Genomic DNA, 109,563 nt, shown 5'->3' with positions numbered 1-109,563 from the left:
CACGTGGCCCACGTCGGGGATCTCCTTCACGGACTTCGACAGCATGGGAGCAACGGGCGGCATCACCGGGAGGTCCATCCGTCCATCATGGTGGCGGCGGCGCCGTTCCGCACCCGCCGAGCGACCGTGGACGCGAGGAGGCCTCGGGTAGCACCGCCCTCCGACAGGGTCAATCCCCTGCCGCTGGTGAGCGCCGCCGACGTACCGTCGGAATCGGCCGGTCCCGTGGGGGAGGTCGGCCGAGCGAGCGAGCGAGGAGCCATGATGAGCGACCCGAACCCTACCGACCCGAGCGCGGCCGACGAACTCGACGAGGCGGTCGACGCCGCCGAGCAGCACCAGCGGGCCGAGGAGGACGCCGACGCCGACGAGCACGTCGTCGTGCGCGACCCCGACACCGGCCACGTGGCCGAGGAGCCGGCGCAATGAGCGCCATCGTCGACCAGCCGGCCCACGACGACCGGCCGAAACCCCGGCACGGCCTCCCGCCGATCGGCATCTGGTGGCCCATGCTCGAGCGTCCGCTGCAGCGCGAGGTGCTCGAGAACCTCCACGCGCCCCTGCGCGCCTACGTCGTGCGCCGCATCTTCGAACTCTGCGAGCTCGAGGACGAGCCGCTCCCCCGGGGCGACCTCCGGCTGGGCTCGAACGAGCGGGCCTACATCGCCGGCTGGGTGCACGCCGTCGACTGGACCTGACCAGCGCACGTCGGCGCGTCGGATGCCCCGCGGCCCTCGCTGCACGGCACACTCCTGTCGTGGGCACGGACCGGGGGGCCTCCGCCGAGGAGTACGGGCGCGACAGCGTCGAGTTCTCCCGCGCGATCGCGTTCTTCGACGCGGTGTACGCGTTCGCCGTGACGCTGCTCGTGGTGAACATCGACCCGCCCGCGGCATCCGATTGGACGAGCCTCTCGAAGCTGATGAGCAGCGGGCTCGAATGGCAGCTCCTCGGCTTCGGGATCAGCTTCGTGGTGATCGCCGTCTTCTGGCGGGTCAACCACCGCCTCGTCGCCGGGTTCCGCGGATTCAGTCCGGCGACGATCGTCGCGAACCTCGTGGCCATCGCGTTCGTCGTGCTCATCCCGTTCACGACCCAGGGCATCGCCGACCTCGAGACCTCGGCCGAGCCGCTGGCCATCGCGCTCTACGCCGTGAACATCTCCTGCGCCGTGCTCGCGCAGTCGGTCGTGTTCTACGTGGCCCGCCATGACGGCATGATCGCGGACCCCCTGCCGCGCCGGGCCGACCACATCCGGTTCCTCAACACGCTCACGACGCCCGCGGTCTTCCTCCTGTCGATCCCGATCGCCTACGCCTGGGGTGCGGATGCCGCGCGCTGGAGCTGGGCGCTGCTGTTCATCATCGGACCCATCAGCGGCTCGCTCTCCGAGCGCGCGGTCGCGAGGGTCGTCGCCGAGGCGGCGAACACGCCGGAACGTTCCTGATCGCGAGGGCTCAAGTCAAGACCCTCCCGCGATTCCGTGGCGGCGGAGAGGATGATCCGGCCCGGCTCGCAGCGCACCACCCGCGCACCACCCTTCGCCGGCGCGCGGAACGGAGTGCCCATGGGCTCGCTGGTGTACGACGATGACCATGCGGCGGAGTTCGACGACCGGACCCTCGCCCACCTGCAGGTCATCATCGTGAACAAGCTGCGACGCCTCGAGAGCTTCCCGTTCACCTGGAGCGACGACCGTCGGGCGATGACGGTCTGGATCAGCCCGGCGACGCCGATCGCCTTCGTCTTCCACGGCAACCGGCGACCGAAGCTCAATCGTGCCTGGCTCGAGGAGCTGGCCCTCGTGGCGAGCTCGTCGGGCGGGCTCGTCGTCGTGCCCGAGCCGCCGATCCCGATCGACGAGGCGTCGAACGGCGACTGAGGGCCCCCGGACAGCTCCACGCCACCCGTTCGAGGGCCGGTGGCATGGGAATTCGCTCCGAACGCTCGCACCCCGGCCGCCTTCGGCGTAGGTTTGCGTTATATCGCGTCATGGCGTCGCGTTATATCGCGTCCTATGCTCGCGATCACCGAATCGAAGGTGCTCACGAAGGCGGACCCATGGAGCTCAATCACGACGCACGGCGCACCACGAGGAACCGGCGGGGGTGGTCGGCATGACCGGCCTCGAATGGGTGCTCGCCGCACTCGGGATCGTCATCCTGATGGGCGTCCTCACCATCGTCGCCGTCGTCCTCGTCATCCGGGCGGTGTTCCGGCGCATCCGCGACAACCGGCGGGTCAGCGGCGCCACGTTGCGGACCCGCGCGCAGTTCAGCCGAGGACCGCAGCGCACGATCCTCGCCCTGCGCGTGCGGCTCGGCGACCTCCTCGCCAGCGGGCAGGCGGCGGTCGACCTGGCGGCGCAGGGCGCCGGGCCGCGCGGCGAGCTCCCCCGGCTCTTCACGCGCATCCGGCAGGAGGGCGTCGCGCTCGACGCGCAGCTGGGCCTCCTCGAGAGCGAGACCGACCAGGGCGTGCTCGCCGCGGAGGTGCCCGCCGCCCGGTACCGCGTCGACCAGGTCGCCGTGCTCGTGCGCCACCTGCGTGCCGCCGTGGCATCCGGGCTGACCGGACCGAGCGACGACGCCCTGACCACGCTGCGCGCCGACATGGACCGCGAGGTCGCCGCACTGCACGCCGGCATCGAGGAGCTGCACGCGCTCAACCGGCCCGACGCCCACCGACCCATCGCTTCCACCGTCAGAGAGAAGGAGACCCCATCATGAGCAACACCGCACGGATGCGCACCATCTTCCGGAGCAAGACCTCCAAGGCGATCGACCGCATGGAGGATCCTCGCGAGACGCTCGACGACAACTACGAGCAGCAGGTGAAGCTCCTGCAGCAGGTGCGCCAGGCGGTCGCCGAGGTCGCGACCGCGAAGAAGCGCATCGAGCTGCAGGGGCAGGAGATGGGCGAGCGCTACGCACGCCTCGGCGCCCAGGCGAACGAGGCCGTCGCGCAGGGGCGCGAGGACCTGGCACGGGCCGCCCTCGAACGCCGCTCACTGCTCCAAGGGCAGGTCGCGAAGCTGCAGGACCAGTACTCGTCGCTCCAGCAGCAGACGGCGCAGCTGCAGGACCGCGAACGCCGGCTCTCCGAGCAGATCGCCGCCTTCCGCATCGAGAAGGAGACCATCAAGGCCACCTACACCGCGTCCGAGGCGCAGGTGCGCGCGAACGAGGCGGTCGCCGGACTCGGCGCCAGCATCCACGACGTCGGCACGAGCCTCGACCGGGCGCGCGACCGCGTCGCCCAGATGCAGGCGCGCGCGCAGGCCACGGACGAGCTGCTCGCGAGCGGTGCGCTCAAGGACCTGACGGCGGCACCCGACGCCGACATCGAGCGCCAGCTCTCGGTCATCGCCGCGCAGGCCGAGGTCGAGCGTCAGCTCGAGGTGATGCGCGGCGGCGGCTCGCCCGACGTCACGGGTTCCGAGCGGCGCGGCGGACCCGACGCGTGGCTGAGCATCGGGCAGGGGTGAGGCGATCGCGCGGTGCCCCTGGAGGGACTCGAACCCCCAACCCTCTCCTTAGGACGGAGCTGCTCTTCCATTGAGCTACAGAGGCTGACCGCACGAGTCTACCGGCTCGGGTAGCGTGTCCAGCGGTGCGCGAGGCGCCCGCGGACGCGGCACGGCCGCAGGAGGAGCGACCATGTCGGCAGCGGAGACCACGAGGTTCTGGGTGGGCGCGTCCACGGCGGGAGCACTCGGATCCGCGGCGCGCGGCATCCGCCCGCTCGACGTCGCGGCCGACGGCTCGACGATCCTCGGCGAGCCGGTCGACGTCGGTGCCAACCCGATGTTCCTCGCCGTGTCCGCCGCGACGGGGGTGCTCGCGATCGTGCACGAGGTCGCCGAGGGCGCCGTGTCCACGTGGACCCTCGAGGGCGTCGGCGTGCTCCCCTTCGGCCTGCCTGGGGCGACGGAAGCGGCAGACCCCTGCCATGTCGCATTCGACGAATCGGGCGCGTGGGCGTTCGCGGCGAACTACTCGGGCGGGCGGCTCACGGCCCACCCCGTGGGACCGGACGTCGCGGCGTCGGCCGTGTTCTCGATCGCCTTCGCGGGGTCGGGACCGAACGCCGAGCGCCAGTCGTCACCCCATCCGCACCAGGCCGTGGTCGACGCTGAGCGCGGCCGGCTGCTCGTGCCCGACCTCGGCTCCGACCGGATCCGCGTGCTCGTGCTGGGCGGGCTGCCCGCAGAACTGCCGCACGACGAGGCCGACGACGTGGTGCTCCACGCGGGCGCCGGTCCGCGTCACCTCGTGATCGCCGGCGACGTCGCGATCGTCGCGAACGAGCTCGATCGCACCGCGAGCGTGGTCGACCTCGTCGAGGGCCGGGAGCTCGCGGCGTTCCCGGTCGACGAGCGCGTCGGAGGGCGCGGACTCGGCCTCTCGGCGATCCGCCTCACGCGCGCGGGCACGGTGCTCGTCGGCGACCGTGATGCGGACGCTCTCGTCGCCCTGCGCTTCGACCCCGTCGCGCGGACGCTCGAGCACGCGGCATCCGTGCCCACGGGCGGACGCCATCCGCGGGACCTGCACGTCACGCACGACGAGCGGCACGCGCTCGTGGCCGACCAGCAGTCGGACTCGATCGCGGTGGTGCGCCTGGAGGACGGCGTGCCCACCGAGGTCGTCGGCACCGTCGGCACGCCGGCGCCCGCGTGCCTCGCACGCGTTCCCTGAGGCCTGCGCCGGAAGCGGCGCGTCAGCCGAGGAGCGTGGGCGTCAGTTGTAACCCAGGACGACGATCGCGGAGGTCGTGGGCGCGAGCTCGTCGACGAACCCGATCTCCTCGAGTCGTGCCTCGTCCAAGGGCTGCGTCATCGCCGTCACCTGCTCCTCCGTGGAATGAGGTCCCACGTTACGGGAGTGGTGCGGCACGGGTCACTGTCCGAGTCGTCCAAGGTTGCATGGCGTTTTCGCCATTGCGTCCACAATCGGCGGACCCTACCGCGGGTCAGACGGGCGGGTAGAGGTAGATCGCCGACCCGTTGGGGATGGTGCGCACGTGGTAGGAGTGGTCGCTGTTCTGGTTGTACTCCTCGATCGTGACCGTGCCGTCGCCGTTCACCGCCTGCACGTAGGCCACGTGGTTGTACGGGAACCACGCGACCGAACCCACGATCGGATCGCTGCTCGTGGCCCAGCCGTGGCGGACCCACTCGTCGGCCCAGGCATAGGCGCTGCCCGAGGCGAGGTTGCCCCAGTCCCACTTCCACGGTGCGCTCGTCACGCCCGCGTCGCGGTTGAGGCGCCACGCCACGAAGTCGACGCACTCCCGGTAGTAGTACCTGAGCGGCGAAAGACCCCCGCCGTAGTCGTCGGGGGTCTCGTTCCACCAGGGGTAGTCGTCGCCTTCGGCCTGCTGGGCGGGCGTGTAGTACGCCCCCGAGCGGTTGAGCTGAGCGCCGTACGCCGCACGCTCAGCCTCGGCCGCGGCAGCGTCGATCTCGGCCTTCGTCGTGACCGAGTAGGCGTCGCTCGACAGAGGCTTGCCGCTCGCGAGCGCCGACACGTCGACGTTCTGCGCCTCGGCCCTCGCCAGGCTGAACGCACCGGATGCCTCGAACCCGCCGCCCGGGATCATCGCGTAGGCGGGCAGCGCCACCGTGCCCACGATCGCCGGCACGACGAGGACCGTCGCGAACACGCGCGCGGGCCCGTTGCGGCGGGGCGCGCGGGGTGCGGCCACGACGTCGCGAGCCGGGCCGGCGGATGCCGCGACGTCACGGGACGCGGGTGCGGCGGCCGCGACATCCGCTCGGGCCGCTCGGGCGCGACGGCCCGGCTTCGGCGCGGTGCGACGTGCGCGGCCGCGGTCGGCCGCTCGGCGCTCGGAGCGTGTGAGCTCGGGGGCGTCGTTCTCGTCACCGTGCAACAGTCGGACCTCCGGGTCCCGTCGGAGGCCGCAGTGCAGCCCGGAACGGGGTGGCTTCATCGGGAGCGCCGGAGGTCAGGGGTCTCCGGACTCGTTCCACCATAGGGCACGGGCGCAGGGAAGTCACGGACCGTTCAGGCGGCCGTGGCGAGGTACTCGTCCCACTGCGGAAGCGGCCGCTCGAACCCGCGCACGACCCAGCTGCGGCCCTGCGGCATCCCCGGCGTGAAGCGCAGCTGCCAGCCCATCTCGGCCGGCGTGTGGTCGCCCTTGGTGTTGTTGCAGCGCAGGCAGCAGGCGACGAGGTTCTCCCACGTGTCCCGGCCGCCGCGCGATCTCGGGAGCACGTGGTCGATCGTGGCCGCCGAGCGCGCGCAGTACGCGCACCGGTGCTCGTCGCGTCGCAGCACCCCGCGCCGGCTCACCGGCACCGCGTGCACCCGGGGTGTTCGCACGTAGCGGGTGAGCAGGATGACGCTGGGGCGCTCCCACGAACCGCTCGTCGCGTACACCGGATTGCCCTCTTCGTGGAGGAGCACGGTGGCCTTCTGGTTCATGACCAGGAGCAGGGCGCGCTTGAACGAGACGACGGCGAGGGGCTCATAGCCCGCGTTGAGCACGAGTGTGCGCATGGGGTGCCTTTCGATCGGGGCTGGATGGCTTCCAGCCGCGTGAACGGATCGACGACGAGCGCGCGTCGTGGCGCACCGGAGGGAGTGGTGCCGTCGCCGCGACCAGGGGCCGAAAACGCAGAACGGGCACCGTCGTGAAGACAGTGCCCGTCGGCGTGGTCGCCCGGATCGTGGTCGGCTGACTGCTGTGCCGTTGGTGGAACTGCGCGCGCGCATCCGTGGAATGGATGCTGCGCGTCGCGACCATCGGCTCTCCCCTGCCCGGTTCTCGGATCGTCAGGGTTCAAGGGTAAGGCACGAATGGCGTGCCGGGTCCTCCCGGCACGCCATTCACAGCTCGCGTCACGCGATGTTCACATCTCAGATGCGCACGATGTAGTAGTCGCTGGTCCAGATCGGCTGGATCCGCACCGAGGTGCCCTCGTACGGTGCGTGCAGGATCTGGCCGTTGCCCGCGTAGAAGCCGATGTGCCCGTCCATCACCACGAGGTCCCCCGGGACGGCCTGGGACTCGGGGATCTGGGTGCCGGCTGCGCCCTGGGCGGAGGACGAATGGGGCAGGCTGATGCCGAACTGTGCGTAGACGTACTGGACGAGGCCCGAGCAGTCGAAGCCGGCCGGCGTCGCACCGCCGTACACGTAGGGCACGCCGAGGTACTGCTGCGCGACCGAGTACAGGCTGGCGGGGTCGGCCGAGCCGTACACCGGAGCCGCGGCCAGCTCCTCGGCGGAGAGTCCGGAGTACGCCGCTGCGTAGGCGGCCATCTGGGCCTCGGCCGCCACGCGGGCGGCCTCCGCCTCCTCGGCGGCGCGGATCTCCTCGCCGGTGGTGACGGAGAACGTGTCCTTCGACGCCTGGGCGACGGCGACGTCGTCGGTCACCTCGATCGTCTGGGCCTGCGCCTTGGTGAGCGAGGTCTCGGCGGTCGTGCCGAACTGCGGGCCCTGCGAGCCGGGGGCCATGGCATAGGCCGGGATCGCGAGCGTGCCGACGATGCCGGCGGCCACGGTCATGACCACGACGTTCGCGACACCGCCGCGCCGCAGGCGGCGGGTGGTCGAGGGGAGCGGCGCCGCGGAGACCTGCTCAGCGAGGTCGGTTGATCGGGGGGCCGGGGCCTTGGGTGCGGCCTTCGCCGTCACGAGGGCCCTGCGAGCGCCGGTACGGGTGGCGCTTCGCCGGGAGATTCGAGCCAAAACGTGTCCTCCGCCGCCCCACGACCCGGGTTCCGGTCGTCCCACCTCGTGCGCACGCGGCGCGTCACGGGTTCTGCATCGAGCGGTGGGTGCCTGGGGGCGATCTCGATGCTGTTCCGCCGACCGGCTTCGTGCCGGCGAACCCGTTCGACGATACGCGACGATCGCCCGAATGTCACATTCTGATCACGGAGTGGCCGTGATCAGGGCTTATTCGGCGACGAAGATGTGGCCCGCGACCTCACTGGGCAGCTCGAGCCCGCCGTCGACACCGTCGACCTCGACGAGCACGTAGGGGCCGGCGGTGCTGAAGACCGCCTTGGCGCCGGGCACCACGCCGGCCTGCTTGAGCTGGGCGAGCAACTCGGGGTCGAACTGCACGGGCTCCCCGAGGCGCCGCACCACGCCACGCACGGGCTGGTCGCTCGCGGACACCGCGTCGAGCACGCGGACGACGCCCGACATGAACGGGTCGGCGGCCGGGACCCCGAGCTCCTCGAGCCCCGGGATCGGATTGCCGTACGGCGACTCGCGCGGCTGGCCGAGCAGCTCGATGAGGCGGCGCTCGACCTGCTCGCTCATCACGTGCTCCCAGCGGCATGCCTCGTCGTGGACGTATTCCCAGTCGAGGCCGATGACGTCGGCGAGCAGCCGCTCGGCGAGGCGGTGCTTGCGCATGACGTGCACGGCCTTGCTGCGCCCTTCGGGCGTGAGCTCGAGGTGGCGGTCGCCCGAGACGACCACGAGGCCGTCGCGCTCCATGCGCGCGACCGTCTGCGACACGGTGGGGCCGGAGTGGCCGAGGCGCTCGGAGATGCGGGCGCGCAGCGGCACGATGTTCTCCTCCTCGAGGTCGAGGATCGTGCGGAGGTACATCTCCGTCGTGTCGATGAGATCGGTCACCAGAAGCCCTCCCTGTCGCAGCCCGTCATCAAGCCTAGCGGCCACCGCCCCCTCGCTAGACTCGTCGCATGCCGAGCCTCGTCATCCCCAGCGACCTCCTGCCCGCCGACGGACGATTCGGCTGCGGGCCCTCGAAGGTCCGCCAGGAGCAGCTCGCGCACCTCGCCGCCGAAGGCCCCCGCCTGCTCGGAACGTCCCACCGCCAGGCTCCCGTGAAGGACCTCGTCGGCCGTGTCCGCACGGGCATCGCCGACCTCTTCTCGCTGCCCGAGGGCTACGAGGTCGTGCTCGGCAACGGCGGCTCCACCGCCTTCTGGGACGCCGCGGCATCCGGCCTCATCGACCGCCGGGCGCAGCTCTGCTCGTTCGGCGAGTTCGGCGCGAAGTTCGCCGCGGCCGCGGGTGCGCCGTGGCTCGAGGCGCCCGACGTGCGCAAGGCCGACGCGGGCACGCGTTCGAACCCCGAGCCCGTCGAGGGCGTCGACGTCTACGCGTGGCCGCACAACGAGACCTCCACGGGCGTCATGGCCCCGGTGCGCCGGGTCGCCGGCGACGCGGGGGCACTCACGGTGATCGACGCCACGAGCGCGGCCGGCGGCGTCGCGGTCGACCCCGCCGAGTTCGACGTCTACTACTTCGCGCCCCAGAAGAACTTCGCCTCCGACGGCGGACTCTGGTTCGCGCTCCTCTCCCCCGCCGCGATCGAGCGCGTCGAGCGCCTCGCCGCGAGCGACCGCTACATCCCCGAGTTCCTCTCGTTGAAGAACGCGGTCGACAACTCCCGCCTCAACCAGACGCTGAACACGCCGGCCCTCGCGACGCTGCTCCTGCTCGAGAGCCAGCTCGACTGGATGAACGGGTCGGGCGGCCTCGCCTGGGCCGACGCCCGCACCCGCGAGTCCTCTTCGGTGCTCTACGACTGGGCCGAGCGCACGCCGGTCGCGACGCCCTTCGTGACGGATGCCGCGGACCGCTCGCAGGTCGTCGTCACCATCGACTTCGACGAGTCGACGGATGCCGCGCGCATCGCGTCGATCCTCCGCGAGAACGGCATCGTCGACACGGAGCCCTACCGCAAGCTCGGCCGCAACCAGCTGCGCGTCGCGACGTTCACGGCCATCGAGCCCGACGACGTGCGCGCCCTCACGACGTCGATCGACTACGTGCTCGAGCGGATGGACTGAGTCCCGTGCGCCTCTGGCTGAACGAGTCGGAGCGGCGCCCCGATCCGGCGCCGGCACGGGCCGACGCGCGCAAGGCGGTGCTCGTCGGCACCATCGCGTGGCTCGTGGCGCTCGTCGTGTCGCTCGCCTTCCGCGCGCCGCTCGAGGCCGCCGGGCTCGGCTGGCTGCTGTGGGCGGCCCTCACCGGGCTCGTGCTCGGCGTGATCGGGCTCGTCGCGGTGCTGGTGGTCCGGCGGCGCGCCGCGCGTCAGGAGGCCGGCTCGGCCGGCTGATCCTCGGGGTCGTCTTCGTCGGCGTCGTCGGAGTCGTCGGAGTCCGCGTCCTCGTCGTCCGAGTCGTCGGTGTCCGCGTCGGCGTCCGAATCGTCGGAATCGTCGGTGTCCGCGTCCTCGTCGTCCGACTCGTCGGAGTCGTCGGAGTCGTCGAGCGCGTCGATGTCGATGCCGTCGAACTCGTCGTGCCCGTCGTCGTGGCCGAACGCGGCGTCGAGCTCGACGTCGTCGTCGAGGTCGGACTCGTCATCGTCGTCGTCCTCGTCGTCCTCGTCGAGATCCTCGTCGTCGGACTCGTCCTCGTTCTCGTCGCCCTCGTCGGGCTCGCCCTCGGCCTCGGACTCCTCGTCGTCTCCCGCCGCCTCGGCTGCGGCCGCGGCGGCCGCCTCCTGGGCGGCGCGGTACTCGGCGAGGCGCTCCGACCATGGGATCCACTCGGGCGCCAGCAGTGCGGCGTCACCGGGCATGAGCTCGGTCTCGAGCACGGTCGGCTCGGCGTCGTCGACGCGGGCGATCGTGACGCTCCAGCGCCAGCCGGGATACCCGGCGAGGTCGGCGGCGAAGAACAGCGTGAGCACGTGCTCGTCCTCGGCGACGTGGCTCACGACCGATCCGACGGTCTCGGGAGCGGTCACCTCGAGGAGCGCGCGTCGAGCGAGGTCGACCGCGTCGAGGAGGACGGCGTCGGGCTCGAACACCGGGGCGGGCGCCTCGGCCGGCGCCGCGGCATCCGTCGACTCGGCGGCCTCAGCGGCATCCGTCGACTCGGCCGCCTCAGCGGCATCCGTCGACTCGGCGGGCGCCGCGGCATCCGTCGAAACCGGCGTCTCGACCGCCTCGGTCTGCTCGGTCGGCTCAGGCATCAAGGTCGTCTGCCACCTTGCGCAGCACCGCTGCGACCGTGCGCGCCTTGGACTTGTCGGGGTAGCGGCCGCGGCGCAGGTCGGCGCCGATGCCGTCGAGCACCTTCACGACGTCCTCGACGATGATCGCCATGTCGTCGGCGGGCTTGCGGTTGATCTTGGTGAGGCTCACGGGCGCGTCGAGTACGCGCACCGAGAGCGCCTGCGCACCGCGCTTGCCCTCGGCGACGCCGAACTCGAGGCGGGTGCCGCTGCGCACGGTCGCGCCGGCGGGGAGGGCGGACGCGTGGAGGAAGACCTCCTGGCCGTCATCGGAGCTGATGAAGCCGAACCCCTTCTCCTCGTCGTAGAACTTGACCTTGCCGGTGGGCATCGTGTGAACCTCGCTCGCGTCGGAGGGCGCGCTGGACCGCGTCGCCGTGCTCCATCCAGTCTACGAGTCCTCGACCCCGAGGACCGTCCGCTGCCCTATTCTGGGAAAGTGAGCGATTCCGGTCCCGTGACCCAGCACCGTGCCGAGCGCGTCCTCGCGTACATGTTCGTCGCGATCGTGGGGCTCTCGATCCTCGCGTTCATCGCGGTCATGATCGGCACGGCCGTCGGGGCCGGCGAGAACGACGGCTTCAGCCAGGGCATCTGGCCCCTCGTGCTGACGCTCCCGCTGTTCGGGCTGCCCATCGCGTTCCTCCTCCTCATCGCGCTCCTCATCGTCAACGGCGTCCGTCGAGCCCGCGCCGGCCGAGCCGGATCGAGCTGACCGGCGGCCGATGCTCGAGCTCGCCGCACGACTCAGGGGGCTGCCGCGACCCGAACTCGCGTCGGCACTGCAGGCGCGCGAATTCGACGCCTCCGGCGTGCGCGACCTCTTCGACCTCGCCGAGGTGCTGCTCGCGCCCGACTCGGTCGACCATGCGCTGAGCCGCCTCGACCGGCGACACCTCGCCGTGCTCGCCGCGGCCTCCGAGGTGGCCGACGAGCACGGCGACTCCACGCTCGAGGCCGTCGGCGGCCGGCTGCAGGAGCTCGGGGCCACCGACGAGCTGGCGGATGCCGCGCCCGCCCTCGTCGACGAGCTGGCCGCGCTGCTGATCGTGGTGCACTCCGACGACCACGTGCACGTGCCCAACGCGGTCACGGGCCGCATCGCCATGCACACCCCGCGCGACATCCCGCCCGCCGACGAGCTCGCGGCGCCCGCGCCGCCCGTGCTCGTCGGGGTCGACGACATCGACCGGAGCCTGCTCGAGCGGCGCGCCGCCGAGACCGCGTACGCCACCGTCGCCGCGACGGCCGAGCTGCTCGCCGAGCTCGGCAACCAGCCCGCCCGCGAGCTCGCGAAGGGCGGCCTCGCGCTGCCCGACTCGAAGCGCCTCGCCGAGGTGAGCGGCGTCGCGCTCGAGTCGCTCCCCCGGCTCTTCCACCGCGCCGACGAGGCCGGCCTCGTGGTGCGCGACGGCGCGTTCTGGCTGGAGTCCGACCAGGGCGCGGAGTGGACCCAGCACAGCGCCGCTCGTCGCTGGCGGCGCCTCGCGGAGTGCTGGCGCGACCGCGTGCCCGCCCCGCTGCGCGAGCTCGTCGCCCGGCGCAGCGAGAACCTCACCGCCACCGACCTGCGCGATGACGTGCACTGGTTCTACCCGGCGGGCGGCCGCTGGATCGAGGACGGGCTCGACCGGCTCGTCGCCGAAGCCGAGGCGCTCGGGCTCGCGGTGGCGGGCGAGCCGATCGAACCGGGACGCCTCGTGCTCGCGGGCGACATCGACCGGGCCGCGCGAGCGCTCGCGGCGCACTTCCCCGCGCAGGTCGACAAGGTCTACCTGCAGCACGACCTCACGGTCGTGTCCCCCGGTCCGCTCGAGCCCGCGCTCGACGCCCGGCTGCGCGGGTTCGCCGACGTCGAGGGACGCGACCTGGCGTCGACCTACCGCATCAACGCGGCATCCGTGAACCGCGGCCTGGCCGCCGGGGAGTCGGCCGAGTCGATTCTCGAGTTCCTCGGCGGGCTCTCGCTCACGGGCATCCCGCAGCCGCTCGAGTACCTCGTGGCCGAGGCGTCGACGCGGTTCGGCTCGGTACGGGTTGCCGCAGCCGACGAGACGGATGTCCCGGCGCGGGCGTCCATCCGGTCCGACGACGAGCAGCTCGTGCGCACGCTCGCGGTCGACCAGTCGCTCACGTCGCTCGGGCTCCGGCAGACCGGGCCGCACCGCCTGCTCTCGCGGTTCACGCCCGACGTCGTGTTCTGGGCGCTCTCCGACGCGAAGTACCCGGTGGCCGCCGAGGACGCGAACGGCGACATCATCCGGTTGAAGCGCCACCGGCTCGCGCCGGCGCCGCCCCCGCCGCCGAAGACCGATCCGGTCGCCGCGATGCTCGACCGCGTGCTCGCGACGGGCGACGAGGGCGCGACCGAGCAGGCGTGGCTCGCGCGGCAGCTCGAGGCGGCGGCTCGCGCGAAGGAGACGCTCACCGTCACCGTGCGGATGCCCGGCGGCCAGACCGCCGACTACCTCCTCGCGCCCGCGAGCGTCGCCAACGGGCGGCTGCGCGCTCGCGACCGCAAGGCCGACATCGAGCGCACGCTGCCGCTGTCGGCGATCGCCGCGGTGTCGCCGGCGCCGACGAACGTCTAGGCGCGGCATCCGTGCACAGCGGCGTGACGGCCGTGCCTTCATGAAGCAGGCGTAGACTCGACGGTTATGTCAGACGGCCCCCTCATCGTGCAGAGCGACCGGACCGTGCTCCTCGAGGTCGCGCATCCCCTCGCCGAGGACGCCCGGCACGACCTCGCGGTCTTCGCCGAGCTCGAGCGCGCACCCGAGCACGTCCACACCTACCGCATCACGCGGCTCGGCCTGTGGAACGCACGGGCGGCCGGACACGACGCCGACGACATGCTCGGCACGCTCGAGCGCTACGCGAAGTTCCCGGTGCCGCAGACGGTGTCCGTCGACATGCGCGAGACCGTCGCGCGCTACGGTCGGCTCGTCGTCGACCGCACCGAGGACGGCGCCCTGCGCCTGCACAGCGACGACCTGGCGGTGCTCACCGAGATCGCGAACGCGAAGCGGATCGCGCCCCTCCTCACCGAGCGCCTCGACGACCAGAGCTTCCTCGTGGAGGCGTGGGCGCGCGGCCAGCTCAAGCAGGAGCTCGTCAAGCTCGGCTGGCCCGCCGAGGACCTCGCCGGCTACACGCCGGGCACCCCGCACGAGATCGACCTCGACCAGGACGGCTGGCACCTGCGCGACTACCAGCAGAAGGCCGTCGACAACTTCTTCGACGGCGGCTCGGGCGTCGTCGTCCTCCCCTGCGGCGCGGGCAAGACCCTCGTCGGCGCGGGCGCGATGGCGACCGCCAAGACCACGACCCTCATCCTCGTGACGAACACCGTCTCGGCGAGGCAGTGGCGCGACGAGCTCCTCAAGCGCACGAGCCTCACCGCCGACGAGATCGGCGAGTACTCGGGGCAGGTGAAGGAGGTCAAGCCCGTCACGATCGCGACGTACCAGATCCTCACCGCGAAGCGGAAGGGCGAGTACGCCCACCTCGCGCTGCTCGACGCGCTCGACTGGGGCCTCGTGATCTACGACGAGGTGCACCTGCTGCCGGCACCGGTGTTCAAGCTGACCGCCGAGCTCCAGGCCCGCCGCCGGCTCGGCCTCACCGCGACGCTCGTGCGCGAGGACGGCCGCGAGGGCGACGTCTTCTCGCTCATCGGTCCAAAGCGGTTCGACGCCCCGTGGAAGGAGATCGAGGCCCAGGGCTTCATCTCTCCCGCGGCCTGCTACGAGGTGCGCATCGACCTGCCGCAGTCCGAGCGGCTCGCGTACGCGGCATCCGCCGACGACGAGCGCTACCGGCTCGCCGCCACCGCGCCCGCGAAGCTCGACGTGGTCCGGCAGCTCGTGGCACGCCACGAGGGCGAGCGCATCCTCGTGATCGGCCAGTACCTCGACCAGATCGACGAGCTCGCCGAGGCGCTCGACGCCCCGCAGCTCACCGGCGCGACGCCGGTCGACGAGCGCGAGCGCCTGTTCCAGGAGTTCCGCGACGGGCGCACGCCCGTGCTGGTGGTGTCGAAGGTCGCGAACTTCTCGGTCGACCTCCCCGAGGCGACGGTCGCCATCCAGGTGTCGGGATCGTTCGGCTCGCGACAGGAGGAGGCCCAGCGCCTCGGCCGCCTGCTGCGCCCGAAGGAGTCGGGCCTCTCCGCGAACTTCTACACGCTCGTCGCCCGCGACACCGTCGACCAGGACTTCGCGCAGAACCGCCAGCGGTTCCTCGCCGAGCAGGGCTACAGCTACACGATCCTCGACGCGCACGCCATCGCGGCCTGATCGCCGTCGTCGGGGGTTCCTCGTAGGCTCGCACCAGTTGTGGATCGCGGACCGTTCGAGGAGGAACCCCATGTCCATCGTCACGTGCGACATCTCCGTCTCCATGGACGGCTATTCCGCCGGCACCGACCAGAGCCTCGAGCAGCCGCTCGGCGACATCGACGAGACGTGGCTCCACGCCTGGATGTTCGACGGGGCCGACGAGAACCAGGCCGAGGTCGACGCCATCGTCGACGCCGGCGCGTTCATCATGGGCCGCAACATGTTCGGGCCCGACCGCGGCGAGTGGGACCTCGACTGGAAGGGCTGGTGGGGCGACGACCCGCCCTACCACGGGCCCGTGTTCGTGCTCGCCCACCGCGATCGCGAGCCCGTCGCGATGGACGGCGGCACCACGTTCCACTTCGTGACCGACGGCGTCCCCGCGGCGCTCGAGCGGGCACGCGCCGCGGCGGGCCACCGCAACGTCGCCGTCGCCGGGGGCGCATCGACCGTGAACCAGTTCCTCGCCGCCGGCATCATCGACGAGCTCCGCGTGCACGTGACCCCGGTCATCCTCGGCGCCGGCGAGCGCCTCTTCGAGGGCGTGCCGCGGCAGCGGTTCGAGCAGGTGTCGGCGCGCGGCACGTCGCTCGTGACGCACCTCGTCTACCGTCCGGTGCGTTGACCTCAGCGCGAGCGCGAATACCGCAGCAGCAGCAGGTCGCCGGCCGGGATCGCGTGCACGAGCCGCATCGACCGGTCGACCTCGGGCGCGCCGCGGACGATCCGTCCGGCCTCGCCCGCCACGAGCTTCGGGCTGAGGCTCAGGCACAGCTCGTCGACCCGGTCGGCCTCGATGAGCGAGCCGAACAGGTGCGGGCCGCCCTCGCACAGCACCTGCGGCATCCCGGCGTCGGCGAGCGCGTCGACCATCCCGCGCACGTCGACGGATGCCTCGCCGGCCACGATCACGTCGGCCACCTCGGCGAGGGCCTCACGCCGGTCCGCGGGCGCGGCGGCGTTGGTCACGACGATCGGGCGTTCCACGGCATCCGCGAAGAACGGATGCTCGGGCGACAGGCCGAGCCGCGCCGAGACCACGCCGACCCTGGGCTGCGCGGGGAGGCCGTGCGCACGCCGCCACGCGGCATCCGCCTCGCCGACCTGCAGCCCGCCGTAGCCCTCGACGCGCACCGTGCCGGCGCCGATCAACACCACGTCGGCGAGGGTGCGCAGCACCTGCATCGCGAGCCGGTCGTGCTCGTCGCCGAGCCCGCCACTGCGGCCCTCGAGCGTCACGGCGCCGTCGAGGCTCATCACGAAGTTCATCCGCACCCGTGGCGTCGCGCGGTCGTCGATCGCGTAGGCCTCGAGCAACTGCTCCCGCGTCGGTGCGCTCATGACTCCTCGTTCGGTCCGTCGACCACGTTGTGCTGCAGGCGCGCGGGCTCGCGCCATCCCATGATCGCCTCGACCATGCGCGCCGCGTCGACCGACTCGGGCACGTTGTGCATGCGCAGGATGCGCGCGCCCTGGGCGACGCTGAACACCGCCGCCGCGAGCGAGCCCGCGAGCCGCTCCTCGCGCGGCCGGTCGAGCGACTCGCCGATGAAGTCCTTGTTCGAGACGGCGGCCACGAGCGGGAAGCCGAGTCGGGTGAGCTCGCCGAAGCGACGCGTCAGCTCGAGGCTGTGCCGCGTGTTCTTGTTGAGGTCGTGGCCCGGGTCGAGCACGATGCGCTCCTCGGGCACGCCGTGCGCCACGGCGAGCGCGGTGCGCTCCTCGAGGAAGGCCGCGACCTCGGCGACCACGTCGTCGTACTGCGGTCGCGGGAACCACTGCCGCGGCTCGGCCCGGCTGTGCGTGATGACGAGCGTCGCATCGGATGCCGCGACGACGTCGGCGAGCGCCGGGTCGTGCACGCCCGTCGTGTCGTTGATCACGTGCGCGCCCGCCGCGATCGCGGCGGCCGCGACCTCGGCGTGGAACGTGTCGACCGAGAGCGCCGCCCCCGCGCCGGCGAGCGCCTCGACGACCGGCACCACCCGGTCGATCTCCTCCGCGACGGGGATCGCCGGGCCTGGTCCGAACTTCGCGCCGCCGATGTCGATCCACGCGGCGCCCTGCTCGACGGCACGCCGGCCCGCGGCGACCGCGGCGTCGAGGCCGAAGGTCGCGCCGCGGTCGTAGAACGAGTCGGGGGTGCGGTTCACGACCGCCATCACCGCGATCGTGCGCCGGAAGTCGACGTCGAATCCGGCGATCCGGCGCACGGGGTGCGCGTACTCGGGCTCGACCCAGCCGAGCGGGAGACTCATGCCGCGGCTCCGGAGGCACGCCTCATACGCGGGCCTCCTGGAGCAGCACGTCGAGCGGCACGTCGGGGTCGACGAGTCGCTTGACGTCGATGCGGGCACGCGAGCGGATGAACTCCTGCACCTGCTCGTTCACGTCCCACACGTTGACGTTCATGCCGGCCACGACCCGGTCGTCGGCGAGCCAGAACGCGATGAACTCGCGCCCGGGCACGTCGCCCCGGAACACGGGCTCGACGCCCGTCATGAGGGGCGCGTAGCCCGAGTACTCCATGCCGAGATCGTACTGGTCGGTGTAGAAGTAGGGCGGCGCGTCGTACTCGATCGACTCGCCCGCCATCGCGCGTCCGGCCGCCGGCCCCTGGTTCTCGGCGGTGGCCCAGTGCTCGGTGCGCAGGTGCGAGCCGAGGAACGGCTGGTAGACGCTCGCGACGTCGCCCACGGCGTAGACGTCGTCGGCGCTCGTGCGGAACGCGGCATCCGTCACCACGCCGTTGTCGACCTCGATGCCGGCCGCCTCGGCGAGCGCGGTGAGCGGCACCGCGCCGATGCCGACGATGACCGCGTCGGCGGGCACGACCTCCCCGCCCTCGAGCGCGACGCCGGTCGCGCGTCGGCCGTCGCCGACGATGCCGTCGACCGTGGTGGACATGCGCAGGTCGACGCCGTGCTCGCGGTGCAGCCGTGCGAACACCTCGCCCGCGGTGGGTCCGATCGCCGCCTGGAGCGGCACCGCCTCGGGCGCGACGACCGTGACCTCGTTGCCGTACCCGCGCGCGGCGGCGGCCACCTCCAGGCCGATCCAGCCGGAGCCGATCAGCACGATGCGGCGTCCGCCCGGCGAGAGCAGGTCGCGCAGCGCGATGGAGTCGCCGATCGTGCGCAGCACGTGCACGCCCTCGAGGTCGGCGCCGGCGCCCGGCCAGTGCCGGGGCGCCGAGCCGGTCGCGAGCAGCAGGCGGTCGTAGCCGAGGTCGCGGCCGTCGTCGAGCCGCACGCGGTGCGAGGGCAGGTCGAGCGAGGTCGCACGGATGCCGCGGAGCACCTCGACCCGGTGCTCGTCGTACCACTCGGCGGGGTGCACGTCGACGGACTCGCGCGTGCCGGTGCCGTTGAGGAACTCCTTCGACAGCGGCGGACGGATGTAGGGCATGGCGTCCTCTGCCGCGACGATGCGCACGGGCCCGTCGTACCCTGCTGCTCGCGCGCCCTCGGCGGCGCGGGCCCCGGCGAGGCCGCCCCCGACGATGACGATGCCGTGCTCGGTGCTCATGGCGTGCGCTCCGTTCCCGCCGCCTCGCACCGCGACTCGAACTCGCGGCGGAGGCGTGCGTCGTCTCGGAGGAGCCCGGTGAAGCTCCTGGTCGTGGTCACGCTGCCCACGATACGTGGCCCCCGCAGCGACATGCAGAGGTGCTCGGCCTCGAGCACGACACCGGTGCCGCGCGGCGCGAGCTCGCCCTCGAGCCACTCGGCGAGCTGCCGCGTCATCCGCTCCTGCACCTGGAGCGCCCGAGAGGACTGCTCCACGATGCGCGCGAGCTTCGACAGGCCGACGAGCCGGTCGCCCGGCAGGTATCCGATGTGGGCGACGCCGCGGAACGGGAGCAGGTGGTGCTCGCAGAGCGAGTGGAACGGGATCCCCGCGACGACGACGAGGTCGTCGTAGCCCTCGTCGTTCGGGAACGTCGTCGCGCGGAACGGCTCGGGCGTGAGGAGCTCGATGAGCGCGTCGGCGGCGCGGCGCGGCGTCTCCGCGAGGTGCGGCGAGTGGAGGTCCTGCCCGAGCGCGACGAGCAGGTCCGCCACGGCGGCCCGCGCACGGTCGCGGTCGATGACCGGCCGCGCCTCCTCGTCGTCGGTGACGGCGTGCAGCGACACGACCGCCGGCGTTCCCTCGGGGCTCATCCCGCACCTCCTCCTGGCGCGTCCACCTCGGCCACGCGCCCTCGACACCCTGTGCGATCGACGCTAGGTCGGGCTCGGAATTCTGTCAACGGATCCTGTTTTTAGAGTAGAGTGACGGGCATGGCATCCGACGGCGGACCTGAAGCCGGCGGCCGCTGGTCGGCCGCCGCCCTGCTGGCCGACCCCCTGCGGCGGCGCGTCTACGCCGCCGTCGTCGAGCACGACGACGGCGTGACCCGCGAGGCGGTCGCGCAGGAGCTCGACCTCGCCCGTTCGACGGCGGCGTTCCACCTCGAGCGCCTCGCCGCGGCCGGCCTCCTGGCCGTGGAGTTCCGGCGCGTCAACGGACGGTCGGGCCCCGGCGCCGGGCGCCCCGCGAAGCTGTATCGCCGCGGCGACTCCGAGTTCGCGCTGAGCGTGCCCCGCCGCCTCTACGCGGTCGCGGGCGGCGTGATGGCCGAGGCGATCGAGCACGCCGCTGCGGGCGCCTCTCCGAAGGCCGCGCTGCACGACGCCGCGAGCCGCGCGGGGCATCGGCTCGCGGCCGGAGCGGCGGACCTCGAGGGAGCGCTCCTGCGCGAGGGCTTCGAGCCGCGCGCCGAGGGCGACGACACCGTGCTCGGCACGTGCCCGTTCCACAAGCTGGCGCAGCAGCATCCGGGCGTCGTCTGCGATCTCAACCACGCGCTCGTGTGCGCCATGGCCGACGAGGTCGGCGCGGCATCCGATCGAGTGCAGCTCGACCCGGGCGCCGGCGGCTGCTGCCTGCGCATCGCCGGGTCATTCGATTCGCCCAACTGACTCTCAGACGAATCACAGCGAACTTCAAGAGAATGAGGGTCATGAGTGATGGACCCCGCATTCTCATCGTCGATGACGAGCCCAACATCCGCGACCTCCTCACGACGAGCCTCAGGTTCGCCGGGTTCGCGGTGCGCGCCGTGGGCAATGGCGCGCAGACCATCAGCGCAGTCCTCGAGGAGGAGCCCGACCTCATCATCCTCGACGTGATGCTGCCCGACATGAACGGCTTCGGCGTGACCAAGCGCCTGCGGTCGGCCGGGTACACGGCGCCGATCCTCTTCCTCACCGCGAAGGACGACACCGAGGACAAGATCACCGGCCTCACGGTCGGCGGCGACGACTACGTCACCAAGCCGTTCAGCCTCGACGAGATCGTCGCGCGCATCAAGGCGATCCTGCGCCGCACGATGCACGCCGAGGAGGACGCGGTCATCCGCACCGGCGAGCTCACGATGGACCAGGACACGCACGAGGTCCTCGTCGGCGACGTGCCCGTCGAGCTCTCCCCCACCGAGTTCAAGCTCCTGCGCTACCTCATGCTCAACCCCAACCGCGTGCTGTCGAAGGCCCAGATCCTCGACCACGTCTGGGAGTACGACTTCAACGGCGACGCCGGCATCGTGGAGAGCTACATCTCCTACCTGCGCCGCAAGCTCGACCAGCACTCCAGCGAGCCGCTCATCCAGACGAAGCGAGGATTCGGGTACATGCTGAAGTCCTCCAAGCCCTGACTCAGGCTTCGCCGCCTAGACTCGGCCCGCCATGCATCAGACGATTTCCGAGCGGTGGAACCGCATCTCGCTGCGCACCAAGATCACCGGGGTGACGGTGCTGATGCTGACCCTCGGACTGCTCGTCTCGGGCATCGGGACCGCGGCCATGCTGCGCTCCTACGTCGAGGACCAGATGGCGTCCAAGCTCGACACCATCGCCGCGGGCAGCCTCGACAAGTACTTCGAGGGCCAGAACATGCCCGGCGCGAAGGCGAACCTCGACGACCTCTCGTTCGCGTCGTCCGACGACGTGTTCGTCGCGATCTACGACCCGATCACCGCGAAGCTCTACGACCACAACTGGGAGCAGCGCGGCAGCGGGTCCTACCCCGAGATCCCGTCGAGCCTCACGGTCGCCGAGGTCAACGTCACGAACGAGCGCAGCCAGAGCGGCAAGTACACCGTCTACCAACTCGAGGACGAGAGCGGCCAGCCCACCTTCCGCGCGGTGAGCGCGCTCATGACGGCCGACCAGCACGGCAACTACGCGCCGATCATCATCGCGATCTCGTCGAAGGACACCGAGCGGCTGCTCGCCGTGTACCTCACGATCTTCCTCGGCTTCGGCCTCGGCGTGGTGCTCGTCGGCGCCCTGCTCACGCGCATGCTCGTGACCTCGACGTTCACGCCGCTGCGCGAGGTCGAGCGCACGGCCGCGGCCATCGCCGACGGCGACTTCGGCCAGCGCCTCGGCGGCGCCACCCCGAACACCGAGGTCGGGCGCCTGAACCGCTCGCTCAACACCATGCTCAACCGCATCGACCGGGCGTTCCGCGACCGCGCGCGCACCATCGAGCAGATGCGCCGGTTCGTCGGCGACGCCTCGCACGAACTGCGAACGCCGCTCGTCTCGGTGCGCGGCTACGCCGAGCTCTATCGCATGGGCGCGCTCCAGACGCCCGACGAGGTCGCGCAGGCCATGGACCGCATCGAGAAGGAGGCCATCCGCATGGGCGGCCTCGTCGAGGACCTCCTGGCCCTCGCCCGGCTCGACGAGGCGAAGCCGCTCGAGCTCGCCGAGGTCGACCTCGTGCCGCTCGCCCGCGACGCAGCGCTCGACGCCATGGCCGCGAACCCCGGCCGAACGGTCACCGTGATCGCACCCGAAGAGCTCGGCGGCGCGGATGCCGCGGGCCAGGCGACCCCAGAGCTCGAGGTCGAGCTGGAGCCCGACCGTCCGGCGGCGGGCGCGATCTCCTTCGCGGGCGCCACCCTGGCGCGGCTGCGCGGACGGCGGCCCCGCGGCGGCGGCGAGTCGCCGACGTCGGGCACAGCACGACGCGGGGCGGGCCAGCGCGCGGGCGCCGGGGCATCCGGATCGCGTCGCAGCCAGTCGGCCCGGGCTCGCACCTCGTCGAGCGCCGACGCCCGCATCACGACCTACCCGAGCGTCGAGCCGCAGGGCGACGAGTCGCTGCCCGCGACGACCGTGACCGACGGCACGGTCATCGCGCCCGTGCGACGCGCAGTGGTGCTCGCCGAGGAGAACAAGATCCGCCAGGTCATCACGAACCTGATGGCGAACGCGATCCGGTTCACGACCGACGACAGCCCGATCGAGATCCGGGTGTCGGTCGACGACGCGGCGGAGCGCGCCATGATCGAGGTCGTCGACCACGGCGAGGGCATCCCGTCGCAGATCCGCGAGAAGATCTTCCAGCGCTTCTGGCGCGCCGACACGTCGCGCACGCGCGAGACCGGCGGGTCGGGCCTCGGGCTCGCGATCGTGTCGTCGATCATCGCGGCGCACAACGGCTCGGTCGACGTCGTGGAGACGCCGGGCGGCGGCGCGACGTTCCGTGTGTCGCTGCCGCTCGCGGGCTCGTCGGCGGCGCCGCAGTCGGTCACGTCGGCCTGAGCGCCCGGCGTCGCGTCGACCGCCGCGTTCGCGTGCGGCGTCGGGTCACTCGTCCTCGACATCGTCGGTCGAGCGGATGCCGCGCACCGCACGTCCTCGGCGTGAGATCGGGCCACGAGGCGTCGACCTACCGTGGGGTCCCACCCACCGATGAAGGGACCACGATGACCACCTACCACGTCGACGCCGCGCAGGTGTCCGCCGCCACCCACTCGGTGCAGGGCACCATCGGCCGCATCCAGTCGGAGGTGGGCTCGCTCGTCGCGCAGCTCACCGGCCTGCAGTCGTCGTGGACCGGCCAGGCCGCCACGGCCTTCCAGGGCGCGGTCGCCGACTGGCGCACGACGCAGCTGCACGTCGAGCAGAGCCTCGCCCAGCTCAGCCATGCCCTCGGCGTGGCGGCGACGCAGTACGCGGAGGCCGAGCAGGCGAACGCGCGACTGTTCCTGCGGTAGCGCGCGACGGCGTCGCGGGGACTCATCCCCGAACACGACGATGGGCGCCTCCCGGAGGAGACGCCCATCGCGTTCGGGCACGAGGCCCTGAGGTGTGCGGACTAGAAGTCCATGCCGCCCGTCGGGTCGCCGACCGGAGCCGGGTTCTTCTCGGGCTTGTCGGCGACGACGGCCTCGGTCGTCAGGAAGAGGCCGGCGATCGACGCCGCGTTCTGCAGCGCCGAGCGCGTCACCTTGGCGGGGTCGATGATGCCCTGCGCGACGAGGTCGCCGTACTCGCCGGTCGCGGCGTTGAGGCCGTGACCCGCCGGGAGCTCCGCGACGCGCGCCGCGACGACGCCCGGCTCGAGGCCCGCGTTGAGGGCGATCTGCTTGAGCGGCGCCTCGATGGCCACCTTGACGATGTTGGCACCGGTCGCCTCGTCGCCCACGAGCTCGAGGTTCGCGAACGCCTTCTGGCCGGCCTGGATGAGGGCGACGCCACCACCGGCGACGATGCCCTCCTCGACGGCCGCCTTCGCGTTGCGAACGGCGTCCTCGATGCGGTGCTTGCGCTCCTTGAGCTCGACCTCGGTCGCGGCACCCGCCTTGATGACGGCCACGCCGCCGGCGAGCTTCGCGAGGCGCTCCTGGAGCTTCTCACGGTCGTAGTCGGAGTCGGTGTTCTCGATCTCCGAGCGGATCTGCGCCACGCGGCCGGCGATGGCCTCGGGGTCGCCCGCGCCCTCGACGATGGTGGTCTCGTCCTTGGTGATGACGACCTTGCGAGCCTGGCCGAGCAGGTCGAGGGTGACGTTCTCGAGCTTGAGGCCGACCTCCTCGGAGATGACCTGGCCGCCGGTGAGGATCGCGATGTCCTGGAGCTGCGCCTTGCGACGGTCGCCGAAGCCGGGGGCCTTGACGGCGACCGACTTGAAGATGCCGCGGATCTTGTTGACGATGAGCGTCGCGAGCGCCTCGCCGTCGACGTCCTCGGCGATGATGAGCAGCTGCTTGCCGGTCTGGATCACCTTGTCGACGATGGGCAGCAGGTCCTTGATGTTCGAGACCTTGCCGTTGACGATGAGGATGTACGGGTCCTCGAAGACCGCCTCCTGGCGCTCGGGGTCGGTGACGAAGTACGCCGACAGGTAGCCCTTGTCGAAGCGCATGCCCTCGGTGAGCTCGAGCTCGGTGCCGAAGGTGTTCGACTCCTCGACGGTGACGACGCCCTCCTTGCCGACCTTGTCGATCGCCTCGGCGATGATCTCGCCGATCTGCGGGTCTGCGGCCGAGATCGACGCGGTCGCGGCGATCTCCTCCTTGGTCTCGACCTCCTTGGCGGCGTTGAGCAGTTCCTCGGAGACGGCCGCGACGGCCTTCTCGATGCCGCGCTTGAGCGAGATGGGGTCGGCGCCGGCGGCGACGTTGCGGAGGCCCTCGCGCACGAGCGCCTGGGCGAGCACGACCGACGTGGTGGTGCCGTCACCGGCGACGTCGTCGGTCTTCTTGGCGACCTCCTTGACGAGCTCGGCGCCGATCTTCTCGTACGGGTCGTCGAGCTCGATCTCCTTGGCGATCGACACGCCGTCGTTCGTGATGGTGGGGGCACCCCACTTCTTCTCGAGCACGACGTTGCGACCGCGCGGGCCGAGGGTCACCTTGACCGCGTCGGCGAGCTGGTTGAGTCCACGCTCGAGCCCGCGGCGGGCCTCCTCGTTGAAAGCAATGATCTTTGCCATGTGTGTCTCTCGTCCCTTCTCGGACGTCTCAAAGATTCGTTGGTTAGCACTCAAATCGAGTGAGTGCTAAGACGATTCTGGCACTCGACCGTCGCGAGTGCAAGCGAGCGCGGATGCCGCGGGCGCCGTCGCGCCCGTGTTCGCCGAGGGCGCGACGGCTCGAGCGGCCCCGGGACGCGGCCTCGCGGCATCCGTGATCGATCAGGGCGCGAACGCCGCGGAGCCCTCGTTCGGAACGAGCTCGATCCAGGTGTTGCCCGGCGCGAGCCGGAGCGTCGAGCCGTCGTCGGCCGTGAGCGTGATCGGCGCGCCGGCGTCGGGCTTCGTCCACGTGCCGTGCGCCGTGCGCCCGCCTGCCGACACCCAGGCCTCCCCGGCGCCCGTGAGCGCCGTGAGCGGCACCTCTTCATACGGCCACTCGATCGCGACGCGCAGCGTGACGACATTCGTCGCCCGGATGCGGTCACCCGACGCCTCGAGGTCGGGGGTACCGTCCTGCATGCGGAGCCACGCGTACGTCGTCGGATCCCACTCCCACGACGGACTGCTGGACTCCGAGAACACCAGCTCGATGCGCGACGTCGGCGTCGCAGTGAGCGCGGGCGCGGCGAGCGGATCGGCGGTGCCGTACGCGAACTGCACGGGCGGCGGGGCGAGCCCGGCGTTCGCGGCGACGGCGGCGGCCGCCGCGAGGATCATGTCGTGCGGAATCTCCCGATCGTCGGCGCGATCGAAGTACGTCCCGTCGTCCTCGTCGCCGACGAGGTTGAGCAGCGGCGTCGCGTGCATGAGGTCGACGAAGTACTGCTGCCCTCCCGAATACGCGATGATCCCGCCGAGCGGGCTCGCGATGAGGGGGTCCATCGGGCGCACCGAGCGCACCGGGCCCACCACGTCGGGCACGTCGGAGTGCCAGACCGCGAGGTACCTGGTCAGCCCGCCCTCGACGAGCTCCTCGTACACGAGGTCGGTGCGGTTCAGCGCGATCTGCGGGCGGGCGTCCCAGTGGTTGTCGATCTTCACCGCGAGCGACGGATGCCGCATCGCCGCGGCATCCGCGGGCGTTCCGCGCAGCGGGGCGAAGGCGATCCCGATCGGCACGGCGTCGGCCGCGGGACGTGCCTCATGCGTGGGCGTCGGAGTCGGCAGGATCAGGTCGACGGACCCCGCGTCGCAGGCGCAGAGGAGCAGTGCCGATGCCGCGATCGCGACCAGCGGCACACCCCTGCGCCCCAGGACCGGGCGGGCACGCCGTGCCATGGCGCCATGCTAATCACGCGGGAGTACCCCCGGGAGGTCCGGCGCACCGATCGATGGGCCCCGCGCACCCCCAGAACCGGGCACACGGATGCGCGCGGCATCCGCCCACGAATGCACGAACGCGCCGCCGGCGAACCGGCGGCGCGTTCAAGCTCGTGGGGATCAGGCCGGGCGGACGGCCTCGGCCTGCGGGCCCTTGGCGCCCGTGCCGACCTCGAAGACGACCTGCTGGCCCTCTTCGAGGACCTTGTAGCCCGCCATGTCGATCGCGGAGTAGTGGACGAACACGTCCTGGCCCCCGTCGACCGTGATGAACCCGTATCCCTTTTCAGCGTTGAACCACTTGACGGTTCCGTTCGCCATGCGTTGCTCCCATGTTGCCGTGTGTCGATCAGCACGTGCCTGTCGCCTGTACCGGGCCCCCTCGTTCGTGCTGACGAGGCACCTCGTTCGGCACCGGGCGTTTCACACGGGATAGAGCGACCAATTCCAGATACTAACGACGTGACGTCGCGGCACAAGAGGCCGGACGCAAGGAAATGTCGCAGAATGGCAACGATTCGGTCGCGATCAACCGCCGGTGGCGGCTGCGTAGTCGGAGCCCACCACGAGCACGAGCGGAGTGCCCACCTCGGCGAACTTCGCGTCGAGGCGCACGTCGGCCTCGGGGATCGCGCCGGCGACGCCTCGCGCCGCACCTTCGAGGTCGGCCGTCGCGTAGTAGACGACGGTCTCCTCGAGGTCCTGCTCGCTCGCGTTCGCGGTCGTGCCGACCGGGATCCCGGCGGCCGTCAGCGTCTCCGCGGCCCGTGCGGCCAGACCGCTCGTCGTGGTGCCGTTGAGGACGGTGACGGGGATGTCGGGCGCCACGGTCGGCGCCGCCGTCGCGACGGGCGTCGGCGTGGGCGTGGCGACCCCGGTGTCGCCGAAGTCCAGTCGGTCGTTGAACACGATCACGGAGCCGATCCCCACGGCGACGAGCACGACGGTCGCGAGCGCGGCCCAGCCGAACGCCACCCAGCGCGCACCGCGCCGCGCCGGAGCACGGTGGGCCCCCACCCGCTCGATGCCGTGCGGGATGGAGTCGAATCGATCGCGGGGGAACTTCTGCGCCATGGGGTCCAGTCGTCGGGGGGTCGGGGGTCGTGCTCAGTCGAGCGGTCGGCCGATCGAGAGCGAGCGACGCGCGCGCGTCGCCGCGCGTGCCTCGCGCATCCGCTGCAGGCGCTTGACCAGCATGGGGTCGTGCCGGAGCGCTGCAGGCGAATCGATGAGCTCGCCGAGGATCCGATAGTAACGGGCGGCCGAGATCCCGAACTCCTCGCGGATCGCCTCCGCCTTGAGGCCGGCCTGCTGCCACGCCCGGCCCTCGAACGCGAGCACGCGCCTCGCGCGGTCGTCGAGGCCGGACTCGCCGTCGTCGCGGGCGGGCACGCGCTCGGCGGTCATGCGTCCTCCCGTCCCCGGCGGGCGGTCGCCGCCTGCAGCACATCCTAGGGACCGGACGCCGAGTGTCGGCCGAGCGTCGCGGCGTGTGCGTCGCCCGTGCGCGGAACACGGCGCATCCGCCGGGCGTTGCACCCGCTTGCAGGAAGACCTGCGAGCATGGATGCCGGCCATCACGGCAGCAGATCGGAAGGAGCGCCCCGTGGCGTATCGCGTGGAGAAGACCGACGAGGAGTGGCGCGCCGAGCTCGCCGGCGAGCAGTACGCGGTGCTGCGCCAGGCGGCGACCGAGCGTCCGTGGACGGGCGAGCTCCTCGACGAGGAGCGCGCCGGCGTCTACGCCTGTGCGGCGTGCGGCGCCGAGCTGTTCAAGAGCGGCACGAAGTTCGACTCGGGCTGCGGCTGGCCGAGCTTCTACGAGTCAGTGCGACCCGAGGCCGTCGAGCTCATCGAGGACACCTCCCTCGGCATGACGCGCACCGAGGTGCGCTGCGCGAACTGCGGCTCGCACCTCGGCCACGTATTCCCCGACGGCTTCGGCACGCCCACGGGCGACCGGTACTGCATGAACTCGATCGCCCTCGACTTCACGCCGGAGTCCTAGGCGTGGGCTCCGCGCTCGAGGCGGCCCTCGCCAGGCGTTCCGCCTCGAAGGTGACGGATGCCGCACCCGACGACGCGGCCCTGCTCGAGCTGCTCGAGGCGGCGTCGCGCGTGGCCGACCACGCGTCGCTGCGGCCGTGGCGCATCGTCGCGCTGCGCGGCGCCGCGCGGGAGCGGCTCGGTACCGCGCTCGCGGCGGCGTCGGGTGCGGAGGGCGACGCGGCGGCGAAGCTCGCGGGCAAGCCGCTCCGGGCGCCGCTCCTGCTCGGGGTGGTCGCGGTGACGGTCCCCGATCACGAGAAGGTCCCCGTGTGGGAGCAGGAGGCGTCCGCGGCCGGCGTCGCGCACCTGCTGAGCCTGCTGCTCGACGAGGCCGGCTGGGGCGTCATGTGGCGAACGGGCCCGTACACGCGGCATCCGCTCGTCGCCGAGGTGCACGGCCTCGCCGCGAACGAGCACCTGCTCGGCTGGCTCTACGTCGGAGGTCTGCCCGACGGGCGCCGCGGCGAGCGCCGCACCGACCGCATCTCGGCGAGCCGGCTCACGGTGCTCGACTAGGCGCGATCGGCCTCGGCGGGCTCCGACTCGGGCTCCGACCCGGCGTGCTTCGGCGGGGTGCCGTCGGGCGCGACGACGGGGATCGCGCCCGTTCGCGGCGGCGGCGGGATCGCATGCCGGCGACGCGTCCAGCCGAGGCTCGCGATGACGACCGCGACGAGCGCGAGCACCGTGCCGCCGATGGTCGCGACGTCGACGGGCCGGCCGGCCGTCGGCACGAGCAGGTCGAGCGACAGGGCCGCCGCGAGCTGGCCGGCGACGCCGCACAGGGCGAGCACCAGCACGCCGACGATGCGCACGAGCACGGCCTGGCCGGCGATGAAGACGCAGCCGATCGCCCCGCCCGCGTACAGCCACCAGTCGGTCGGCATCGCCTCGGGCCAGCCGGCGGATGCCGCGTGCACGAGCATGACCACGACGAGCGCCGAGGTGCCCACGCCGAAGTTGAACACGGTGGCGGTCAGCGCGCTCTCGGCGGCGCTGCGCACCCGGCCGTTGACGGCCTGCTGCCAGGCCGCGCCGATGCCGGCGACGAACGGCAGGAGCATGAGCAGGATGGGTACGTCGTGTGCGAGCTGCGCCGACACCGTCCAGCCGATCGCGGCGAGCGCGAGCACCGCGCCGATCACGCGGTTCGGCGTGAGTGGGCGACGCCCGCCCGGACCGAGTCCGACGAGGTCGAACACGATGCCGCCGAGCGTCTGGCCCGCCACGATCGCCACCGTGAAGAGCGCGACGCCGACGACGCCCGCCGAGAGCCCCTGCGTGATCACGAACCACGCGCCGGCGAGGCCGCCGAGCACCATCCACCACGCGAGCCGCCGCTCGCGCAGGGCCTGCGCCACCCGGCCGAAGCCCTGGCGACCCGGCCGCCACGCGACGAGCACGACGAGCAGGATCACGAGCCCGCTGCCGAACGAGATCGCCGCGGCGGTGTAGGGGTCGTCGATCGCGTGCGCGAGCTGCCCGTTGATGCGCGACTGCAGCGCGGTCAGGGCGCCGCAGGCGAGCGCGAACACGATCGCGAGCCACATCGGGAGGCGGGTGCGCTCCACGTGGGCATGGCGGTGCTGGTGCTCGGACGGGGCGGCCGTGGCCGCGGCATCCGTGCTGGGATTCTCGGTCAAGAGCCGGCTGCGGGACTCGAACCCGCAACCACCGCTTTACAAGAGCGGTGCGCTACCAATTGCGCCAAGCCGGCGAGGGCGCGATGCCTCCCCGACATCCTATCGACAGCACGAAGGCCCGGCACGGGCCGGGCCTTCGGTGGTGCAGCGGCCGGAGCCGACGGCGCCTACTGCTGCGACGGCGTCGGGGTCGGCGTCGGCGTGGGCGTCGCGCCCGAGTCGTTGAAGGTCGCGCTCGTCGCCTGGAGGACGAAGGCCTGGAACTCCTGCGGGTCCTCGAGCGAGCCGCCGTACTGCTGGCCGTTCACGAGCACCGTCGGGGTGCCCGTGACCGAGGGCAGCTCGGGGTCGGTGTTCGGGATCGGCTCGGTCAGCGAACGATTCGTGGCATCCCGCACCCAGGCCTTGAACTGCTCGTCGTCGATGCACTTCTCGATCGTCGAGAGGCTGGACACGCCGACCTCGTCGGCGAGCGACTTCAGCTCGTCGTTCGTGAGGCCCTCGGAGCCCTCTTCGGGCTGGTTCTCGAAGAGGATCGCGTTGAAGTCGAAGAACGAGTCGGGCGACGAGTCAGCCACGCACGCCGCGGCATTCGCGGCGCGGTCCGAGTACCGCGTGCCCGCCGACTTGTTCGAGAGGATCGCGATGGGGTGCAGCTCGAGGGTCGCGGCGCCCGATTCGACCATCGTGCGGATCGAATCCGAGTTCGTCGCCTCGAACTGGCCGCAGAACGGGCACAGGTAGTCGACGTACATGACGATGTTGGCGACCTCGCCGCTTTCGTCGGGCGTCGTGGGGGTCGGGGCCTCACCAGCAGCCAGCGCCGGCGTCTCGACGGCCACGATGGTGCCGTCCTCGCCGGCGGTCATGAGGATGCCATCGCTCGCCATGTTCGCCGGGCCGGGCCCGTCGGGCTTCACATTCTGGAAGATCAGGGTGCCGACGAGTGCGGCGATGGCGATGACCGCGACGATGATGCCGCCCTGGATGAGGACCTTGTTGCGACGCTCCCGCTTCTTCTGCTCCTCCCGGAGGATCCGGGCCTTCTCCCGGGCCGCGTCCCTGCGTTCGTTACGGGTCTGGCGTGGCTGATTGGATCCGCCGTAGGTCATCAGATGGTCAACTCCGGTCGCTGTGTGGGCGCGCGCGAATGCATGCGAACGCACCCACGATAGTAGGAAGCGTGTCTGGGAATCACCCAAGCGGATGCCGCGTGCAGGCCGCGTCCGACATGGGAGAACGCCCCACGTCGCGCAGGGGCCGTTCACGACCCCGCGGCTCGGGCACACGGACCGCGATTCGGACCGTGCTCACGCGTATGGGATACTGAGCGGGCGTCGATGGCGACGCACTCATCCATTCACTACGGATCGTCCGGCACGTACCTGCCGGTGAAGGAGAAGCAGAACCATGGCAACCGTCACGTTCGACAAGGCCACCCGGCTCTATCCCGGTGGCACCCGCCCCGCGGTCGACAAGCTCGACCTCGACATCGCAGACGGCGAGTTCCTCGTCCTCGTCGGCCCCTCGGGCTGCGGCAAGTCCACCTCGCTCCGCATGCTCGCCGGCCTCGAAGAGGTGAACGAGGGCAACATCTTCATCGGCGACCGCAACGTCACCGACGTGCCGCCGAAGGACCGCGACATCGCCATGGTCTTCCAGAACTACGCGCTGTACCCGCACATGACCGTCGCCGAGAACATGGGCTTCGCACTCAAGATCGCGGGCGTCGGCAAGGAGGAGCGCGCCGCTCGGGTCCTCGAGGCCGCGAAGCTGCTCGACCTCGAGCCGTACCTCAGCCGCAAGCCGAAGGCCCTCTCGGGCGGCCAGCGCCAGCGCGTCGCCATGGGCCGCGCGATCGTGCGCCAGCCCCAGGTGTTCCTCATGGACGAGCCGCTGTCGAACCTCGACGCCAAGCTCCGCGTCCAGACCCGCACCCAGATCGCGTCGCTCCAGCGCCGCCTCGGCGTCACCACGGTCTACGTCACGCACGACCAGACCGAGGCCCTCACCATGGGCGACCGCATCGCGGTGCTCAAGGACGGCATCCTCCAGCAGGTCGGCACCCCGCGCGACCTCTACGAGTCGCCGAACAACGTGTTCGTCGCCGGCTTCATCGGCTCGCCCGCGATGAACCTGTTCCACGCCGACCTCGTCGAGGGCGGCATCATGTTCGGCACCGCCAACGTGCCGGTCGAGCGTGAGGCGCTCGCCGACACGAGCAGCACGGTCGCCACGATCGGCGTGCGTCCCGAAGACATCATGGTGTCGCCGCACGAGGGCGAGGGCCTCGCGGTCGACGTCGACCTCGTCGAGGAGCTCGGCGCCGACGGCTACCTCTACGGCCACTCGACGGTCGAGGGCAAGCGCACCGACATCGTCGCGCGCGTCGACGGTCGCGTGCACCCGAACGCCGGCGAGCGCGTGTACCTCACGGCCACGCCGGGCCACGTGCACATCTTCGACGCCGAGACGGGCCTCCGCCTCAGCAAGAAGCCGGTCGTGGCCTGAGGTCCACGCGACAGCCGATGATGCCGGCCGGGGTTCGCCCCGGCCGGCATCGCCGTCTCCGAGCGGACGCGGGCCTGCGGCATCCGTGCGCCTGCGGCATGCGTGCAGCGCGGCTACGCTGAACGACGATGAGCGGTTCACTTTCGATCACGTCGGCCATGGCCGACCCGGCCCTGCTCGACCTCCCGTGGGACCTGCCCCTGGAATCGTGGCCGAACGACGCGATCGCCGCACTGCCCAAGGGCATCTCGCGGCACCTCGTGCGCTTCGCCCATCTGGCCGGACACGTCGTGGCGATCAAGGAGACCACGGCCGAGATGGCCAAGGGCGAGTACGAGATGCTGCGGATGCTGCAGCGCATCGAGATCCCCTGCGTCGAACCGGTCGCCGTCATCACCAACCGTTCCGACGCCGACGGCGAGGAGCTGAAGCCCGTGCTCGTGACCCGGCACCTGCGCTTCTCCCTTCCCTATCGTGCGCTCTTCTCGCAGACGCTGCGCCCCGACACCGCGACGCGCCTCGTGGACGCCCTCGCGGTGCTCCTCGTGCGCCTGCACATCGTCGGGTTCTTCTGGGGCGACGTATCGCTCTCGAACACGCTGTTCCGTCGCGACGCGGGCGCCTTCGCGGCGTACCTCGTCGACGCCGAGACCGGCAAGCTCTACGAGGGCGGCCTCTCGAACGGCCAGCGCGAGAACGACCTCGAGATCGCGCGCGTGAACATCGCCGGCGAGCTGCTCGACCTCGAGGCGGGCGGGCGTGTGGCCGATGAGCTCGACCCGGTGCGCATCTCGAACGGCATCGTCGAGGCGTACCGCAGCCTCTGGAAGGAGCTCACCGGCTCGGAGTCGTTCTCGACGGCGGAGCGGTGGCGGATCAACGAACGCGTCAACCGGCTCAACGACCTCGGGTTCGACATCGAGGAGCTCGCGATCCGCACCGACGACACCGGTACGACCGTGCGGATCCAGCCGAAGGTCGTCGACGCCGGGCACCACCAGCGGCGCCTCCTGCGGCTCACCGGTCTCGACGCCGGCGAGAACCAGGCCCGCCGCCTGCTCAACGACCTCGACTCCTACCGCGCGGCGTACGGCAAGGGCGACCTCGACGAGGAGATGGTCGCGCACGAGTGGCTCATGCGCGTCTTCGAGCCGGTGGTGCGCGCGATCCCGGTCGAGCTGCGCGGCAAGCTCGAGCCGGCCGAGGTGTTCCACCAGCTGCTCGAGCACCGCTGGTTCATGGCGCAGCAGGCGGGGCACGACATCCCGCTCGCCGAGGCGGTCTCCTCCTACGTCAACACCGTGCTTCGGCACCGGCGTGACGAGGCGACGGTCATCGGGCCGCCGACGGGGTCGACGGCGACGCTCGACGTGGTCGCGCCCGAGACCTCGGCCATCGCCGTCGTCGATCCCGACGACGAAGAGGACTGGCGCCTCAAGGTCTGAGCCGGTCGCGGCGGCGGCGGTCTGCGGCCCGGCCCGGCTTGGCTTGGCGCAGCACCGTCAGACGAGCAGCCGCAGCGGATGCTCCAACAACGCGGCGAAGGCTGCGAGCCAGCGCGCGCCGACCGCGCCGTCGAGCACGCGGTGGTCGGCCGAGAGCGTCACGGTCATGACGGTCGCGGCGACGAGCTCGCCGTCGACGACCACGGGCCGCGGCGTCGCGGCCCCCACTGCCAGGATGCCGGAGCGCGGCGGGTCGATGATCGCCGTGAACGCCGTCGTGCCGTACATGCCGAGGTTCGAGACGGAGAACGCTCCGCCCGAGAGCTCGGCCGGACGCAGGTGCCCCGAGCGGGCGCGGTCGGCGAGGTCGCGCGTCGCGCGGGCGAGGTCGGCGAGCGGCATCTGGTCGACGCCCCGGATCACGGGGGCGATGAGGCCGTCGTCGAGGGCGACGGCGATCGCCACGTCGACGCCGTCGAAGCGGCGGATGGCGTCGCCGAGGAAGATGGCGTTCGCTTCGGGCACCTCGCGCAGCGCCAGCGCGACGGCCTTCACGACGAAGTCGTTGAGCGAGATGCGCTCACCCGTCTGCTCGAGGAGGTCGGTCCGCAGGCGCACCAGCGCGTCGACGCGGCAGTCGGCCCGCACCTCGAAATGCGGCACGGTCGTGACGCTCTCGGTGAGCCGTCGGGCGATCGCCCGGCGCATGGGCGTGAGCGACTCGTCGGTGAAGCCGGCCTCGGCCCGCGCTTCCATCGGGCGTGCGGATGCCGCGGGGGCGGACGGCACGGCAGCCGGCTCGGCCTCGGGCCCGGCGCTCGCACCGGCGTCGGCCGTCACGGCCGCGGCCGCCAGGAGCTCGGCGACGTCGCGGCGGACGACGCGTCCGCCGGGTCCGCTGCCCGAGACGTCGGCGAGGTCGAGGTGGTGCTCGCGCGCGAGGCGACGCACGAGCGGGCTCACGAACCGTCGCCCGGTGGGCGTCTCGGGCGTGGTCGCCGACTCGGCGGCGGCGACGGGCGCGTCCGGCTCCGCCGCCGAGGCCGCGGCATCCGTCGTCTCGGCCGGGGGCGGCGCGGGCGCATCCTCGAGCACGGGGGCCCCGGACTCGGGGTCCGTCGGCGCCGGCGCGGGCGCCGCGGCATCCGTCGCCCCTGACCCCGCCATCGTGGCGACGGACTCGGCGTCGGCCGCGCGCCGCGCGTCGTCGGCCGACTCCCCCGGCTCGGCGAGCACGAGGATCGGCGACCCCACCGCGACCGCCTCCCCCGCGCCCACGAGCAGCGCTGCGACGGTCCCGGCGTCCTCGGCGCCGTACTCGACCACGGCCTTCTCGGTCTCGATCTCGGCGACCGGCTGGCCGAGCGCAACGTCATCGCCGGTGGCGACGAGCCAGGACTGCAGCGACGCCTCGGTCGCCCCGGCCATGACCGCCGGCATCCGCACGACGATGGCCATCAGGCACCGCCTCGCCCGACGCGGATGCGCTCGAGACCGGCCACGACCTCCTCAGTGCGGGCGATCGCGGCGCGCTCGAGCACCTTCGAGATGCTCGGGCTCGCCTCGCCGCCCGTCACGCGCTCGATGGGCTGGTCGAGCCAGTCGAAGAAGCGGCGCTGCAGCTCGTCGGCGAGCCGGCCGCCGTACGACGTGCCGCGGGCGCCCTGCTCGACGATGAGCACGTTGTTCGTCTTGCGGATGCTCGCGCCGATCGTCTCCCAGTCGAGGGAGGCGAAGTCGAGCCAGCGCAGGTCGACGAGCTCCGCGTCGATGCCCGACTGCTCGATCGCCTCGAGGCAGTGGCCGACCATCGAGAGGTAGCTGATGACCGTGACCTCGGTGCCCTCGCGCCGGATCGCCGCGCGACCCGGCGGCAGCACGTAGTCGAGATCGCCGGCCGGCACGGGGTCGCGTCGCGCGTAGAGGTCGACGTGCTCGATGACGAGCACGGGGTCGTCGAGGGCGAGCGCCGCGTTCATGAGGCCGATGTAGTCGGCCGCGGTCGACGGCGCGACGATGCGCCAGCCCGGGCTCGTCGAGAAGACGCCGGCCGGGTCCATGAGGTGCTGGGAGCCGTAGCCCGATCCCATCGCGACCTTCGTGCGGAGCACGAGCGGGATCGGGTTGTCGCCGCCGAACATGTGCCGCGCCTTGCCGATCTGGTTGAACACCTGGTCGGCCGCGACCCACGTGAAGTCCGCGTACATGAACTCGACGATGGGGCGGAACCGCCCGTCGAGCGCGAGGCCGCCTGCGAGCCCGGCGAACGCGTTCTCGCTGATGGGGGTGCCGAGCACGCGACCCGGGTACGTCGCGGCGAGGCCCTTCGTCGCGCCGTTCGTGCCGCCCGCGAGCCGGTGGATGTCCTCGCCGAGCACGACGATGCGCTCGTCCTGCGACATGCGGCGGTCGAGCACGGCCGCGATGGCGTCGACGAACCGGGTCTCCTCCTCCGCGCCGGCGTCGTTGCCGGGGCTGACGGATGCCGCCGGGTCGGCCACGCGCGCGTCGGCGAGCTCGCTCGCGTCACCGCGGATGCCCACGTCGACGAACGACGGATCGGGCCACAGCGCCGGGACGATGCGGCGTTGCCCCTCCGTCTCGGGGTCGTCCTCGACGAGCTGGGCGACGGTCTCGCGCATCGCCTGCACGGCCTGCTCGCGCACGGAGGCCGCCTCGGCCTCGTCGACGTGCCCGAGCGCGCGCAGCTCTCGTTCCATCCGCGCGATCGGGTCGCGGTCGCGCCACGACTGCTCCTCGTCCTTCGTGCGGTAGCCGAACGCGCTGCCGGGGAAGGGCCCGTTCTGGTGGAAGTAGCGGTACACCTCCGCCTCGATCACGACCGGGCCGCCGCCCGTGCGGAGGAGTTCGAGTGCCTCGGCGGTGGCGAGGTGCACGGCGAGGGGATCCATGCCGTCGACGCGCCAGGCCGGCGTCGCGAACCCGAGTCCGCGCGCCGAGAGGCGCCCTTCACGGGTGACCTCGTCGATGCGCGTCGCGACGGCGTAGAGGTTGTTCTCGATGAAGAACGCGAGCGGCAGGTCCCATGCCGAAGCGAGGTTCATCGTCTCGAGCACCGAGCCGATGTTCACCGCGCCGTCGCCGAAGTAGGTGAAGGTCGCGTCGCTCGTGCCGGCGTGACGCTGCGCCCAGGCGCTGCCCGCCGCTCCGGGAACGCCGCCGCCGACGATCGCGTTCGTCCCGAGCGCCCCGGCCTCGAGCCACTGCAGGTGCATCGAGCCGCCGCGTCCGCGGCAGTACCCCTGCGCGAGTCCGAGGATCTCGGCGAGCGTGCGCCGGAGCACCTCGGCCACGTCGGGCGTCACGACCGCGTCGAGCGCGAAGCGACCGCCCGTGACGTGCGTGAGCGCCTTCGCGAGGAACTGGTGGTGCCCGCGATGCGAGCCGTTCACGGCGTCCGTCGACCGCAGCCCGATGATGGAGCCGACCGCGCCGCCCTCCTGTCCGATGCTCGAGTGCGCCGGACCGTGCACGAGGCCGGCTCCGGCGAGGTCGAGCACCGCCTCCTCGAACGCGCGGATGAGGTGCAGCTCGGCGAGCATGCCCGTGAGCAGCGCGGGATCGGCGGCGCGCCAGTCCTCCTCGGTCGAGCGCAGCTCGATCCACGGGGCGCCGGGTGCGAGGGGCTCGCGGGTGGGCATCACGCCCTCCTCTCCGTCGACGGGGCGCGCGGCGCCGCATCGACGCGGGCGTCACGTGCCGCCAGCATATGGCGCGTTGCATCCAATCTCAATGGATTCAGCGACATCTGCTCGCAATCCGGCGCGCATCGCGTGATACTGGATCCAATACGACCCGCGGGCTCGGCTCGACCGGACGCGCGGGAGAGCGGAACGCGAGGACGCGACCATGCCACTGCCCGGACTGCGCGGCGCCGACCACCTCGGCATCACGGTGCCCGATCTCGAGGAGGCGCACGAGTTCCTCGTCGACGTGCTCGGCGCGCAGTACGTCTACACGCTCGGACCGTTCCAGCGCGACGACGACTGGATGCAGGAGCAGCTCGGCGTGCATCCCCGCACGGTCATGCGCGAGCTGCGCTTCTACCGCCTCGGCCACGGCACCAACCTCGAGGTGTTCCAGTACGAGGCCGCCGACGGGCAGAAGCCGGTGCCGCGCAACAGCGACCTCGGCGGGCATCACCTCGCGATCTACGTCGACGACCTCGACGCGGCGGTCGAGTACCTCCGGTCACGCGGGGTCGAGGTCATGGGCGAGCCCGTCGCGAGCCGCAACGCCAGCGAGGGGCAGCGCTGGGTGTACTTCCGCGCGCCGTGGAGCATGCAGTTCGAGCTCGTCAGCTTCCCGAAGGGCAAGGCCTACGAGGCGGATGCCCCGGTGCTCCTGTGGCATCCGGCCCACCCCGAGGCGTGAGCACGATGCCCCACGCGACGGCGACCCCCATCGCAGCGGACCCCGAGACCGCGGCGCACGGCGCCGCCGGCCGCCGGATCGCGGACGCGCTGCGCCGCGACATCCTCGACGGCGTGCTCGCCCCCGGCACCCGCATCCGCCAGGAGCAGCTCGCCGAGGAGTACGGCGCGAGCCGTGTGCCCGTGCGCGAGGCCATCCGGGCGCTCGAGGGCGAGGGGCTCGTCACGGTCGTCGCGAACACCGGCGCGTGGGTGTCGCGACTGAGTCTCGCCGAGTGCGACGAGCTCTACCGCGTGCGCGAACGCATCGAGCCGCTGCTCATCCGCATGAGCATCCCCGGCCTCGACGAGGCGGATGCCGCGGAGCTCGCGCGACTCGCGGACGCCATGGAGGCCGCGGCCGACGCCGACGAGTTCGTGCGCCTCGACCGCGAGTTCCACGACCTCACGTACCGGGGCGCGGAGACGCTCATGCTCGGGGACACCGTCGCGCAGCTGTGGAATCGCACGCAGGCGTATCGCCGGGTCTACTCCCGGCTGTTCCTCCGGCACGCGGCCCGGGCGGTGCACCACGAGCACCACCTGCTCGTGCACGCCATCGAGACCGGCGACGCCGACGATGCCGAACGCGTGCTGCTCGGGCACATCCGGCGCACACGGCTCGCGTTAGCGAAGCATCCGGAGGTCTTCGACGGCGCCGGGACGGCGTCGCTACAGTGAAGCTGGGCTGAACGGCCGAGCCGACCGCGTGAGGAGCATGCGATGGCGGAAGTGGGGTTCCTGGGCCTCGGGAACATGGGCAGCGCGATGGTGTCCCGGCTCGTGGCGGCGGGTCACGACGTCCTCGTCTGGAACCGATCGCCCGAGGCGACGGAGCCGCATGTCGCCGCGGGTGCGACCGCCACGGACAGCGCCGCCGAGGCGTTGCAGCGACCGGTGTCGTTCTCGATGCTCGCGAACGACCAGGCGGCCGAGTCGGTGCTCACCGCCGAGGCGTTCGCCGGCGAGCCCGGCCGGCTGCACGTCGTGACCGCATCGATCAGTCCCGACGCCGCCGACCGCATCTCCGCCGTGGCTGCCGGCGCGGGCGTCCACTACCTCGCCTCCCCCGTGCTCGGGCGGCCGACCGTCGCCGCCGAGGGCGCACTGAACCTGCTCGTCGCGGGCGACCCCGACGACATCGAGCGGGCGCGACCCTTCCTCGACGTGATAGGCAAGCGCGTCTGGGTGCTCGGCCCGAACCCGCGCACGGCGAACGTCGTGAAGGCGGCGGTGAACTACGACATCATCCACGCGATGCAGGCCATCGGCGAGTCGCTCACGCTCGTCGAGTCCGAGGGCGTCGATGCGAACGAGTTCGTCGAGCTGCTGCGGAGCACGCTGTTCGCGGGGATCGTCTACACCTCCTACGGCGACCTCATCGCCAACCGCAGGTACCACCCCGCGGGCTTCGACATCTCGCTCGGCCTCAAGGACCTCGGGCTCGCCGAGGACATCGCCGCGGCGGCCGGCGTCGAGCTGCCGACGGCGGAGGCGCTCCGCGGCGTGTTCGAGGAGGCGCTCGCCGATCCCGAGCTGCACGACGCCGACTGGTCGGCCATCGCCGAGATCACGCGGCGGCGCCTCCGGCGCGACTAGGTGAGGCGCCACCCCCGGTCGACGTATACGCTCGTGCCCGACACCCCGCGGTTGTCGAGCAGGAACTGCACGGCGCCCACCACGTCGGCCATCGTCGCGAGTTCGCCGCCCGGCGTGCGGCTCCGATACTGGTCGAGCACGCCCTCGGGCTTCGCCGACCAGAACGGGCTGTCGCCGATGATGCCCGGGTGCAGCGCGTTCACGCGGATCGGCGCGAGCTCGTGCGCGAGCGTGTTCACGAGGCCCTCGACGCCGCCGTTGATCGTCGAGACCGTCGTCGAGCCGGGGTATGGCATGTCCTTCGCACGGCCGCCGAAGAGTACGATGCCCGTGCCGCCCGACGGCTCCAGCCGGTCGAGCAGCGTGTGCACCGTCTCGGTGTAGCCGACCAGCTTCAGCGTGATGAGGCGCTGGGCTCGCGCCAGGTCGTAGTCGCGGATCGTGTTCGCGTCGCGCTCGATCGCCGCGAGCACGAGCCCGTGCACCGGTCCCTCGATCGCGGCGAGCGCGCCGGCGATCGTCGCGGGCTCGGAGATGTCGACCGCGACGGCCGACGCGCCTGGCCCGACGTCGGCGGCGATGGCGTCGGCCTTCGCCTGGTGACGCCCCGTCAGCACGACCCGGTCGCCGCGCGCGACGAGGCTGCGCGCCAGCTCCAGGCCGATCCCCGACGTGCCGCCGATCACGACGATCGTTCGTTCCGTCATCTCGTCCGTCCTCCGTGCCTCGAAGTCATCGGATGCCGCGTGCGGGCGTGCTCACGCCTCGCCGCGTCCCCACGTGGTGTTCAGGTGCGACTGGCTGTCGCGCCGCAGGTCGAGCGGCCCGTCGACCGTGTAGTACCGGCGGCCAGCCACGAGCAGCTCCTCGGCCGGGAACTTCGTGATGACCTCGCATCCGTCGGCGGTCACGACGACCTCCTCCTCGATGCGGGCCGCGCCCCAGCCGTCGGATGCCGGCCAGTAGGTCTCGAGCGCGAAGACCATGCCCTCCTCGAGCACCTCGGGATGCTCGAGCGAGACGAGCCGCGAGAAGATCGGCTTCTCCCAGATCGAGAGCCCGACGCCGTGGCCGTACTGGAGCGCGAACGCGGCCTCCTCGTCGGCGAAGCCGAACTCCTGCGCCTCGGGCCACACCTCGACGATGTCGGCGGTTGTCGCTCCCGGCCGCACGAGCGCGATCGCGCGGTCCATGTACTCGCGTGCCCGCGTGTAGGCGTCGCGCTGCGCCGAGCTCGCAGAGCCGACCGCGAACGTGCGGTAGTAGCAGGTGCGGTAGCCGTTGTAGCTGTGCAGGATGTCGAAGAAGGCCGGGTCGCCGGGGCGGATCAGCCGGTCGGAGAACACGTGCGGATGCGGCGAGCACCGCTCGCCCGAGATGGCGTTCACGCCCTCGACGTACTCCGAGCCGAGGTCGTACAGCGTCTTGGCGACGAGCCCGACGGCCTCGTTCTCGCGCACGCCCGGCCGGAGGAAGCGATAGAGGTCCTCGTACGCGGCATCCACCATCGAGCACGCCTGCGTGAGCAGCCGGATCTCATCGGAGGTCTTGATGCGCCGGGCCTCCATGAAGACCTGCTGTCCGTCGACGACCTCGATGCCCTGCTGCTGCAGCGCGAACAGCACCGGCAGTTCGATGACGTCGACGCCGAGCGGCTGGTCGGCGACGCCGAACTTCTCGAGCTCGCGCTTGATCTTGCGCGCCAGCTCCTCGGCGATGCCGGCGTCGGGCGTGAACGCGCCGCGCAGCGTCGAGATGCCCGCACGCGCACCGCGCTCGAGCCGCGGCCGCCGTGCACCCTCGTGCGGGGCGTTCGGGTCGGCGTCGAGCTCGGCGGTCGTCACGTCGAGCCACGGGTTGTACAGCGCGTGGTGGCGGGCCGCCGACCCGAAGTCCCACGAGATCGGGTCGGACTGGCGCGTGAGCAGGCTGAACCGGATCAGCTTGTCCATCGCCCACGTGCCGATGTGGGTCGAGGTCATGTAGCGGATGTTCGAGAAGTCGAACGCGAGCAGTGCACCCACGTCGGAGCGCTCGAGCTCGGCCTTCAGCCGGCCGAGCCGATCCCAGCGCAACCGATCCATGTCGACGCGAGCCTCCCAGTCGACGGCGTTCATCCCCGTCGTGCCGGTGTCCTTCACGGTCGCCCTCCTCTCGTGGTGGCGGCATCCGTGTGTCGATGCCGAACGTTGTGCAGCTTCGCTGAACGATTTGCGGTGTATCCTCGCCACCACGAGGGGTGCGAGGGAACGGAGTCGGCATGGCCGCGGAGGACATCGGCGAGCGCCTGCGCGCCGCTCGCCTCCGCCAGGGCCTGAGCCTGCGCGGGCTCGCGAAGTCGCTCGGCGTCTCGCCGAGCCTCATCTCCCAGGTCGAGACGGGCAAGACGCAGCCCTCGGTCTCGACGCTCTACGCGATCGTGAGCCAGCTCGGCGTCTCGCTCGACGAGCTGCTCGGCGTCGGACCGGCCGCCCCGCGCGACGCCGCGCAGCCGAGCCCCGTGCAGCGCGCGGTCGAGAACCCGGTGCTCGAGATGGAGAACGGCGTGCGCTGGGAGCGCCTCGCGGTGGGCGACGGCAGCGCCGACGCCCTGCTGGTGACCTACGAGCCGGGCGCGTCGAGCTCCGTCGAGGGTCGACTCATGCGCCACTCCGGCGTCGAGTACGCGTACATCCTCGAGGGCGAGCTCACCATGCAGCTCGACTTCGACACGTTCGTGCTCGGGCCCGGCGACTCGCTGCACTTCGACTCGGTGCGACCGCACCTCTACTCGAACCGCGGTGCGGCGCCCGCCCGGGGCATCTGGTTCATCGTGGGCCGCAGGGAGCAGAACCGCACCCTCCCCGACGCGCCCGACGCGCCCGAGTTCGACGCCGCTGCGCCGCTGAACTCCGCGGTCGACGTGCTGCGGGCGATGGACGGCCTGTCCCGCTGACCCGCCTCGCCCCGGCGTGCCCTGGCGCATCACGACTCCCCCGACGATGACGTCGACGACGATGACGTCGACGACGATGACGTCGACGACCGGGCGTGCACGGCGCGCCGGGGCACATCGATCCACGGGTCGATGAGCGTCTTGATCTGCCGGGCGCCGCCGCGCAGCAGGGGGGCGAGCGCGTCGTCGACGAGGCCCTCGAGCGGGAGCACCTCCGCCGCGAGGTCCGACCAGTCGAGCCGGGTGCCGAGCAGGCGGACGGCCTCGGGCACGTCGGTCGCGAAGACGTGGGCGACGCTGCCGACGACGGCGAGCTCGCGCAGGGTCCATGATCCGAGCGGCACGGCGACCTCGGCCTTCTGCACGCCGACCGGGACGATGACCGAGCCCGGAACCGCCGCCGCGAAGACCGCCTCGAGGCCGGCCGACGAACCGCTGACCTCGAAGAGCACGTCGGGCTCCACGCCGAGCCGCCGCAGCCGGTCGGGCAGCGGCTCGTCGGCGAGCACCGTGTCGGAGGCGCCCAGTGCCCGAGCCAGCTCCAGGCGCGCCGGGCTGCGGTCGACCGCCACGACGCGGGCTCCGGATGCCGCGGCGGCGAACGTGATGAACGAGCCGATGCCGCCCACGCCGACGACCACGGCGTCCTGGCCGACACGCAGCCCGCTGCGCGACACGACGTGCACCGCGATGGCCATGGGCTGCACGAGGCCGAGCGTGTCGAGCGGCAGCCCGGAGTCCGAGACGTCGAGGAGGATGCCGGCGGGCGCCACGACGTAGCCGGCGAGCCCGCCGTCGAGCTGCAGGCCGAGCGTGCGGTACTCGCGGCAGAGGTTCGTACGGCCCTCGCGGCAGCGCCTGCACGCGCCGCAGCTGACGCCGGCGCCGCAGACGACGACCGCGCCCGGCTCGAGCCCCTCGACGCCCTCGCCGACCGCCTCGACCACGCCCGTGAACTCGTGCCCGAGCACGACGGGCGGCACCGTGAGCACCGGCCCGCGGTCGTACTCGGTCGCATCGGTGCCGCAGACGCCGCACACGGCGACACGAACGAGCACCTCGCCGGGCCCCGGAGTCGGCACCTCCCGATCCTCCACGCGCAGGTCGCCCGCCGCGTGGAGGACCGCCGCACGCATGGTCCCGGTCACGGCCCGGCGCCCGCACCCAGGTCGAGCTGCACCGCGACGCGCTCGGCGATCATGCGGCCGAGCAGGCGTTCGTAGACGGCGGCGTGCACGGGCGAGTCGAGGTAGGCCTCGAGGGCCCGGGTGTCCTCGACCGTCGCGGCGACGCCGTAGTCCGCCGGGCTCGGACGCACCCGCAGGTTCGGCCCGCAGTAGTACGACCGCAACTCGGGGATCTGCGCAGCCATGTCGCGCAGCTGCGTGGTGAGTTCGGCGATGTCGTCGGCGGTGACGTCGTCCTTCCAGGTGAACGCGGCGAGGTGCAGGATCATCGGTCTCCCGTCGCCGCCGTGACGTGGGCGTCGCCCTCGGTGTAGGTGTACGGGTTCTCGATCTGCTCCGCGGGCGGCAGCTCGGGGTGCATGCCCTCGTCCCAGGCCTGCTCGCCGAGCTTCGAGCGCACGTACTCGACGGATGCCGCGACCTTGTCGGCGATCGGCGCGAGCTCGAGCCCGATGCGCTTCCCCGCGTACTTCACGACGCGTCCGTTCACGACCACGGTGTGCACGTCTGCCGTGCCCGCCTGGTACACGACGTGCGCGTACGGGTGCAGGATCGGCGTCATCGCCGGGGAGTCGTCGTTCTTGATGAGCAGCAGGTCGGCCTTCTTGCCGGGCGTGATCGAGCCGATGACGTCCTCCATGCCGAGCGCCTTCGCGCCGCCCATGGTCGCCATGCGCACGACGTCCTCCGCGCGGAGGCGGTTGGCGACGATCGTCTCGTTCACGGCGTGCGCCTCGAGGTGGTCGCGCGAGCGGTCGGCGCTGAGCGTGGCCCGCATCGCCGAGAAGAAGTCGGCGCTCCACCAGACGCTCGTGTCCATCGAGATCGAGGTCGGGATGCCGTAGCGGCGCGCCACCCAGCTCGACGGGTAGCCCTGCCCGGCGCTCTGCTCCGACTCGGTGGCGATCGAGATGGTGCCGCCGGTCGCGGCGATCTTCTGGTAGCTCTGCTCGTTGAGGGATGCCGCGTGCACGTACGTGATCTCGGGCGTCATGAAGCCCGCGTCGTACATCTGCGTGATCGCGGTGTCGGTCGTGGCGCCCCAGACGCCGGCGTGCGTAGTGACGCGCAGACCGAGCTCGCGGGCGGCCTCGAACGCGGCGCGCTCGGGGAACTCGGCGGAGCCGGGCACGTCGAACGCGAGCTGCAGCCGCATCATGTCGTCGGGCGACGAGAAGTTGTCGGACACGAACGTGCGGAACTCGGGCGTGTTCGACCACTCCCACGGACCGGCGAGGTAGTTGCCGTAGGCCAGCACGAACCGGCCCGGGATCTCGCGGAGCGCCTGCAGGGCCGCCTCGCCGTAGTCGGGGTTGCGCAGGCCGTGCGACCAGTCGAGCGTGGTCGTCACGCCCGTGTCGACGGACTCGAGCGCGCTCAGCAGGTTGCCGGCGTACACGTCCTCGGGGCGGAACACCTCACCCCACTGCAGGTAGTAGAAGACGAAGTACTGGCTGAGTGCCCAGTCGCCGCCGTAGCCGCGCAGCGCGGTCTGCCACATGTGGCGGTGCGTGTCGACGAATCCGGGGGTCAGGATGCCGCCCGACGCGTCGATCTCGAGCGTGCCCTCGGGCACCTCGAGCGACGGGCCGACGGCCTCGATCGTGTCGCCGCGCACGAGGACGTCGCCGCCCTCGATGACGCCGGGCGAGTCGACGGTGATGACGATGGCATTGCGGAAGACGAACGGTCGATCCGCGGTGAACTCGTCGGGACGGGGGGCTCGGGCGGAGGCCGCATCGGCTGCGCTCATCACTTCTCCTCTTCGAGAATGTTCAGCTGCAATCAACACTCTGCCCCGGTTCATGGGCCGTTTGCAACCATTTCTTGCCCGGGTGTTCAATGTGACTGTAGCCTCGGCGTTCGAGCGTGTTCCCGGGCCGATCGGAGGAGACGGCATGACCGATGGCGTGACCGGCCTGCGGGTCGCGGTGCTCGGCGCCGGCGCGAACGGCGCCTCGATCGGCGCCGACCTCACCGCGGCGGGCGTCGACGTGACGCTCGTCGAGCAGTGGCCGGCGCACGTCGACGCGATGCGCGAGCGCGGGCTCGTGATCCGCATGGCCGGCGGCGACCTCGAGGTGCGGCCGCGCGTCGCGCACCTGTGCGAGGTCGCGACGCTGCGGCATCCGTTCGACGTCGTGCTGCTCGTGATGAAGGCGTACGACTCGGCGTGGGCGACCCAGCTCATCCGCCCGGTGCTCGCCGACGGCGGCGTCGTCGCGGCCGTGCAGAACGGCATGACGACCGAGGCGGTCGCAGGGGTGGTCGGACCCGACCGCGCCGTGGGCACCGTCATCGAGGTGTCGGCGACCATGACCGAGCCGGGCATCGTGCACCGGCACACCCCGCCCGCGCGCTCCTGGTTCGCGGTCGACGCCGACCCGGCCGCCGATGCGGTCGCGGCGCTGCTCGCGCACTCGGGACGCGTCGACCGCTTCGCCGACATCGCCGCCGCGAAGTGGATGAAGCTCGTGAGCAACGCCACCACGCTCGTCACGACCGCGAGCCTCGGGATGTCGATGCTCGACGCGATCGCCGTTCCGGGCATGCGCGAGCTCATGCTCCGCGCCGGCCTGGAGGCGCTCGACGTCGGACTGGCGGGCGGACGCGACATCCTGCCGATCTTCGGGCTCGCGGCATCCGACCTCGACCGACCCGACCGCGTCGTCGAGACGATGCTCGACGTGCTCTACGACCGCTTCGTCGTGCCCGGCGCCACGACGACCGTGCTGCAGGACTGGCGCAAGGGACGTCGGAGCGAGGTCGACGACCTCAACGGCACCGTCGTCGCCGAGGGCGAGCGGCTCGGCGTGCCGACGCCGGTGAACCGCGCGGTCGTCGAGCTCGGCCACCGCATCGAGCGCGGCGAGCTCGAGCCCGACTCCGCGAACGTGGGCGTGCTGGCCGCCGCGACGCGGGAGTGAGCTCGATCAGAGCGAGACGGACCGGTTCTCGCCGATGTCGGGCGGGCGCCGCGTCACGATGGCCGCGGCGGCCTTGACGAGCGAGAACACGCCGGGCTCTGTCTTCGCCCAGTACTCGGCGCCGTCGCCGGCCACCTCGACGACCGCGATGCGCGGGTCGTCCCTGCCCTGCGGGAACCACGCCTCGGCGGCGGGGTTCCACAGCTCGTCGATGATCGCGTCGTCGCGAACGACCGAGGCGCGGCCGGCCATCGAGAGGTAGCCGTGCCGCGACGCGAACGACACGTTCACGATCGGGTCCGCCTCGATCTCGAGCGTCTTCTCGCTCGGATGCTGCACGAGGAACCGCACGACGCCGTCGAACTCCTTCTGCAGCACCGCGAGCGGTCGCGCGTGCAGCGTGCCGTCGGCGCCGCGGCTCGTGAGGAGGGCGGTGTCGGCGCTCGTGACGAGCTTCGTGATCAGCTCGCGCTCGTCCTCGGAGTCGGGCGGCGGGTCCGCGAGCTCGGCTCGCGCGGGCTCGGCTGCGGCCCGGTCGTCCCGGAGGTCATCCATGCGGTCGCTCATGCCGGGCCACGTTACGCAGGCGGCCGCCGCCGATCGAGGCCTTGACAGCCGCGCCTACTCCGTCGTGCGCAGCTTCGAGATCTCGTAGAGCGTCACGGATGCCGCGATGCCCGCGTTCAGCGACTCGGTCGACGATTCGATGGGAATCGAGACGATCGCGTCGCACGTCTCGGCGACGAGCCGGGAGAGGCCCTTGCCCTCGCTGCCGACCACGACGACGATCGGACGGTCGGCCCACGTGAGCCCGGGCAGCGACACGTCGCCGTCGCCGTCGAGGCCCAGCACGAAGACGCCGCGCTCCTTGAGCGACTTCAGGGTCTGCGTGAGGTTGGCGGCCATCGCCACGGGCACGCGGGCGGCGGCGCCCGCCGAGGTCTTCCATGCCGCGGCGTTGACGCTCACGGAACGGCGCTGCGGCACGATCACGCCCTGCCCGCCGAAGGCCCCCGTCGATCGCAGGATCGCGCCGAGGTTGCGAGGATCGGTGATGCCGTCGAGCGCCACGAGCAGCGGCGTCTCGTCACGGGCCAGCACCTCGTCGAGCAGCTCGATCGGGTGGGCGTACTCGTAGGGCGGCACCTTGAGCGCGAGGCCCTGGTGCACGCCGCCCTCGCCCGCGAGGCGGTCGAGCTCGGGCCGCATGACCTCGAGGATCGGGATGTTGCGGTTGGTGGCGATCTTCATCGCCTCCTTGACCCGGTCGTCCATCTCGACGCGAGCGGCCACGTAGAGCGTGGTCGCCGGGATCCGCGCGCGCAGCGCCTCGACGACCGAGTTGCGGCCCGTCACGATCTCGGACTCGTCGCCCGTCTTCGCCCGGCGGGACGCGCCGGAGGCGCCGCGAGGAGCACCGCCGCGCTGGCCGGCGACCTTCTGGCCCGGCTTGCCCCTGCCGCCCGAGGCGCGGTAGCGCTCCTCGGCCGCCTTCCGCTTGCCCGCGGGGTGCCAGGCGCGGTCCTCCGCCTTGGGGGTCGGGCCCTTGCCCTCGAGCGCCTGCCGGCCCTGCCCGCCGGAGCCGACCTGCTTGCCCTTGCTCTTGCGCACCGCTCCGGCGCGCGACTTGCCGCTGCTGCCCTTCATGATCCGAGGCTCCAATGCGTTCCGGTCTGGCTGTCTTCGATGGTGATGCCCGCGGCGGTGAGCTCCGCGCGGATGCGGTCCGCCGCGGCGAAGTCCCGCCCGGCCCGTGCGGCCTGGCGGTCCTCGATGAGGCGGGTGACGAGCACGTCGAGCGCGGATGCCGCAGGCCCCGCGTCGGGCGCCCAGTGGGGGTCGCGCGGGTCGATGCCGAGCACCTCGACCATCGCGACGACCTGGCCGTGCAGCGTCGCCGCGTCGTGGAGCTCTTCAGCGTCGAGCGCCTGGTTGCCCGCGCGCACGGTGTCGTGCAGCACGGCGAGCGCCTGCGGCACCGAGAGGTCGTCGTCCATCGCCTCGGCGAACGCGTCGGGGATGACGGGGCTGCCGACGCCCGCGAAGCGCGTGCCGGCGAGGCGTCGCTCGACGCGGACGAGGAACGAGCGGATGCGGTCGACGGCCGCCTCGGACTCCGCGAGCGACGAGGGCTGGTAGTCGAGCGTCGAGCGGTAGTGCGCCGCCCCGAGCAGGTAGCGCACGGCCAGCGGCGTGGCCAGCTCGAGGAGGTCGCTCGCGTAGACCGAGTTGCCGAGCGACTTCGACATCTTCTGCCCGCCCACGTTGACGAGCCCGTTGTGCACCCAGTAGCGCGCGAAGGCCTGGCCGTCGGCGGTGGACTGGGCGAGCTCGTTCTCGTGGTGCGGGAAGCGCAGGTCGAGCCCGCCGCCGTGGAGGTCGAACTCCTCGCCGAGGTAGCGTGCGGCCATGGCCGAGCACTCGATGTGCCAGCCGGGGCGACCGGGACCCCACGGCGACGCCCACGCCGCCGACGCAGGCTCCTCCGGCTTGCGCCCCTTCCAGAGCGCGAAGTCGCGCGGGTCGCGCTTGCCGCGCGGATCGGCGTCGGCCGCGGCCTCCATGTGGTCGCGCGACTGCCGCGTCAGCTCGCCGTAGGCGGGCCAGCTCGACGTGTCGAAGTAGACGTCGCCCGAGCCGTCGGGCGCGGCGTACGCATGGCCCTTCGCGATGAGGCGCGCGATGAGCTCCTGCATCTGCTGCACGCTCGCCGTCGCGCGCGGCTCGTAGGTCGGCGCGAGGATGCCGAGCGAGGCGTAGGCCGACGTGAACTCGAGCTCGACGCGGTAGGCCAGCGCCCACCACTCCTCGGTCTTCGAGTCCGCTTCATCGGCGGCCGCGAGGATCTTGTCGTCGATGTCGGTGACGTTGCGCACGAACGTCACGTCGTAGCCGCGGTACGAGAACCAGCGACGCAGGATGTCGTAGGCGAGCGCGCTGCGCAGGTGGCCGATGTGCGGGCTGGACTGCACCGTCGGGCCGCAGACGTACATGCCGACGCGCCCCTCGCGGAGGGGCACGAAGTCACGCAGGGCCTGGGCCTTCGAGTCGTAGAGTCGCACGGTCACCCGCCAAGCCTACCGGCGGGCGTCGCACCGCCCACTCCCGTGACGCGACGACCTCAGGCGGGCACGACCACCGCGGTCGCGATCGCGGCGATCCCCTCGCCGCGGCCCGTGAATCCCAGGCCGTCGGTCGTCGTCGCCGCGACGCTCACCGGGGCGCCGAGGATTCCCGAGAGGAACGCCTCGGCCTCGCTGCGCCGTGGGGCGAGCTTGGGGCGGTTGCCGAGCACCTGCACCGACACGTTGCCGACGGCGAGCCCGGCCTCCTGCAGCAGGCGCAGCGTCTCGGCGAGGAACACCTCGCCGTGCGCGCCCTCGAAGCGCGGATCGCCCGTGCCGAACACCCCGCCGACGTCGCCCAGGCCCGCCGCGGCGAGCAGCGCATCGCAGATCGCGTGGCAGGCGACGTCGCCGTCGCTGTGCCCGGCGAGCCCGCGCTCGTGCTCCCAGTGCAGGCCCGCGAGCCACAGCGGGGTTCGGGGGTCGTCGGCGAAGGCGTGCACGTCGACGCCCGTGCCGATGCGCGGGGCGACGAACGCCGACGCGTCTGGCGCCTCCTCGACGTCGACCGGCGCGGGCGCGGCATCCGTCGCCTCGGTCGCCGCCCGCACGACGCGGGCCTCGCGCTCGGCGACGATCGCCTCGGCCCGGCGCAGGTCGGCGGGCAGCGTGACCTTGAACGAGCGCGCGTCGCCCGGCACGACGTCGACGGCGAGTCCGGCGGATGCCGCGAGCGCCGCGTCGTCGGTGAACTCCGTCGTCGCGGCGGCGTAGGCGGCGTCGAGCGCCGAGCGCGGGAAGCCCTGCGGGGTCTGCACCGCGGCGAGCTCCGACCGGTCGACCGTCTCGAGCACACGCCCGTGTGCGCCGACGCGCTTGATCGTGTCGACCACGTCGAGGGCGGGGATCACGCCGTGCCCCCGCGACCGGACGGCCGCCACGACCTCGTCGAAGACGATGGAGGGCGTCAGCGGACGGGCCGCGTCGTGCACGAGCACCGTGTCGACGAGGTGCGGCAGCACCGCGAGGCCGGCGGCGACGGACTGCTGCCGGGAGTCGCCGCCCGCGACGACGTCGAGCGGTGCGGATGCCGCGGCTGCCGCGGTCGCGAATCGGGACCGCGTCTCGTCGACGCGGTCGCCCGGCACCACCAGCACCACGTGGGGGGTCTCGTGCATGCCGAGCACGGCATCCATGGCGACGCCGAGGATGGTGTCATCGCCGAGCGGCACGAACGCCTTGGGCTCGGTATGCCCGAGCCGCGTGCCGCTGCCCGCGGCGACGACGATGACGGCGACCGTTGACGCGCTCATGGTTCGAGCGTATCGCGCCGCACCCGGCGCGAGGCCGGGTGCGGTGGGACGGTGAGCGGGTGCTCCGCGCTAGGAGGCGAGCACCTCGTCGAGCACGGTCGAGGCCTGCTCCTCGTCGGTCTTCTCGGCGAGCGCGAGCTCGGAGATGAGGATCTGGCGAGCCTTCGCGAGCATGCGCTTCTCCCCGGCGGACAGGCCGCGGTCCTGGTCGCGCCGCCACAGGTCGCGCACGACCTCGGAGACCTTGATCACGTCGCCGGAGGCGAGCTTCTCGAGGTTCGCCTTGTAGCGCCGGGACCAGTTCGTGGGCTCCTCGGTGAAGGGGGCGCGAAGCACCTCGAAGACCTTGTCGAGGCCTTCCTTGCCGATGACGTCGCGCACGCCGACGAGGTCGACGTTCTCGGCCGGAACCTCGATGACGAGGTCGCCCTGCGTGACGTTCAGCTTGAGGTAGAGCTTCTCTTCACCCTTGATGATCCGTTTCTTGACCTCGGTGATCGTTGCGGCTCCGTGGTGGGGGTAAACGACGGTTTCGCCAACCTCAAAAAGCATGAATGAATGTCCTTTCGGCAACTTTCAGGATATCACATTCGAGATCATGCTAAGGTTCGCCACCCCTCCCGGGAGGCGCCTGCGCCGTAGGCTACACTCGGATCGATCCCCTTCGCGCGGGCTCGCATCCGTTCGCGCGCACGCTCGCTCTTGGAGGTTCTGTGAAGGCGCGTCTCGCGGCATCCGCTGCCCTGGCAATCGTTCTCGCGCTCGGCGCGAGCGGCTGCGCGATGCTCACGTACCAGGCGACCACCGAGAAGTACGACGCGAGCGACGGCGTCTCGGCCGACATCGGCGACCTCGACCTCCGCAACATCCTCCTCGTCAGCGAGGACGGCGACGAGGGCACCCTCGTGATGACCGTCGTCAACACCGGCGAGAAGGACGCGACGCTCGGCGTGCAGGTCGGCGAGGGCGGCGGCGACGTCACCGAGATCGAGGTCGAGGCCGGCGAGACCGTGGTGCTCGGCGGCGAGGACGAGAAGAAGGTCGTGCTCGAGGGCCTCGACGCCGAGGTCGGCGGCCTGGCGGTCCTCTTCTTCCAGGCGGGCGACGCCGAGGGCCTCGAGAAGCAGGTCCCCGTGCTCGACTCGCGCCTCCCCGAGTACGCCCACCTCGCCCCGTAGGCGGCGCCGCCCGGCGCTCGCGAGCGGATGCCGCGGCATCCGTGCTGCCGCATGCGCTCGCATGCCCTGACCGGCGTACGACCGCTTCGACACCCCGACGGGCGCGGAACCCGAATCGCGGGTCAGGCCTCGAAGCGGTACCCGAGACCGCGCACGGTGACGAGCTGCACCGGATCCGACGGCTGGCTCTCGATCTTCGACCGGATGCGCTTGATGTGCACGTCGAGCGTCTTGGTGTCGCCGAAGTAGTCGGAGCCCCACACGCGGTCGATGAGCTGGCCGCGGGTGAGGACGCGGCCCGGGTTGCGCATGAGCAGCTCGAGCAGCTCGAATTCCTTCAACGGCATGGCCGTGGGCTCGCCGTCGACCTCGACCGTGTGGCGGTCGACGTCCATGCGCACGCGGCCGCCCTCGAGGATCGCCTCGTCGAAGTCCTCGACCTCGAGCCGGCGGCGGAGCACCGCCCGGATGCGCGCCAGGAGCTCGCGGGTCGAGTACGGCTTCGTGACGTAGTCGTCGGCGCCGAGCTCGAGGCCCACGACGATGTCGATCTCGGAATCCTTCGCCGTGAGCATGATGATCGGCACGGTCGAGCGGGCGCGCAGCTCCCGGCACACCTCGGTGCCCGGCAGGCCGGGGAGCATGAGGTCGAGCAGCACGAGGTCGGCTCCGCGCTGGTCGAAGGCGGTGACGGCCGACGGCCCGTCCGCGGCGACCTCCACCTCGTAGCCCTCGCGCTCGAGCAGGAAGCTCAGCGGGTCGCTGAGGGCGATCTCGTCCTCGACGAGCAGGATGCGGGTCACGTACGGTCTCCTCGGTCAGGGGTGGCGACGCGCGTCGCCGACTCGGTCGCGCGGGACGAGCGTCGTGCGCCGCGCTTGGGCTTGCCGGCGGATGCCGGTGGGAGCTGCGATGCGGCGTGCTCGCGCCGCGCGTCGTCCGCCTCGGGCTCGGGCTCGGGAACCGTCTCGGCGACCGGGAGCCGGATCATGAACGTCGAGCCGCGCCCCGGCTTCGACCACGCGCGCACGTCGCCGCCGTGGTTCTGCACGGTGTGCTTCACGATGCTGAGGCCGAGGCCCGAGCCGCCCGTGTTGCGCGAGCGGGCCTGGTCGACGCGGTAGAAGCGCTCGAAGATGCGATCGAGCTCCTCGCCGTCGATGCCGATGCCCTGGTCCGTGATCGCGATCTCGACGGTGCCGTCGGACACCTTCGCGCCGACGCCGACCCGTCCTCCCTCGTTGGAGTACGCGACCGCGTTCGAGACGAGATTGTGCACGGCCACGACCATGAGCGCTCGGTCGCCGTAGACCTGCGCCTTGGTGGACGCCTTGACCACGATGTCGACGTGCTTCGCGGTCGCGATGACGCGATTCTGGTCGACCGCGGCGGCGATGACCTCGTCGACGGGCACCAGCACGTCGGGTCGGAGCGCGTCGCGCGCCTGCAGCCGCGACAGCTCGATGACCTCGCTCGTGATGTGCGCGAGTCGAGCCGCCTCCACCGAGAGCCGCCCCGCGAACCGCCGGACCTGCTCGGGCTCGTCGGCCGCCTGGTCGAGCGCCTCCGCGAGCAGGCTCACCGACGCGATGGGCGTCTTCAGCTCGTGGCTGATGTTCGCCACGAAGTCGCGGCGCACCTCGTCGAGGCGGTGCGCCTCGGTGCGGTCCTCGGCGAGCAGCAGGATGAACCGGGTGCCGAGCCGCGCGACGCGCACGTGCAGGCGCATGGTCGACTCGCCGTACGGCCCGCGGGCGACGTCGAGCTCCTCAGCCACGGTCTCGCCCGAACGGCGAACGAGGCCGACGAGCTCCACGAGCTCGGGATGCATGAGCTGCGCCTGGCGCACGAGACCCATCGCGAGCGCGCCGGGCGATGCCTTGAGCACGTTGTTCGACGGATCGAGCACGACGCCGGCGGACTCCAGCACCTCGAGCACCTGATCGATCCCGTCGGGAACGGTCGGCGCGACCACCCGGGCAGCGCTCGAACCACGGCGCTCGGCCACGTGCAGCACGATCATGAAGGCGGCACCGAGGAAGATGCCGAAGGCCAGTGCGGTGAGCACCAACCACATGGAGTCCATGGCTTCACCATAACCAGTCCGAGGCCGTGCTCAGCCCGCTGCGACGCCGACCGCCCCGAGGTTCCGGCGGTAGGTTAACGAGTGTTCAGGGTCCGGGCACCTGTTGTTCACCTCCTCCGTGGAGGATGCCAGAGGCCGGATTCGACCGGTGCATCCGCGCGCGCTCCGGCGCGGGATCGAGCAGACAAGGATTCGTTACATGCGTGAGGTGTTCCAGCAGGAACTGCGTGAGGTCCAGGACCGACTCGTGGAGATCGCCGAGCTCGTCGCGATCTCGATCGACAAGGCGACGCGGGCGTTCAACGAGTCCGACGTGAGCCTCGCCGAGGAGGTCATCGCCGAGGATCCGCGCATCGACCAGGCGACCGTCGCGCTCGACGAGCTCGCCATCACGATCCTCGCGCGGCAGCAGCCCGTCGCCCGCGACCTCCGGATCGTCGTCAGCGCGCTGCGCATCAGCGCCTCGCTCGAGCGCATGGGCGACCTGTCCACGCACATCTCGCAGCTCGCCCGCTACCGCTTCCCCGACAAGGTCGTGCCGAAGTCGCTGCGCTCGACCTTCGCCGAGATGGGGGCCCTCGACGTCGAGATCGCGAACAAGCTCACCTCGCTCCTCCGCAGCGAGGACGTGCAGCTCGCCGAGGAGATCCGCAACGAGGACGACAAGGTCGACGCGCTGCACCTCTCCGTGTTCGACAAGGTGCTCGGCGAGAAGTGGAAGGGCGAGGCCGTCGACACGGTCGACGCCACCCTCGCGAGCCGCTACCACGAGCGCTTCGCCGACCACGCCGTCGCGATCGCGAAGATGGTGCAGTACCTCGCGACCGGCGACTGGGACCAGTCAGCGGCCTGATCCCGCAGACGCACGAAGGGCGGAGGATGCGACATCCTCCGCCCTTCGGCGTTCCCGGGTGGCCCCGGGCTACTTCTTGCCCTGCGCCGCGACGGCGGCGGCCCCGGCGGCAGCCGCCTCGGGGTCGAGGTATCGGCCGGGGCCGAGCGGCATGAAGTCGTCGCCCAGCTCGTAGACGAGCGGGATGCCGGTGGGGATGTTCAGCTCGGCGATGTCCTCGTCGGAGATGCCGTCGAGGTGCTTCACGAGCGCGCGCAGCGAGTTGCCGTGCGCGGTGACGAGCACGACCTTGCCCGCGGCGAGGTCGGGGATGATGTCGGTCTCCCAGTACGGCAGCATGCGGGCGATGACGTCCTTCAGGCACTCCGTGCGGGGCAGCTCGTCGTCGGTCAGGTCGGCGTAGCGCGGGTCGCCGACCTGCGACCACTCGGCGTCGTCGGGCAGCGGGGGCGGCGGCACGTCGAACGAGCGGCGCCAGAGCTGGAACTGCTCGGGACCGTACTTCTCGAGCGTCTCGGCCTTGTCGAGGCCCTGGAGCGCGCCGTAGTGGCGCTCGTTGAGCCGCCACGACCGGCGCACGGGGATCCACGCCCGGTCGGCGACGTCGAGCGCGATGTTCGCGGTCTGGATCGCACGCGTGAGCACCGAGGTGTGCTGCACGTCGGGGAGCACGCCCTGCTCGACGAGGAGCTCGCCGGCGCGGTTCGCCTCCTCCGTGCCGATGTCGCTGAGCCGCACGTCGACCCAACCGGTGAACAGGTTCTTCTGGTTCCATTCGCTGTTGCCATGGCGCAGCAGCACGAGCGTGTGAGGCATGGGGAACAGCCTAGCCGCGGCGGCATCCGTGCCCATGCCGCGTTTCGCCCGGCGACGCACGACCCCGCGACGTCGGCCGCCGTCGCGGTGCTGCGAGACTGGGGGCATGCCCGTCGGATCGATCACCCGCGGCACGACGAACACCAACCGGCTCCGCCGCGTGGACCGATGGATCGGCGAGCAGGCCGCGCTCCGTCATGCCGCAGATCCCTTCGTGGTCGACCTCGGCTACGGCGCGAGCGGCGTCACGACGTTCGAGCTCGCCGCACGGCTCACGCGGACGCGACCCGACGTGGAGGTGCTCGGGCTCGAGATCGACCCGGCGCGCGTGCGCACGGCGCGCGAGCAGCTCGAGCGCACCCGCGAGGGCGACGGGCACTTCCCCGCCGACCTGCCGGTCGCGTTCGGGCTCGGCGGGTTCGAGGTCCCGACGCCGGGCGGACGCCGGCCGGCGATCATCCGGGCGTTCAACGTGCTGCGCCAGTACGACGAGTCGGAGGTCCCCGAGGCGTGGCAGCGCATGGCCGCGCGGCTGGCGCCCGGCGGGCTGCTCGTCGAGGGCACGTGCGACGAGCTCGGCCGGGTCGCGAGCTGGGTCGGGGTCACGGCGTCGGGCCCGCGCACGTTCACCATGAGCCTGCGGCGGTCGGGCCTCGAGGCGCCGTCGATCGTCGCGGAGCGCCTGCCGAAGGCCCTCATCCACCGGAACGTCCCCGGCGAGCGCATCCACGAGCTCCTCACCGCGTTCGACCTCGCCTGGCGCGTCCACGCGCCGATGTCGGTCTACGGCCCGTCGCAGCGCTGGATCGCCGCGGTGGCCACCCTGCGGTACGAGGGCTGGCACGTCATCGGCGGGCCGCGGCGCACGCGGCTGGGCGAGCTCACCCTGCCCTGGGAGGCGGTCGCTCCGGGCTGACGGATGCCGCGTCGCCGTGCCCGCGCGTCCGGACTCCGCGCGCCCTGGCTCAGTCCGCCGGCAGCAGCGACCGCGCCGCGCCGAGCTCGAGCCCCGTCGCGGTGAGCAGGTCCACGAGGTACGGCCGCAGGGCGGTGATCGTGTTCCGGTCCCCCACCGGGCCGTCGGGCAGGATCGCGATCGGGTCCAGGTGCCGGGCGATCTCGGAGAACGCCTGTCGGGCGACCGGCTGCGCCGAGACGTCGCGGAGCGAGTCGGCGAGCAGCGCGAGTGCGGTCGCGATGCGCGCGTGCACGTCGGCGATCTCGGGCCGCGGGCGCCCGTCGCGCAGCACCCACTCGATGCGCCGCGCGATGATGCGGAGGTTGCGCGTGGCGAGGTCGAGGCCCGAGCACATCACGAGCAGTCGCTCGAGGTCGAACCGCGACCGGCGCACGAACGGCGACACCCGGGCGATGGCGAGTCCCGAGTCGACCGACGCGGTCCACGACTCGACGAGGGGCTGCGTGGCGCGGGCGCGCGAGAGCGCCCGGCCCGCGGCATCCGTTCGCCCCGCTCGCAGCGCGTCGGCGAGCTCGCCCAGCACGGCCACGTGCTCCTCGATGAGGCGGCGGCCGTCGCGCACCGCCGTGCGCCGCGGGTCGCGCGGGATGACCGCGGTCGCCGCGAGCGCGAACGCGCCGCCGACCACCGCGTCGAGCGTGCGCACGAACGGACCGCCCGGCGGCGCGGGCACGAGCATGACGAGCGAGCACTGCACCGCGGCCGCGATGGCGAAGGCCGCGTTCGCCGAGACCAGTCGCGCCACGGCGAGGGTCAGCGCGAGCGCGGCCCCGTATTGCAGCAGGCCAGGGCCGGCGGCGATGAGGAGCACCTCGGCGAGCGCGATGCCGAGCGTCATCGCGATCACGGTCTCGAGCACGCGCACGGGTCGAGCGTCGCGCACGAAGCCGAGCGCCGTGATCGCGACGATCGCCGCGATGAGCGGCTCGTCGTGGCCGAGCACGTACACGGCGAAGGCGTAGGCGGCCACGGCCGTGATCGTGACCTGCAGGATCGCAGGCACGGAGTCGCGGAGCCGCCGGGACCCGTCCGCGAGACGCGCGGAGAGCCCGGCGGCCGCGTTCACTTCCGGATGCCGAGCCGGGGCAGTCGTGGCACCTCGACTGCGGCGCCGGCGTCGGCCGGCACGATCTCGACCTGAGCGGCGGCCACGTCGATGCCGTGGCTCTCCACGATGAGCGGCAGGCCGGCGGGCACGGCGCGCTTCACCACGGCGAGCGCGACCGGGCCGAGCTCGTGGTGCATGGCGCTCGACGTGATCCGGCCGACGGGCCGGCGCTGGGGCTCCTCGCCCTCGGCGGGCTCGGGGCGCACCTTCTCGCCGACCACGACGTCGCCGCGCGCGGGCAGCACCGTGTCGCTGCCGTCGAGGTGCAGCAGCACCAGCCGTCGCGGTGGCCGGCCGAGGTTCAGCACCTTGGCGACCGTCTCCTGGCCCTTGTAGCAGCCCTTGCCGAGGTCGACGGCGGTGCGCAGCCAGTCGAGCTCGTGCGGGATGGTCTTCTCGTCGACCTCGGACGCGAGCCGCGGGCGCCACGCCGCGATGCGCAGGGCCTCGGCGGCGAGGGATCCGGCCACCCGCACTCGACCGCCGCGCACGGCGTCGGCGGCGTTCGCGAGCTCGTCGCGCGGCACGATCCGCTCGATCCAGCGCCACTCGGATGCCGGGTGGCCGGCGTCGGGCGCGTACCGGTGCGCGGAGGCGGCGGGCTCGCTCCACGGATCGGTCCAGTCGAGCGGCACGCCGTTCGGCGCGGACGCGGGCACCGCGGCATCCAGCGCGGCGACGGATGCCGCGGCGACGACGCCGAACTCGGCCGAGCGGTCGGCGACCTCGACCCTGAGCATGAAGCGCATGCGGTCGAGGAAGACGGCCAGCGGCGCGGCATCCGCCCCCTCGACGACGAGCCAGGTGGTCTCGCCGTCGTCGACGACGTGCGCCACGTGCTCGATGTGACCCGCCGCGTCGAGGAAGAGGGCCTCGGCGGACGCGCCGGGCGCGAGGCGGTCGAGCGCCTGGCTGGCCATGGAGTGCAGCCAGCTCAGCCGGTCGGGCCCGGTGACGGTCAGGACGCCGCGGTCGGACAGGTCGACGATCGCCTCGCCGCGCTCGAGGCGCCGCTGCTCGACGATCGGGTTGCCGTAGTGTCCCGGGACGCCCTCGTCGATGCCCTCGGCGGGCACCGCGCCGTCGACCGCCAGGAACGGCGAGCCCGTCATCAGTCGACCTTCGCGAGTCGCGCCGACGCGTGCGTGCGCAGGTCCTGGCCGAGCGCGGCGATGTCCCACGCCCAGAGGAGGTGCCCCTCGACGAGCCCGTAGAGGCGGGTCGCCGCGGCGTAGTCCTTGGCGCCGGCCGTGCGCATCACGGCGTCGGTGGCGAGGTCGATGCGCGGGCCCTTGACCTGGCCCAGGTACAGCTCGGCGACGCCGCCCGGGTGCACGAGGGAGACCTCGAGGTCGAACCCGCCGTCGGCGTTGCGCAACGTCTCGACCGACTCGGCGTCGGGGTACTCGGGATCGCCGACCGCGGGGAGCAGGCCCGGGCCGACGTCGCCCGTGCCGAGCTCGCGCTCGATGCGCCAGTAGCCCGTCTCGGTCGCGAGCGGCTTCGGGTCGCCGCCGGGCTCGTCGGCGAAGAGCCAGGTGTACGACGTGTAGTTGAGGTGCGGCAGTCCGTCGTGGCTGAAGCTCACGCGCTGCCCGAACTCGTGGGTGACCGACTCGTCGCCGACCTTGTAGTCGATGACGCCGGACCCCTCCCAGACCCCGATGAGCCAGGAGAGCGGGACGAGCTCGGCCGGAAGGTCGACGGGAAGCTCGATCATGCGATCAGCGCTGCCCCTTGAAGAGCTTGTAGACGACGACGCCGCTGATCCAGGCGATCGCGAGGCTGGCGAGCCCGAGCAGGCCGATGAAGAGGAGTTCGAGGGCGAGCAGCTGCGACATGGTCCGAGTCTACCCGCTCACCCGAGGGCCGACGGCGCCACCGCGAGGGCGGCCACGGCGACGATCACGGCGGCTCCGGCCACGCTCGCGCTCGCCCGCGTGACGTATCCCCCGGGCCGTCGGGTGGCCAGCTGGACGATGAGCGCGCCGAGCACGGATGCCGCGAAGACGATGCCGAGTGCGCCGTACACGCCGAGCGACGCGGGGTCGTCGAACCAGTCCGACGAGCCCGAGTACGCCAGCGTCACGACGAGGATCGCACCGACCGCCGCGATGATCCACACGAGCACGATCCCGGGCCATCCGCCCCGCGTCTCAGAACCCGCCTGCATCGTCTCCCCGTTCGCCTCGCGCGGCCGACGGCCGGCGTCACGTAGTATTGACCGCACCTTACTACTGGAGGGTGTGCGTGGCGCAGCTGCTGATCCTGTCGCCGGCGGCCAACGATGATGTTCTCCCGGCTCTGTCACTCCTGACTCACCGCGTGCGGATCATCCCCGCATCGCCTGAGCAGCTGGTCAGAGCGCCCGAATCCGATCTCGTCCTCCTCGACGCGCGCACCAACCTCGCCGGCGCCAAGGCGCTCTCGCAGATCCTGCGCACCACGGGCCTGTCCGTCCCGCTCGTCCTCATCGTCACCGAGGGCGGCCTCACGGCCGTCACGCCCGACTGGGGCGTCGACGACGTCGTGCTGGTCGACGCCGGTCCCGCCGAGGTCGACGCCCGCATCCGCCTCGCCCTCGGCCGGGCGCAGTCGAACCAGCCGTCCGAGCGCATCCAGACGTCGGGCGTCGTCATCGACGAGGCGAGCTACTCGGCCAAGGTGCACGGTCGCACGCTCGACCTGACGTACAAGGAGTTCGAGCTGCTGCGGTTCCTCGCGGCGCATCCGTCTCGCGTGTTCACCCGCGAGCAGCTGCTCAGCGAGGTGTGGGGGTACGACTACTTCGGCGGCACCCGCACGGTCGACGTGCACGTGCGGCGCCTCCGCGCCAAGCTCGGCGACCTCGACAGCCTCATCGGCACGGTGCGCAACGTCGGCTACCGCTTCAATGTGCACGAAGAGGACGACCAGGGCGCGACGCCCGTCAGCACGCGCTGACGTCGGCCGTCACGAGCCGTTCACACGGTCCTCACCCTCGGCGAGGTGCCCAGTGGCATGATGTTGGGATGACGGACGCCGCCCTCGACGAAGACCGCACCGCGAGCGACTTCGACGACGACTTCGAGCCCTTCGACATCGAGGGTGCGCCCGAGCTGCCCGCCGAGCGCTACCTCGACCGCGAACTCAGCTGGCTCGCCTTCAACCTGCGCGTGCTCGAACTCGCCGAGGATCCGCGCATCCCCGTGCTCGAACGGGCCAACTTCCTCGCGATCTTCGCGTCGAACCTCGACGAGTTCTTCATGGTCCGCGTGGCGGGCCTGAAGCGCCGCATCAACACCGGCCTGGCCGTGCCGACCAACGTCGGGCGCGCGCCCATCGACGTGTTGAGCGACATCTCGAAGAAGGCGCACGAACTGCAGGAGCGGCACGCCCTGGCCTACCAGGAGCTCGTGAAGCCGGCGCTCGCGGAGTCCGGCATCCACATCGTGACCTGGGCGGAGCTCGGGGAGCGCGAGCAGGAGCACCTGCACGGGTACTTCTCGCGGCAGATCTTCCCGGTGCTCATGCCGCTCGCGGTCGACCCGGCGCATCCGTTCCCCTACATCTCGGGCCTCTCGCTCAACCTCTCCGTGCGCGTGCGCAACAGCCGCACCGGTCGTCAGGAGTTCGCCCGCGTGAAGGTGCCGCAAATGCTGCCGCGCTTCGTGCAGGTCGACCCCGACGAGTCCATCGAGGACGCCAGGTGGATCGCGCTCGAGGAGCTCATCGCGAACCACCTCGAGGACCTCTTCCCCGGCATGGAGATCATCGAGCACCACGTCTTCCGCGTGACGCGCAACGAGGACGTCGAGGTCGAGGAGGACGAGACCGAGAACCTCATCAAGGCGCTCGAGAAGGAGCTGCTCCGCCGTCGGTTCGGCCCGCCCATCCGGCTCGAGATCACCGACGACATGGACGAGGTGACGCTGGGCCTGCTCGTGCGCGAGCTCGACATCTCCGACCAGGAGGTCTACCGACTGCCCGCGCCGCTCGACCTCGGCGGGCTCTTCGACCTCGCCCGGATCGACCGGCCCGACCTGCACTACCCGATCCACGTGCCGGCGACGAACCGCCAGCTGCAGCCCGCCGAGCCCAACCGGCCGGCCGACATCTTCGCCGCCGTCTCGCGCAAGGACGTGCTGCTGCACCACCCGTACGAGTCCTTCGCGACGAGCGTGCAGGCGTTCCTCGAGCAGGCCGCGGCCGACCCCGACGTGCTCGCCATCAAGCAGACGCTCTACCGCACCTCGGGCGACAGCCCGATCGTCGAGGCCCTCATCGACGCCGCCGAGTCCGGCAAGCAGGTGCTCGCGCTCGTCGAGATCAAGGCGCGCTTCGACGAGGCCGCGAACATCACCTGGGCGCGCAAGCTCGAGAAGGCGGGCGTGCACGTGGTCTACGGCCTCGTCGGGCTGAAGACGCATTGCAAGCTCGCGCTGGTGATCCGCCAGGAGAAGGGCGGGCTGCGCCACTACAGCCACATCGGCACGGGCAACTACAACCCCAAGACGAGCCGCATCTACGAGGACCTCGGGCTCCTCACCGCCGACGACCAGGTCGGCAAGGACCTCACCCGGCTGTTCAACGAGCTCTCGGGCTACGCGATCGAGAAGAAGTTCAAGCGGCTGCTCGTCGCGCCCCTGCACCTGCGCAAGGGGCTGCTCAAGCTCATCGCGGGCGAGGTCGGCAACGCCGAGGCCGGGCGGCCGGCGCGCATCCGCATCAAGGTCAACTCGATGGTCGACGAGTCGATCATCGACGCGCTCTACCGTGCCTCGAACGCGGGCGTGCCCGTCGACATCTGGGTACGCGGCATCTGCAGCCTCCGACCCGGCGTCGAGGGCCTCAGCGAGAACATCCGGGTGCGCTCGATCCTCGGTCGATACCTCGAGCATTCGCGCATCTTCTCGTTCCACAACGACGGCGACCCGCAGTTGTACATCGGCTCGGCCGACATGATGCACCGCAACCTCGACCGCCGCATCGAGGCGCTCGTGCGGCTCACCGACCCCGACCACCTGGCGGAGATCGATACGTTCTGGGACCTCGCCATGGACGACCGCACGAGCTCGTGGTGGCTCGACGGGACGGGGGACTGGATCCGGCACTCGGTCGACGAGGCGGGGCATCCGCTGGACGACTCGCAGACCCGGTTCATGCAGCAGACGGGCCAGCGCACCCGCTCGGGGAAGCGACGGTGACGACCGCGATCTACGCCGCCGGCGCCGTCTGCTGGCGAGTCATCGACGGGCGGATCCACGTGCTCGTAGTGCACCGCACGGTCTACGGCGACGTCACGATCCCGAAGGGGAAGGTCGACCCGGGCGAGTCGCTCCCCCAGACCGCCGTGCGGGAGATCGCCGAGGAGACGGGACTCGAGGTCGCGCTCGGCGTGCCGCTCGGCATCTCGCGCTACCCGCTGCCGAGCGGCCGCGAGAAGATCGTGCACTACTGGGCGGCCGAGGTCAGCGAGAAGGCGGTGCAGCGGTCGACGTTCAAGCCGAACGCCGAGATCGCCGCCCTCGAATGGGTCACGATCCGGCGCGCCCGAACCTACCTCAGCTACGAGCCCGACGTGGAGATCCTCGAGAACTTCGCGAAGCTCGTCGACCAGGGGGTCACGTCGACGTTCGCGTTGCTCCTGGTGCGGCACGGCAAGGCGGTGGGGCGCAGCGGCTGGAAGGGTGCGGACGCCGCGCGGCCGCTCGTCGAGCGAGGCGTGGAGCAGGCGGCGGCGATGGTCGACACGCTGACGGCGTGGGCGCCGAAGCGCATCGTGTCCTCCCCCGCGGTGCGCTGCGTCACGACGGTCGCTCCGCTCGCCGCCGCGACCGGCATGACGATCAAGCGCGACGAGGGCATCAGCCAGGACGCGTGGGAGTCGGGCCACGACGAGGTGAGGCGGGTCGTCGGGAAGCGCGTGCGCGCCGGCAAGACGACGGTGCTCTGCGGACACGGCCCGGTGCTGCCCGAGATGATCCGGGAGATCGCGCTCGCGACCGGCACGCCCCTCGGCTCCTATGTGACGGATGCCGCGGGCCTCGAGCCCGGCGCGTTCAGCGTCGTGCACCTCTCCGCCACGAACTCGGGCTCGGGCCTCATCGCGATCGAGACGCACGCGCCGCGCGCGTAGTCCGCGGGTTGAGGAGGTGCGAAGCGCCGTCTCGAAACCCGCCTGCGCGAAGTCCGCGGGGTGCCCACCGCTGAATCGGGCTCTCATCGGGGGCGTCCGGAGCCGACAAGTCTCGTTCACCTCCCGTTTACCGTCGTGGCGGAAGCTCGTAAGGCGCGAGTCCTAGCGTCGCAGGCGGGTCGGCACCCGGCCCGAACCCTGCAATCGAAACCCCGGAAGGGAATCACGTGAACCTCAAGCGTTTCGGCGTGCCCGCCGTCATCGCCGTCACCGCGGCGATCGCGCTCAGCTCCTGCGCCTCGAACGAGGCCGGCGCCTCCGCTTCCTCGGAGTCGGCCTCGTCGCTCTCGGGCAACCTCGTCGGCGCCGGCGCGTCCTCGCAGGACGCCGCCCAGCAGGCCTGGATCGCCGCATTCCAGACGGCGAACCCCGATGTCACGATCGACTACGACCCCTCGGGCTCGGGCGCGGGCCGCGAGACCTTCCTCGAGGGCGCGAGCGACTTCGCCGGTTCCGACCGCGCGTTCAACGACGAGGAGATCGCCGCGGGCGGCTTCGCCAAGTGCGCGCCCGACACCGACATCGTCGAGCTCCCCGTCTACATCTCCCCGATCGCCGTGATCTTCAACGTCGAGGGCGTCGACTCGCTCGACCTCGACGCCGCGACCGTCGCGGGCATCTTCGCCGGCACGATCACCAAGTGGAACGACCCGGCCATCGCGTCGCAGAACCCCGACGCGACGCTCCCCGACCAGGCGATCACCCCGGTGCACCGCTCGGACGACTCGGGCACGACCGAGAACTTCACCGACTACCTGGCCGCCACGGCGCCTGAGGTGTGGACCTTCGAGCCCGACGGCGTGTGGCCGCTCGAGAGCGGCGAGGGCGCGCAGGGCACCTCCGGCGTCGTCGACGCCGTGACGAACGGCACCGGCACCATCGGCTACGCCGACGCGTCGCGCGCCGGTGACCTCGGCACCGTCTCGATCAAGGTCGGCGACGAGTACGTGTCGTACTCGCCCGAGGCCGCGGCTGCCGTCGTCGACGCCTCGCCGCTCGCCGAGGGCCGCTCGGAGGGCGACCTCGCGATCGAGGTCGACCACGCGACCGAGGAGGCCGGCGTCTACCCGATCATCCTCGTGAGCTACCTCATCGGCTGCCAGCAGTACGCCGACTCGGAGAACGTCGAGCTCGTGAAGTCGTACTTCTCCTACGTGGCCAGCCCCGAAGGCCAGGACGCCGCGGCCGAGGCTGCCGGCTCCGCCCCGATCTCGGACTCGCTCCGCGACCAGATCAACGCTGCGATCGACTCGATCCAGTAGTACGGAACGTGCCCGACCCCCGAGGATCGATCGGTATCCGACGGGGTCGGGCACGACCATGTCCCTGAACCACCACAGAATCCCGAGGGTAAGCGCCAGATGAGCACCACACCCACCGTCATCAAGGCGAAGCAGCGTCCCGGCGATCGGGTATTCTCCGGCTCGGCGGTCTTCGCCGGCTCCATGATCCTCGTCACCCTCGCCGCCGTCGCGCTCTTCCTGATCATCCAGAGCATCCCGGCGCTCGTCGCGAGCCACGAGGACGCGTCGATCCTCGACACCAACTTCTGGGAGTACGTCGGCCCCCTGGTCTTCGGCACCGTCTGGGCCGCGGCCCTCGCCCTGCTCTTCGCCGTGCCGATCTCGATCGGCATCGCGCTCTTCATCTCGCACTACGCACCTCGACGGCTCGCCTCGGTGCTCGGCTACATCGTCGACCTGCTCGCCGCGGTGCCCTCGGTCGTCTTCGGCCTCTGGGGCATCGGCGTGCTCGCCCCGGCCGTGCAGCCCATCTACTCCTGGATGGTCGACAACCTCGGCTGGTTCCCGCTCTTCGCCGGCCCGGTCTCGGGCACCGGCCGCACGATCCTCACCGCGGGCCTCGTGCTCGCCGTCATGGTCCTGCCGATCATGACCGCCATCTGCCGCGAGGTGTTCCTGCAGACCCCGGTCCTCCACGAGGAGGCCGCCCTCGCGCTCGGCGCCACGCGTTGGGAGATGATCCGCACGGCGGTGCTGCCGTTCGGCCGCTCCGGCATCATCTCGGCGTCCGTCCTCGGCCTCGGCCGGGCACTCGGCGAGACGATGGCCGTCGCGATGGTGCTCTCGGCGACCGGCGTCATCACGTTCCAGCTGCTCACCTCGGTGAACCCGACCACGATCGCCGCGAACATCGCGCTGAGCTTCCCCGAGGCGTACGGCATGAACGTCAACGTGCTCATCGCGACCGGCCTCATCCTGTTCATCGTCACCTTCATCGTCAACGCGATCGCCCGCTGGATCGTCAGCCGGCGCAAGGAATTCTCGGGAGCCAACTGATGACCATGACGATGAAGCCCGAGCCGGCCACCGGCACCCCCATCGCGAACTCGCTCACCGCGGGTCGCCTGCCGACGCCCGTCCCGTGGATCATCCTCGGCACCGCGATCGCCGTGTCGTTCGCCGTGTTCGGCGTGATGGCGCTCGCGGCCGGCACCGGCCTGAACTGGGGCGGCGCGCTCCTGGTCGGCGCGATCCTCTACATCCCATCGATCTGGCTGTTCTCGATGCTCGTCGAGGGCCGCCGCCGCGCCATGGACCGCCTCGTCACCGCCCTCGTGACGGGCGCGTTCGTGATCGCGATGATCCCGCTCGTCTCGCTCACGATCACGGTCGTCACGTTCGGCCTCAACCGCTTCGACCTCGACTTCTTCTCGATGTCGATGCGCAACGTCACGGGCGAGGGCGGCGGGGCGCTGCACGCGATCGTCGGCACGCTCCTCATGACGGGCACCGCCGCGCTCATCTCGATCCCGATCGGGCTCATGACCTCGATCTACCTCGTCGAGTACGGTCGCGGCAAGCTCGCGCAGGGCATCACCTTCCTCGTCGACGTCATGACCGGCATCCCCTCGATCGTCGCCGGCCTCTTCGCCTACGCGCTGTTCGCGATCTTCTGGGGCCCCGGCACCCGCACCGGCATCGCCGGCGCCGTCGCGCTGTCGGTGCTCATGATCCCGGTCGTCGTGCGCTCGAGCGAGGAGATGCTGCGGCTCGTGCCGAACGAGCTGCGCGAGGCCGCGTACGCGCTCGGCGTGCCGAAGTGGCTCACGATCGTGAAGGTCGTGCTGCCGACCTCGATCGCCGGCATCACCACCGGCATCATGATCTCGATCGCCCGCGTCATCGGCGAGACGGCACCGCTGCTCATCGCGGCCGGCTTCACCGCGAGCATGAACTACAACCTGTTCGACGGTCGGATGTCGTCGCTCCCGGTGTTCGTCTACACGCAGTACGCCAACCAGGGCAATCCGCCCGAGGCGTACCTCGACCGCGCGTGGGCCGCCGCCCTCACCCTCATCCTCATCGTCATGCTGCTCAACCTCGTCGCGCGGGTCGTCGCCAAGGCCTTCGCCCCCAAGTTCGGCCGCTGAACCCGCCAGTTAGGAAACCCGTGTCCAAGCGCATCGAAGTCCGCGATCTCAACGTCTACTACGGCAAGTTCCTCGCCGTGGAGGGCGTGAACCTCGAGATCGAGCCCCGCAGCGTCACCGCCTTCATCGGTCCGTCGGGCTGCGGCAAGTCGACGTTCCTCCGCACGCTCAACCGCATGCACGAGGTCATCCCCGGCGCGCGCGTCGAGGGCGAGGTGCTCATCGACGGCAACAACCTCTACGACGCCGCCGTCGACCCGGTGCTCGTGCGTCGCCAGGTGGGCATGGTGTTCCAGCGCCCGAACCCGTTCCCCACGATGTCGATCCGCGACAACGTGCTCGCGGGCGTGAAGCTCAACAACCGCCGCATCTCGAAGTCCGACGCCGACGACCTCGTCGAGCAGTCGCTGCAGGGCGCGAACCTCTGGAACGAGGTCAAGGACCGCCTCGACCGCCCCGGCTCGGGCCTCTCGGGCGGCCAGCAGCAGCGTCTCTGCATCGCCCGCGCCATCGCCGTATCGCCCGAGGTCATCCTCATGGACGAGCCGTGCTCGGCCCTCGACCCCATCTCGACCCTCGCGATCGAGGACCTCATCGAGGAGCTCAAGCTCGACTACACGATCGTGATCGTGACCCACAACATGCAGCAGGCGAGCCGCGTCTCCGACAAGACGGCGTTCTTCAACATCGCCGGCACCGGCAAGCCGGGCAACCTCATCGAGTACGACGACACGACGACGATCTTCTCGAACCCGTCGGTCAAGGCCACCGAGGACTACGTCTCGGGTCGCTTCGGTTGATCCTTCGACGGGCTCAGGAACCGTCCTTCGACGGGCTCAGGAACCGTCCTTCGACGGGCTCAGGAACCGTCCTTCGACGGGCTCAGGAACCATCCTTCGACGGGCTCAGGAACCATCTTCGGCGTCGATGCCGGTGCGTCAATCCCGAGGGCTGAGCAGGTAGTCGTTGAGGCCGCGCGTCTCCTCCGCGTAGTACGGCATCGCCTCGCCGTCGAGCTCGGTGATGCCGGCCGCGAGCCGGACACTCGACACGAGCCACGCGGCATCCGCCGACCGGAGCTCGTCGACGGGGATGTCGCGGTACTCGGTGCGACGCCCGGTCGCCTCGAGGTGCTCGAAGAGGCTGAGCTGGGTGGTGCCGTGCAGGATCGCACCCGACGGGGCGGGCGTCGACCAGGCGTCGCCGTGGCGCAGGATGACGCTCGAGGTCGGCCCCTCCATGACGTAGCCGTCGCTCGTGACGAAGATCGTGTCGTCGGCGCCGCGTCGGTGCGCCTCGCGCAGCGCGGCCATGTTGACCGCGTAGCTCAGGGTCTTCGCGCCCAGCAGCAGCCAGGGCGCCCGCTCGGCCGTGCCGCGGTCGTAGCCGCGGTCGAGGGTGACCACGCGGATGCCGCGCTCACGCGGCGCGCTGAAGTCCGCCGCGGGCGAGACGTGCAGCCATGCCGTGGGCGCCGGGCCGTGCTCGACGCCGCGGCTCAGCACGAGCTTGAGGGCGAACTCCCCGGTCGCGGGCAGTGCAGCGACCGCCCGGGCGACCGCCGCCTCCCACTGCGCCAGGTTCGGCTCGGGGAGCTCGCAGACGCGTGCCGAGTTGCGCAGGCGCTCGAGGTGCGGCCGCACCTCCTGTGCGTGCCCGTCGACGACGCCGATGGTCTCGAAGATGCCGTCGCCGCGCTGCGTCGACAGCTCGCCGACGCGGAGGGCGGGCGCGGAGGCGTCGACCTCCCGGAACGTGCCGTCGACCGCGGTGGCGTCGGCGGCGGCGGCGAGGGGCTCGATGAGCAGGGTGACCGTGTCGGGCATCCTCCGATGCTACGCGGCCCGACAGGCCTGCGAATGCGCCCGGATGCCGCGGGAGTCCGCCCCCGGACATGGAAATACCGGGCCGCAGAACGCCTCTCGGCGCGAGGCCGCTCGGAGCGGCGAATATTGGAGCCCGGGGTTACTGCGGCCCGGCACAAAGAGTCTAAACGACGGCCGGGGGTGGTTCATTCCCGACTCCACGGATCCGATCGCGCAAGCTGGTGCGAGCGGGTGCGCGCCGTCGCGGCGGCTTGCGGCCGGGGCTGGTGCCGCGCTCCGCGTCAGTCGAGCGCGTCGCGCCGCCAGAGCCGCGCGCACGAGGTGAACTCGTCGGCGAGCTGGGTGAGGCGCAGGGCGCGCTGGGTGAGCTCGGTGGGTCGATCGGGATGCGCCGCATCCGCGGCATCCGCGTCGTCGGCCAGGCTCGCGAACCCCGCGGCCACGACCCGGCAGAAGGCGGCCGCGCGCTCGAGCGCGACGGCGAAGTCGCCCGTGAACACTCCGTGCAGGATGCGGTCGGCGAGCTCCTGGACCTCGGTGGGTCCGGCGGGGATGGCCGCGCCGGCGACGACCTGGTCGATCGTGTGCGACACCTCGGTGCCGCGTTGGAACGCGTGGCTGACGCCGAGCGGGTCCTGGCGGATGAGCGTGCGCAGGAGGTAGACGCGCCAGAGGGCGCCGGGGAGGCTCTTGGCGGAGGACTGCGACCACAGCTCGGCGATCGCGTCGATGCCGTGCTCGTCGGTGTAGGTGATGAGCCGCTGGACGATGACGGGGTCGGGGTTCTCGCGCACGCGGGAGAGGATCGCCGTTGCGGTGTCGTGCGCGACGCGACTCAGCGTCGCCGGATCGTCGCCGCCCACGAAGCCCTCGAACATGCCGGGCGGAATGCGGGTGGGTCGGTGGTAGTCGGAAGCCATCGCGGCCACGATACTCCTCGCCGCCGCACGCCGGCCGGGCGGGGCGGGTGCGGTGACTCACGTGGCTTCCCCGGCCCGTCGCATGAGCGCGGTGCGCCACGTGTCGCCCATGCGCTCGTAGGTGACCTTCGCGTGGCAGTTGCGGCACCGGACGTCGCACTTCGCGATCTCGTCCATGACGCGGGCGATCGAATACCCGTCCTGGACGAGCTTCATGACCTCGGCCCGCTTCGCGACTCCGGGGCGGTGGTCGAAGTCGAGCACCCTGAGGTCGCTCTCACCGCAGTCGATGCACGGGTTGCCGTGAAGGTACTCGGCCACCGCCTCGAAGGTCGCTCGTCGGATCTGCGCCTTACGCGCCATGATCACCCGGATGTGCGCTTCGCGGTGCTCCGCGTAGTACCTTCGTGCCTTCGCTCGATTGCACGATCTGCAGATGTTCTGCAGGCCGTCGGCGGAGGCACGCCGGATGTTGAAATCGGCCAGTGGCCTAGACTCTTGGCAGGCGGAGCAGTGCTTCGTCGTCATCGAGAGCCCCCGTAGCTCAGAGGAAGAGCAGCTGACTTTTAATCAGCGGGTCGGGATGTCGGAATTCCCCGGGGGCACCACCGAGCGGTCGCTGATCGGGCGTCCCGATTGCGTGTCGTGCTCGCGCCCCAGGGCCCATCCCGACTCCTTCGTTCCCAGTCCTCCGAACCTATTCGGCCCTGCCGACACGGCTTCGCCGCCAGCTGCGGAACGACACTTGGCCCGGCCGCGAAACGCGCCGGATGCAGCTCGCGGGCACCGTGTCAAGCCCTATCGTCCCCCGTTCGCGGGGCGTTGAATGTTCGCACGGGTCCGAGCGGCCCGAAGAGGCGGGCCGGACCGGCCGGCGCTGCGCAATCGACCACGCGCATCCCAGGACGTGTCGACCGGTGCCGGTCCGCCATCACCGTTCATTCGATGGGGAGTGTGCGACATGCTCTCGCGACCGCAGACGACCATTCGTTCCCACGTCGAGCTCACGCCGCTCAGTGAAACGACCTGGCGCGTATGCGACGAACGCTTCGACGCGGGCGACCGACGCCGGGTCGTGGGGTACCTCCAGGACCTCGACGGCGAGTACGAGATGCTGTGGATGCGACCGCATCCGGGAGCCGTCTACCGGCACCCGACGATGGAGGCCGCGGTCGCCGCGATCACGGTGCGGCTCGACCGCACGTCGTTCGTCGACTGACGAGCTCACGCTGGGCGGCCACGGCCGATCGTCGGCCCGCAGCCCCGGGATCACGTGGATCCCCGGTCGTTCCCGTGGGCACCGCCAGACGGGGGTTCGAGCGTCGAGACGGGTGCGACCCAGGCTCAGAGCTCGAACGTCCCCGCCACGGCGGCTCCTCCCCAGGTTCCCCTTCCCCCACGGCATCGTGCGGGTGACACAAACGCTAATCCCGAGCGCGTTCCCGCGCCAGCATCGTGCCCCGTTTTGGGGTACTTCCCGGTGCGGGCGGATGCCGCGGCATCCGTTCAGCCCACGAGCCGCCGGAAGCCCGACATCAACGTCACCCGCTCGGCCGAGTCGCGCGCGAGCGGCGTCACGGCCAGCGTCGTGACGCCCGCCTCGCGGAAGGCCGCGACGCGCTCGGCCACGTACGACGCCGGCCCGATGAGCGAGATCGCCCGCACGAGCTCGTCGGGCACCGCCGCGACCGCCTCGTCGCGCCGTCCCTCGAGGTAGAGGTCCTGCACGCGCGCGGCCTCCGTCTCGAAGCCGTAGCTCGCGATGAGGTCGGTGTAGAAGTTCTTGCCGCGCGCGCCCATGCCGCCCACATAGAGCGCGAGCTGGGGCTTGACGAGGGGCAGCACGGCCTCCGGGTGATCCGTGATGGCGAGCGCGGGGCTCGCGAAGACGTCGAGCGGCGCGAGGTCGGCCGATCGCTTCGCCGCTCCCGCCGCCAGCGCGTCGCCCCAGACGGCCGCGGCGCGCTCGGGGTGGAAGAACATCGGCAACCAGCCCTCGGCGATCTCGGCGGTCTGCTCGACCGACTTCGGTCCGAGCGCGGCGACCGTGATCGGGATCCGCGCCCGCACCGGGTGGTTGATGAGCTTCAGCGGCTTGCCGAGCCCCGTCCCCTGCCCCGCGGGCAGCGGGATGTTGTAGTGGCGCCCCTCGTGCACCACCGGCTCCCGTCGCCACACCTGGCGGCAGACGTCGACGAGCTCGCGGATGCGGCCGACGGGCGCGTCGTACGGCACGCCGTGGAAGCCCTCCACGACCTGCGGTCCGGATGCGCCGACGCCGAGTTCGAAGCGGCCGTCGGAGACGTAGTCGAGGCCGGCCGCCGTCATCGCGGTGAGCGTCGGCGTGCGCGTGTAGAGCTGCAGGATGCCGGACATGAGCGTCATGCGGCTCGTACGCGCCGCGAGGAACCCGAGCTGGCTGACCGCGTCGAACGAGTACGCCTCGGGCACCGCGACGAGGTCGACGCCGGATGCCTCGAGCTCGGCGACCTCGTCGGCGACCTCCCGGAAGCCGCCCGCGTAGTTCAGGAACATGCCGACGCGCATCCGTCACTCCCTCGTCGTGTGCTGCGCCCGGCGCCGATGCCGTCGGGCACCTCGAACCATAACGGACGGTCGTGCGCCGACCCCGTCGATTGTGGACTCCCGACTACGTCTCGATGGCGACGATCGGTTCGGTCGTGGGTTGCGGCGAACCGCCGGCGGGCTCGACCGTGATGCCGACGACCACCCCCGGCGTGAACGAGCCCTCGAGCACGCGCCAGGTCTCGTCGCCGGATGCGTCGAACGTGCCGGCCGGCGCAGCACCGGCGTCGTCGATGTACCAGAGCTCGTAGGTCTGGTCCGCGGCGAGCTCGGGCAGCCCCTCGGTGATCACGACCGACCGGCCCTGCTCGGCCGACGACACGAGGGTGACCTGCCCGCCGCCCTCGACGTCGAGCGTCTGCGACTGGGCGTCGGGAGCCGAGGCGATCGCGGCCCGCTCGCGCTGCGCGCCCCACCCGTTCGTCCCCGGCCAGCCGACGCCGACCACGACGCCGACGACGAGCAGCACGGCGGCGGCGGCCGCTGCGATGATGGCGCCAGGCCGTTGGAACCAGCGCCGCTGGGCAACGGCGTGCGCGGGGCCGACCGGCTGCGACCCAGCAGACGTCGCGGCATCCGCAGCCGGAGGCTCGACCGCCGTCGCGGCATCCGTCGACCCGGCCTGCGGCGTCTCGGCGACGTCGGCCATCAGCCGGTCGCGGAGCGACGGCGGCGGCGAGACGGGCTCGACCTGCTCGGCGAGGTGCGCGGCGGACGCCCGGAACGCGTCGACCTCGGCGCGCAGCTCGGGCGAGCCGTCGAGGGCGCGCTCGAAGTCCGCGCGCTCGTCGGCGTCGAGGGCGTCGAGCGCGTAGGCGGCGGCGAGTCCCCGGAAGGCCTCGATCGAGGCCGGCCGGCCGGCGGATGCCGCCTCGGCGCGTCGTTCGCGATCGCGATCCTCGTCGTGGTCGGTCATGTCGTCACCCCCAACGCGTGCCTCAGGCGGATCATCCCGTCGCGGAGCCGGGTCTTCACCGTTCCGAGCGGGACGTCGAGCCGTTCGGCGATCTCGGACTGCGTGAGGCCGCCGTAGTACGCCAGCGCGACGCACTCGCGCTGGAGGTCGCTGAGCTCGCCGAGCGCGCCCACGACCCGCTCGTGCTCGATGCTCGTCTCGGCGGCCTCGGCGACCGTGTCGACCGGGACGTCGACATCGCGCGCACCGATGCGCAGGTCGCGGTCGTGCGCGGCCTGGGCCGAGCGGATGCGGTCGACCGCGCGGCGATGCGCGATCGTGAACATCCAGGCGATTGCGCTGCCCCTCGCCGCGTCGAATCGCGGCGCATGCTGCCAGATCTCGAGGTACACCTCCTGGGTCACCTCCTCGGCCTGCGCGGCGTCGACGACGAGGCGCCGCACGAGCCCGAAGACGCGCGGCGAGGTCGCGTCGTAGAGCTCGCCGAACGCCGTTCGGTCGCCCCGACCGATCGCGATGAGCAACTCGTCGACGGTCGGCTGCGACGCCGACGTCCGGTCGCCGTCACCTGCCACGTGTCCCAGCATGGCAGATCGCGGGCCGCGGGCCGGGCCGGTCGACGGCGCGGTGGGCGGAGCCAGCACATGGGTGATCATCCGAACGTGAACGAGTAGGCGTCGACGCCGGCCGACACGGTGACGGTGAGGGTGCCGGATGCCGCGGCATCCGTCGCGAGCAGCCGGTAGGACCGCGGCACGCCGGAAACCTCGATGCGACGCGCCTCGCCGCTGCCGTCGTCGATGGTCACGGACCCGGTGCCGCCGAGCACCATGCGGACCTCGCGTCCGGTGTACGACAGGCGCACGCGGGCGGCAGCGTCGGATGGAGCGATCGACTGCGTGTCGAGCGCCCACGAGCCGTCGAGCGCGAAGGCGTCGGCGGGCATCCGCTCGGGGAACGCGAATGCAGTGGTCGCCCGCCGGTAGGGTTCCTCGCCCGCGAAGTTGACCTGCTTGGTGGTGCCGAGGAACGTCTCGGGTGTCGTGGAACCGGCTTCGGGGGTGTCGTCGGCCTGCTCGGTGGCCGCGGGCAGTGCGACCGCGGGATCGGCCTGCACCAGCAGCTCGCGGATGAGGCCCTCGGTGGCGGCGTAGTTCCCCTCGCCGAACGAGATGTGCCGCACGGTGCCCTCGGCGTCGATGAGGTAGTGCGCGGGCCAGTACCGGTTGCGATAGTTCGTCCAGGTCGCGAGCGAGTTGTCGAGGCCGACCGGGTACCGGATGCCGAATGCGGCGATGCCGGCCTCGACGTTGCGCGGCTCCTTCTCGAACGCGTACTCGGGCGAGTGGATGCCGACCACCGCGAGACCGGCGTCGCGGTACGCCGCGTCCCACGCCACGACGTGCGGGATCGAGCGCTGGCAGTTGATGCACGAGTACGCCCAGAAGTCGACGAGCACGACCCGCCCCCGCAGTTCCGCGAGCTCGACCGGTGCGCCGCCCTCGGTGTTGAACCACTGCTCGATGCCCTTCAGGGACGGCGCCGTGCCGCACGACTCGAGCTCCGCCGCGCCGTTCGTGCACCGGTCGAGCTCCGCGTTCTCGTCGTTCACGAGGCCGCCGAGGTCGAGCGCGCGGGTGACCTCCTCCGAGTCGGCGAGCTGATCCTGGAAGCCGCTCGTGTAATCGGGCACGAGACGCTGCAGCAGTTGCGGCAGGTTGAGCACGAGACCTGCCGCGAGCGCGATCATCACGACGCCGCCGGCGATGCGGATGCCGCGCTGGTGCGTCCGGAAGGTCCGCACCCGCTCCGCGACCCGCCGGCCCGCGAGCGCGAAGACGAGCAGCGGCAGCGCGGCGCCGATCGCGAACGAGACGGTGAGCACCACCGTCTCCACGCCGATCCGACCCGTCGATCCGGCGACCGTGATCGCGGCGAGCACGGGCCCGGCGCATGGAACGTACACCGCGCCGAGGGCGAAGCCGAGCGCGAACCCGCCGCGTTCCGTGCCCACGTCCTTGCGCGGGATCCACGAGAACGGCTTCTCGAGCAACTCTTCGAACCGCGGCACGATGAGCCCGACGCCGATGAGCACGAGCACGACGATCCCCGCCCACCGCAGCACGTCCTGCGGCAGTCCGAGGAGGCCCAAAAGGAGCGAGCCCACGAGCGTGAAGACGCTGAAGCTGAGGACCAGCCCCGCGATCACGAGGTAGGGACGCCACCGGCTCGCCTGCGGGGCATCCGCGGTGCCCCTCGCGCTCTGCGCGCCGCCCGAGAGGAAGATCACCGGCAGCACGGGGAGGATGCACGGCGAGATGCCGGTGATGAGGCCGCCGAGGAGGCCGATGAGGGCGAGCGTGATCACGGAGGTCCTGCTTTCTCGAGGTCACCCGTGATTCGCAGCGGTGCGCGGATGCGATTGGTCGCCGTCGGTTCCAATCCGGTCGGTGCTCGGTCTCGAATCCCTCGCAACGGCCCAGCTCGTGGCCGCCTGACGAAGGAGTGAACCGATGCGATCCTCAACCCGCAGCACCCGAGCAGCCCTCGCCGCCTGTTCCGTCGTCGCCCTCGCGATGCTCGGCCTCTCGGGCTGCAGCATGTCCGGGGGGAACGCCGCCGAGAGCGACGCGCCGGCCATGACCGAGTCCGCCGAGCCGACCGAGGAGGCCATGGAGATGGACCCCGCGGCCGACCTGGTCGGTCCCGGTTGCGCGGCCTACGCGGAGCAGGTGCCCGATGGCCCCGGCTCCGTCGTCGGCATGTCCACCGACCCCGTCGCCGTCGCGGCGTCGAACAACCCGCTGCTCACGACGCTCGTGGCCGCGGTCTCCGGCGAGCTGAACCCGGACGTGAACCTCGTCGACACCCTGAACGGCGACGAGTTCACCGTGTTCGCGCCCGTCGACGACGCCTTCGCGAAGATCGACGCCGCCACGATCGAGTCCCTGAAGACGGACTCCGCGACGCTCACGTCGATCCTCACGTACCACGTCGTTCCCGGACAGCTCTCGCCCGATGAGGTCGTCGGCACGCAGACCACCGTGCAGGGCGGCACCGTCGAGGTCACCGGCTCCGGCGACGACCTGAAGGTGAACGACGCCGCGGTGATCTGCGGCGGGGTGCACACCGCGAACGCCACGGTGTACCTGATCGACACGGTGCTCATGCCGATGTGACCGTGCGGCGGCGCCATGGACGCGGGCGGCTACGACGGGGGGACCTCGTGGCCGCCCGTCCGCGTGCCTGCAGGCCGGCCCGCTCCTCCGGTCGAGCCCCGCACCACCGGCGCCCGCTCGCAGCAGTCTCGAAGGCGGATGCCGCAGGCTGGAGGCCGCGACCCGACGAGCGGACGGAGCCGACATGGTGTGGAGCATCGTGCTCGACGTGCTGCTCGTGCTCGTCTTCATCGGCGCGGTCGTGAACGGCTACCGATCGGGCCTGCTGCGCACCGCCGCCGGGCTCGTCGGACTCGTCCTCGGCGGCATCGCCGCGTACTTCGTGATGCCCTGGGTGGCGAACCTCATCCCGGTGCCGCAGTGGCGCGCACCCGTCGCGGTACTCACCGCGCTCGTGCTGCTGTCGCTCGGCGCGTGGCTCGGCGCGGTCGTCGGCCGTGCGCTCCGGCATGGCGCCGAGGCCGTGAAGCTCGCCGTGGTCGACCGCGTGCTCGGCGCGATCGGCAACCTGCTCGTGACCGCGTTCGTCGTGGCGCTCGTGGGGTCGGGCATCTCCGCGATGGGCGTCCCGGTGCTCTCGCCCGCGGTCGCGGGTTCCCGCGTGCTCTCGACGCTCGACCTCGTCACGCCGGCGCCGGCGCGCACGCTGCTCGCGGAGTTGCGCACTGCCGCGCTCGGCGAGGGCATCCCGTGGCTGGTCGAGGTGCTCGAGGGCCCCACCGAGGCGCCTCAGCTGCCCGCCGGCGGCCTCGACGACGGCGCCCTCGCCGCTGCGTCGAACTCCGTGGTGCGCATCACGGGGACCGCGTACCAGTGCGGCAGCAACCTCTCGGGCAGCGGCTTCGTCGTCGCCGAGGACCGGATCGTGACGAACGCCCACGTGGTCGCCGGCGTCACCGAGCCGATCGTCGAGGCGCCGGGCCAGCCGGCCGTGCAGGGCCGCGTCGTCGCCTACGACGACGCGAACGACCTCGCCCTCATCGCGGTCTCGGGGCTGGCGACGCCGCCCCTCGCGATCGCCGAGCCCGCGTCGGGCGACGAGGTCGCCGTGGCGGGCTACCCGTTCGGCGGACCGCTCGAGGTGCGGCCCGCGCGCGTGATGTCGATCGGCCCGATCACGATCGAGGAGTCGGGCCGGACGTCGGTCCGCGACATCGTGACCTTGGCGGCCGACGTCGACCACGGCAACTCCGGCGGACCGGTGCTCACCGGCGAGGGGTCGGTCGGCGGCGTGGTGTTCGCCAAGTCGGACTCGGTCGAGAACGTCGGCTTCGCCATCCCGGTGTCGACGCTGCGGCCGCTGGCCGACCAGGCGGCCTCGCTCGAGGAGCCCGTCGACTCGGGTTCGTGCCTCGGCTGACGGGCGCCGGCGAAGCGGCGCGAGCGGGACGCGCCAGGCTCAGTCGGCGCTGAAGCCCTCGAAGCGGATGCCCCAGCTGAGCTGCCAGTCCTCGCCCGGGCCGAGCCAGCGGAGGCCGCGGCCGGAGTTGAACGCCTCGGCGGGCGCTGTCATCGGCTCGACGGCGATCGCGACGTCGCCGTGCTCGCCGGGGAACTCGCGCGTCGTGAACACCTGCACGTAGTCGAACTCGTCGTCGGCCCAGATCGACACGCTGCGGCCGTCGGGCGCGGTGAGCGTGTGCAGCACCTGGCCGTCTTCGCTCGCGAGCTCGCCGAACGCGTCGTCGAGGTCGACGTCGCCCACGCGGCGTCCCTCGCGGAAGTCCCACTCGGTGCCGTCGACCGGCACCTCGCCCGTGGGCAGCAGGCGGTCGTCGACCTCGATGTGGCTCGCGGCGTCGAGCCGCAGCGAGAGGTCGGCCGTCGGCACGCCGCCGATCTTCAGGTAGGGGTGCGACCCGATCGCGACGGGCGCGGCCTCGACGCCGAGGTTCTCCACGAAGTGGGTGACCTGCAGGCCGTCGGACACGAGCTCGTAGTGCACGGCCGTGCCGAGCAGGAACGGATAGCCGAGCTGCGGGTAGATCACGGCGCGGAGCGTCACGGAGTCGCGCTCGCGCGCGATGGGCGTGTACTCGGTGTAGCGCAGCAGTCCGTGGATGGCGTTGTCGCGCGCCGGCTCGGTGATCGCGAGCTGGCGGGTGACGCCGTCGTGGGTCCACCGCCCGTCACGGATGCGGTTCGGCCACGGCGCGAGCACGATGCCGGCGCCCATGGGCGGCGCCTGGTCCTCCCCGTAGGCGGGCACGAGGTCGATGCCGTTGATGCTGAGGGTGCGGATGCCCGCGGCCACCGCGGTGATCGTCGCCTTCAGGTCGCCGCTCGCGGTCGACGTCTCGAGCTCGAACTGCTCGCCCGTGGGAAGAGTCATGCGTCCACTCTAGGGTCTTGCGCCAGCTGCACCGCGAGCCCCGAGACCTCGAGCTCGGCGACGAGCGGCGTGGGCGCTGCGGCATCCGTCACGAGCACGTCGAACGCGTCGATCGGGGCGATGCGGCCGAGGTGCACCTCGCCGAGCTTCGAGCCGTCGGCGACCACGACCGAGCGTGCTGCGGCCCGCAGCATGAGCGCCTTCACGGCCGCCTCGGGCAGGTTGGCGTTGGTCACGCCGTGCACCGGGTCGACGCCGTTGCAGCCGATGAACGCGAGGTCGACGTGCACCTCGTCGAGCATCGAGCCGGCGAGCGGATGCACCAGCGAGTGCTGCTTGGGCCGCAGCGTGCCGCCCGTGACGACGACGGTGAAGCGCGGGATCTCGTCCTCGAGCTCGAGCGCGATCGACAGCCCGTTCGTGAATACGACGAGGTCCTCGAGGTCGGTGCGGTCGCGCAGGGCGCGCGCGATCTGGAGGGTCGTGGTGCCCACGTCGAGGATGATGCTCTGGCCGCTGCGCACCATGGCGGCCGCATGTTCGCCGATGCGTCGCTTGGGTTCGACGGATGCCGCGAGCGCCTCCTCGAACGACGGTTCGCGGTCGGGGCGCTCGGCCTCGACGGCCGACGAGAGCGGGACGGCGCCACCGTGCACGCGGCGGATGGCGCCCTGGCGCTCGAGCGCGTCGAGGTCGGCGCGGGCGGTGACGGTGGTGACGCCGAACGCGGTGCTGAGCTCGGCGACGCGAACGAAGCCGCGCTCGGCGACCAGCGCGAGGGCCAGCTCGCGGCGCCGTGGCGCGTCGATGGGCGCGTTCGTCACGGCTGGGGCATCCGTCATACCGGCATCATGCGCGCCCACGGCGTACTTTGCAATACGAAACCCGGTTGTTTGCGAAACGAAAGTCGCGTATCGTGGCCGCGTGCAGACCCACCCCCGCATCGCCGTGCGCCCGACGACGCTCGCCGACGGCCGCGAGCTCATCTACTTCGACGACGCCGACACGCAGCTCCCGCCCGAGCGCGCGATCGACGCGCGAGCCCTCGACCCCCGGCCCGCGACCGCGCAGATGCGGCAGGACCCGCTCACCGGCGAGTGGATCTCGATCGCCGCCGCCCGGCAGAACCGCGTGTTCCTGCCGCCGGCCGACGCCGACCCGCTGGCGCCGCAGACGCCGACGAACCCGTCCGAGATCCCGAGCAGCTACGACGTCGCGGTGTTCGAGAACCGCTCGCCGTCGTTCGGGCCCGAGCTCGCCGCGGCCGACGCGCCGAGCGCCGACGCGCTGGCGGCCTTCCGCGAGGTCGGACTCGAGCGCACGCGCCCCTCGGTCGGTCGCTGCGAGGTCGTCTGCTTCAGCCCCGAGCACGAGGGCTCCTTCGGCACGCTCAGCCGGTCGCGCGCCCGCACCGTGATCGAGGCGTGGGCGCAGCGCACCGCCGCGCTGTCGGCGCTGCCGGGCGTCGAGGAGGTCTTCCCGTTCGAGAACCGCGGCCGCGAGATCGGCGTCACGCTGCCGCACCCGCACGGGCAGATCTACGCCTACCCCTACGTCACGCCGCGCACCGAGCGGCTCCTCGCGTCGATCGACGCCTACGGCCCCACGCTCATGGCCGACGTCCTCGAGCGCGAGCGCAAGGGCCCGCGGATGCTCCTGAGCGGCGAGCACTGGACGGCGTTCGTGCCGTTCGCGGCCAGGTGGCCCATCGAGGTGCACCTGCTCCCCCACCGGCACGTGCCCGACTTCGCCGAGACCACGCTCGAGGAGCGCGACGAGCTCGCCGGGCTCTACCTGCGGCTCCTGCGCGGCGTCGACCGGCTCTACGACACCCCCACGCCGTACATCGCCGCCTGGCACCAGGCGCCCGTGCACGAGCACCGCGACGACGTGCGGCTCATGCTCCAGCTCACGAGCCCGCGCCGCGCCGCCGACCGGCTGAAGTACCTCGCCGGCTCCGAGGCGGCGATGGGAGCATGGATCGGGGACGTCCCCCCGGAGACGCAGGCCGAGGCCCTGCGCCGAGCGATCGACGAGGTCGGAGAGGTCGAGGCATGAACGAGGTCGCCGAGGCGATGCACGGATTCGCCGAGTGGTACGGACGGCGCCCCGTCGGCGCATGGTCCGCACCGGGCCGGGTGAACCTCATCGGCGAGCACACCGACTACAACGACGGCTTCGTCTTCCCGTTCGCGATCGACCAGCGCACGGCCGTCGCCCTCGGCGACCGGGACGACCGCGTCATCCGCGTCGCCTCGAGCTTCGCGGCGGAGCCGGTGCAGGTGCACCTCGACGAGCTCGCGCCCGACGCCGTCGACGGCTGGGCCGCGTACCCCCTCGGCGTCGCCTGGGCGCTCGGGGAGCACGGGGCCGACCTCGAGCACGTGCGCGGGGTCGACCTCTACATCACGAGCTCCGTGCCGATCGGGGCGGGTCTCTCCTCGTCGGCCGCCATCGAGTCCGCGGTCGCGCTCGCCCTCGACGAGCACTGGGGCCTCAACCTCGACCGGCCCACGCTCGCGAAGGTCGGTCAGCTCGCCGAGAACCGCGTCGTCGGCGCGCCCACGGGCATCATGGACCAGTCGGCGTCGCTCCTCGGGGAGGCCGACGCGGGCGTCTTCCTGGACTGCCGCAGCCTCGACGCCGACGTGATCCCGCTGGGCTTCGCGGCGCACGGGCTGTCGCTGCTGGTCGTCGACACCCGGGTGGAGCACGCGCACGCCTCGGGCGGCTACGCGGCCCGGCGCGCCTCGTGCGAGGCCGGCGCGCGGGCGCTCGGAGTCGAGTCGCTGCGCGACCTCCGGCCCGACGACCTGCCGCGCGCGCAGGCGCTCCTCGACGACGAGACCTTCCGCCGCGTGCGGCACGTGGTCACCGAGGACCAGCGCGTGCTCGACACCGTGCGCGCCCTGCGCGAGCGGGGCCCGGGCGCGATCGGGTCGTTCCTCGACGCGTCGCACGTGTCGATGCGCGACGACTTCGAGATCTCGGTGCCCGAGCTCGACCTCGCGGTCGAGACCGCGCAGGCCAACGGCGCCGTCGGCGCCCGCATGACGGGCGGCGGCTTCGGCGGTTCGGCCATCGCACTCATCGCCGACGAGCTCGTGCCCGACCTGACCCGGGCGGTGCGCTCGGCGTTCGCGGAGCGCGGCTACCGCGAGCCCTCGGTGTTCACGGTGCACCCGAGCCAGGGCGCGCGTCGCGACGCGTGACCCACTCGTCGGCGAGGATCCCGTAGGTGAATCCGTCGACCCAGCCGAGCTCGGCGTGCCACGAGTCCTTGACGCCATGCTGCTCGCGGCGCATGCCGAGCTTCTCCATCACGCGCCACGAGGCCACGTTGTCGGCGAAGCACCCGGCCGTGACGCGGTGCAGGCCGAGCTCGTCGAACGCGAGGTCGAGCAGCGCGCGCGAGATCGCCGTCGCGTATCCGCGGCCGGCGTGGTCGGGGTCGATGAGGTAGCCGAGCCCTCCCTCCCTGCGTCGCCACGGCGCCGCAGCTGACGGGCCGTCGGCGGCATCCGCGCCCTCGAACTGGCCCATCGCGTCGCTCACCTCGAGCGACCCGGTGCCGACGACCGCGCCGTCAACCACCGCGACGACCGCGTGGTCGTGGGGGTCGTCGGCGGCCGCCGACCATGCCCGGCGGTAGGCCTCGGGATCGACGGTGGTGCGCAGCAGCCAGCGCGTCACCTCGGGCCGGTTGCGCCAGGCGAGCACCGCGTCGAGGTCGGCGGCGGTCGGCGGCCGCAGCTCGAGCACCCCGGCCGGTCGTGGCCAGGCGACGTGCGGCGTCACGCCGTGGCCGCGTTCGGCTCGACCGCGCGCGGCGTGCCGCCGGTGATGCGCACGAGCTCGTCGAAGGTCGTGGGGAACACCGTCTTGGCGTGCCCTGCCGCGGCCCACACCTCGTCGTACTGCGCGAGGTCGGTGTCGACGAACGTGCGAACCGGCGACGGATGCCCCACCGGTGCGACGCCTCCGATGACCTGGCCGGTCGCCGACTTCACGACCTCCTTCGACGCGCGGCCGATGACCCCGCCGAGCTCGCCGCCGAGCCACTCGGTGTCGACGCGGTGCGCGCCCGACGTGAGCACGAGGATGGGCTCGTCGTCGAGCGTGAACACCAGCGAGTTCGCGATCTGGCCGACCTGCACGCCGAGGGCGTCGGCGGCGAGCTGGGCGGTGGTGACGGCGTCGTCGAACCACACCACCTCGGGCGTGACACCCTGCGCGTGGAGCGCCTCGGTGACGCGGTCGACGGCGGCGTGCGATGGCGTGCTGGTCTGCTCGGCGGGCATGCGTCGATCCTACGGCGGGCCCGGCGGACGCGATTCACCGCGGTGGAGTAGGGTGCCCGCGTGACCGCCCAGCAGCCCTCCCTCGCCCGGCGACTCGGGCTCCGCGACGCGATCGCGATCGGCCTCGCGTCGATGATCGGCGCCGGCGTGTTCGCGGTGTGGCATCCGGCGGCCGAGGCGGCCGGAGCCTGGCTCCTCGTCGGCCTCGCGGTCGCGGCGTTCGTGGCCTACGCGAACGCGAGCTCGACCGGCCAGCTCGCGGCACGCTACCCCGAGTCGGGCGGCGCCTACCGGTACGGGCGCGAGCGACTCGGCGCGTGGCCGGGCTTCCTCGCGGGCTGGGGGTTCGTGGTCGGCAAGACCGCGAGCTGCGCGGCGATGGCCATGACGGCGGCGGACTACCTGGTGCCGACGGAGTGGGAGCGCCCGGTCGCGGTGCTCGCGGTGGTCGTGCTGGCCGGCGTCAACCTCCTCGGGATCACGCGCACGGCGCGGGCGGCCACGATCATCGTGGTCGTGGTGCTGGCGGTGCTTGCGCTCGTGCTCGCGGCCGGCGCGACGCACCTGTTCCAGACGGGCGTCGCGCCGCAGCAGGCCGCGGGCACCCCCGACGTCGGCTGGTACGGCGTGCTGCAGTCCGCCGGCCTCCTGTTCTTCGCGTTCGCCGGATACGCCCGCATCGCGACGCTCGGCGAGGAGGTGCGCGAGCCGGCCCGGACGATCCCTCGCGCGATCGCGATCGCGCTCGGCATCGTCGTGGTGGTCTACGCGGCGCTCGCAATCGTGCTGCTGCTCGTCCTCGGCCCCGCCTACCTCGCCGGTGCGGTCGACGCCCCCCTCGCCGACCTCGTGGTCGTGAGCGGCTGGGGCTGGGCCGCGCCGGTCGTGCAGGTCGGCGCGGCGATCGCCGCCCTCGGCGCCCTGCTCGCGCTCGTCGCCGGGATCGGCCGCACCGCGCTCGCGATGGCGCGCGACCGCGAGCTGCCCACGCCGCTGGCCACGGTGCATCCGCGTTCGCACGTGCCCTGGGTCGCCGAGGTGGTCGTGGCGGTTGCCGTCATCGCGCTCGTGCTGGTGGCGGACCTGCGCGGCGCCATCGGCTTCTCGAGCTTCGGCGTGCTCGTCTACTACCTGATCGCGAACCTCTCCGCCGTGACGCAGCCGCGCGAGGAGCGACGGGTGCCGCGGTGGCTCAGCATCGCCGGCGCGATCGGATGCCTCGTGCTCGTCGCCACCCTGCCGGTCGAGGCGGTCGTGGGCGGCCTCGTCGTCTTCGCCGTGGGCGCGCTCGTGCGCCTCGTCGTCCTCGCGCTGCGCCGGCGTCGGAGTTCGGGGACCGCCCGTCCCGCCGAGGGGACGGACGCGGCCGAATAGGCTGGCGCCATGAGCGCAGACCCCTCAGCCCGCATCCTCACCATCGCCGGCATCCCGGCCCCGGTCGTCGACGACAACGCATTCGTGGCCGCCGGCGCCGTGATCGTCGGGAACGTGCGCCTCGAGCCGGGCTCGAGCGTCTGGTACAACGCCGTGCTGCGCGCCGAGGCCGAGCCCATCGTGCTCGGCGCCGACGCGAACCTGCAGGATACCGTGGTCTGCCACGTCGACGCGGGCTTCCCGCTCACCATCGGACGCGGCGTCTCCGTGGGTCACGGCGCGGTGCTGCACGGCTGCACCGTCGAGGACGAGTGCCTCATCGGCATGGGCGCGACCGTCCTCAACGGCGCAGTCATCGGCTCGGGGTCGCTCGTCGCCGCCGGCGCCGTCGTGCTCGAGGGCACCGTGGTGCCGCCCGGGTCACTGGTCGCGGGCGTGCCCGGCAAGGTCCGGCGTGAGCTCTCCGACGCGGAGCGGGAGGGCATCCGCCGCAACGCCGCCGCCTACCTGCGGCACGTCGAGGAGCACACCGCGCCCGTCGACTGAGCCCGTGCGGCCGGTCGCGGCATCCGTCGGGCGCTGCAGCCACCGGCGCAGGCGGCGCGCACGCCGCACCGCCGTGCGGGCCGCGACGCCGAACGTCCACGCCACCGTGCCGACCGGATCGCGGTCGTAGTCGCCGAGCATGCGGCGCCGCTCGTAGGCGGTGCGCAGCGCGCCGCCGCTCGTGTCGTGGCGGCGCTCGATCGGCGGCAGGGGCACGATCTCACGGGCGGCGACGAGTGCGTCGAGGCGTCCGGTCCAGTCGTCGCCGTCGAGGCCGTGGAAGTAGTTGTCGGCGGTCCACGCGGGCGCCGCGTGACGGAAGCGGCCGGCGACGAGGTCGTGCGTCGAGCCGAACAGTCCCGAGCCCTCGAACACGGTGTTGATCATCGCGGGCGAGACGCCGAAATCGTCGAGGAGGAGCACGGGGAGGTCCATCGCCACGGCCTCGAGCGCGGCCGTCGAGCTGACGGTCACGAGCGCGCCGGCCCGCGCGAGCTTCGCGGCCATGGGCCCGTGCTCGACGACGAGGTTCGGCGGCGCGGCCGGCCCCAGGTCCTCGACGAGCTCGGCGTAGTCGTGCTCCTCGCGGTGGGTCTGCGCCTCGCCGCGTCGCGCCCGCACCTTCACGATCACGCGGCGCTCGGGGTTCCGGCGGGCGTGCTCCGCGAGGGCCGCGAGCACGCGCACGCGATCCTCGAGCTGCGCGGGCACCTTCGCCTGGGCGGCGAAGACGACGTCGCCATCGGATGCCGCGGGCACGGCCCCGCGCGCCCCCGTCGCGAGGAACGGCAGCGTCGCGAGCCCGAGCCCCGGGTCGACGCCGAGGTCGAGCGCGTTCGCCTCGAACTCGCGCACCTCCCGGCGGCTGTGCAGCACGATGAGATCGGTCTGCTCGCGGTAGATCACCGCCTTCGGCACCGCCGGGATCGTGAGCCCGGGGAACCCGCTGAGGAGCGCCGGCCGGTCGTCGCGGCGCTGCAGGAGGGGCGCGACGACGCGCACGAACGGTCCTCGGAGCGAGAGCAGCACCGCGTGCGGCTGCGCCTCGTCGACGAGCGCGTCGAGGTCGTCGAGGTGGACGACGTGCGCGTCGCCGCTCGTGAACCGCGTGCCGGCGAGCGCATCGGCCAGCTGACGTCCGCTCGGCATCACGGGCGAGGCGAGGATCACGAGCCGGGCCGTCCACGACTCGGGCAGCGTGGAGGCGAGCGCCGCGCCCCACTTCACGTAGGAGTCGGAGTCGGCGAGGACGAGGAGGCGTCGCGTCGCGGCATCCGCCCACTCGGGATCGGCCGCGACCGCGGCATCCGCCCGCTCGAAGCCGCCCGTCACGCCGGGACCCGGCGCAGCTTCGCCCGCGGGGCCTCCTCGCCGGGGAAGACGCGCTTCACGCCGTCGCCCATGGCCTCGCCGATGATGCGGATGTCGCGCACGAGGTGCTCGAGGCCCTGCGGCTCGAGCGAGGCGGCCTGGTCGCTGCCCCACATCGCGCGGTCGAGCGTGATGTGCCGCTCGACCGCGACCGCGCCGAGCGCGACCGCCGCGAGCGAGATCTGCAGGCCGCGCTCGTGCCCCGAGTAGCCGACCGGCACCCCCGGGAACCGGCTCTCGAGCGCCGGGATCATGCGCAGGTTGGCCTCGTCCGCCGGCATCGGGTAGCTCGACGTGGCGTGCATGAGCACGAGCCGCTCGGTACCGAGCACCTCCACGGCTCGGTCGATCTCGTCGAGCGTCGACATGCCGGTCGAGAGGATCACGGGCTTGCCGGTGGCGGCGACGGCCTCGAGCAGCTCGAGGTCGGTGACCGACGCCGACGCGATCTTGTGCGCCACGACGTCGAGTCGCTCGAGGAACTCGACCGAGGGCACGTCCCACGGGGAGGCGAACCAGTCGACGCCCGCACGCAGCGCGTACGACGCGATCTCGAGGTACTCGGCCTCGCCGAACTCCACCCGACGGCGGTAGTCGAGGTAGGTCATGGTGCCCCACGGCGTCTCGCGGAGCACGTCGCGCATGTGCTCGGGCGTCGCGATCTCGGGCGTGCGCTTCTGGAACTTCACCGCCTGCGCCCCCGACTCGACGGCCACGTCGATGAGTCGCTTGGCGATCTCGACGTCGCCGTTGTGGTTCAGGCCGATCTCGCCGATGACGTAGACGGGCATGCCGGGTCCGACGACCGAACGGCCGATGCGCACTGCTGACATTTGTCAGGCTCCTTCGAGGGCGGTGGTGAGGACGGGGGAAGCCGCAGCACGTGCGGCCACGACGGCGTCGGCGAGCTCGCGCACCGCACCCTGGCCGCCGGCGCGCTCGAGCACGACGCGGGCGAGCCGCTTGACCTCGGGGATCGCGTCGGCGACCGCGACGGGCCATCCGACGAGCTCGAGCGCGGGCAGGTCGCCGCGGTCGTTGCCGAGGTACGCGATGCGGTCGAGGCGGATGCCGCGGGCGCTCGCCCAGTCGGCGAGTGCCGTCGCCTTGTCGGCGACGCCCTGTCGAACCTCGACGCCGAGCTTGGCAGCGCGGGCGCTCACGACGGGGTGGGTCTCGGCGGAGAGGATGAGCATCGGGATGCCGGCCTCGCGGAGGCGCCCGACGCCGTGGCCGTCGCTGCGGCTGACGCGCACGAACTCGACGCCCGCCTCCCCCACGATGGCGGTGTCGTCGGTGTGCACGCCGTCGAAGTCGGTGACGACGGCGTCGACGTCGATGGCGTGCGACGGGCCGTCGATGAGGTTCGCGAGCGCCTGCGCGACGACGAGGTCGGCGGCGGTGTCGATCTCTACGCCGTGCAGGTCGGGCACGAGGTGCACGGCGATGCGGCCGAAGAACCGGTGTCGCGCCTCGCGGAAGCCGCTCGTGCGCATGGCGTAGAACGCGCCCGTCTCGCGGAACTCCGCCGGGCGGTCCTGGCGCCGCAGTCGTACGCCGGCGTCGTGGTTCACGCCGAACGCGCCGCGCGAGTTGCGACCGTGCTCGTCGCGCCAGATGAAGGCGTGGCTCGGCACGGCCGCGAAGACGCTGTCGGCCTCGCCGGTCGCGACGGCGGTGACCGCCGCGTCGAGATCCTCTGGCTCGATGAAGGGCGACGTCGCCTGGATGAAGAGCGTGACGGATGCCTCGTCCCGGCCGATCCCCGCGAGCGCGTCGAGCGCGTGCAGCAGCGCCGACTCCGACGACGCGGTGTCGCCCGCGAGATCGGCGGGACGCTGCACGACGGACGCGCCCGCCTCGCGAGCGACGCGCGCGATCTCGCCGTCGTCGGTCGTGACGACGACGCGGCCCACGGTGCGCGCGGCCCGGGCCGCGGCCACCGCCCGGGCGACGAGCGGGATCCCGCCGACGCGCATCACGTTCTTGCCGGGCAGGCCCTTCGAGCCGCCCCGCGCCGGGATGATCGCCACGGCGTGCGCGCGGTCGGCGCTCGGCTGGTCGCGGTCCATGCGGCGAAGCTATGCCGCGACGGTGGCGCGATCGTGCACGCGGGGTGAACGGGCGATTGCCGGAGAGGGGACGGACGGGAGGGCGCGCCCCGGCCTGGCCGGAGGAGAGACGGGAGGGCGGGCGCGAGGCCGCCCGAAACGAGCGGATGCCGCGAGCACGAGGCTCGCGGCATCCGATGCGTCAGCGCTGTCGCGCCCCCGCGACTAGCGGTTCAGGCGCTGCTCGGCCGCCTTCACGACGTTGGCGAGGAGCATCGCGCGAGTCATCGGGCCCACGCCGCCGGGGTTCGGCGACAGGTGGCCGGCGACCTCGGCGACGGCCGGATCGACGTCGCCCGTGAGCCTTCCCTTGCCGGTCTCCTCGTCCTGCACGCGCGTGATGCCCACGTCGAGCACCGCGGCGCCCGGCTTGATCCAGTCGGGCTGCACGAGGTGCGGGACGCCCACGGCGGCCACGACGATGTCGGCGCGGCGCACCTCGGCGGCCAGGTCGGCCGTGCGCGAGTGCGTGAGCGTCACGGTCGCGTCGAGGCCCTTGCGGGTGAACAGCAGCCCGAGCGGACGACCGACCGTGAGGCCGCGGCCGATGACCGTGACGTGACGGCCGCGGATCGGCACGTCGTAGCGGCGCAGCATCTCGACGATGCCGGCGGGCGTGCACGGCAGGGGCGAGTGCAGCTCGCCCTCGATGCCGAGCACGAGCCGCCCGAGGTTCGTCGGGTGCAGGCCGTCGGCGTCCTTGTCGGGGTCGATGAGCTCGAGCATCGCGTTCTCGTCGTGCCCCGGGGGCAACGGCAGCTGCACGATGTAGCCCGTGACCGCCGGCGAGGAGTTGAGGTCCTTGATCGCCGCCCGCACGTCGGCGGTGGTCGCCGACGACGGGAGGTCGATGCGGATCGACTCGATGCCGACTTCGGCGCAGTCCCGGTGCTTGCCCGCGACGTACGACCGCGACGCCGGGTCGTCGCCCACGAGGAGCGTGCCGAGTCCGGGCACGACCCCGTGGGCGCGCAGCAGCGCGATCCGGCTCTTCAGCTCGTTCTTGACGGACGACGCGGTGGCGACGCCGTCGAGGGTGATCGCCGTCATGCCACTCCCTACTGCTGGAGGCCGGGGTAGAGCGGGAACTCCGCCGTGAGCGCCTCGACGCGCGAGCGCAGCGCCGCGACATCCGCCCCGCCCTGCAGCGCGAGCGCGATGATGTCGGCGACCTCGGTGAACTCGGCATCGCCGAAGCCGCGGGTCGCGAGCGCGGGCGTGCCGATGCGCAGGCCCGAGGTGACCATCGGCGGGCGCGGGTCGAACGGCACGGCGTTGCGGTTCACGGTGATGAGCGCGTCGTGCAGCAGGTCTTCCGCCTGCTGGCCGTCCATCGCGGAGTTGCGCAGGTCGGCGAGCACGAGGTGCACGTCGGTGCCGCCCGTGAGCACGTCGACGCCGGCGGCGCGCGAGTCGTCGGCGGTCAGGCGCTCGGCGAGGATCTGCGCGCCGCGGATGGTGCGCTCCTGGCGGTCCTTGAAGTCGGCGGATGCCGCGATCTTGAACGCCGTGGCCTTGGCCGCGATGACGTGCATGAGCGGGCCGCCCTGCTGGCCCGGGAACACGTTGGAGTTGAGCTTCTTCGCGAGCTCCATGTCGCGCGCGACGATGAAGCCCGAACGCGGGCCGCCGATCGTCTTGTGCACGGTCGACGACACGACGTCGGCGTGCGGCACGGGCGACGGGTGCAGGCCCGCGGCCACGAGGCCCGCGAAGTGCGCCATGTCGACCCAGAGCTTCGCGCCGACCTCGTCGGCGATCTCGCGGAACGCGGCGAAGTCGAGGTGACGGGGGTACGCCGACCAGCCGGCGATGATGACCTGCGGCTTGTGCTCGCGGGCCTTGTCGCGCACCACGTCCATGTCGACGAGGAACGTCTCGGGGTCGACGCCGTAGGACACGGCGTTGTAGAGCTTGCCCGAGAAGTTGAGCTTCATGCCGTGCGTGAGATGGCCGCCGTGCGCGAGCTCGAGGCCGAGGATGGTGTCGCCCGGCGTGGCGATGGCCGACAGCACGGCCGCGTTGGCGGTGGCGCCCGAGTGAGGCTGGACGTTCGCGTACTCGGCGCCGAAGAGGCTCTTCGCGCGCTCGATGGCGAGCGACTCGGCGATGTCGACGAACTCGCAGCCGCCGTAGTAGCGACGGCCGGGGTAGCCCTCGGCGTACTTGTTCGTGAGCACCGAGCCCTGGGACTGCAGCACCGACACCGGGACGAAGTTCTCGCTCGCGATCATCTCGAGGTAGTCGCGCTGGCGTCCGAGCTCGAGCTCGAGGACTTCGGCGATCTCGGGGTCGACCTCGGACAGCGGGGCATTGAAGACGGATTCGGCCAAGACTGGCTCCTTATGACATGCGGACCTGAAGGGTGCTGCTGCGAGCGCGACTCGCGCGGCAGCAGGCGCACCGGCCCAGGCGTGCGGTCGGTCCGTGCCAGTCGCTCCCCGATGGGTGCCCATCTCAACGCCAGTCGCGACGGTGGCAAGCATAGCAACGGATGCCGCGCGCGGCCGTGTCGGCGGCATCCGCACCTGTCATCCGGCGACGCTGTCCTTCGACGACGAGGCGTGGCAGGATGGTGGACGCACGTGTTTGTTAGGACTCCTGCCTTATCGGTGGGAGGATCGTCGTGCCGGGTGGTCCGGCCCGACGCCGGCCGCCACGACCCAGGGGACGCATGCATCGACGCACCGCCCGCCCGGGCACCGCCGCACTCGCCGCCGCCGCGGTGGCCGCGGCCGTGCTCGGCGCCCTGACCGGCTGCACCGCACCAGAGAACGGAGACGCCGTGACCGGCATCGTCCCCGCCCCCACGTCCGCCGAGTACCCCGACGCGGCGCCGTTCCGCCTCGACGCGTCGTCGCGCATCGTCGCGTCGGGCGCGGGCGCCGCTGCGGTCGCGGAGTTGTTCGCCGAGCAGGCGCGGGGGGCCACCGGGTTCGAACTGCCGGTGGTCGACGGGGAGGGCGGGGCATCCGCTTCGGCTCGCGCCGACCTCGCGTTCGTCGTGGCCGCCGGGTCGGCGCCCGACGGCGCCGAGGAGGGCTACGTGCTCGAGGCCGGCGGCGACGGCGTACGGATCGCGGCGGACACGGCGGCGGGCCTGTTCCGCGGCACGCAGTCGCTGCGGCAGCTGCTGCCCCCGGCGATCGAGCGCACGGATGCCGCGGGCGGCGAGCCCGAGGGCGGATGGACCGTGCCCGCGGCATCCGTCGCCGACGCACCCCGGTTCGCCTACCGCGGCGCGATGCTCGACGTCGCGCGGCACTTCTTCCCCGTCGAGGACGTGCTCGCCTCCCTCGACGCGATGGCGCTCGTGAAGCTCAACGTGCTGCACCTGCACCTCACCGACGACCAGGGCTGGCGACTGCAGATCGACTCGTGGCCCGAGCTCACGGGGATCGGCGCCTCGACGTCGGTCGGCGGGGACGGTGGCGGCTTCTACACGAAGGACGACTACCGCCGCATCGTCGACTACGCCGCGGCTCGCTTCATCACGATCGTGCCCGAGCTCGACCTGCCCGGGCACACGAACGCCGCGCTGAGCGCGTACCCCGAGCTGAACTGCGACGGGGTCGCGCCCGAGCCGTACGAGGGCACCGAGGTCGGGTTCTCGTCGCTGTGCGCCTCGCCGTCGCGGGCCGAAGTCACCGATCGGTTCCTCGCGGATGTCACGCGCGAGGTCGCGGAGCTCACGCCCGGGCCGTGGCTGCACCTCGGCGGCGACGAGTCGCTCTCGACGAGCACCGAGGACTACCTCGGCCTCGTGCGCCGCATCGGCGCGGCCGGCGCCGCGACGGGCAAGACCGTGATCGGCTGGCACGAGATGGGCGCCTCGCGGGAGCTGCCGCCCGGCACGATCGGGCAGTACTGGAGCTTCGTCGAGCCCGAGGGCGACGCGGTGCCGCAGACGCAGTCGTTCGTCGAGCAGGGCGGACGCGTGATCATGTCGCCCGCCGACGTCGCCTACCTCGACATGGAGTACGTCGATGATCCGCAGGGGCCGCTCGGCGGCCGGCTCGGACTCGACTGGGCCAAGGGCCCGACGTCGCTCGACGAGGCGTTCAAGTGGGATCCGGCGGCGGTCGTGCCCGGGATCGGCGACGACGAGCTCCTCGGCGTCGAGGCGCCGCTCTGGACGGAGACCATCCGCGCGCACTCGGAGCTCGAGTTCATGGCGTTCCCGCGGATCCTCGCGATCGCCGAGATCGGGTGGTCGCCGCGTCCTGCGTCGGACACCGGCGTGCGCGGCGACGGCGACATCGCGGAGTTCTTCGGTCGCGTGGCCGCCGTGGGGCGGCACCTCGACGCGCTCGGGGTCGCGTACCACCGCGTGCGCGGCGTGCCCTGGGCGGAGTAGGAGCTGGCGCGGGGCCGCGGCGCCCCGTGCCGCCTGCCGGCCCTCCCTCCTGACCGAATCGGGCGGGAGGAGATTCGCACGAGCGGAGGAGGTCTTCGCCGACTCGATCCTCCGCCCGTGCGAATCACCTCACGGTTGAGGGGCTGACCACCCGTGGGACTCGTCCTCCACATGCCCGCCGACTGCCCGACACGACCACGTGCAGCGACGCAGGGCCTTGCCACGCGCCAGCGCCGCCACGATGCGAGAATGACGTTCGAAACGTGGCTGCGGAACGCAGGCGGAGCGGCCCATCAGGGCGCGGCGACCTCGGCGGGATTCTCGCGACACGTCGTCGATCGGGCGGTCGCGTCAGGTGCGGTGCAACGGATCAGGAGGTCCTGGCTGGTCGATCCTGACGCACCGCCTGCCATCGTCGCGGCTGCCGCAGCCGGTGGGCGCTTGGGGTGCGTGAGCGCGGCGCGGCACCTCGGACTCTGGACGTTCGACGATCCACGCCTGCATATCGCCGTGCGACCGCACTCCGGGCACACGGATGCCACGAACACAGTGCGGCACTGGAACAGCGGTCCGATCGCCACTCACCGATGGGAACTCGTCGAACCGCTGCCGAACGTCCTCGCGCAGGTGGCGGGTTGCCAGCCGCTGGAACGCGGCCTCGTCGTCTGGGAGTCCGCGATCAGGACACAACGGATCGGACTGGAGGTGCTTCGACGCCTTTCGCTGCGAGGACCTCGAGCGAGGTCGCTGCTCGACGTGTGCTCGGAACTGTCGGACAGCGGGATCGAGACGATCCCGGCGGTGCGCCTGCGGCGGATCGGGATACCCGTTCGCCAGCAGGTGACGATTCTCGGCCATCGCGTGGACGGGTTGATCGGGGATCGATTGGTCTACCAGATCGACGGCTTCGAGCATCACCGAGAAGCGCATCAACGACGTGCGGATATCGCGCATGATCGCCGACTGGTGCTGGCCGGATACACCGTCCTCCGCTACGACTACGCCCAAGTCATGTTCGACTGGCCGACGGTCGAACTGGAGATCCGGACGGCGATCGCACAGCGCGTGCATCTCGCTTCGTGACGCGCCCCGCTTGCGGCGATGGCCCCAGGAGGAGGTTCGCACGGCGGGAGGATCTGCGATGCGAGAACCTCCTCCTGCCGTGCGAATCTCCTGCCACGACGCAGGGCCGGCGCGGGCGCGCGCCGCCGCGCTACTTCACGCTGCCGGCGGTGAGGCCGCCGACGAGGCGCTTCTCGATGAGCATGAAGAGGATGACGACGGGGATGATCGCGACGATGGAGACGCCGAACACGTAGTGCCATGAGGTCTCGTATTGGCCGACGAACTTGGTGAGGGCGACGGAGAGGGGCTGGTTGCCGGCGGTGGAGAGGATCACGAGGGAGGCGGCGAACTCGTTCCAGCAGGCGACGAAGGTGAACACGATCGCGGTGACGATGCCGGGCCAGACGAGTGGGAGTTGGATGCGGAACAGGACGGTGAGGCGTCCGGCGCCGTCGATCTGCGCGGCTTCGTCGATCTCCTTGGGGACGCCGGCGAAGAACGAGTGCATGATCCAGACCGCGAAGGAGAGGTTGAACGCGGCGTTGATGAAGATCATCGCGGCCCAGGTGTCGATCAGGCCGAGGGTGACGAACTGGCGGAACAGGCCCGAGGTGAGCACGGCGGGTTGGAGCATCTGGGTGACGATGACGAGGAACAGGAACACGAACCGTCCGGGGAACCGGAACCGTGCGGTGTAGTACGCGGCGGGCAGGGCGACGCCGAGCACGAGCAGGGTCGCGAACACCGCGATGACGATGGTCGAGGTCAGGTTCTGCGGCAGCGGCGTCTCGGGGGTGGACCACATCGTGATGTAGTTCTCCCAGTGCCACTCCGTGGGGAAGTAGGTGGGGTCGACCGAGCGGATCTGGGACTTCGTCTTGACCGAGCCGAAGAACATGATCGTGTACGGGAGGATGAACACGACGAGCACGATCGCGCCGGCGAACATGCGCAGCAGGACGCGCCAGATCGAGACCTGGTCCTCGGTGTATCGGCGTCGCCGGTTGACCGGGGCGGGGGCGTCGATCGTCTCGAACGCGGGTGCGGTGACGGCCACGGGTCAGACCTCTCGGGTGGGCTTGACGACCCTCACGTACACCGCGACGATCACGATGACGATGAGGAAGGCGACGACGGACAGGGCGCTGGCGACGTCGACCTTGTGCTGGTTCTGGATGTACTTGAAGATCAGCGTCATGATCGTGTCGGCGTCGTAGCCGGGGATGGATCCGGTCATCACCTTCAGGATCGGCAGCGAGTTGAACACGTTGATGATGTTGATCAGCACCGCCACCGAGAGGGCGCCGCGCAGCTGCGGGAGGACCACGCTGAAGTAGGTGCGCACGGGTCCGGCGCCGTCCATCTTCGCGGCCTCGACCACGTCGCCGGGCACCGTCGCCAGGCCCGCGAGGATCGTGTACGTCGTGAACGGCAGGGACACGAACACCGCCACGACGATCGACCAGGCGAACGCGGTGGTGGGGTTGCGGGTCCACCCGTAGCCCTCGGGGGTGTCGATCAGGCCGACGTCGACGAGGAACTTGTTGATGATGCCGAAGTACGGCTCGAGCCCGTAGTACACCACCAGGGTGGTCATGACCACGGACGCCGCCCACGGGATGATCACCGCGAGCCGCACGATCCGCCGGCCCGGGAACGCCTTGTCGAGGATCTGCGCGAGCCCGAGCGAGATGAGCACGGTCGCGGCGACGACCACGACGACCCACACGATGGTGCGCCCGAAGATCGGCCAGAAGTACGGGAACGAGAACACCTCGACGTAGTTGTCGAAGCCGACCGATCCCTTGTCCAGGCCCGAGATCGAGATGTCCCGGGTGGAGTTGTAGAACATGACGACGGCCGGGAACAGCACGACGCCGAGGATCAGGATCAGCGCGGGGCCGATCCAGGGCAGCGAGGCGAGCAGGTCGCGGCCGCCGGGCTTGCGCGGGGCCGGCCCGTCGACCTTGCCCCCGCCGGTGCGGGGGCGGCCGGTGGCCGCCCCCGCGGGGGTCGATGACGTATCGGTCGAGGTGCTCATGGTGCGATGGTCACCGATTCCCTCCGGTGGTGCGATTCGAAACGGATGCCGCGGCGTCAGCCGGCGTCGACCTGGGCCTGGATCTCGGTCAGCACGTCCTGTGCCGGCTTGGTCTGGATCTGGCCGAACAGCGCCTTGAACGCGGCATCCGTCGCCGACCACTTCGGGTTCGTGGACGGGTAGAACTGCGCGTCGGGCAGGACCTCGAGGAACGGTGCGAGCGACTCCTCGCCGCCGAGCGCCTCAGCACCCGACTTCGTGACCGGCAGGAAGCCCTCGGCCTGCACCCACGGCACGTACACGTCCGACGAGTAGTAGTAGTCGAAGAACTTCGTGATCGCGTCCTGCTTGTCGCCGTCGTTCTGGAACGCCATGAGCTGGTCCATCACGCCGAGCGTGAACGGGCTGCCGTCCTTCGTGGGGATCGGGACGATCGAGTAGTCCAGGTCGGGGTTGTTGTCCGCGATCTGGCCCACGGTCGGCGGGAGGCCGACCTGCATGCCGATCTTGCCCTGGATGAAGATGTCCATCAGCGGCGACCGGTCGGTCGAGCCGGGGTCGGCCTGGGTCGCGCCCGCGTCGATCATCTTCTTGATCTGGTCCGCGCCCGGGAGGTTCGCCGGGTCGTCGACCGTGATCGCCTCGGCGTCGCCGAACGTGCCGCCGCCGCCCCAGAGCCACACGGCCGCCTCGGCCTGCGCCTCCTCCGAGCCCAGCGGCATGCCGTAGCCGGCGATGCCGCCGCCGAGCGCGGAGATCTTCGTCGCCGCGTCGAGCAGCTCATCCCACGTCGTAGGCGGCGCTGCGACACCGGCCTGCTCGAGCAGGGCGTTGTTCACGAACAGCGCACGCGCCGACGCGATCAGCGGCAGCGCGTACGCGGTGCCATCGACCTCGGCGTTCGCGAGGAACGACTCCTGGAAGTCCTTGTACGTGTCGGAGGAGACGACCTCCTCGGCCGGGTACAGCAGCCCATCGGCCGCGAAGCCCGCGAACGGACCACCGTTGTAGATGTCGGGAGCCTCACCGCCCTGGATCTTCGTGGTGATCACGCTCTCGAGGTTGTCCCACGACTGCACCTCGAGGTTGACCGTGATGTCGGGATTCTCCTTCTCGAACCCGTCGATCACGTCCTCCCAGAGACCCTGCGTGGCATCGGAGTAGCTCGGGACCAGCAGGTCCAGCGTGGTGCCGCCCTCGGATTCGCCGCCGGAACCGCCGCCGCCGAACCCGCATGACGCGAGCGTGAGCGATGCGGCGGCCGCGAGCGCGATCGCGGCGCCGAGGCGTTGCGACTTCTTCATTCGTGCTTCCTCACTGTGCATGGTGTGATCACAGGCGCCGCGATGGCCGCGCCGGTGCGGTGGGTGGCGGAGTTCTCTCCGCCGTGTGCATGAAACTGACGCGAAACAGCAGGCAACGATCAGTTCCAGTCACTTCGTGGTCACGATGATGGCGGAGCGATGGTCGATCCGTCAAGTACCGGCCACATGATCGTTACCAAGCGGATGCCGCCGCGACTCGAACCGGAGACGGTCGTCCTCTCGCTCACCCAGATGATCACTGGACAGCCGCATCGCTCATTTGCAATCATTGATCTGCTCGCTCGACTCACGCCCCTCCGGAGGAACCACGATGACCCACGGCATCGACGCCGCACCGCCCGCCGACCACGTCGACCACGCCGCCGGCGCGGGCGCGCCCGGGGCGCACATGGCCGCCGAGCTCGCCTCGCAGCCCGACACCTGGGCGCGTGCGGCGACGCTGCGCGACGAGCAGTCCCTCCTCCCCGTCCGCGGCGCCCGCATCGCCGTCGTCGGCTGCGGCACCTCCTGGTTCATCGCCCAGTCGTACGCGTGGCTGCGCGAGACCGGCGGGCGCGGCGAGACCGACGCATTCGCGGCATCCGAGGCCTTCGTCGACCGCGGCTACGACGCGGTCGTCGCGCTCACGCGGTCGGGCACGACGACCGAGGTGCTCGAGCTCGTCGAGCGGCTGCGCGGCCGCGTGCCCACCATCGGCGTCATCGGCGACCCGACCTCGCCGCTCGTCGGCCTCGTCGACGAGGCCGTGACCCTGCCGTTCGCCGACGAGCAGTCCGTGGTGCAGACGCGGTTCGCGACGACCGCGCTCGCCCTCTTCCGCGCCTCGCTCGGCGAGGACCTCGAGGACGCCGTCGCCGACGCCCGCCGCGCAGTCGACGAGGCCCTCGACCCCGAGCTCGTGGCCGCCGAGCAGTACGCCTTCCTCGGCCGCGGCTGGACCGTCGGGCTGGCGCACGAGGCCGCGCTCAAGATGCGAGAGGCCTCGCAGTCCTGGACCGAGTCCTACCCCGCGATGGAGTACCGCCACGGCCCGATCTCGATCGCGGCGCCGGGCCGCGTGACCTGGCACTTCGGCGAGCCGCCCGCCGGCCTCGCCGACGACGTCGCGGCGACGGGCGCCCGCTTCGAGGCCGGCTCGCTCGACCCGATGGCCGAGCTCGTCCGGGCGCAGCGCGTCGCCCTCGCGCGCGCGCTCGACCGCGGCCTCGACCCCGACTCGCCGCGCAACCTCACGCGCTCGGTCATCCTCGAGGGCTGACGGGCGTGACGACGACGACGGATGCCGCACCGGCGCCCCTCGGGCCCGGCGAGGCCGTGCTGGCGTTCGACGTCGGCGGCACCGACACCAAGTCGGCGCTCGTCGACGCCGACGGACGCGTGCTCGACCTGCGCCGAACGCCCACGCCGCTCGACGGCGCGCGCACGGCCGAGGCCGTCGTCGGGCGGGTCGCGGAGCTCGCGGCCGACCTCCGCGACGCCCACCCCGACGTGCGCCCCGTCGCGGCCGGACTCCTCGTGCCGGGCATCGTCGACGCCGAGCGCGGCGTCGGCGTGTACGCGAGCAACCTCGGCTGGCGCGACGCCCCGATCCGCGACCTCGCCGAGCGCGCCACGCGGCTCCCGATCGCCTTCCACCACGACGTGACCGCGGCGAGCTGGGCCGAGCACCGGCTCGGCGCCGCCCGCGCGTTCGACGACGTCGTGGTCCTCGTCATCGGCACGGGGATCGCCGGCTCCATCATCCTCGACGGCCGCCCGCACCTCGGCGGCGGCTACGCCGGCGAGATCGGGCACTCCCCCGTCGCCGACGAGCCGCTGTGCCCGTGCGGTGCGCGCGGATGCCTCGAGGCCATCGGCTCGGCGGGGGCGATCGTGCGCCGCTACGCCGAGCGCACCGGCGAGACCGTCGAGGGCGCCCGCGCGGTGCTCGCCCGCGCCGAGACCGGCGACGACGATGCCCGAGCGGTGTGGGAGGCGGCGCTCGACGCGCTCGCCTTCTCCGTGGCGCAGTTGGCCGCGACCGTCGCGCCTGAGGCGATCGTGATCGGCGGCGGACTCTCCCGCGCGGGCGACGCCCTCTTCGTTCCGCTCGCCGAGCGCGTCGACGCCCGGCTCAGCTTCCACCGCCGCCCGCGGCTGGTGCCCGCCCAGCTCGGTGGCGATGCCGGCCTCCTCGGCGCCGCGATCATCGCCCGCGAGAGCGTCCGCGCATGATCCTCACCGTCACGCCGAATCCGGCCGTCGACCTCACCTGGCACGTCGATGCGCTGCAGCCCGGCGCCACCCACCGCGTGCCCACGGGTGCGTCTCGCGCGGGCGGCAAGGGCCTGAACGTCGCTCGGGTGCTGCACGCGACGGGCCACGACGTGCTGGCCGTCGCGACGGCGGGCGGCGCGACCGGCGACGAACTGCGCGCCGACCTCGAGGCATCCGGCGTGCCGCACCGGCTCGTGCCGACGCGGGCGGCCACCCGCCGTACCGTCGCCATCGTCGACGAGCGCGCGGGCGACACCTCGATCCTCAACGAGTTCGGCGCCTCCCTCGCGTCGGCCGAGGCGCGGGCCCTGGCCGACGCCGCCGCCGAGCTCGGCGGCGAGGCGTCCGCCGTGGCGATCAGCGGCAGCCTGCCGCCCGGGTTCGGCCGCAGCAAGCTCGGCGCCCTCGTCGAGCGGCTCGTGGACGCCGGCGTGCCCGTGGTCGTGGACACGAGCGGCCCCGGCATCCTCGCCGCAGCATCCGCCGGCGCGACCGCACTGAAGCCGAACCGCGAGGAGCTCGCGGCCGCGACGGGCCTCGACGATCCGCTCGACGGCGCCCGGACCCTGCTCGCGGGCGGCGCGCGAGTCGTGGTGGTGTCGCTCGGCGCCGACGGGCTGCTCGTCGTCGGCCACGACGGGGCGCCGGTGCGCGGGCGACTCCCGCGGGTGCTGCACGGCAACGCGACGGGCGCGGGCGACGCGGTGGTCGCCGCGATCGCCGTCTCGCTCGCCGACGGCGACGACCTGTGGTCCGACACGGATGCCGCGACCGATGCCAGGGCCCGGCTCGCCCGGCGCGCCACGGCGTGGTCGGCGAGCGCCGTGCTCATGCCGCTCGCGGGCGAGCTGTCGCCCGACCACGCCGCGCTCGCGGACGAGGTCGACATCACGACGATCGACGAAGACGAGGACGAGGACGCCGAATGACGCTGACGCCCACCCGCACGCTGCTCGACGAGGCGCGCGCCGCAGGCCGCGGCATCGGCGCGTTCAATGTCGTGCACCTCGAGACGGCCGAGGCCCTCGCGGGCGCCGCCGAGGATGCGGGCCGGCCCGTGATCCTGCAGATCTCCGAGAACTGCGTGCGGTACCACGGCGCGCTCGACCCGATCGCCCTCGCGACGCTCGCGATCGCCGAGGCGTCATCGGCCCGCATCGCCGTGCACCTCGACCACGCCGAGGAGCCCGAGCTCGCCCTGCGCGCGATCGACCGAGGCTTCGGCTCGGTCATGTACGACGGCGCGAAGCTCGACTTCGCCGACAACGTCGCCACGACGCGACGGGTCGTCGAGCGGGCGGATGCCGCGGGCGTCCTCGTCGAGGCCGAGCTCGGCGAGATCGGCGGCAAGGACGGCGCCCACGCGCCCGGCGTGCGCACCGACCCCGAGGAGGCCGCCCGGTTCGTCGCCGAGACCGGCGTCGGCGCGCTCGCGGTCGCCGTCGGCTCGTCGCACGCCATGACGGAGCGGGTCGCCGCCATCGACCTCGACCTCGTCGCACGGCTCGCGGACGCCGTGCCGGTGCCGCTCGTGCTGCACGGCTCCTCGGGCGTGCCCGACGAGACGATCGTGCGCGGCATCCGCTCGGGGCTCGTGAAGGTCAACGTCTCGACGCACCTCAACGCGGGGTTCACGGGCGCGGTGCGGTCCTACCTGACGGCGCATCCGACGGCCGTAGACTCGCGCAGGTACGTCGCAGCGGGTCGCGCGACGGTGCGCGACGAGGCCGCCCGTCTCCTCGTCCTGTTCGCATCGACCGAGCACGCCACCGAGAAGGAGCCCGCATGAACCGCGCCGAACGGCTCAGCGCCGTGCTCGACCTGCTCGCCGAGGGCGGCCAGGTCGACGTCGACCAGATCGTCGAGCGACTCGACGTCTCGCCGGCCACGGCGCGTCGCGACCTCGACGCCCTCGCCGAGCAGCAGCTGCTCACGCGCACGCGCGGCGGCGCGGTGGCGCACTCGGTCGCCTACGACCTGCCCATCCGCTACAAGAACCAGCAGAACCCCGAGGCGAAGGCGGCGATCGCCCGCGCGGCGAGCGCGCTCGTGCCGCGGGGCGCCGTCATCGGCCTGTGCGGCGGCACGACGGCGACGGCCATCGCCGACGCGCTCATGTCGCGCGCCGACATCATGGAGCCCTCGCACGAGCCGAGCCTCACCGTCGTCACGAACGCCATCAACATCGCGATGCAGCTCGCCATGCGGCCGCAGATCCGGACCGTGGTCACGGGCGGCGTCGTGCACGCGCGCTCGTACGAGCTCGTGGGCGCCTACGCCGACGCCGTGCTCGGCAGCATCACGCTCGACCTCGCGTTCATCGGCGTGAACGGCCTCGATGCGATGGTCGGCCCGACGTCGCACGACGAGCGCGAGGCCGCGGTGAACGCGCTCATGGCGTCGCGGGCGGCCCACCCCGTGCTCGTCGCCGACGCGTCGAAGATCGACAAGCGCGCCTTCGCGGCGATCGGCCACCGGCGGCTGTTCCCCACGGTCATCACGGATGCCTCGGCCACCCTCGAGCAGCGCCAGCGCCTCGCCGACAGCGGCTACGACGTTATCGTTGCGTAGGTGAGCACCCCCTCGACGGTCATCCACTCCGCCCGCCTCGTGAGCGGCCGCGACACGGTGGCCGACGCGTGGGTCCGATTCGAGGGCGATCGGGTGGCCGGGCGCGGCATCGGCGACGACTGGCGCACCGCGCTCGACGCCGACACGACGGTGACGGATGCCGCGGGCCGCACGCTCGTGCCCGGCTTCATCGACCTGCACTGCCACGGGGCCGGCGGCGCCTCCGTCGAGGAGGGCGAGGCCGCGATCGAGCGCGCGCTCGCCGTCCACACGGCGCACGGCACGACCCGGAGCATCCTGTCGCTCGTGACGGCGCCCGTCGAGGTGCTCGAAGGGCATCTCGAGACGATCGCCCGCGTCGCGGCATCCGACCCGCGCGTGCTCGGCGCGCACCTCGAGGGCCCGTTCCTCGACCGCGAGTTCCGGGGCGCGCACGACCCCGCGCTGCTGCGCACCGCCGACGCCGCCTCGGTCGAGCGCCTGCTCGCCGCGTCGGAGGGCGTGCTGCGCCAGGTCACCGTCGCGCCCGAGCACGACGGCGCGCCCGAGGCCATCGCCCGGTTCGTCGACGCGGGCGTCGCCGTTGCCGTCGGGCACACGGGCGCCGACTTCGACACGGCGCTCGCGGCGTTCGAGGCGGGCGCGTCGATCCTCACCCACGCCTTCAACGGCATGCGCGGCATCCACCACCGGGCGCCGGGTCCGGTCGTGGCCGCCATGCACGCCGACCACGTGACGCTCGAGGTCATCAACGACGGCGTGCACGTGCACCCCGACGTCGTGCGCCTCGCGTTCTCAGGCGCACCCGGACGCGTCGCGCTGATCACCGACGCCATGGCCGCGGCGGGCGCGGGCGACGGACGATACCTCCTCGGCTCGCTCGAGGTCGTCGTCGACGGCGGCGTCGCGCGACTCGTCGAGGGCGGCTCGATCGCGGGCTCGACCCTCACGCAGGACGTCGCCCTGCGCCGCGCCGTCATCGACAGCGGCATCCCGCTGCACGAGGCCGTCGGAGCGCTCACCGTCGCGCCCGCTGCGGCGATCGGGCGGTCGGGCGATCTCGGATGCCTCGACACCGGCTTCGCGGCCGACGCGGTGCTGCTCACCGACGACCTCGAGATCGAGGCGGTCTGGGGCGCGGGGGCGCGGCTGGCCTGACGCATCCTCGGCCGTCACGGCCTGACGGACGGGCTCGGTCATGGCGGGGTCCGGAGGCGTGTTCCCCATCGCCTCCGGACCTCCGCCCGTCCGAGGCGCCGCCTCGACCCCCCGACGCGGCGCCTCACGCCGGCTGCGCCGGCCCCGCCTCGCGTACGGGTCGCGGAGGCGGCGGTTCGATCCGGCCCGTGCACGGGCCTTTCACCCTGAGAGACGGGGACCCCGTGCATCCATGACGCGCGTTCGCGGAAAATCTGCTGGAATTGGTCGAATCCCCGCGCGGCGCGTCATGATCGCCCCTGCTCCACGTCTCTTCCATGACGCCCATTCCCCCCACCCATGGAGGCGACGTGCCACCCCTGCGCACCGACCTGTCCGACGGCGCGCTCATCGAGCGCACGCGCCGCGGAGACCGTGCCGCCTACGGCGAGCTCTGGCAGCGCCACGCGCCGTCCGCGCGCACCGTGGCCCGCTCGTTCAGCTCGCTCGACCCCGACGACCTCGTGGCCGAGTCGTTCACGCGGATCTACGACGCGATCCTCGCCGGGCGCGGCCCGACCGGTGCGTTCCGCCCGTACCTCTTCACGACGGTGCGCAACACGGCCGCGAGCTGGGGACGCGCACGCCACGAGACGGCCCTCGAGACGCTCGAGTCCTTCGAGGACCCGGCGACGAGCGAGTCGGCGACCCTCGACGCGCTCGACCGGTCGACGACCGCGCAGGCGTTCCGCTCGCTGCCCACGCGCTGGCAGGAGGTGCTCTGGTACACCGAGGTCGAGGGCATGCAGCCCGCGCAGGTCGCCCCACTTGTCGGCATGAGCGCGAACGCCACGGCCGCGCTCGCCTACCGCGCTCGCGAGGGGCTGCGGCAGGCGTGGATCCAGGCGCACCTGCGCAACGCCGAGGAGCCCGAGTGCCGCTGGACGATCGACCGCCTCGGGAGCTACACGCGCGGACGCCTCCGCACGCGCGACACGGCGCGACTCGAGACGCACCTCGACGCCTGCGCCCGGTGCACCATCGTCGCCGCCGAGGCCCGCGAGGTCGGCTCGCGGCTCGCGCTCGTGCTGCTGCCGCTCGCGGCCGGCGTCGGCGGGGCCACCGCGTACTCGGCGTGGCTCTCGCAGGGCGCGCCGGTCGCGCACGTCGCGATGGGCGCCGCGGGACTGCCGCCCGTGCTCGCGGGGCACGTCGCCGCCGGGTCCGGGGCGGGATCGGCCGGTGCCGGTGCCGGTGCAGGAGCGGGAGCGGGTGCGTCCGCCGGTTCGGCCGGCGGCGGCTCCGCGGGCGCTGCCGGCGCGACCACGGCGGGTGCGGCGGGCGCGACCGGCGCCAACGGCGTCGCGATCGGTGCCGGGATCGGCGCGGTCGCCCTCGCGGCGGCGGCCGTCACTGCGGTCATCGTGATCCCGACGCTCGCGAACGCCGAGCAGGCGCCCACGGCGGTCGTCGCGCAGGCCGATCCCGATGTCGACGCCCCGGCGATCGACCTGCCCGGTCCGGGCGTGCCGGTGCTGCCCACGCCACTCCCGGCGCCGCCACCTGTTCCCGACGCCCCCGCGGCCGACGACGCCGACGACGAGGGCACGGATGCCGCGCCCCCGGCGTCGCAGAAGTCACCACCGGCACCCGGCCCGACGCCCGCTCCCGGGCCCGACCCGACGCCCGCGCCGACACCCGACCCCACCCCCACCCCGACCCCCGAGCCCGAGCCCGAGCCGGTCGACGCGGTCGCCCTCCCGCCGGCGTTCACCGCCGACACCGCGGGCGGCCTCGTCGATCCGCTGCTCACGGGCAGCGCCGAGGCGGGCGCGACGATCGCCGTGACCTCGGGCGACGGACGCACCTGGTCCACGACCGCCGACGCGGCGGGCGCGTGGAGCCTCGTCGCCGACGGACTCCCTGCGGGCAGCACCCGCCTCACGGCCGCCCAGGTGGACGTCGCGGGCAACGCGTCCACCGCGAGCGACCCGGTCGTGGTCGACCTGTCGACCCCGTCGCTCACCGTGCGGCCGAGCGGCCCGATCGTGTGGCACCTGACGTTCGGCGGCGCGGCATCCGCCGACGTGCAGCTGTTCATCGACGGCGCGCCGGCCGCCACCGTGACGCTCGACCGCAACGGGTCGGCCCGCTACATCGGCTTCGGCTGGATCACGCCCGAGAGCCTGGTCGAGGTGCGCTACGCGGTCGACGCTCGCACGGGTCCGGTCTCCACGGCGACGTTCGAGCGCGGCTGACGCATGCGTCGGGCGTGGCGGGTCGACGTGCCGACGAGCACGACCGCGACGAGCACCAGCACCACCGCGTAGAGCAGCGGCAGGCCCTGCACGCCGATCCGCTCGAAGAGCACGGCGCCGACGAGCGCGCCGCCGCCGATGCCGACATTGAACGCCGTGGTGTACAGGGCGCTCGCGGCATCCCGCTGGCGCGCCGGCGTGGCCTGCAGCAGGCGCGTCTGCAGCAGCGGGGGGATCGCGCCGAACGCGAGGCCCCACACCGCGAACGCGACGAGCGACGCCACGACGCCGGGCGCGAGCCCGAGCACGACGAGCGCCGCCGCGGCGACGACCATGGCGATCACGATCGCCGCCGTCGGGCGCCGGGCGAGCGGTGAGCCCGCGATGACGAGTCCGATGGCGCCGGTCACGCCGTAGACGAAGAGGAGCGGGCCGACGGCGCCGGGCTCGAGGCCGACGACGTCGGTGATGAGCGGGGCGACGTAGGTGAACACCGCGTACTGGCCGAGCATGGTCGCGCCTGTCACGGCGCAGACGAGCAGCACCGGGCCGAGGGCGGCGTCACCGCGGCGGAAGCGCGCGGCGGTCGCACCGGCCTCGACGGCCACCGGCGGCAGGAACCGCCACACGGCGAGCGCGCCGACGAGCGTCAGGCCGGCGACGATCGCGAAGACGGGGCGCCAGCCGATGACCTGCCCGAGCACGGTGGTGGCGGGCACCCCGGCGACGAGCGCGAGCGTGCCGCCGCCGAGGGTGACCGAGATCGCGCGACCGATCTGGTCCTCGGGCACGAGCCGCGAGGCGTACGCGGCGACGATGGCCCAGAACAGGCCGTGCGCAACGCCGCCGACCACCCGCACGGAGGCGAGCATCCAGTACTCGGGCACGAACGCGGACGCGAGCGTGGTGAGCCCGAGCACGGCGAGCACGATGACGAGCAGGCCGTGTCGCGGCATCCGGCTGGTGAGCGCCGTGAGCGGCGTCGACGTGACGACGACGGTGAAGGCGAAGACCGAGACGAGCAGCCCGATGAACGGCTCGGCGACGCCGAGGCCCTCGCTCATCTCGGGCAGCAGGCCCGTGGGCAGCATCTCGATGGTGATGGACAGGAAGACGCCCGCGGCCAGCAGCAGGAGGCCGGGCCAGGGCAGTCGGGGTGCGCGCACGCGCGCGGATTCGGTGACGGACATCAGAATGTCTCTCCGACGGCGTTCCCCGCCGCGGGAAACCTCACCGCGCGGGTCGACTACGCGCTCATGTGCGCGCCCAGGGCCATGCGTTGTCCGCCGACCACGAACCAGTGTACCGGACGCACTACTCTGGGCGGATGACCACGGATGCCGCCCCCACCCACCTGTACCACTGGGTCGTGACGCTCGCCTGCACCGACGGGCCCGGCATCGTGCACGCCGTGAGCGGGGCGATCGTCGCCGCGCGCGGCAACATCACCGAGAGCCAGCAGTTCGCGAGCCTCGACACGGGCCGCTTCTTCATGCGCGTGCAGGTCGAGTCGCCCGCGGGCCGCGAGGAGTTCGAGGCGGCGCTCGCGCCCGTCGTCGAGCGGTGGGGCATGACCTGGCACCTCGACGAGGTCGGCCGTCCGCTGCGCACGCTGGTGCTCGCCTCGACCGCCGGCCACTGCGTGAACGACCTCCTGTTCCGCCAGCACGCGGGCCAGCTGCCCGTCGAGATCCCGCTCGTGCTGTCGAACCACGGCACGCTGCGCGACCTCGTCGACTTCTACGGCGTGCCCTTCGAGTCGGCTGCGGTGACGGATGCCGCGTCGAAGGCCACGTTCGAGCGGCGCGTGCTCGCCGCGGTCGACGAGCACGACATCGAGCTCGTCGTGCTCGCGCGGTACATGCAGATCCTCACCCCCGAGCTCTGCGACGCCCTCGCCGGGCGCTGCATCAACATCCACCACTCGTTCCTCCCGGGATTCAAGGGCGCCAACCCCTACCGCCAGGCCCACGCGCGCGGCGTGAAGCTCATCGGCGCCACCGCGCACTTCGTGACGAGCGATCTCGACGAGGGCCCGATCATCGAGCAGAACGTCGTGCGCGTCGACCACTCGCGCTCGGTCGCCGAGCTCGTCGCGATCGGCCAGGACGAGGAGAGCCGCACACTGAGCCAGGCGGTGAAGTGGTTCGCCGAGCGGCGCGTGCTCCTCGACGGCGCGCGCACGATCATCTTCCGCTGAGCCTCGGCCCGTCGCGGGCGAACTAGGCTGGAGAGCCGTGAGCACCGCAGTCCCCCCACAGTCCCAGCCGAAGATCGGCCCGAACGACGTCCTCCGCTTCCTGCTGGAGCTCTTCGCCTTCGTGAGCCTCGGCATCTGGGGCTTCACGGCGTTCCCCCTGCCGTGGCCGGGCGTGCTCATCGGGCTCGGCGCGCCGGCGCTCGCCATCCTCGCGTGGGCGCTCTTCCTCTCACCGAAGGCGGTGTTCCACATCGACCCGTTCGGGCAGGCGCTCGTCGAGATCGGGGTGTTCTCGGCCGCGGCGATCGCGTGGTGGCTGATGGGCCAGCCCGTGGTCGCGATCGTGTTCGCGGTCGTGGCGGCGGTCAGCGGCATCCTGCACGGTCGCAAGCAGCTCGCCGACTGAGGCCCGGCGCCCGCTCAACCTCCGGCTGCGCCCAACCACACGCCGATGGGCGCCGGCTCGCGCCGACGCCCATCCGGATTCAGGCGATCGTCCTCGAATCAGGCCGGAACGCGCGGATCCTGCCTGAGCGCGGCCCTATCGCCTGCGTCATCGTCGGCGTGCGCCGCCTCGTCGTCGGGCTCCGCGCCGCCCGCGGTGCGGAAGTGCCCGAGCACCGAGAGCAGGATGCCGCCGACCGCCCATCCGGTGAGCACGAGCCACGGGAACGTGGTGTCGGCCGACGGGAAGTACGACAGCTCGCGCATGAGCGTCGCGGCGGCGCCCGGCGGGAACCACTGGCCCACCTCGCCCCACGGCACCGGGAGGAACTCCTTCGGGATGG

The 109,563-nt window shown here is 72.1% G+C and carries 111 protein-coding genes, 3 tRNA genes, 2 pseudogenes and 1 riboswitch (2 of these 117 cut by a window edge); of the genes and pseudogenes, 56 read left to right on the top strand and 60 right to left on the bottom strand.

The window, feature by feature from the left end:
- Positions 1-78, bottom strand: the start of a protein-coding gene (locus ACWGO8_RS13320) for an ATP-dependent DNA ligase (protein ID WP_452043471.1). The gene continues 990 nt to the left of window position 1, outside the view; 78 of the gene's 1,068 nt are visible here — the first part of the coding sequence; the start codon lies at positions 76-78; its stop codon lies beyond the left edge, outside the window.
- A gap of 186 nt (positions 79-264) precedes the next feature.
- Between ACWGO8_RS13320 and ACWGO8_RS13315 the strand changes: the two genes are divergently transcribed.
- The 6 genes from ACWGO8_RS13315 (at position 265) to ACWGO8_RS13290 (ending at position 3,487) form a co-directional block, all read left to right on the top strand.
- Positions 265-429, top strand: coding sequence for a hypothetical protein (locus ACWGO8_RS13315; protein ID WP_452043470.1), 165 nt, complete (start codon positions 265-267; stop codon positions 427-429).
- The gene (locus ACWGO8_RS13310) at positions 426-698 is read left to right on the top strand and encodes a hypothetical protein (RefSeq protein ID WP_452043469.1); all 273 of its coding nucleotides are present in this window, start codon (positions 426-428) and stop codon (positions 696-698) included. Before ACWGO8_RS13315 ends, ACWGO8_RS13310 begins: the two co-directional genes overlap by 4 nt.
- Before the next feature lie 59 nt (positions 699-757).
- Positions 758-1,447, top strand: a complete 690-nt coding sequence (locus ACWGO8_RS13305) for a TMEM175 family protein (protein WP_452043468.1) — start codon at positions 758-760, stop codon at positions 1,445-1,447.
- A 120-nt stretch (positions 1,448-1,567) separates the two neighbouring features.
- The gene (locus ACWGO8_RS13300) at positions 1,568-1,882 is read left to right on the top strand and encodes a DUF7882 family protein (RefSeq protein ID WP_452043467.1); all 315 of its coding nucleotides are present in this window, start codon (positions 1,568-1,570) and stop codon (positions 1,880-1,882) included.
- A gap of 235 nt (positions 1,883-2,117) precedes the next feature.
- Positions 2,118-2,729: a hypothetical protein gene (locus ACWGO8_RS13295; protein ID WP_452043466.1), complete on the top strand. Its 612-nt coding sequence runs from the start codon at positions 2,118-2,120 to the stop codon at positions 2,727-2,729.
- Entirely contained in the window at positions 2,726-3,487 is a 762-nt protein-coding gene (locus ACWGO8_RS13290; RefSeq protein WP_452043465.1) for a PspA/IM30 family protein, read from the top strand. Before ACWGO8_RS13295 ends, ACWGO8_RS13290 begins: the two co-directional genes overlap by 4 nt.
- A 13-nt stretch (positions 3,488-3,500) precedes the next feature.
- Here ACWGO8_RS13290 and ACWGO8_RS13285 read toward each other — a convergent pair.
- Positions 3,501-3,572: transfer RNA gene (locus ACWGO8_RS13285), tRNA-Arg, on the bottom strand.
- A gap of 87 nt (positions 3,573-3,659) precedes the next feature.
- Here ACWGO8_RS13285 and ACWGO8_RS13280 point away from each other — a divergent pair.
- Positions 3,660-4,700 carry a lactonase family protein gene (locus tag ACWGO8_RS13280; RefSeq protein ID WP_452043464.1) on the top strand — a complete coding sequence of 347 codons (1,041 nt, stop codon included), beginning with the start codon at positions 3,660-3,662 and terminating at the stop codon, positions 4,698-4,700.
- A 274-nt stretch (positions 4,701-4,974) separates the two neighbouring features.
- On the opposite strand, the gene ACWGO8_RS13275 is transcribed toward ACWGO8_RS13280, so the two are convergent.
- From ACWGO8_RS13275 to ACWGO8_RS13260, 4 genes are all read right to left on the bottom strand, one after another.
- Positions 4,975-5,895, bottom strand: coding sequence for a CHAP domain-containing protein (locus tag ACWGO8_RS13275; protein ID WP_452043463.1), 921 nt, complete (start codon positions 5,893-5,895; stop codon positions 4,975-4,977).
- Positions 5,896-6,029: 134 nt separating this feature from the next.
- Positions 6,030-6,527, bottom strand: coding sequence for an HNH endonuclease (locus tag ACWGO8_RS13270; protein ID WP_376954223.1), 498 nt, complete (start codon positions 6,525-6,527; stop codon positions 6,030-6,032).
- Positions 6,528-6,887: 360 nt separating this feature from the next.
- Entirely contained in the window at positions 6,888-7,670 is a 783-nt protein-coding gene (locus ACWGO8_RS13265) for a C40 family peptidase (RefSeq protein WP_452043462.1), read from the bottom strand.
- A gap of 264 nt (positions 7,671-7,934) precedes the next feature.
- A complete protein-coding gene (locus ACWGO8_RS13260; RefSeq protein ID WP_376954221.1) occupies positions 7,935-8,627 on the bottom strand; it encodes a metal-dependent transcriptional regulator in 693 nt (230 codons plus the stop codon).
- Between the two features lie 68 nt (positions 8,628-8,695).
- On the opposite strand from ACWGO8_RS13260, the gene serC reads away from it, so the two are divergent.
- Both serC and ACWGO8_RS13250 read left to right on the top strand, forming a co-directional pair.
- Complete coding sequence (gene serC, locus ACWGO8_RS13255; protein ID WP_452043461.1) at positions 8,696-9,811, top strand: phosphoserine transaminase; 1,116 nt, start codon at positions 8,696-8,698, stop codon at positions 9,809-9,811.
- A gap of 5 nt (positions 9,812-9,816) precedes the next feature.
- On the top strand, positions 9,817-10,083 hold the full coding sequence (locus ACWGO8_RS13250; RefSeq protein WP_452043460.1) for a DUF2530 domain-containing protein: 267 nt from the start codon (positions 9,817-9,819) through the stop codon (positions 10,081-10,083).
- Here the strand turns inward: ACWGO8_RS13250 and ACWGO8_RS13245 are convergent.
- Both ACWGO8_RS13245 and ACWGO8_RS13240 read right to left on the bottom strand, forming a co-directional pair.
- Complete coding sequence (locus ACWGO8_RS13245; RefSeq protein ID WP_452043459.1) at positions 10,059-10,946, bottom strand: DUF3027 domain-containing protein; 888 nt, start codon at positions 10,944-10,946, stop codon at positions 10,059-10,061. The two genes, ACWGO8_RS13250 and ACWGO8_RS13245, sit on opposite strands and share 25 nt — an antisense overlap.
- Positions 10,939-11,319 (bottom strand): cold-shock protein, encoded by a 381-nt coding sequence (locus ACWGO8_RS13240; RefSeq protein WP_148733984.1) that lies wholly within the window; start codon positions 11,317-11,319, stop codon positions 10,939-10,941. Before ACWGO8_RS13240 ends, ACWGO8_RS13245 begins: the two co-directional genes overlap by 8 nt.
- Positions 11,320-11,427: 108 nt before the next feature.
- Here ACWGO8_RS13240 and ACWGO8_RS13235 point away from each other — a divergent pair, with 108 nt between their 5' ends.
- The 4 genes from ACWGO8_RS13235 to ACWGO8_RS13220 all read left to right on the top strand — a co-directional run bounded on the left by ACWGO8_RS13235 (position 11,428) and on the right by ACWGO8_RS13220 (position 15,953).
- Positions 11,428-11,703 (top strand): multidrug ABC transporter ATPase, encoded by a 276-nt coding sequence (locus tag ACWGO8_RS13235; RefSeq protein ID WP_452043458.1) that lies wholly within the window; start codon positions 11,428-11,430, stop codon positions 11,701-11,703.
- Between the two features lie 10 nt (positions 11,704-11,713).
- Positions 11,714-13,579 carry a helicase-associated domain-containing protein gene (locus ACWGO8_RS13230; protein WP_452043457.1) on the top strand — a complete coding sequence of 622 codons (1,866 nt, stop codon included), beginning with the start codon at positions 11,714-11,716 and terminating at the stop codon, positions 13,577-13,579.
- 66 nt (positions 13,580-13,645) lie between these two features.
- Positions 13,646-15,286, top strand: a complete 1,641-nt coding sequence (locus ACWGO8_RS13225) for a DNA repair helicase XPB (RefSeq protein WP_452043456.1) — start codon at positions 13,646-13,648, stop codon at positions 15,284-15,286.
- Between the two features lie 70 nt (positions 15,287-15,356).
- Positions 15,357-15,953: a dihydrofolate reductase family protein gene (locus tag ACWGO8_RS13220; RefSeq protein ID WP_452043455.1), complete on the top strand. Its 597-nt coding sequence runs from the start codon at positions 15,357-15,359 to the stop codon at positions 15,951-15,953.
- Between the two features lie 2 nt (positions 15,954-15,955).
- On the opposite strand, the gene ACWGO8_RS13215 is transcribed toward ACWGO8_RS13220, so the two are convergent.
- The 4 genes from ACWGO8_RS13215 to folE are packed head-to-tail and all read right to left on the bottom strand — an operon-like array spanning position 15,956 to position 19,491.
- Complete coding sequence (locus tag ACWGO8_RS13215) at positions 15,956-16,669, bottom strand: pyrimidine reductase family protein (RefSeq protein WP_452043454.1); 714 nt, start codon at positions 16,667-16,669, stop codon at positions 15,956-15,958.
- Entirely contained in the window at positions 16,666-17,586 is a 921-nt protein-coding gene (folP, locus tag ACWGO8_RS13210; protein WP_452043453.1) for a dihydropteroate synthase, read from the bottom strand. The genes ACWGO8_RS13215 and folP overlap by 4 nt, the downstream gene beginning before the upstream one ends.
- Positions 17,587-17,608: 22 nt before the next feature.
- Positions 17,609-18,856 (bottom strand): NAD(P)/FAD-dependent oxidoreductase, encoded by a 1,248-nt coding sequence (locus ACWGO8_RS13205; protein ID WP_452043452.1) that lies wholly within the window; start codon positions 18,854-18,856, stop codon positions 17,609-17,611.
- On the bottom strand, positions 18,853-19,491 hold the full coding sequence (folE, locus tag ACWGO8_RS13200) for a GTP cyclohydrolase I (RefSeq protein ID WP_452043451.1): 639 nt from the start codon (positions 19,489-19,491) through the stop codon (positions 18,853-18,855). The genes ACWGO8_RS13205 and folE overlap by 4 nt, the downstream gene beginning before the upstream one ends.
- 120 nt (positions 19,492-19,611) lie before the next feature.
- Between folE and ACWGO8_RS13195 the strand changes: the two genes are divergently transcribed.
- The 4 genes from ACWGO8_RS13195 (at position 19,612) to ACWGO8_RS13180 (ending at position 23,381) form a co-directional block, all read left to right on the top strand.
- A complete protein-coding gene (locus ACWGO8_RS13195; RefSeq protein WP_452043450.1) occupies positions 19,612-20,292 on the top strand; it encodes a helix-turn-helix transcriptional regulator in 681 nt (226 codons plus the stop codon).
- A 41-nt stretch (positions 20,293-20,333) separates the two neighbouring features.
- Positions 20,334-21,026, top strand: coding sequence for a response regulator transcription factor (locus tag ACWGO8_RS13190; RefSeq protein ID WP_148733976.1), 693 nt, complete (start codon positions 20,334-20,336; stop codon positions 21,024-21,026).
- Positions 21,027-21,057: 31 nt separating this feature from the next.
- On the top strand, positions 21,058-22,926 hold the full coding sequence (locus ACWGO8_RS13185) for an ATP-binding protein (RefSeq protein ID WP_452043449.1): 1,869 nt from the start codon (positions 21,058-21,060) through the stop codon (positions 22,924-22,926).
- A 164-nt stretch (positions 22,927-23,090) separates the two neighbouring features.
- On the top strand, positions 23,091-23,381 hold the full coding sequence (locus ACWGO8_RS13180; RefSeq protein ID WP_452043448.1) for a WXG100 family type VII secretion target: 291 nt from the start codon (positions 23,091-23,093) through the stop codon (positions 23,379-23,381).
- A gap of 101 nt (positions 23,382-23,482) precedes the next feature.
- Here ACWGO8_RS13180 and groL read toward each other — a convergent pair whose 3' ends face one another.
- From groL to ACWGO8_RS13155, 5 genes are all read right to left on the bottom strand, one after another.
- Complete coding sequence (groL, locus tag ACWGO8_RS13175) at positions 23,483-25,102, bottom strand: chaperonin GroEL (RefSeq protein ID WP_452043447.1); 1,620 nt, start codon at positions 25,100-25,102, stop codon at positions 23,483-23,485.
- A gap of 201 nt (positions 25,103-25,303) precedes the next feature.
- Positions 25,304-26,362 (bottom strand): DUF3048 domain-containing protein, encoded by a 1,059-nt coding sequence (locus tag ACWGO8_RS13170; RefSeq protein ID WP_452043446.1) that lies wholly within the window; start codon positions 26,360-26,362, stop codon positions 25,304-25,306.
- 162 nt (positions 26,363-26,524) lie between these two features.
- Complete coding sequence (locus ACWGO8_RS13165; RefSeq protein ID WP_376954195.1) at positions 26,525-26,725, bottom strand: cold-shock protein; 201 nt, start codon at positions 26,723-26,725, stop codon at positions 26,525-26,527.
- A 207-nt stretch (positions 26,726-26,932) separates the two neighbouring features.
- The gene (locus ACWGO8_RS13160) at positions 26,933-27,478 is read right to left on the bottom strand and encodes a LytR C-terminal domain-containing protein (RefSeq protein WP_452043445.1); all 546 of its coding nucleotides are present in this window, start codon (positions 27,476-27,478) and stop codon (positions 26,933-26,935) included.
- A 33-nt stretch (positions 27,479-27,511) separates the two neighbouring features.
- Positions 27,512-27,811, bottom strand: coding sequence for a DUF3263 domain-containing protein (locus ACWGO8_RS13155; protein ID WP_452043444.1), 300 nt, complete (start codon positions 27,809-27,811; stop codon positions 27,512-27,514).
- A 199-nt stretch (positions 27,812-28,010) separates the two neighbouring features.
- On the opposite strand from ACWGO8_RS13155, the gene msrB reads away from it, so the two are divergent.
- Both msrB and ACWGO8_RS13145 read left to right on the top strand, forming a co-directional pair.
- The gene (gene msrB / locus ACWGO8_RS13150; protein ID WP_452043443.1) at positions 28,011-28,412 is read left to right on the top strand and encodes a peptide-methionine (R)-S-oxide reductase MsrB; all 402 of its coding nucleotides are present in this window, start codon (positions 28,011-28,013) and stop codon (positions 28,410-28,412) included.
- A 2-nt stretch (positions 28,413-28,414) separates the two neighbouring features.
- Positions 28,415-28,969 carry a nitroreductase family protein gene (locus ACWGO8_RS13145; RefSeq protein WP_452043442.1) on the top strand — a complete coding sequence of 185 codons (555 nt, stop codon included), beginning with the start codon at positions 28,415-28,417 and terminating at the stop codon, positions 28,967-28,969.
- Here ACWGO8_RS13145 and ACWGO8_RS13140 read toward each other — a convergent pair.
- The 3 genes from ACWGO8_RS13140 to ACWGO8_RS13130 form a co-directional block, all read right to left on the bottom strand.
- Positions 28,966-30,096 (bottom strand): DMT family transporter, encoded by a 1,131-nt coding sequence (locus ACWGO8_RS13140; RefSeq protein ID WP_452043441.1) that lies wholly within the window; start codon positions 30,094-30,096, stop codon positions 28,966-28,968. The two genes, ACWGO8_RS13145 and ACWGO8_RS13140, sit on opposite strands and share 4 nt — an antisense overlap.
- Position 30,097: 1 nt before the next feature.
- Positions 30,098-30,170 (bottom strand) — tRNA-Thr (locus ACWGO8_RS13135).
- 93 nt (positions 30,171-30,263) lie between these two features.
- Entirely contained in the window at positions 30,264-31,208 is a 945-nt protein-coding gene (locus ACWGO8_RS13130) for a DsbA family protein (RefSeq protein ID WP_452043440.1), read from the bottom strand.
- A 298-nt stretch (positions 31,209-31,506) separates the two neighbouring features.
- On the opposite strand from ACWGO8_RS13130, the gene ACWGO8_RS13125 reads away from it, so the two are divergent.
- The gene (locus tag ACWGO8_RS13125; RefSeq protein WP_452043439.1) at positions 31,507-32,607 is read left to right on the top strand and encodes an ABC transporter ATP-binding protein; all 1,101 of its coding nucleotides are present in this window, start codon (positions 31,507-31,509) and stop codon (positions 32,605-32,607) included.
- A gap of 128 nt (positions 32,608-32,735) precedes the next feature.
- The gene (locus ACWGO8_RS13120; RefSeq protein WP_452043438.1) at positions 32,736-34,052 is read left to right on the top strand and encodes a DUF4032 domain-containing protein; all 1,317 of its coding nucleotides are present in this window, start codon (positions 32,736-32,738) and stop codon (positions 34,050-34,052) included.
- Positions 34,053-34,109: 57 nt separating this feature from the next.
- On the opposite strand, the gene ACWGO8_RS13115 is transcribed toward ACWGO8_RS13120, so the two are convergent.
- Both ACWGO8_RS13115 and ACWGO8_RS13110 read right to left on the bottom strand, forming a co-directional pair.
- Positions 34,110-35,510 carry a dihydrolipoamide acetyltransferase family protein gene (locus ACWGO8_RS13115; protein WP_452043437.1) on the bottom strand — a complete coding sequence of 467 codons (1,401 nt, stop codon included), beginning with the start codon at positions 35,508-35,510 and terminating at the stop codon, positions 34,110-34,112.
- Positions 35,510-37,714, bottom strand: a complete 2,205-nt coding sequence (locus ACWGO8_RS13110) for an alpha-ketoacid dehydrogenase subunit alpha/beta (RefSeq protein WP_452043436.1) — start codon at positions 37,712-37,714, stop codon at positions 35,510-35,512. The genes ACWGO8_RS13115 and ACWGO8_RS13110 overlap by 1 nt, the downstream gene beginning before the upstream one ends.
- A gap of 208 nt (positions 37,715-37,922) precedes the next feature.
- Here ACWGO8_RS13110 and ACWGO8_RS13105 point away from each other — a divergent pair, with 208 nt between their 5' ends.
- The 4 genes and pseudogenes from ACWGO8_RS13105 (at position 37,923) to ACWGO8_RS13090 (ending at position 40,084) form a co-directional block, all read left to right on the top strand.
- Entirely contained in the window at positions 37,923-38,447 is a 525-nt protein-coding gene (locus tag ACWGO8_RS13105; protein WP_452043435.1) for a VOC family protein, read from the top strand.
- A gap of 5 nt (positions 38,448-38,452) precedes the next feature.
- Entirely contained in the window at positions 38,453-39,166 is a 714-nt protein-coding gene (locus ACWGO8_RS13100; protein WP_452043434.1) for a GntR family transcriptional regulator, read from the top strand.
- Between the two features lie 15 nt (positions 39,167-39,181).
- A pseudogene (locus ACWGO8_RS13095) lies at positions 39,182-39,664 on the top strand (NAD(P)-dependent oxidoreductase); the annotation flags it as partial.
- Positions 39,653-40,084: an NAD-binding protein gene (locus ACWGO8_RS13090; RefSeq protein ID WP_452043564.1), complete on the top strand. Its 432-nt coding sequence runs from the start codon at positions 39,653-39,655 to the stop codon at positions 40,082-40,084. The pseudogene ACWGO8_RS13095 and the gene ACWGO8_RS13090, both read left to right, overlap by 12 nt.
- Here the strand turns inward: ACWGO8_RS13090 and ACWGO8_RS13085 are convergent.
- Together ACWGO8_RS13085 and ACWGO8_RS13080 are read right to left on the bottom strand one after the other, a co-directional pair.
- On the bottom strand, positions 40,081-40,791 hold the full coding sequence (locus ACWGO8_RS13085) for an SDR family NAD(P)-dependent oxidoreductase (RefSeq protein ID WP_452043433.1): 711 nt from the start codon (positions 40,789-40,791) through the stop codon (positions 40,081-40,083). The two genes, ACWGO8_RS13090 and ACWGO8_RS13085, sit on opposite strands and share 4 nt — an antisense overlap.
- A gap of 51 nt (positions 40,792-40,842) precedes the next feature.
- A complete protein-coding gene (locus tag ACWGO8_RS13080; RefSeq protein WP_452043432.1) occupies positions 40,843-42,225 on the bottom strand; it encodes a M24 family metallopeptidase in 1,383 nt (460 codons plus the stop codon).
- A gap of 119 nt (positions 42,226-42,344) precedes the next feature.
- Here ACWGO8_RS13080 and ACWGO8_RS13075 point away from each other — a divergent pair, with 119 nt between their 5' ends.
- Complete coding sequence (locus tag ACWGO8_RS13075; RefSeq protein WP_452043431.1) at positions 42,345-43,019, top strand: helix-turn-helix domain-containing protein; 675 nt, start codon at positions 42,345-42,347, stop codon at positions 43,017-43,019.
- Positions 43,020-43,048: 29 nt separating this feature from the next.
- On the opposite strand, the gene ACWGO8_RS13070 is transcribed toward ACWGO8_RS13075, so the two are convergent.
- From ACWGO8_RS13070 to ACWGO8_RS13060, 3 genes are read right to left on the bottom strand one after another with little or no spacing between them, the layout of a single operon-like run.
- Positions 43,049-44,167: a zinc-dependent alcohol dehydrogenase gene (locus ACWGO8_RS13070; protein ID WP_452043430.1), complete on the bottom strand. Its 1,119-nt coding sequence runs from the start codon at positions 44,165-44,167 to the stop codon at positions 43,049-43,051.
- Positions 44,164-44,475, bottom strand: a complete 312-nt coding sequence (locus ACWGO8_RS13065) for a Dabb family protein (RefSeq protein ID WP_452043429.1) — start codon at positions 44,473-44,475, stop codon at positions 44,164-44,166. The genes ACWGO8_RS13070 and ACWGO8_RS13065 overlap by 4 nt, the downstream gene beginning before the upstream one ends.
- On the bottom strand, positions 44,472-45,959 hold the full coding sequence (locus ACWGO8_RS13060) for an amidohydrolase family protein (RefSeq protein ID WP_452043428.1): 1,488 nt from the start codon (positions 45,957-45,959) through the stop codon (positions 44,472-44,474). The genes ACWGO8_RS13065 and ACWGO8_RS13060 overlap by 4 nt, the downstream gene beginning before the upstream one ends.
- Before the next feature lie 145 nt (positions 45,960-46,104).
- Between ACWGO8_RS13060 and ACWGO8_RS13055 the strand changes: the two genes are divergently transcribed.
- A complete protein-coding gene (locus tag ACWGO8_RS13055) occupies positions 46,105-47,133 on the top strand; it encodes a ketopantoate reductase family protein (RefSeq protein ID WP_452043427.1) in 1,029 nt (342 codons plus the stop codon).
- A gap of 6 nt (positions 47,134-47,139) precedes the next feature.
- Here ACWGO8_RS13055 and ACWGO8_RS13050 read toward each other — a convergent pair whose 3' ends face one another.
- The 5 genes from ACWGO8_RS13050 to ACWGO8_RS13030 form a co-directional block, all read right to left on the bottom strand.
- On the bottom strand, positions 47,140-47,688 hold the full coding sequence (locus ACWGO8_RS13050; RefSeq protein WP_452043426.1) for a pyridoxamine 5'-phosphate oxidase family protein: 549 nt from the start codon (positions 47,686-47,688) through the stop codon (positions 47,140-47,142).
- Between the two features lie 66 nt (positions 47,689-47,754).
- A complete protein-coding gene (gene rlmB / locus ACWGO8_RS13045; protein WP_452043425.1) occupies positions 47,755-48,780 on the bottom strand; it encodes a 23S rRNA (guanosine(2251)-2'-O)-methyltransferase RlmB in 1,026 nt (341 codons plus the stop codon).
- Entirely contained in the window at positions 48,777-50,201 is a 1,425-nt protein-coding gene (cysS, locus tag ACWGO8_RS13040) for a cysteine--tRNA ligase (RefSeq protein ID WP_376954162.1), read from the bottom strand. Before cysS ends, rlmB begins: the two co-directional genes overlap by 4 nt.
- 53 nt (positions 50,202-50,254) lie before the next feature.
- Entirely contained in the window at positions 50,255-51,511 is a 1,257-nt protein-coding gene (gene ispD / locus ACWGO8_RS13035; RefSeq protein ID WP_452043424.1) for a 2-C-methyl-D-erythritol 4-phosphate cytidylyltransferase, read from the bottom strand.
- A 69-nt stretch (positions 51,512-51,580) separates the two neighbouring features.
- Complete coding sequence (locus ACWGO8_RS13030) at positions 51,581-52,063, bottom strand: CarD family transcriptional regulator (protein ID WP_056734541.1); 483 nt, start codon at positions 52,061-52,063, stop codon at positions 51,581-51,583.
- 161 nt (positions 52,064-52,224) lie between these two features.
- On the opposite strand from ACWGO8_RS13030, the gene ACWGO8_RS13025 reads away from it, so the two are divergent.
- A complete protein-coding gene (locus ACWGO8_RS13025) occupies positions 52,225-52,689 on the top strand; it encodes a hypothetical protein (protein WP_376954159.1) in 465 nt (154 codons plus the stop codon).
- 122 nt (positions 52,690-52,811) lie between these two features.
- On the opposite strand, the gene ACWGO8_RS13020 is transcribed toward ACWGO8_RS13025, so the two are convergent.
- Both ACWGO8_RS13020 and ACWGO8_RS13015 read right to left on the bottom strand, forming a co-directional pair.
- Entirely contained in the window at positions 52,812-53,492 is a 681-nt protein-coding gene (locus tag ACWGO8_RS13020) for a winged helix-turn-helix domain-containing protein (protein WP_452043423.1), read from the bottom strand.
- Positions 53,489-54,775, bottom strand: a complete 1,287-nt coding sequence (locus ACWGO8_RS13015) for a sensor histidine kinase (protein ID WP_452043422.1) — start codon at positions 54,773-54,775, stop codon at positions 53,489-53,491. Before ACWGO8_RS13015 ends, ACWGO8_RS13020 begins: the two co-directional genes overlap by 4 nt.
- A 199-nt stretch (positions 54,776-54,974) precedes the next feature.
- On the opposite strand from ACWGO8_RS13015, the gene phoU reads away from it, so the two are divergent.
- On the top strand, positions 54,975-55,628 hold the full coding sequence (gene phoU, locus ACWGO8_RS13010) for a phosphate signaling complex protein PhoU (protein WP_148733944.1): 654 nt from the start codon (positions 54,975-54,977) through the stop codon (positions 55,626-55,628).
- 69 nt (positions 55,629-55,697) lie between these two features.
- On the opposite strand, the gene ACWGO8_RS13005 is transcribed toward phoU, so the two are convergent.
- Positions 55,698-56,444, bottom strand: coding sequence for a phosphoglyceromutase (locus ACWGO8_RS13005; RefSeq protein WP_452043421.1), 747 nt, complete (start codon positions 56,442-56,444; stop codon positions 55,698-55,700).
- Positions 56,445-56,550: 106 nt separating this feature from the next.
- On the opposite strand from ACWGO8_RS13005, the gene ACWGO8_RS13000 reads away from it, so the two are divergent.
- Positions 56,551-57,360 carry a class I SAM-dependent methyltransferase gene (locus ACWGO8_RS13000; protein ID WP_452043420.1) on the top strand — a complete coding sequence of 270 codons (810 nt, stop codon included), beginning with the start codon at positions 56,551-56,553 and terminating at the stop codon, positions 57,358-57,360.
- Between the two features lie 49 nt (positions 57,361-57,409).
- On the opposite strand, the gene ACWGO8_RS12995 is transcribed toward ACWGO8_RS13000, so the two are convergent.
- The 4 genes from ACWGO8_RS12995 to ACWGO8_RS12980 all read right to left on the bottom strand — a co-directional run bounded on the left by ACWGO8_RS12995 (position 57,410) and on the right by ACWGO8_RS12980 (position 60,704).
- On the bottom strand, positions 57,410-58,426 hold the full coding sequence (locus ACWGO8_RS12995) for an FUSC family protein (RefSeq protein WP_452043419.1): 1,017 nt from the start codon (positions 58,424-58,426) through the stop codon (positions 57,410-57,412).
- A 59-nt stretch (positions 58,427-58,485) separates the two neighbouring features.
- Positions 58,486-59,643 carry a CAF17-like 4Fe-4S cluster assembly/insertion protein YgfZ gene (gene ygfZ / locus ACWGO8_RS12990; RefSeq protein ID WP_452043418.1) on the bottom strand — a complete coding sequence of 386 codons (1,158 nt, stop codon included), beginning with the start codon at positions 59,641-59,643 and terminating at the stop codon, positions 58,486-58,488.
- Positions 59,643-60,251 carry a nitrobindin family protein gene (locus ACWGO8_RS12985; RefSeq protein WP_376954147.1) on the bottom strand — a complete coding sequence of 203 codons (609 nt, stop codon included), beginning with the start codon at positions 60,249-60,251 and terminating at the stop codon, positions 59,643-59,645. The genes ygfZ and ACWGO8_RS12985 overlap by 1 nt, the downstream gene beginning before the upstream one ends.
- A gap of 138 nt (positions 60,252-60,389) precedes the next feature.
- Positions 60,390-60,704, bottom strand: coding sequence for a hypothetical protein (locus tag ACWGO8_RS12980; protein WP_452043417.1), 315 nt, complete (start codon positions 60,702-60,704; stop codon positions 60,390-60,392).
- Positions 60,705-60,781: 77 nt separating this feature from the next.
- On the opposite strand from ACWGO8_RS12980, the gene ACWGO8_RS12975 reads away from it, so the two are divergent.
- The 7 genes from ACWGO8_RS12975 (at position 60,782) to pstB (ending at position 68,903) form a co-directional block, all read left to right on the top strand.
- Complete coding sequence (locus ACWGO8_RS12975) at positions 60,782-61,474, top strand: response regulator transcription factor (RefSeq protein WP_376954143.1); 693 nt, start codon at positions 60,782-60,784, stop codon at positions 61,472-61,474.
- A 68-nt stretch (positions 61,475-61,542) separates the two neighbouring features.
- Entirely contained in the window at positions 61,543-63,717 is a 2,175-nt protein-coding gene (locus ACWGO8_RS12970) for an RNA degradosome polyphosphate kinase (RefSeq protein ID WP_452043416.1), read from the top strand.
- Positions 63,714-64,649 (top strand): NUDIX hydrolase, encoded by a 936-nt coding sequence (locus ACWGO8_RS12965; RefSeq protein ID WP_452043415.1) that lies wholly within the window; start codon positions 63,714-63,716, stop codon positions 64,647-64,649. The genes ACWGO8_RS12970 and ACWGO8_RS12965 overlap by 4 nt, the downstream gene beginning before the upstream one ends.
- Positions 64,650-64,876: 227 nt before the next feature.
- The gene (locus ACWGO8_RS12960) at positions 64,877-65,971 is read left to right on the top strand and encodes a phosphate ABC transporter substrate-binding protein PstS (protein WP_452043414.1); all 1,095 of its coding nucleotides are present in this window, start codon (positions 64,877-64,879) and stop codon (positions 65,969-65,971) included.
- 99 nt (positions 65,972-66,070) lie between these two features.
- A complete protein-coding gene (pstC, locus tag ACWGO8_RS12955) occupies positions 66,071-67,009 on the top strand; it encodes a phosphate ABC transporter permease subunit PstC (RefSeq protein WP_452043413.1) in 939 nt (312 codons plus the stop codon).
- Positions 67,009-68,103, top strand: a complete 1,095-nt coding sequence (gene pstA, locus ACWGO8_RS12950) for a phosphate ABC transporter permease PstA (RefSeq protein ID WP_452043412.1) — start codon at positions 67,009-67,011, stop codon at positions 68,101-68,103. The genes pstC and pstA overlap by 1 nt, the downstream gene beginning before the upstream one ends.
- A 20-nt stretch (positions 68,104-68,123) precedes the next feature.
- Positions 68,124-68,903, top strand: coding sequence for a phosphate ABC transporter ATP-binding protein PstB (pstB, locus tag ACWGO8_RS12945; RefSeq protein WP_376954136.1), 780 nt, complete (start codon positions 68,124-68,126; stop codon positions 68,901-68,903).
- Between the two features lie 138 nt (positions 68,904-69,041).
- Here pstB and ACWGO8_RS12940 read toward each other — a convergent pair whose 3' ends face one another.
- From ACWGO8_RS12940 to ACWGO8_RS12930, 3 genes are all read right to left on the bottom strand, one after another.
- Positions 69,042-69,929, bottom strand: a complete 888-nt coding sequence (locus tag ACWGO8_RS12940) for an aminodeoxychorismate lyase (RefSeq protein ID WP_452043411.1) — start codon at positions 69,927-69,929, stop codon at positions 69,042-69,044.
- 281 nt (positions 69,930-70,210) lie between these two features.
- Positions 70,211-70,849, bottom strand: coding sequence for a DNA-directed RNA polymerase subunit beta (locus ACWGO8_RS12935; RefSeq protein ID WP_452043410.1), 639 nt, complete (start codon positions 70,847-70,849; stop codon positions 70,211-70,213).
- A gap of 57 nt (positions 70,850-70,906) precedes the next feature.
- Positions 70,907-71,377, bottom strand: a complete 471-nt coding sequence (locus ACWGO8_RS12930; RefSeq protein ID WP_452043409.1) for a hypothetical protein — start codon at positions 71,375-71,377, stop codon at positions 70,907-70,909.
- 5 nt (positions 71,378-71,382) lie between these two features.
- On the opposite strand from ACWGO8_RS12930, the gene ACWGO8_RS12925 reads away from it, so the two are divergent.
- Positions 71,383-71,457 (top strand) — tRNA-Lys (locus ACWGO8_RS12925).
- Between the two features lie 353 nt (positions 71,458-71,810).
- Positions 71,811-72,068 (top strand): hypothetical protein, encoded by a 258-nt coding sequence (locus tag ACWGO8_RS12920; RefSeq protein WP_452043408.1) that lies wholly within the window; start codon positions 71,811-71,813, stop codon positions 72,066-72,068.
- A 287-nt stretch (positions 72,069-72,355) separates the two neighbouring features.
- On the opposite strand, the gene ACWGO8_RS12915 is transcribed toward ACWGO8_RS12920, so the two are convergent.
- The 4 genes from ACWGO8_RS12915 to ACWGO8_RS12900 all read right to left on the bottom strand — a co-directional run bounded on the left by ACWGO8_RS12915 (position 72,356) and on the right by ACWGO8_RS12900 (position 76,719).
- Positions 72,356-73,396 (bottom strand): LLM class F420-dependent oxidoreductase, encoded by a 1,041-nt coding sequence (locus tag ACWGO8_RS12915; protein WP_452043407.1) that lies wholly within the window; start codon positions 73,394-73,396, stop codon positions 72,356-72,358.
- Positions 73,397-73,499: 103 nt separating this feature from the next.
- Positions 73,500-74,351, bottom strand: coding sequence for an anti-sigma factor (locus ACWGO8_RS12910; protein ID WP_452043406.1), 852 nt, complete (start codon positions 74,349-74,351; stop codon positions 73,500-73,502).
- The gene (gene sigK / locus ACWGO8_RS12905; protein ID WP_452043405.1) at positions 74,348-74,938 is read right to left on the bottom strand and encodes an ECF RNA polymerase sigma factor SigK; all 591 of its coding nucleotides are present in this window, start codon (positions 74,936-74,938) and stop codon (positions 74,348-74,350) included. Before sigK ends, ACWGO8_RS12910 begins: the two co-directional genes overlap by 4 nt.
- Before the next feature lie 65 nt (positions 74,939-75,003).
- The gene (locus ACWGO8_RS12900; RefSeq protein WP_452043404.1) at positions 75,004-76,719 is read right to left on the bottom strand and encodes a cytochrome c biogenesis protein DipZ; all 1,716 of its coding nucleotides are present in this window, start codon (positions 76,717-76,719) and stop codon (positions 75,004-75,006) included.
- Positions 76,720-76,864: 145 nt separating this feature from the next.
- Between ACWGO8_RS12900 and ACWGO8_RS12895 the strand changes: the two genes are divergently transcribed.
- Positions 76,865-77,530, top strand: coding sequence for a fasciclin domain-containing protein (locus ACWGO8_RS12895; protein WP_452043403.1), 666 nt, complete (start codon positions 76,865-76,867; stop codon positions 77,528-77,530).
- Positions 77,531-77,714: 184 nt separating this feature from the next.
- Positions 77,715-78,890, top strand: a complete 1,176-nt coding sequence (locus ACWGO8_RS12890; protein ID WP_452043402.1) for a MarP family serine protease — start codon at positions 77,715-77,717, stop codon at positions 78,888-78,890.
- Between the two features lie 39 nt (positions 78,891-78,929).
- On the opposite strand, the gene ACWGO8_RS12885 is transcribed toward ACWGO8_RS12890, so the two are convergent.
- Both ACWGO8_RS12885 and ACWGO8_RS12880 read right to left on the bottom strand, forming a co-directional pair.
- Complete coding sequence (locus tag ACWGO8_RS12885) at positions 78,930-79,862, bottom strand: aldose 1-epimerase family protein (RefSeq protein ID WP_376954121.1); 933 nt, start codon at positions 79,860-79,862, stop codon at positions 78,930-78,932.
- Positions 79,859-80,704 carry a DeoR/GlpR family DNA-binding transcription regulator gene (locus ACWGO8_RS12880; protein ID WP_452043401.1) on the bottom strand — a complete coding sequence of 282 codons (846 nt, stop codon included), beginning with the start codon at positions 80,702-80,704 and terminating at the stop codon, positions 79,859-79,861. Before ACWGO8_RS12880 ends, ACWGO8_RS12885 begins: the two co-directional genes overlap by 4 nt.
- Before the next feature lie 82 nt (positions 80,705-80,786).
- On the opposite strand from ACWGO8_RS12880, the gene galT reads away from it, so the two are divergent.
- Both galT and galK read left to right on the top strand, forming a co-directional pair.
- Positions 80,787-81,920 (top strand): galactose-1-phosphate uridylyltransferase, encoded by a 1,134-nt coding sequence (gene galT / locus ACWGO8_RS12875; protein ID WP_452043400.1) that lies wholly within the window; start codon positions 80,787-80,789, stop codon positions 81,918-81,920.
- Positions 81,917-83,074: a galactokinase gene (gene galK, locus ACWGO8_RS12870; protein ID WP_452043399.1), complete on the top strand. Its 1,158-nt coding sequence runs from the start codon at positions 81,917-81,919 to the stop codon at positions 83,072-83,074. Before galT ends, galK begins: the two co-directional genes overlap by 4 nt.
- Here the strand turns inward: galK and ACWGO8_RS12865 are convergent.
- Both ACWGO8_RS12865 and ACWGO8_RS12860 read right to left on the bottom strand, forming a co-directional pair.
- On the bottom strand, positions 83,034-83,660 hold the full coding sequence (locus ACWGO8_RS12865) for a GNAT family N-acetyltransferase (protein ID WP_452043398.1): 627 nt from the start codon (positions 83,658-83,660) through the stop codon (positions 83,034-83,036). The genes galK and ACWGO8_RS12865 overlap by 41 nt on opposite strands.
- On the bottom strand, positions 83,657-84,163 hold the full coding sequence (locus ACWGO8_RS12860; protein WP_452043397.1) for a YbaK/EbsC family protein: 507 nt from the start codon (positions 84,161-84,163) through the stop codon (positions 83,657-83,659). Before ACWGO8_RS12860 ends, ACWGO8_RS12865 begins: the two co-directional genes overlap by 4 nt.
- A 60-nt stretch (positions 84,164-84,223) precedes the next feature.
- Here ACWGO8_RS12860 and ACWGO8_RS12855 point away from each other — a divergent pair, with 60 nt between their 5' ends.
- Together ACWGO8_RS12855 and ACWGO8_RS12850 are read left to right on the top strand one after the other, a co-directional pair.
- Positions 84,224-85,537, top strand: coding sequence for an APC family permease (locus tag ACWGO8_RS12855; protein WP_452043396.1), 1,314 nt, complete (start codon positions 84,224-84,226; stop codon positions 85,535-85,537).
- Between the two features lie 9 nt (positions 85,538-85,546).
- Entirely contained in the window at positions 85,547-86,083 is a 537-nt protein-coding gene (locus ACWGO8_RS12850) for a gamma carbonic anhydrase family protein (RefSeq protein WP_452043395.1), read from the top strand.
- Positions 86,084-86,329: 246 nt separating this feature from the next.
- Here ACWGO8_RS12850 and ACWGO8_RS12845 read toward each other — a convergent pair.
- The 5 genes and pseudogenes from ACWGO8_RS12845 to glyA all read right to left on the bottom strand — a co-directional run.
- A pseudogene (locus tag ACWGO8_RS12845) lies at positions 86,330-87,415 on the bottom strand (DUF6716 putative glycosyltransferase); the annotation flags it as partial.
- Complete coding sequence (locus ACWGO8_RS12840) at positions 87,412-88,287, bottom strand: N-acetylneuraminate synthase family protein (RefSeq protein ID WP_452043394.1); 876 nt, start codon at positions 88,285-88,287, stop codon at positions 87,412-87,414. The pseudogene ACWGO8_RS12845 and the gene ACWGO8_RS12840, both read right to left, overlap by 4 nt.
- A 3-nt stretch (positions 88,288-88,290) precedes the next feature.
- The gene (locus tag ACWGO8_RS12835) at positions 88,291-89,526 is read right to left on the bottom strand and encodes a cytidylyltransferase domain-containing protein (RefSeq protein WP_452043393.1); all 1,236 of its coding nucleotides are present in this window, start codon (positions 89,524-89,526) and stop codon (positions 88,291-88,293) included.
- Positions 89,527-89,730: 204 nt separating this feature from the next.
- A complete protein-coding gene (locus ACWGO8_RS12830) occupies positions 89,731-90,615 on the bottom strand; it encodes a bifunctional methylenetetrahydrofolate dehydrogenase/methenyltetrahydrofolate cyclohydrolase (RefSeq protein ID WP_452043392.1) in 885 nt (294 codons plus the stop codon).
- Between the two features lie 8 nt (positions 90,616-90,623).
- Entirely contained in the window at positions 90,624-91,898 is a 1,275-nt protein-coding gene (gene glyA / locus ACWGO8_RS12825; protein WP_376954105.1) for a serine hydroxymethyltransferase, read from the bottom strand.
- Between the two features lie 66 nt (positions 91,899-91,964).
- Positions 91,965-92,046: riboswitch (ZMP/ZTP riboswitch) on the bottom strand.
- Positions 92,047-92,239: 193 nt separating this feature from the next.
- On the opposite strand from glyA, the gene ACWGO8_RS12820 reads away from it, so the two are divergent.
- The gene (locus tag ACWGO8_RS12820) at positions 92,240-93,922 is read left to right on the top strand and encodes a beta-N-acetylhexosaminidase (RefSeq protein WP_452043391.1); all 1,683 of its coding nucleotides are present in this window, start codon (positions 92,240-92,242) and stop codon (positions 93,920-93,922) included.
- A 249-nt stretch (positions 93,923-94,171) separates the two neighbouring features.
- Positions 94,172-95,005, top strand: coding sequence for an endonuclease domain-containing protein (locus ACWGO8_RS12815; protein WP_452043390.1), 834 nt, complete (start codon positions 94,172-94,174; stop codon positions 95,003-95,005).
- Between the two features lie 130 nt (positions 95,006-95,135).
- Here the strand turns inward: ACWGO8_RS12815 and ACWGO8_RS12810 are convergent, their stop codons facing one another.
- Genes ACWGO8_RS12810 through ACWGO8_RS12800 form a run of 3 tightly spaced genes read right to left on the bottom strand, consistent with a single transcriptional unit; the run spans position 95,136 to position 98,332 of the window.
- Positions 95,136-96,044: a carbohydrate ABC transporter permease gene (locus tag ACWGO8_RS12810; RefSeq protein ID WP_452043389.1), complete on the bottom strand. Its 909-nt coding sequence runs from the start codon at positions 96,042-96,044 to the stop codon at positions 95,136-95,138.
- Between the two features lie 3 nt (positions 96,045-96,047).
- A complete protein-coding gene (locus ACWGO8_RS12805; protein ID WP_452043388.1) occupies positions 96,048-97,028 on the bottom strand; it encodes a carbohydrate ABC transporter permease in 981 nt (326 codons plus the stop codon).
- Between the two features lie 56 nt (positions 97,029-97,084).
- Positions 97,085-98,332: an extracellular solute-binding protein gene (locus ACWGO8_RS12800; protein ID WP_452043387.1), complete on the bottom strand. Its 1,248-nt coding sequence runs from the start codon at positions 98,330-98,332 to the stop codon at positions 97,085-97,087.
- 409 nt (positions 98,333-98,741) lie between these two features.
- Here ACWGO8_RS12800 and ACWGO8_RS12795 point away from each other — a divergent pair, with 409 nt between their 5' ends.
- The 7 genes from ACWGO8_RS12795 (at position 98,742) to ACWGO8_RS12765 (ending at position 106,575) form a co-directional block, all read left to right on the top strand.
- Complete coding sequence (locus tag ACWGO8_RS12795; RefSeq protein WP_452043563.1) at positions 98,742-99,611, top strand: SIS domain-containing protein; 870 nt, start codon at positions 98,742-98,744, stop codon at positions 99,609-99,611.
- Between the two features lie 5 nt (positions 99,612-99,616).
- On the top strand, positions 99,617-100,567 hold the full coding sequence (locus ACWGO8_RS12790) for an ROK family protein (RefSeq protein WP_452043386.1): 951 nt from the start codon (positions 99,617-99,619) through the stop codon (positions 100,565-100,567).
- Positions 100,564-101,538 (top strand): 1-phosphofructokinase family hexose kinase, encoded by a 975-nt coding sequence (locus ACWGO8_RS12785; RefSeq protein WP_452043385.1) that lies wholly within the window; start codon positions 100,564-100,566, stop codon positions 101,536-101,538. The genes ACWGO8_RS12790 and ACWGO8_RS12785 overlap by 4 nt, the downstream gene beginning before the upstream one ends.
- Entirely contained in the window at positions 101,535-102,398 is an 864-nt protein-coding gene (locus ACWGO8_RS12780; protein WP_452043384.1) for a class II fructose-bisphosphate aldolase, read from the top strand. The genes ACWGO8_RS12785 and ACWGO8_RS12780 overlap by 4 nt, the downstream gene beginning before the upstream one ends.
- Positions 102,395-103,180 carry a DeoR/GlpR family DNA-binding transcription regulator gene (locus ACWGO8_RS12775; RefSeq protein ID WP_452043383.1) on the top strand — a complete coding sequence of 262 codons (786 nt, stop codon included), beginning with the start codon at positions 102,395-102,397 and terminating at the stop codon, positions 103,178-103,180. Before ACWGO8_RS12780 ends, ACWGO8_RS12775 begins: the two co-directional genes overlap by 4 nt.
- Positions 103,181-104,338 (top strand): N-acetylglucosamine-6-phosphate deacetylase, encoded by a 1,158-nt coding sequence (locus tag ACWGO8_RS12770; RefSeq protein ID WP_452043382.1) that lies wholly within the window; start codon positions 103,181-103,183, stop codon positions 104,336-104,338.
- A gap of 350 nt (positions 104,339-104,688) precedes the next feature.
- Complete coding sequence (locus ACWGO8_RS12765; RefSeq protein ID WP_452043381.1) at positions 104,689-106,575, top strand: sigma-70 family RNA polymerase sigma factor; 1,887 nt, start codon at positions 104,689-104,691, stop codon at positions 106,573-106,575.
- Here the strand turns inward: ACWGO8_RS12765 and ACWGO8_RS12760 are convergent.
- A complete protein-coding gene (locus ACWGO8_RS12760; RefSeq protein WP_452043380.1) occupies positions 106,518-107,765 on the bottom strand; it encodes an MFS transporter in 1,248 nt (415 codons plus the stop codon). The two genes, ACWGO8_RS12765 and ACWGO8_RS12760, sit on opposite strands and share 58 nt — an antisense overlap.
- Before the next feature lie 137 nt (positions 107,766-107,902).
- Here ACWGO8_RS12760 and purU point away from each other — a divergent pair, with 137 nt between their 5' ends.
- On the top strand, positions 107,903-108,775 hold the full coding sequence (gene purU / locus ACWGO8_RS12755; protein ID WP_452043379.1) for a formyltetrahydrofolate deformylase: 873 nt from the start codon (positions 107,903-107,905) through the stop codon (positions 108,773-108,775).
- Positions 108,776-108,812: 37 nt separating this feature from the next.
- On the top strand, positions 108,813-109,181 hold the full coding sequence (locus ACWGO8_RS12750; RefSeq protein ID WP_452043378.1) for a YrdB family protein: 369 nt from the start codon (positions 108,813-108,815) through the stop codon (positions 109,179-109,181).
- A gap of 98 nt (positions 109,182-109,279) precedes the next feature.
- On the opposite strand, the gene ACWGO8_RS12745 is transcribed toward ACWGO8_RS12750, so the two are convergent.
- On the bottom strand, positions 109,280-109,563 hold the 3' end of the coding sequence (locus ACWGO8_RS12745) for a hypothetical protein (RefSeq protein WP_452043377.1). 823 nt of this gene lie beyond the right edge of the window; 284 of the gene's 1,107 nt are visible here — the last part of the coding sequence; its start codon lies off the right edge, out of view — the gene reads right to left on this strand; it ends in the stop codon at positions 109,280-109,282.

It is taken from the genome of Agromyces sp. NPDC055661, from assembly GCF_053618135.1.
The sequence above is the reverse complement of the archived record's forward strand: the minus strand, read 5'-3'. Positions and strand labels throughout refer to the sequence as shown.

Excerpts from the sequence above, each read along its gene's own strand:
- ACWGO8_RS13015 (WP_452043422.1), bottom strand. The coding sequence starts at position 54,775 with ATGGACTCCATGTGGTTGGTGCTCACCGCACTGGCCTTCGGCATCTTC.
- ACWGO8_RS12930 (WP_452043409.1), bottom strand. The coding sequence starts at position 71,377 with ATGACGACGAAGCACTGCTCCGCCTGCCAAGAGTCTAGGCCACTGGCC.
- ACWGO8_RS12840 (WP_452043394.1), bottom strand. The coding sequence starts at position 88,287 with ATGTCAGCAGTGCGCATCGGCCGTTCGGTCGTCGGACCCGGCATGCCC.
- sigK (WP_452043405.1), bottom strand. The coding sequence starts at position 74,938 with ATGCTGGGACACGTGGCAGGTGACGGCGACCGGACGTCGGCGTCGCAG.
- ACWGO8_RS13050 (WP_452043426.1), bottom strand. The coding sequence starts at position 47,688 with ATGGATGACCTCCGGGACGACCGGGCCGCAGCCGAGCCCGCGCGAGCC.
- ACWGO8_RS13065 (WP_452043429.1), bottom strand. The coding sequence starts at position 44,475 with ATGATCCTGCACCTCGCCGCGTTCACCTGGAAGGACGACGTCACCGCC.
- ACWGO8_RS13105 (WP_452043435.1), top strand. The coding sequence starts at position 37,923 with ATGCCACTGCCCGGACTGCGCGGCGCCGACCACCTCGGCATCACGGTG.
- ACWGO8_RS12940 (WP_452043411.1), bottom strand. The coding sequence starts at position 69,929 with ATGCCCGACACGGTCACCCTGCTCATCGAGCCCCTCGCCGCCGCCGCC.
- ACWGO8_RS13270 (WP_376954223.1), bottom strand. The coding sequence starts at position 6,527 with ATGCGCACACTCGTGCTCAACGCGGGCTATGAGCCCCTCGCCGTCGTC.
- ACWGO8_RS12775 (WP_452043383.1), top strand. The coding sequence starts at position 102,395 with ATGAACCGCGCCGAACGGCTCAGCGCCGTGCTCGACCTGCTCGCCGAG.
- rlmB (WP_452043425.1), bottom strand. The coding sequence starts at position 48,780 with ATGAAGGGCAGCAGCGGCAAGTCGCGCGCCGGAGCGGTGCGCAAGAGC.
- ACWGO8_RS13100 (WP_452043434.1), top strand. The coding sequence starts at position 38,453 with ATGCCCCACGCGACGGCGACCCCCATCGCAGCGGACCCCGAGACCGCG.
- ACWGO8_RS13230 (WP_452043457.1), top strand. The coding sequence starts at position 11,714 with ATGCTCGAGCTCGCCGCACGACTCAGGGGGCTGCCGCGACCCGAACTC.
- phoU (WP_148733944.1), top strand. The coding sequence starts at position 54,975 with ATGCGTGAGGTGTTCCAGCAGGAACTGCGTGAGGTCCAGGACCGACTC.
- ACWGO8_RS13195 (WP_452043450.1), top strand. The coding sequence starts at position 19,612 with ATGGCATCCGACGGCGGACCTGAAGCCGGCGGCCGCTGGTCGGCCGCC.
- ACWGO8_RS13215 (WP_452043454.1), bottom strand. The coding sequence starts at position 16,669 with ATGAGCGCACCGACGCGGGAGCAGTTGCTCGAGGCCTACGCGATCGAC.
- ACWGO8_RS12885 (WP_376954121.1), bottom strand. The coding sequence starts at position 79,862 with ATGACTCTTCCCACGGGCGAGCAGTTCGAGCTCGAGACGTCGACCGCG.
- ACWGO8_RS12830 (WP_452043392.1), bottom strand. The coding sequence starts at position 90,615 with ATGACGGCGATCACCCTCGACGGCGTCGCCACCGCGTCGTCCGTCAAG.
- ACWGO8_RS13310 (WP_452043469.1), top strand. The coding sequence starts at position 426 with ATGAGCGCCATCGTCGACCAGCCGGCCCACGACGACCGGCCGAAACCC.
- ACWGO8_RS13060 (WP_452043428.1), bottom strand. The coding sequence starts at position 45,959 with ATGAGCGCAGCCGATGCGGCCTCCGCCCGAGCCCCCCGTCCCGACGAG.
- ACWGO8_RS13110 (WP_452043436.1), bottom strand. The coding sequence starts at position 37,714 with ATGCCCACCCGCGAGCCCCTCGCACCCGGCGCCCCGTGGATCGAGCTG.
- ACWGO8_RS12820 (WP_452043391.1), top strand. The coding sequence starts at position 92,240 with ATGCATCGACGCACCGCCCGCCCGGGCACCGCCGCACTCGCCGCCGCC.
- ACWGO8_RS13315 (WP_452043470.1), top strand. The coding sequence starts at position 265 with ATGAGCGACCCGAACCCTACCGACCCGAGCGCGGCCGACGAACTCGAC.
- ACWGO8_RS12915 (WP_452043407.1), bottom strand. The coding sequence starts at position 73,396 with ATGCGCGTCGGCATGTTCCTGAACTACGCGGGCGGCTTCCGGGAGGTC.
- purU (WP_452043379.1), top strand. The coding sequence starts at position 107,903 with ATGACCACGGATGCCGCCCCCACCCACCTGTACCACTGGGTCGTGACG.
- ACWGO8_RS12800 (WP_452043387.1), bottom strand. The coding sequence starts at position 98,332 with ATGAAGAAGTCGCAACGCCTCGGCGCCGCGATCGCGCTCGCGGCCGCC.
- ACWGO8_RS12835 (WP_452043393.1), bottom strand. The coding sequence starts at position 89,526 with ATGGACCGCGACCAGCCGAGCGCCGACCGCGCGCACGCCGTGGCGATC.
- ACWGO8_RS12920 (WP_452043408.1), top strand. The coding sequence starts at position 71,811 with ATGCTCTCGCGACCGCAGACGACCATTCGTTCCCACGTCGAGCTCACG.
- pstC (WP_452043413.1), top strand. The coding sequence starts at position 66,071 with ATGAGCACCACACCCACCGTCATCAAGGCGAAGCAGCGTCCCGGCGAT.
- ACWGO8_RS12970 (WP_452043416.1), top strand. The coding sequence starts at position 61,543 with ATGACGGACGCCGCCCTCGACGAAGACCGCACCGCGAGCGACTTCGAC.
- ACWGO8_RS13085 (WP_452043433.1), bottom strand. The coding sequence starts at position 40,791 with ATGACGGAACGAACGATCGTCGTGATCGGCGGCACGTCGGGGATCGGC.
- serC (WP_452043461.1), top strand. The coding sequence starts at position 8,696 with ATGCCGAGCCTCGTCATCCCCAGCGACCTCCTGCCCGCCGACGGACGA.
- ACWGO8_RS13075 (WP_452043431.1), top strand. The coding sequence starts at position 42,345 with ATGGCCGCGGAGGACATCGGCGAGCGCCTGCGCGCCGCTCGCCTCCGC.
- ACWGO8_RS12985 (WP_376954147.1), bottom strand. The coding sequence starts at position 60,251 with ATGATCGAGCTTCCCGTCGACCTTCCGGCCGAGCTCGTCCCGCTCTCC.
- ACWGO8_RS12910 (WP_452043406.1), bottom strand. The coding sequence starts at position 74,351 with ATGACCGACCACGACGAGGATCGCGATCGCGAACGACGCGCCGAGGCG.
- ACWGO8_RS13185 (WP_452043449.1), top strand. The coding sequence starts at position 21,058 with ATGCATCAGACGATTTCCGAGCGGTGGAACCGCATCTCGCTGCGCACC.
- ACWGO8_RS13030 (WP_056734541.1), bottom strand. The coding sequence starts at position 52,063 with ATGCTTTTTGAGGTTGGCGAAACCGTCGTTTACCCCCACCACGGAGCC.
- folE (WP_452043451.1), bottom strand. The coding sequence starts at position 19,491 with ATGAGCCCCGAGGGAACGCCGGCGGTCGTGTCGCTGCACGCCGTCACC.
- ACWGO8_RS13120 (WP_452043438.1), top strand. The coding sequence starts at position 32,736 with ATGAGCGGTTCACTTTCGATCACGTCGGCCATGGCCGACCCGGCCCTG.
- ACWGO8_RS12860 (WP_452043397.1), bottom strand. The coding sequence starts at position 84,163 with ATGCCCGCCGAGCAGACCAGCACGCCATCGCACGCCGCCGTCGACCGC.
- ispD (WP_452043424.1), bottom strand. The coding sequence starts at position 51,511 with ATGAGCGCGTCAACGGTCGCCGTCATCGTCGTCGCCGCGGGCAGCGGC.
- ACWGO8_RS13160 (WP_452043445.1), bottom strand. The coding sequence starts at position 27,478 with ATGGCGCAGAAGTTCCCCCGCGATCGATTCGACTCCATCCCGCACGGC.
- folP (WP_452043453.1), bottom strand. The coding sequence starts at position 17,586 with ATGAGTCTCCCGCTCGGCTGGGTCGAGCCCGAGTACGCGCACCCCGTG.
- ACWGO8_RS13225 (WP_452043456.1), top strand. The coding sequence starts at position 13,646 with ATGTCAGACGGCCCCCTCATCGTGCAGAGCGACCGGACCGTGCTCCTC.
- ACWGO8_RS13245 (WP_452043459.1), bottom strand. The coding sequence starts at position 10,946 with ATGCCTGAGCCGACCGAGCAGACCGAGGCGGTCGAGACGCCGGTTTCG.
- ACWGO8_RS13300 (WP_452043467.1), top strand. The coding sequence starts at position 1,568 with ATGGGCTCGCTGGTGTACGACGATGACCATGCGGCGGAGTTCGACGAC.
- ACWGO8_RS13290 (WP_452043465.1), top strand. The coding sequence starts at position 2,726 with ATGAGCAACACCGCACGGATGCGCACCATCTTCCGGAGCAAGACCTCC.
- ACWGO8_RS13205 (WP_452043452.1), bottom strand. The coding sequence starts at position 18,856 with ATGAGCACCGAGCACGGCATCGTCATCGTCGGGGGCGGCCTCGCCGGG.
- ACWGO8_RS12815 (WP_452043390.1), top strand. The coding sequence starts at position 94,172 with ATGACGTTCGAAACGTGGCTGCGGAACGCAGGCGGAGCGGCCCATCAG.
- ACWGO8_RS13295 (WP_452043466.1), top strand. The coding sequence starts at position 2,118 with ATGACCGGCCTCGAATGGGTGCTCGCCGCACTCGGGATCGTCATCCTG.
- galK (WP_452043399.1), top strand. The coding sequence starts at position 81,917 with ATGAACGAGGTCGCCGAGGCGATGCACGGATTCGCCGAGTGGTACGGA.
- ACWGO8_RS12850 (WP_452043395.1), top strand. The coding sequence starts at position 85,547 with ATGAGCGCAGACCCCTCAGCCCGCATCCTCACCATCGCCGGCATCCCG.
- ACWGO8_RS12805 (WP_452043388.1), bottom strand. The coding sequence starts at position 97,028 with ATGAGCACCTCGACCGATACGTCATCGACCCCCGCGGGGGCGGCCACC.
- ACWGO8_RS13165 (WP_376954195.1), bottom strand. The coding sequence starts at position 26,725 with ATGGCGAACGGAACCGTCAAGTGGTTCAACGCTGAAAAGGGATACGGG.
- ACWGO8_RS13180 (WP_452043448.1), top strand. The coding sequence starts at position 23,091 with ATGACCACCTACCACGTCGACGCCGCGCAGGTGTCCGCCGCCACCCAC.
- ACWGO8_RS12760 (WP_452043380.1), bottom strand. The coding sequence starts at position 107,765 with ATGTCCGTCACCGAATCCGCGCGCGTGCGCGCACCCCGACTGCCCTGG.
- pstA (WP_452043412.1), top strand. The coding sequence starts at position 67,009 with ATGACCATGACGATGAAGCCCGAGCCGGCCACCGGCACCCCCATCGCG.
- ACWGO8_RS13055 (WP_452043427.1), top strand. The coding sequence starts at position 46,105 with ATGACCGATGGCGTGACCGGCCTGCGGGTCGCGGTGCTCGGCGCCGGC.
- ACWGO8_RS13005 (WP_452043421.1), bottom strand. The coding sequence starts at position 56,444 with ATGCCTCACACGCTCGTGCTGCTGCGCCATGGCAACAGCGAATGGAAC.
- ACWGO8_RS12980 (WP_452043417.1), bottom strand. The coding sequence starts at position 60,704 with ATGCAGGCGGGTTCTGAGACGCGGGGCGGATGGCCCGGGATCGTGCTC.
- ACWGO8_RS13115 (WP_452043437.1), bottom strand. The coding sequence starts at position 35,510 with ATGGCCATCGTCGTGCGGATGCCGGCGGTCATGGCCGGGGCGACCGAG.
- ACWGO8_RS12880 (WP_452043401.1), bottom strand. The coding sequence starts at position 80,704 with ATGACGGATGCCCCAGCCGTGACGAACGCGCCCATCGACGCGCCACGG.
- ACWGO8_RS13125 (WP_452043439.1), top strand. The coding sequence starts at position 31,507 with ATGGCAACCGTCACGTTCGACAAGGCCACCCGGCTCTATCCCGGTGGC.
- ACWGO8_RS12890 (WP_452043402.1), top strand. The coding sequence starts at position 77,715 with ATGGTGTGGAGCATCGTGCTCGACGTGCTGCTCGTGCTCGTCTTCATC.
- ACWGO8_RS13130 (WP_452043440.1), bottom strand. The coding sequence starts at position 31,208 with ATGACCTACGGCGGATCCAATCAGCCACGCCAGACCCGTAACGAACGC.
- ygfZ (WP_452043418.1), bottom strand. The coding sequence starts at position 59,643 with ATGACGGGCTCGCCGTTCCTGGCGGTCGACGGCGCGGTGCCCGCCGAG.
- ACWGO8_RS12935 (WP_452043410.1), bottom strand. The coding sequence starts at position 70,849 with ATGGCTTCCGACTACCACCGACCCACCCGCATTCCGCCCGGCATGTTC.
- ACWGO8_RS13000 (WP_452043420.1), top strand. The coding sequence starts at position 56,551 with ATGCCCGTCGGATCGATCACCCGCGGCACGACGAACACCAACCGGCTC.
- ACWGO8_RS13155 (WP_452043444.1), bottom strand. The coding sequence starts at position 27,811 with ATGACCGCCGAGCGCGTGCCCGCCCGCGACGACGGCGAGTCCGGCCTC.
- ACWGO8_RS13190 (WP_148733976.1), top strand. The coding sequence starts at position 20,334 with ATGAGTGATGGACCCCGCATTCTCATCGTCGATGACGAGCCCAACATC.
- ACWGO8_RS13220 (WP_452043455.1), top strand. The coding sequence starts at position 15,357 with ATGTCCATCGTCACGTGCGACATCTCCGTCTCCATGGACGGCTATTCC.
- groL (WP_452043447.1), bottom strand. The coding sequence starts at position 25,102 with ATGGCAAAGATCATTGCTTTCAACGAGGAGGCCCGCCGCGGGCTCGAG.
- ACWGO8_RS12785 (WP_452043385.1), top strand. The coding sequence starts at position 100,564 with ATGATCCTCACCGTCACGCCGAATCCGGCCGTCGACCTCACCTGGCAC.
- ACWGO8_RS13240 (WP_148733984.1), bottom strand. The coding sequence starts at position 11,319 with ATGCCCACCGGCAAGGTCAAGTTCTACGACGAGGAGAAGGGGTTCGGC.
- ACWGO8_RS12895 (WP_452043403.1), top strand. The coding sequence starts at position 76,865 with ATGCGATCCTCAACCCGCAGCACCCGAGCAGCCCTCGCCGCCTGTTCC.
- ACWGO8_RS13280 (WP_452043464.1), top strand. The coding sequence starts at position 3,660 with ATGTCGGCAGCGGAGACCACGAGGTTCTGGGTGGGCGCGTCCACGGCG.
- ACWGO8_RS12780 (WP_452043384.1), top strand. The coding sequence starts at position 101,535 with ATGACGCTGACGCCCACCCGCACGCTGCTCGACGAGGCGCGCGCCGCA.
- ACWGO8_RS12795 (WP_452043563.1), top strand. The coding sequence starts at position 98,742 with ATGGCCGCCGAGCTCGCCTCGCAGCCCGACACCTGGGCGCGTGCGGCG.
- ACWGO8_RS13170 (WP_452043446.1), bottom strand. The coding sequence starts at position 26,362 with ATGGCACGGCGTGCCCGCCCGGTCCTGGGGCGCAGGGGTGTGCCGCTG.